85 protein-coding genes (1 of these 85 only partly in view) are annotated in these 115,343 nt (G+C 43.6%); 25 read left to right on the top strand and 60 right to left on the bottom strand.

What is annotated here, in order from left to right:
- Positions 1-152, bottom strand: the start of a protein-coding gene (gene metE, locus J6836_RS20060; protein ID WP_219245591.1) for a 5-methyltetrahydropteroyltriglutamate--homocysteine S-methyltransferase. The gene continues 2,128 nt to the left of window position 1, outside the view; only the first 152 of its 2,280 coding nucleotides appear in the window; its start codon is at positions 150-152; its stop codon lies beyond the left edge, outside the window.
- A gap of 108 nt (positions 153-260) precedes the next feature.
- Here metE and metR point away from each other — a divergent pair, with 108 nt between their 5' ends.
- A complete protein-coding gene (metR, locus tag J6836_RS20055) occupies positions 261-1,217 on the top strand; it encodes an HTH-type transcriptional regulator MetR (RefSeq protein WP_219245590.1) in 957 nt (318 codons plus the stop codon).
- Here metR and J6836_RS20050 read toward each other — a convergent pair.
- The 3 genes from J6836_RS20050 to J6836_RS20040 form a co-directional block, all read right to left on the bottom strand.
- Entirely contained in the window at positions 1,102-2,001 is a 900-nt protein-coding gene (locus J6836_RS20050; RefSeq protein WP_219245589.1) for a carboxylate/amino acid/amine transporter, read from the bottom strand. The genes metR and J6836_RS20050 overlap by 116 nt on opposite strands.
- A 57-nt stretch (positions 2,002-2,058) precedes the next feature.
- Complete coding sequence (locus J6836_RS20045; RefSeq protein WP_219245588.1) at positions 2,059-3,708, bottom strand: Na+/H+ antiporter; 1,650 nt, start codon at positions 3,706-3,708, stop codon at positions 2,059-2,061.
- 257 nt (positions 3,709-3,965) lie between these two features.
- Positions 3,966-5,312, bottom strand: coding sequence for an NCS2 family permease (locus J6836_RS20040; protein WP_219245587.1), 1,347 nt, complete (start codon positions 5,310-5,312; stop codon positions 3,966-3,968).
- Between the two features lie 640 nt (positions 5,313-5,952).
- Between J6836_RS20040 and J6836_RS20035 the strand changes: the two genes are divergently transcribed.
- Positions 5,953-7,638, top strand: a complete 1,686-nt coding sequence (locus J6836_RS20035) for an ArnT family glycosyltransferase (protein WP_219245586.1) — start codon at positions 5,953-5,955, stop codon at positions 7,636-7,638.
- Between the two features lie 32 nt (positions 7,639-7,670).
- Here J6836_RS20035 and J6836_RS20030 read toward each other — a convergent pair whose 3' ends face one another.
- Together J6836_RS20030 and J6836_RS20025 are read right to left on the bottom strand one after the other, a co-directional pair.
- Entirely contained in the window at positions 7,671-8,867 is a 1,197-nt protein-coding gene (locus J6836_RS20030) for an MFS transporter (RefSeq protein WP_219245585.1), read from the bottom strand.
- A gap of 187 nt (positions 8,868-9,054) precedes the next feature.
- Positions 9,055-9,807, bottom strand: a complete 753-nt coding sequence (locus J6836_RS20025) for a sulfite exporter TauE/SafE family protein (RefSeq protein ID WP_219245584.1) — start codon at positions 9,805-9,807, stop codon at positions 9,055-9,057.
- Between the two features lie 210 nt (positions 9,808-10,017).
- On the opposite strand from J6836_RS20025, the gene J6836_RS20020 reads away from it, so the two are divergent.
- On the top strand, positions 10,018-10,578 hold the full coding sequence (locus J6836_RS20020) for a helix-turn-helix domain-containing protein (RefSeq protein WP_219245583.1): 561 nt from the start codon (positions 10,018-10,020) through the stop codon (positions 10,576-10,578).
- Here the strand turns inward: J6836_RS20020 and J6836_RS20015 are convergent.
- The 4 genes from J6836_RS20015 to ivbL all read right to left on the bottom strand — a co-directional run bounded on the left by J6836_RS20015 (position 10,575) and on the right by ivbL (position 13,583).
- Entirely contained in the window at positions 10,575-11,237 is a 663-nt protein-coding gene (locus tag J6836_RS20015; RefSeq protein ID WP_219245582.1) for a hypothetical protein, read from the bottom strand. The two genes, J6836_RS20020 and J6836_RS20015, sit on opposite strands and share 4 nt — an antisense overlap.
- Positions 11,238-11,405: 168 nt before the next feature.
- Positions 11,406-11,690 carry an acetolactate synthase small subunit gene (gene ilvN / locus J6836_RS20010; RefSeq protein ID WP_047756595.1) on the bottom strand — a complete coding sequence of 95 codons (285 nt, stop codon included), beginning with the start codon at positions 11,688-11,690 and terminating at the stop codon, positions 11,406-11,408.
- A gap of 2 nt (positions 11,691-11,692) precedes the next feature.
- A complete protein-coding gene (ilvB, locus tag J6836_RS20005) occupies positions 11,693-13,390 on the bottom strand; it encodes an acetolactate synthase large subunit (protein WP_219249567.1) in 1,698 nt (565 codons plus the stop codon).
- A gap of 103 nt (positions 13,391-13,493) precedes the next feature.
- Positions 13,494-13,583, bottom strand: a complete 90-nt coding sequence (ivbL, locus tag J6836_RS20000; RefSeq protein WP_219249565.1) for an ilvB operon leader peptide IvbL — start codon at positions 13,581-13,583, stop codon at positions 13,494-13,496.
- Positions 13,584-13,919: 336 nt separating this feature from the next.
- Here ivbL and J6836_RS19995 point away from each other — a divergent pair, with 336 nt between their 5' ends.
- Both J6836_RS19995 and J6836_RS19990 read left to right on the top strand, forming a co-directional pair.
- Positions 13,920-15,089 carry an MFS transporter gene (locus J6836_RS19995; RefSeq protein ID WP_219245581.1) on the top strand — a complete coding sequence of 390 codons (1,170 nt, stop codon included), beginning with the start codon at positions 13,920-13,922 and terminating at the stop codon, positions 15,087-15,089.
- A gap of 253 nt (positions 15,090-15,342) precedes the next feature.
- Positions 15,343-15,750: a helix-turn-helix domain-containing protein gene (locus J6836_RS19990; protein WP_219245580.1), complete on the top strand. Its 408-nt coding sequence runs from the start codon at positions 15,343-15,345 to the stop codon at positions 15,748-15,750.
- Positions 15,751-16,008: 258 nt separating this feature from the next.
- Here J6836_RS19990 and J6836_RS19985 read toward each other — a convergent pair whose 3' ends face one another.
- Complete coding sequence (locus J6836_RS19985) at positions 16,009-16,527, bottom strand: single-stranded DNA-binding protein (protein WP_219245579.1); 519 nt, start codon at positions 16,525-16,527, stop codon at positions 16,009-16,011.
- 442 nt (positions 16,528-16,969) lie between these two features.
- Here J6836_RS19985 and uvrA point away from each other — a divergent pair, with 442 nt between their 5' ends.
- Positions 16,970-19,804 carry an excinuclease ABC subunit UvrA gene (gene uvrA / locus J6836_RS19980; protein WP_219245578.1) on the top strand — a complete coding sequence of 945 codons (2,835 nt, stop codon included), beginning with the start codon at positions 16,970-16,972 and terminating at the stop codon, positions 19,802-19,804.
- A 209-nt stretch (positions 19,805-20,013) separates the two neighbouring features.
- Here the strand turns inward: uvrA and J6836_RS19975 are convergent, their stop codons facing one another.
- From J6836_RS19975 to dnaB, 3 genes are all read right to left on the bottom strand, one after another.
- Positions 20,014-21,210: an amino acid aminotransferase gene (locus J6836_RS19975; protein WP_206086319.1), complete on the bottom strand. Its 1,197-nt coding sequence runs from the start codon at positions 21,208-21,210 to the stop codon at positions 20,014-20,016.
- A gap of 100 nt (positions 21,211-21,310) precedes the next feature.
- Complete coding sequence (gene alr, locus J6836_RS19970; RefSeq protein ID WP_219245577.1) at positions 21,311-22,393, bottom strand: alanine racemase; 1,083 nt, start codon at positions 22,391-22,393, stop codon at positions 21,311-21,313.
- Between the two features lie 265 nt (positions 22,394-22,658).
- On the bottom strand, positions 22,659-24,071 hold the full coding sequence (gene dnaB, locus J6836_RS19965; RefSeq protein ID WP_219245576.1) for a replicative DNA helicase: 1,413 nt from the start codon (positions 24,069-24,071) through the stop codon (positions 22,659-22,661).
- Between the two features lie 214 nt (positions 24,072-24,285).
- Between dnaB and J6836_RS19960 the strand changes: the two genes are divergently transcribed.
- Positions 24,286-25,269, top strand: a complete 984-nt coding sequence (locus tag J6836_RS19960) for a quinone oxidoreductase (RefSeq protein WP_219245575.1) — start codon at positions 24,286-24,288, stop codon at positions 25,267-25,269.
- 153 nt (positions 25,270-25,422) lie between these two features.
- Here the strand turns inward: J6836_RS19960 and dusA are convergent, their stop codons facing one another.
- From dusA to J6836_RS19925, 7 genes are all read right to left on the bottom strand, one after another.
- Positions 25,423-26,424, bottom strand: coding sequence for a tRNA dihydrouridine(20/20a) synthase DusA (dusA, locus tag J6836_RS19955; protein ID WP_219245574.1), 1,002 nt, complete (start codon positions 26,422-26,424; stop codon positions 25,423-25,425).
- 184 nt (positions 26,425-26,608) lie between these two features.
- A complete protein-coding gene (gene ycaC / locus J6836_RS19950) occupies positions 26,609-27,235 on the bottom strand; it encodes an isochorismate family cysteine hydrolase YcaC (protein ID WP_219245573.1) in 627 nt (208 codons plus the stop codon).
- 136 nt (positions 27,236-27,371) lie between these two features.
- The gene (locus J6836_RS19945) at positions 27,372-27,581 is read right to left on the bottom strand and encodes a YdgH/BhsA/McbA-like domain containing protein (RefSeq protein WP_219245572.1); all 210 of its coding nucleotides are present in this window, start codon (positions 27,579-27,581) and stop codon (positions 27,372-27,374) included.
- Between the two features lie 228 nt (positions 27,582-27,809).
- Complete coding sequence (locus J6836_RS19940; protein WP_219245571.1) at positions 27,810-28,283, bottom strand: DUF6882 domain-containing protein; 474 nt, start codon at positions 28,281-28,283, stop codon at positions 27,810-27,812.
- A 3-nt stretch (positions 28,284-28,286) separates the two neighbouring features.
- A complete protein-coding gene (gene uriH / locus J6836_RS19935; protein WP_219245570.1) occupies positions 28,287-29,222 on the bottom strand; it encodes a uridine-preferring nucleoside hydrolase UriH in 936 nt (311 codons plus the stop codon).
- A gap of 97 nt (positions 29,223-29,319) precedes the next feature.
- Positions 29,320-31,479, bottom strand: a complete 2,160-nt coding sequence (locus J6836_RS19930) for an ornithine decarboxylase (protein WP_219245569.1) — start codon at positions 31,477-31,479, stop codon at positions 29,320-29,322.
- A 272-nt stretch (positions 31,480-31,751) separates the two neighbouring features.
- A complete protein-coding gene (locus tag J6836_RS19925; protein WP_219245568.1) occupies positions 31,752-32,771 on the bottom strand; it encodes a mechanosensitive ion channel family protein in 1,020 nt (339 codons plus the stop codon).
- Between the two features lie 141 nt (positions 32,772-32,912).
- On the opposite strand from J6836_RS19925, the gene J6836_RS19920 reads away from it, so the two are divergent.
- Positions 32,913-33,320 carry a DUF2750 domain-containing protein gene (locus J6836_RS19920; protein ID WP_219245567.1) on the top strand — a complete coding sequence of 136 codons (408 nt, stop codon included), beginning with the start codon at positions 32,913-32,915 and terminating at the stop codon, positions 33,318-33,320.
- A 34-nt stretch (positions 33,321-33,354) separates the two neighbouring features.
- Here J6836_RS19920 and J6836_RS19915 read toward each other — a convergent pair whose 3' ends face one another.
- The 3 genes from J6836_RS19915 to rbsK all read right to left on the bottom strand — a co-directional run bounded on the left by J6836_RS19915 (position 33,355) and on the right by rbsK (position 36,773).
- Positions 33,355-34,371, bottom strand: coding sequence for an aldose 1-epimerase family protein (locus J6836_RS19915; RefSeq protein WP_219245566.1), 1,017 nt, complete (start codon positions 34,369-34,371; stop codon positions 33,355-33,357).
- Positions 34,372-34,428: 57 nt separating this feature from the next.
- The gene (gene fucP / locus J6836_RS19910) at positions 34,429-35,736 is read right to left on the bottom strand and encodes an L-fucose:H+ symporter permease (protein ID WP_219245565.1); all 1,308 of its coding nucleotides are present in this window, start codon (positions 35,734-35,736) and stop codon (positions 34,429-34,431) included.
- 107 nt (positions 35,737-35,843) lie between these two features.
- Positions 35,844-36,773, bottom strand: coding sequence for a ribokinase (gene rbsK, locus J6836_RS19905; protein ID WP_219245564.1), 930 nt, complete (start codon positions 36,771-36,773; stop codon positions 35,844-35,846).
- A 168-nt stretch (positions 36,774-36,941) separates the two neighbouring features.
- Between rbsK and deoC the strand changes: the two genes are divergently transcribed.
- Together deoC and deoR are read left to right on the top strand one after the other, a co-directional pair.
- Positions 36,942-37,610, top strand: coding sequence for a deoxyribose-phosphate aldolase (gene deoC / locus J6836_RS19900; RefSeq protein ID WP_219245563.1), 669 nt, complete (start codon positions 36,942-36,944; stop codon positions 37,608-37,610).
- A gap of 55 nt (positions 37,611-37,665) precedes the next feature.
- The gene (gene deoR, locus J6836_RS19895) at positions 37,666-38,445 is read left to right on the top strand and encodes a DNA-binding transcriptional repressor DeoR (RefSeq protein WP_219245562.1); all 780 of its coding nucleotides are present in this window, start codon (positions 37,666-37,668) and stop codon (positions 38,443-38,445) included.
- 38 nt (positions 38,446-38,483) lie between these two features.
- On the opposite strand, the gene rnz is transcribed toward deoR, so the two are convergent.
- On the bottom strand, positions 38,484-39,398 hold the full coding sequence (rnz, locus tag J6836_RS19890) for a ribonuclease Z (RefSeq protein WP_219245561.1): 915 nt from the start codon (positions 39,396-39,398) through the stop codon (positions 38,484-38,486).
- A gap of 246 nt (positions 39,399-39,644) precedes the next feature.
- Here rnz and J6836_RS19885 point away from each other — a divergent pair, with 246 nt between their 5' ends.
- Positions 39,645-55,439 (top strand): invasin domain 3-containing protein, encoded by a 15,795-nt coding sequence (locus J6836_RS19885; protein ID WP_219245560.1) that lies wholly within the window; start codon positions 39,645-39,647, stop codon positions 55,437-55,439.
- 201 nt (positions 55,440-55,640) lie between these two features.
- On the opposite strand, the gene rtcR is transcribed toward J6836_RS19885, so the two are convergent.
- Positions 55,641-57,218, bottom strand: a complete 1,578-nt coding sequence (rtcR, locus tag J6836_RS19880) for an RNA repair transcriptional activator RtcR (RefSeq protein WP_219245559.1) — start codon at positions 57,216-57,218, stop codon at positions 55,641-55,643.
- A 910-nt stretch (positions 57,219-58,128) separates the two neighbouring features.
- Here rtcR and J6836_RS19875 point away from each other — a divergent pair.
- Positions 58,129-59,253: a slipin family protein gene (locus tag J6836_RS19875; RefSeq protein ID WP_219249564.1), complete on the top strand. Its 1,125-nt coding sequence runs from the start codon at positions 58,129-58,131 to the stop codon at positions 59,251-59,253.
- Between the two features lie 2 nt (positions 59,254-59,255).
- Positions 59,256-60,482, top strand: coding sequence for an RtcB family protein (locus J6836_RS19870; protein ID WP_219245558.1), 1,227 nt, complete (start codon positions 59,256-59,258; stop codon positions 60,480-60,482).
- Positions 60,483-60,543: 61 nt separating this feature from the next.
- Here J6836_RS19870 and J6836_RS19865 read toward each other — a convergent pair whose 3' ends face one another.
- The 8 genes from J6836_RS19865 to J6836_RS19830 form a co-directional block, all read right to left on the bottom strand.
- Positions 60,544-61,374, bottom strand: a complete 831-nt coding sequence (locus tag J6836_RS19865; RefSeq protein WP_219245557.1) for a hypothetical protein — start codon at positions 61,372-61,374, stop codon at positions 60,544-60,546.
- Between the two features lie 319 nt (positions 61,375-61,693).
- Entirely contained in the window at positions 61,694-61,987 is a 294-nt protein-coding gene (locus tag J6836_RS19860; protein WP_219245556.1) for a type II toxin-antitoxin system RelE/ParE family toxin, read from the bottom strand.
- Positions 61,988-61,989: 2 nt separating this feature from the next.
- A complete protein-coding gene (locus J6836_RS19855) occupies positions 61,990-62,259 on the bottom strand; it encodes a type II toxin-antitoxin system Phd/YefM family antitoxin (protein ID WP_219245555.1) in 270 nt (89 codons plus the stop codon).
- Between the two features lie 181 nt (positions 62,260-62,440).
- Positions 62,441-62,863 carry a DoxX family protein gene (locus J6836_RS19850; RefSeq protein ID WP_206086291.1) on the bottom strand — a complete coding sequence of 141 codons (423 nt, stop codon included), beginning with the start codon at positions 62,861-62,863 and terminating at the stop codon, positions 62,441-62,443.
- Positions 62,864-63,086: 223 nt separating this feature from the next.
- Positions 63,087-63,653, bottom strand: coding sequence for a molecular chaperone TorD family protein (locus J6836_RS19845; RefSeq protein WP_219245554.1), 567 nt, complete (start codon positions 63,651-63,653; stop codon positions 63,087-63,089).
- A 39-nt stretch (positions 63,654-63,692) separates the two neighbouring features.
- Complete coding sequence (locus J6836_RS19840) at positions 63,693-64,592, bottom strand: dimethyl sulfoxide reductase anchor subunit family protein (protein WP_219245553.1); 900 nt, start codon at positions 64,590-64,592, stop codon at positions 63,693-63,695.
- Entirely contained in the window at positions 64,589-65,230 is a 642-nt protein-coding gene (locus J6836_RS19835) for a DMSO/selenate family reductase complex B subunit (protein ID WP_219245552.1), read from the bottom strand. Before J6836_RS19835 ends, J6836_RS19840 begins: the two co-directional genes overlap by 4 nt.
- Positions 65,227-67,647 carry a DMSO/selenate family reductase complex A subunit gene (locus J6836_RS19830; protein WP_219245551.1) on the bottom strand — a complete coding sequence of 807 codons (2,421 nt, stop codon included), beginning with the start codon at positions 67,645-67,647 and terminating at the stop codon, positions 65,227-65,229. The genes J6836_RS19835 and J6836_RS19830 overlap by 4 nt, the downstream gene beginning before the upstream one ends.
- Positions 67,648-67,839: 192 nt before the next feature.
- Here J6836_RS19830 and J6836_RS19825 point away from each other — a divergent pair, with 192 nt between their 5' ends.
- Positions 67,840-68,613, top strand: a complete 774-nt coding sequence (locus tag J6836_RS19825) for an AraC family transcriptional regulator (protein ID WP_219245550.1) — start codon at positions 67,840-67,842, stop codon at positions 68,611-68,613.
- A gap of 115 nt (positions 68,614-68,728) precedes the next feature.
- Positions 68,729-69,349 (top strand): flavin reductase family protein, encoded by a 621-nt coding sequence (locus J6836_RS19820; protein WP_219245549.1) that lies wholly within the window; start codon positions 68,729-68,731, stop codon positions 69,347-69,349.
- A gap of 48 nt (positions 69,350-69,397) precedes the next feature.
- Here the strand turns inward: J6836_RS19820 and J6836_RS19815 are convergent, their stop codons facing one another.
- The 11 genes from J6836_RS19815 to J6836_RS19765 all read right to left on the bottom strand — a co-directional run bounded on the left by J6836_RS19815 (position 69,398) and on the right by J6836_RS19765 (position 83,196).
- A complete protein-coding gene (locus tag J6836_RS19815; RefSeq protein ID WP_219245548.1) occupies positions 69,398-69,913 on the bottom strand; it encodes an AAA family ATPase in 516 nt (171 codons plus the stop codon).
- 262 nt (positions 69,914-70,175) lie between these two features.
- Entirely contained in the window at positions 70,176-71,822 is a 1,647-nt protein-coding gene (locus J6836_RS19810; RefSeq protein WP_219245547.1) for a Na+/H+ antiporter, read from the bottom strand.
- Between the two features lie 266 nt (positions 71,823-72,088).
- Complete coding sequence (locus tag J6836_RS19805; RefSeq protein WP_219245546.1) at positions 72,089-72,622, bottom strand: MarR family winged helix-turn-helix transcriptional regulator; 534 nt, start codon at positions 72,620-72,622, stop codon at positions 72,089-72,091.
- Positions 72,623-72,701: 79 nt separating this feature from the next.
- On the bottom strand, positions 72,702-73,457 hold the full coding sequence (locus J6836_RS19800) for a maleate cis-trans isomerase family protein (protein WP_282560562.1): 756 nt from the start codon (positions 73,455-73,457) through the stop codon (positions 72,702-72,704).
- Positions 73,454-74,482, bottom strand: a complete 1,029-nt coding sequence (locus J6836_RS19795; protein WP_219245545.1) for a carbon-nitrogen hydrolase family protein — start codon at positions 74,480-74,482, stop codon at positions 73,454-73,456. The genes J6836_RS19800 and J6836_RS19795 overlap by 4 nt, the downstream gene beginning before the upstream one ends.
- A gap of 15 nt (positions 74,483-74,497) precedes the next feature.
- Positions 74,498-75,409 (bottom strand): fumarylacetoacetate hydrolase family protein, encoded by a 912-nt coding sequence (locus J6836_RS19790; protein ID WP_219245544.1) that lies wholly within the window; start codon positions 75,407-75,409, stop codon positions 74,498-74,500.
- A 160-nt stretch (positions 75,410-75,569) separates the two neighbouring features.
- Positions 75,570-76,697 carry a cupin domain-containing protein gene (locus J6836_RS19785; RefSeq protein WP_219249416.1) on the bottom strand — a complete coding sequence of 376 codons (1,128 nt, stop codon included), beginning with the start codon at positions 76,695-76,697 and terminating at the stop codon, positions 75,570-75,572.
- 28 nt (positions 76,698-76,725) lie between these two features.
- Positions 76,726-79,023 carry a bifunctional salicylyl-CoA 5-hydroxylase/oxidoreductase gene (locus J6836_RS19780; RefSeq protein WP_219245543.1) on the bottom strand — a complete coding sequence of 766 codons (2,298 nt, stop codon included), beginning with the start codon at positions 79,021-79,023 and terminating at the stop codon, positions 76,726-76,728.
- Positions 79,024-79,039: 16 nt separating this feature from the next.
- Positions 79,040-79,462, bottom strand: coding sequence for an acyl-CoA thioesterase (locus tag J6836_RS19775; protein ID WP_219245542.1), 423 nt, complete (start codon positions 79,460-79,462; stop codon positions 79,040-79,042).
- A 10-nt stretch (positions 79,463-79,472) separates the two neighbouring features.
- Complete coding sequence (locus J6836_RS19770; protein ID WP_219245541.1) at positions 79,473-80,987, bottom strand: indolepyruvate oxidoreductase subunit beta family protein; 1,515 nt, start codon at positions 80,985-80,987, stop codon at positions 79,473-79,475.
- A gap of 10 nt (positions 80,988-80,997) precedes the next feature.
- Positions 80,998-83,196: a thiamine pyrophosphate-dependent enzyme gene (locus J6836_RS19765; protein ID WP_219245540.1), complete on the bottom strand. Its 2,199-nt coding sequence runs from the start codon at positions 83,194-83,196 to the stop codon at positions 80,998-81,000.
- Positions 83,197-83,941: 745 nt separating this feature from the next.
- Between J6836_RS19765 and J6836_RS19760 the strand changes: the two genes are divergently transcribed.
- Positions 83,942-84,949 carry an AraC family transcriptional regulator gene (locus J6836_RS19760; protein ID WP_219245539.1) on the top strand — a complete coding sequence of 336 codons (1,008 nt, stop codon included), beginning with the start codon at positions 83,942-83,944 and terminating at the stop codon, positions 84,947-84,949.
- Between the two features lie 584 nt (positions 84,950-85,533).
- Here J6836_RS19760 and J6836_RS19755 read toward each other — a convergent pair.
- The 7 genes from J6836_RS19755 to soxR all read right to left on the bottom strand — a co-directional run bounded on the left by J6836_RS19755 (position 85,534) and on the right by soxR (position 92,264).
- Positions 85,534-86,430, bottom strand: coding sequence for a SphA family protein (locus tag J6836_RS19755; protein WP_219245538.1), 897 nt, complete (start codon positions 86,428-86,430; stop codon positions 85,534-85,536).
- A gap of 78 nt (positions 86,431-86,508) precedes the next feature.
- Positions 86,509-88,113, bottom strand: a complete 1,605-nt coding sequence (locus tag J6836_RS19750) for a phytoene desaturase family protein (RefSeq protein WP_219245537.1) — start codon at positions 88,111-88,113, stop codon at positions 86,509-86,511.
- A gap of 3 nt (positions 88,114-88,116) precedes the next feature.
- Positions 88,117-88,899, bottom strand: coding sequence for a cyclase family protein (locus J6836_RS19745; protein ID WP_219245536.1), 783 nt, complete (start codon positions 88,897-88,899; stop codon positions 88,117-88,119).
- 10 nt (positions 88,900-88,909) lie between these two features.
- Positions 88,910-89,452, bottom strand: coding sequence for a flavin reductase family protein (locus J6836_RS19740; RefSeq protein ID WP_255586270.1), 543 nt, complete (start codon positions 89,450-89,452; stop codon positions 88,910-88,912).
- A gap of 15 nt (positions 89,453-89,467) precedes the next feature.
- Positions 89,468-90,712, bottom strand: a complete 1,245-nt coding sequence (locus J6836_RS19735) for a styrene monooxygenase/indole monooxygenase family protein (protein WP_219245535.1) — start codon at positions 90,710-90,712, stop codon at positions 89,468-89,470.
- A gap of 32 nt (positions 90,713-90,744) precedes the next feature.
- Positions 90,745-91,530, bottom strand: coding sequence for an SDR family oxidoreductase (locus tag J6836_RS19730; RefSeq protein ID WP_219245534.1), 786 nt, complete (start codon positions 91,528-91,530; stop codon positions 90,745-90,747).
- 236 nt (positions 91,531-91,766) lie between these two features.
- Complete coding sequence (gene soxR / locus J6836_RS19725) at positions 91,767-92,264, bottom strand: redox-sensitive transcriptional activator SoxR (protein ID WP_255586269.1); 498 nt, start codon at positions 92,262-92,264, stop codon at positions 91,767-91,769.
- Positions 92,265-92,364: 100 nt separating this feature from the next.
- Between soxR and J6836_RS19720 the strand changes: the two genes are divergently transcribed.
- The 4 genes from J6836_RS19720 to J6836_RS19705 are packed head-to-tail and all read left to right on the top strand — an operon-like array spanning position 92,365 to position 97,199.
- Positions 92,365-92,793: a DoxX family protein gene (locus tag J6836_RS19720; RefSeq protein WP_219245533.1), complete on the top strand. Its 429-nt coding sequence runs from the start codon at positions 92,365-92,367 to the stop codon at positions 92,791-92,793.
- Positions 92,794-92,805: 12 nt separating this feature from the next.
- On the top strand, positions 92,806-93,915 hold the full coding sequence (locus J6836_RS19715) for an efflux RND transporter periplasmic adaptor subunit (protein ID WP_219245532.1): 1,110 nt from the start codon (positions 92,806-92,808) through the stop codon (positions 93,913-93,915).
- 9 nt (positions 93,916-93,924) lie between these two features.
- Positions 93,925-97,029 (top strand): MexW/MexI family multidrug efflux RND transporter permease subunit, encoded by a 3,105-nt coding sequence (locus J6836_RS19710; RefSeq protein WP_219245531.1) that lies wholly within the window; start codon positions 93,925-93,927, stop codon positions 97,027-97,029.
- Positions 97,026-97,199, top strand: a complete 174-nt coding sequence (locus tag J6836_RS19705; protein WP_219245530.1) for a hypothetical protein — start codon at positions 97,026-97,028, stop codon at positions 97,197-97,199. The genes J6836_RS19710 and J6836_RS19705 overlap by 4 nt, the downstream gene beginning before the upstream one ends.
- Before the next feature lie 60 nt (positions 97,200-97,259).
- Here the strand turns inward: J6836_RS19705 and arnT are convergent, their stop codons facing one another.
- From arnT to J6836_RS19675, 6 genes are all read right to left on the bottom strand, one after another.
- Complete coding sequence (arnT, locus tag J6836_RS19700) at positions 97,260-98,903, bottom strand: lipid IV(A) 4-amino-4-deoxy-L-arabinosyltransferase (protein WP_219245529.1); 1,644 nt, start codon at positions 98,901-98,903, stop codon at positions 97,260-97,262.
- A 390-nt stretch (positions 98,904-99,293) separates the two neighbouring features.
- A complete protein-coding gene (locus J6836_RS19695) occupies positions 99,294-100,568 on the bottom strand; it encodes a bifunctional O-acetylhomoserine aminocarboxypropyltransferase/cysteine synthase (protein ID WP_219245528.1) in 1,275 nt (424 codons plus the stop codon).
- Positions 100,569-100,867: 299 nt separating this feature from the next.
- Positions 100,868-102,127: an aromatic amino acid transport family protein gene (locus J6836_RS19690; RefSeq protein WP_219245527.1), complete on the bottom strand. Its 1,260-nt coding sequence runs from the start codon at positions 102,125-102,127 to the stop codon at positions 100,868-100,870.
- A gap of 276 nt (positions 102,128-102,403) precedes the next feature.
- Positions 102,404-103,762 (bottom strand): anaerobic C4-dicarboxylate transporter DcuC, encoded by a 1,359-nt coding sequence (gene dcuC / locus J6836_RS19685; protein ID WP_219245526.1) that lies wholly within the window; start codon positions 103,760-103,762, stop codon positions 102,404-102,406.
- 290 nt (positions 103,763-104,052) lie between these two features.
- Positions 104,053-104,511, bottom strand: a complete 459-nt coding sequence (locus J6836_RS19680) for a regulatory protein RecX (protein WP_219245525.1) — start codon at positions 104,509-104,511, stop codon at positions 104,053-104,055.
- A gap of 63 nt (positions 104,512-104,574) precedes the next feature.
- Positions 104,575-106,032 (bottom strand): DUF4026 domain-containing protein, encoded by a 1,458-nt coding sequence (locus tag J6836_RS19675; protein ID WP_219245524.1) that lies wholly within the window; start codon positions 106,030-106,032, stop codon positions 104,575-104,577.
- 253 nt (positions 106,033-106,285) lie between these two features.
- On the opposite strand from J6836_RS19675, the gene J6836_RS19670 reads away from it, so the two are divergent.
- The 5 genes from J6836_RS19670 (at position 106,286) to J6836_RS19650 (ending at position 112,293) form a co-directional block, all read left to right on the top strand.
- Positions 106,286-106,468 (top strand): hypothetical protein, encoded by a 183-nt coding sequence (locus J6836_RS19670; protein ID WP_206086260.1) that lies wholly within the window; start codon positions 106,286-106,288, stop codon positions 106,466-106,468.
- Positions 106,469-107,030: 562 nt separating this feature from the next.
- Positions 107,031-107,837 (top strand): protein bax, encoded by an 807-nt coding sequence (locus tag J6836_RS19665; protein WP_219245523.1) that lies wholly within the window; start codon positions 107,031-107,033, stop codon positions 107,835-107,837.
- 686 nt (positions 107,838-108,523) lie between these two features.
- Entirely contained in the window at positions 108,524-109,942 is a 1,419-nt protein-coding gene (locus J6836_RS19660; RefSeq protein ID WP_219245522.1) for an MBOAT family O-acyltransferase, read from the top strand.
- On the top strand, positions 109,929-111,095 hold the full coding sequence (locus tag J6836_RS19655; RefSeq protein WP_219245521.1) for an SGNH/GDSL hydrolase family protein: 1,167 nt from the start codon (positions 109,929-109,931) through the stop codon (positions 111,093-111,095). The genes J6836_RS19660 and J6836_RS19655 overlap by 14 nt, the downstream gene beginning before the upstream one ends.
- Positions 111,067-112,293 carry an SGNH/GDSL hydrolase family protein gene (locus tag J6836_RS19650; RefSeq protein ID WP_219245520.1) on the top strand — a complete coding sequence of 409 codons (1,227 nt, stop codon included), beginning with the start codon at positions 111,067-111,069 and terminating at the stop codon, positions 112,291-112,293. Before J6836_RS19655 ends, J6836_RS19650 begins: the two co-directional genes overlap by 29 nt.
- Before the next feature lie 238 nt (positions 112,294-112,531).
- Here the strand turns inward: J6836_RS19650 and gntU are convergent, their stop codons facing one another.
- Both gntU and gntK read right to left on the bottom strand, forming a co-directional pair.
- Positions 112,532-113,887: a gluconate transporter gene (gene gntU / locus J6836_RS19645; RefSeq protein ID WP_219245519.1), complete on the bottom strand. Its 1,356-nt coding sequence runs from the start codon at positions 113,885-113,887 to the stop codon at positions 112,532-112,534.
- The gene (gntK, locus tag J6836_RS19640) at positions 113,884-114,426 is read right to left on the bottom strand and encodes a gluconokinase (RefSeq protein WP_219245518.1); all 543 of its coding nucleotides are present in this window, start codon (positions 114,424-114,426) and stop codon (positions 113,884-113,886) included. Before gntK ends, gntU begins: the two co-directional genes overlap by 4 nt.
- Positions 114,427-115,343 lie beyond the last annotated feature (917 nt).

Raw genomic sequence — 115,343 nt, 5'->3', positions numbered from 1 at the left:
TGCTGTTCCCAATGACGAACACGCAACTCATGACCTACCGCTAAAAGCGCAGATTGGTCAATCTTGCCTGCCCAATAATCTTCTTGTGCTCGTTTTAGCTCTCTTTTCAAACCGACGCGTGGAAAACCAAGTGTATGATTTATAACAGACATATTGACCCCTTAAAATATTTAGCCGTCTAGATGTTTACACATCCATAATCAACAGGTACTGTATAAAGCACAAGCGCAAATATTTCATTGTCACTGTGAAGGTTTCTCATGATCGAATTAAAACATTTAAAAACATTGCAAGCGCTCAGCCAGTACGGTTCATTAGCGGCAACAGCGACACACTTGCACCAAACGCAATCGGCTCTATCACATCAGTTTAGTGATTTAGAGCATCGATTAGGCTTTCGCTTATTTGTGAGAAAAAGCCAGCCATTACGTTTTACGCCACAAGGTGAAGTGTTATTACAATTGGCACAACAAGTACTGCCATTAGTCAAAGATGCCATCCGTGTCTGCAATGAGCCGGGAGTTTGCGCGCTGCGTATTGCTATCGAGTGCCACAGCTGCATCCAATGGTTAACACCTGCGTTACAGCAATTTAGGCAGACTTGGCCGCAAGTGAGCGTCGATTTTAAATCAGGTGTGACTTTCGACCCGCAACCTGAGTTGCTTTCAAGAGAGCTCGACCTTGTGATGACCTCAGATATCCTGCCTGACCAAGGTATTCATTACACGCCAATGTTTGATTATGAAGTAAAACTGATTGTGGCAAGTGATCACCCGCTCGCGAAAAAACCACAAATAGCGCCACACGATTTGGCGGATGAGACCTTACTGCTCTACCCTGTACAACGGGAGCGTTTTGATGTTTGGCGTCATTTTCTGCAACCCGCAGGCGTTTCACCGAACGTAAAAAATGTAGATAACACACTGATTTTAATTCAAATGGTGGCAGCCAAAATGGGTATCGCAGCATTACCCCATTGGGCAGTCGATTCCTTTGAAAAACAAGGGTTGATTAAGACTAAAACGTTAGGAAATGGGTTGTGGAGCCGGCTGTACGCTGCATGCCGTGAGGGAGAACAGCGCCAGCCAGCTATTGAGGCATTTACCGAGACCGCGACGGATCATGCGGTGGAGAACCTTTCGTATGTGAAGCCCGCGAAAGTATCCAGCGCTTATGCACCCAAAGAGACGCAATTATTAGGCTCGATCCAATGGTAAAACTCAACCAATTAGGATGTTGCTGCCAAATGGCGAAATTCACTAATAGACCAGCTGGGACCATCATGTTATTCATGATAGCAAGGGTTCCAGCATCCACTTTTGTCGCCCCATAGTTCCACATAAAATAACCAATACCTGATGCAGCAACACCAAGCCACAGTAGTACTCCCCATTGGAGATTTGTGGTTGGCATCATGGATTTATTACCAAACAGCAACCAGCCAATAAGTGCTACTAAGGTTGCGCCCAGATAGAACCACGAGAAAGCCTGATGTTGAGGAATGGGATGTATCTCCATCAAACGCTTATACCCCACCTGCCCGATAGCAAAAAAGATATTGGCTAATTGCACGAACAAGAGCCCTAACCAGAACGACTCACTTAAATGGTCATAGCGAATAATTGCAGCACCAATCACCGCCAGTAAAGAACTAAATAAATACCCTTTACGCAGTGGCTGACGCTCTAATAAATCATAAATTAGCGTGACATACAGCGGTGTTAATACCGTGAAGAGGAGAAACTCCGCTACAGTAAGATATTGATAAGCATGGAAAACAAATAGATACATGATCCCTAGCTGACAAGCGCCCACTAACATGTAAAGTGAAATCACTTTAGCACTAAATTGACGCCAACGTAGGAAAGGTAGGAATACCAGTGAAGCAAGGCCAACACGCACCAATACGGAAAACCAGCTATCGACTTGGCCCGCTAAATATTCACCAATTAAACTAAAAGACGCTGCCCAAAGCAGCGTCGTAATAACGAGTAACCACATAATGCTGTATTCTGTCTCAAACTAAAGAATGTTGAGTAGAATACTCGGTTTTTCGTTTTAATGCTCTTTTTCGATCAGTACAGCTTCTAATAAATCCAAATCGATCAATAAAGATTGTAGAGTTTCATTACTGATTTTTTTCGTCGCACGCAAGTGATAGAGTTCGCCACGTTCAGCGCGCAATGCCGTCAGACGGAAACGACGTTCAAGGTCTTCAATTTGCAAGTTATGTTCAATTTCATCTTGCCCTGCTGTACGGCGCCTTAAGTGACCTGTTACGCGGGAAGCGACCTCGCTGATATCTTCTGAATCGAGCTTTTCATCCACGTCCGCAGATAAACGCTCCTCCATTTTATTCAAACTGACAATCGCTACTTCAGCCATTTTCGCCTTCGCCATTCGAATTTCGTTGGCATCCGCTTCTTTATCACCCACTTTGAAATTATGTAGCAATAGCGGCAATGCGATTACCCCCGCAAAAATGGAGAATAAAATAACCCCTGCGGCGATAAACACAAGCTGATAACGGGCTGGGAACGGTGACCCATCCGTTAAAAATAGCGGTATAGAGAGCACACCGGCTAAGGTAATCGCCCCGCGCACCCCCGCAAATGAAGCCAACCACAGTTCACGCACAGTATAATTAGCAAATTGCAGCGGTTTTTTCTTTAAGAACAGACGGCTAAACCTTTTCATCAGCCACAGCCAACAAAAGCGTAGTAGTAACAAGGCAAAATAAATAGTGGCAACTGCGGTAAATAACATCCATGTTTCAACGCTTGGATCGAGATCGGCTTGAATAACTGATGTTTCCCATATACCTGGCAACTGCAGCCCTAACATGATGAAAACTAAACCGTTAAATACAAACTCTAACATCGACCAAACGCTATCTGCACGTAAACGCATCGCGAGTGGTGCATTGCGGATCACGCCAGATTTAGTGATGGTCATCCCTGCTGCAACAGCGGCTAAAATACCTGAAAAACCAATATGTTCAGCAATCATGTATGAAGCAAATGGTAGCAATAACATAAAGACTATTTGCGTTGCAGGGTCATCGCCACTCCAGCGGCTCATTAGCCGCAAGGATTTACTGTACAGCCACGTTACAATAATCCCTGCTAATAAGCCCCCTACGGCAACTTTGAAGAACTCAATGGTCACCCCTGATGCACTAAACACCATGGTACCCATCGCAATAGCAACAGCAAATTTCAATGCCACCAGACCAGAAGCATCGTTCATTAATGCTTCACCTTCAAGGACACTCATCATACGCTTCGGAATTCGCCCTTTTCCAACGATAGAAGACAACGCAACCGCATCTGTTGGCGAAAGTACCGCAGCAAGTGCAAAGGCAGGAATCAATGGAATGCTAGGCAGTAACCAGTGAATGAGGAACCCCATTCCCACAACAGTAACTAAGACCAAAACCAGTACGAGAATAAAAATTTCTCGTCCATTTTGGAAAAATTCGCGAGTGGGTGTTTTCCAACCATCAACAAACAGCAAAGGTGGGATCAATAGAACCATAAACAATTCAGGATCAAAGGTGACATGCAAGCCAAATTGCGGCCAAGCCAACAATGCACCAATCGCGATTTGAATAAGTGGAAGCGGAATACGGATAGGAAGAATTTTAGCGGCAACCCCTGAAACAGAGACGGCTAAAATCAAAATAAGAATAGTAAAGAAAATTTCCATGTTGCCCTTACTGATTAACCAGACGACCAGAACTCAAAATTGCCTGCCGCCGCATAGTAAGAGATAGCACCGTCCAGACCTCGATTATGACAATCAAGCGGCTACGAGTGGAAAACAGCACACCCACTTAATTTACCGCTCTATATCTATTCTATCCTTAGCTACCGCTCTATGGGAAAAAAATTTATACATTGCGATTAATCAAAATAATGCGTTACAAGGCGGTAACAACCCCCGCCTTGTAAATAGAATTAACTTTAGATTGCCAAGTCGGCAGCATAAAATGCCACTAAAAGCACTGCAATCACGATAGTTCCGATATTCAGTTTGCGCCATTCACCTGCGCAAATACGTCCAATCACTAACGCGGCAAAGCCAAGCATAATGCCCGTTACGATATTGCACGTCAGGACGATAAACACTGCACACAACAGGCCAGACATTGAATCAACAAAGTCATCAAAGTCTAATTTTGAAACGTTACTTAACATTAACAAGCCAACATACATCAGTGCGGGTGCTGTCGCATAAGCTGGTACGAGGTATGACAATGGAGATAAGAATAGAATTAACAAGAATAAAACACCGACAACAACAGCGGTTAAGCCGGTACGACCACCAGCGGCTGTCCCTGCAGCGGACTCAATATAAACCGCCGCGGGTGAAGCACCAATTGCACCTGCAAAAATGCTGCTCACAGAGTCAGCGGTTAATGCTTTCCCGCCATCAATGATTTGACCGTCTTTATCTAATAAGTTAGCTTGCCCAGCCACTGCACGAATGGTTCCCGTCGCATCAAATACTGCCGTCATTACCAATGCCAATAAACTTGGCAATACCATTGGTTGTAGCGCCCCCATGATGTCCATGTTGAACACCAAAGAAAGGCCATCGTCACCCAATGATGGTAATTTAAACAGGCCTTGATATTTCACTGCGGGGTCAAAAATCAAACCAATGATGGAAATAGCAATAATCACTAATAACACGCCACCTGGTACACGGCGTTTTTCCAATCCGAAAATAACGGCAAGACCGGCTAGAGACATTAAAACAGGGAAAGAGGTAAATTCACCCAATGACACAGGTAAACCTGGATTTGGGTTTTTGATCACTAAGCCGACACCATTTGCCGCGATTAATAATAAAAACAAACCGATACCAATCCCTGTACCGTGAGCAATGCCCATTGGCATATTACGTAAAATCCAGCTACGAATACCTGTTACAGAAATAATTGTGAATAAGCACCCCATGAGAAATACTGCGCCTAACGCAACAGGAATACTAATTTGCTGACCTAAAACTAAGCTAAAAGCAGTAAAAGCGGTAAGTGAAATGGCACAACCAATGGCCATCGGCAAATTTGCCCATAACCCCATTAGTAATGAACCAAAACCTGCCACTAAACAAGTTGCAATAAACACAGCAGTAGGCGGGAAACCAGCCTGCCCTAACATACCAGGTACAACAATAACAGAATAAACCATCGCTAAGAATGTCGTTAACCCTGCGATGATCTCACGACGAACGGAAGAGCCGCGCGCGGTGATCTTAAAAAATGAATCCAATTTGCAATTGGATGAAGCCTGTTGGCCTGACATGGTGTACCTCTGCTGTTAATGGTAAACGAACATTTTAAAAGCCAGTAAGTTTGTATGCCCATCTTGCTGACTTATCACACACCTGCTGACGTAAACGATTACGTTTTTCTAAAAGCTAAATTGACTGAGGGAAAAAACTCAATCAAAACAATGGCGCAATCGTTTGGCTTAAAAATAAGAATAAGGCGTATTGTGAGGAGAGCAATTATCGTTCGAAAACGGGCCAATGATCAAGTGTTTTTAGTTTTTTTGTCTACATGCAACCCATTTTTCACCACAAAAAATAGAATAAATACCCCTGTAATAAAGGCCGTTCTGTTAATTATACTTATTATTTTTTATCCTTTGTTAAAAATAAAGCCAGGTAAAAACAACTAACTCATTTTCATATAGACTTTGTTTAGGCTCTTTGATTATTTTCTTTGGTACAATCACAGAATATTTGCTTACAAAACGTTTAGCTAACTCATTATTATTTCATGGTAAAATAATTTAAGCGCACGTCATAAAATAATATTATTTATTAACAGAAAAATATAAATATCCATTACTGAGTGAATATTGTTTTTAATATATAAATGTAATTATTATTCAACATGGTTATTGTTTTTATCATAACAAACTAAAGTATTAAATAAATATGCCAAATAGAAATATACAATTCATCACGTTACGACGGGGTGTTTTACTGCTTTTTATCGGTTTTCTTACTCTATATTTACTTCCAGGTATTTATAGCCATAGCCCATGGAAACAAGATGAAAATTACAGCTTTGGTATTATTCAAACCATGTATGAAACAGGGCAGTGGCTCGTTCCAACCAACGCGGGTGAACCTTTTATGGAAAAACCCCCGCTATATTATTGGGTTGCTACCCTAACCTCCCATTTATTTTCAGGGTTTATGCCTCTTTATGATGCAGCACGAACCGCCAGTTTGTTTTTTTCAGTGGTTAATTTTTCATTTTTTATTCTACTGGCTCGCCGATTTTTTATTGCGAAAGACTTTACCGATACCCGCATTTGGGTTGCTTTTGCACTGTATGCTTGTGCGCCGGGGATCATCCGCCATAGCCATGATATGTTTACTGATGTTGCCCTGATAACAGGTGCAACAATCGGGCTTTATGGGTTATTAGGCTTGATCCAACAACAAAAAATGGGAATGTCTGCCATCTGGTTTTGCGTAGGTACCATTGTAACGATGCTCTCAAAAGGTGTATTTGTTCCCGGTGTTCTGTGGATTTGCCTATTGTTAGCCCCTGTATTTTTAGCCCAATGTCGAACAAAACAATTTTGGCTCTACAGTTTTACTGCTGGGTTGCTCGCCCTTCTTGCTATTCTCCCTTGGCCTGTTTTACTTTACTTGCAACACCCTGATTTATTTATGGTATGGTTTTGGGAAAATAATATCGGACGCTTTCTGGGATTCTCTGTTGAAAAATTAGGCGCAAAAGCGAATTTAACACGCATTCCAGCGGCCGTTTCATTGTTTGCCCTACCATCCGGTTTACTGGCAGTGGCTTACTTCCTACGCCACCCAATTCAACGCTTAACTAATACCAACACTTACTTACTGACGCTATTCCCACTCTTAGGTATCGTTTTTTTGCAAATCTCGGCATCCGGTCGGGCATTGTACCTTCTCCCTTTTATCGCACCGATGGCCATTATTGGCACACCAGTGCTGTTAGCGGTTCCTGAAAAAGTCTTAAATGGGCTTTCGCGCTTCTGTGCGGTATTTTGGTCATTAGTGGTCGTGTTTTTATGGGGTAGCTATTTCATTGTCTTAACGGGTCACCATCAAGAATACTTAACACTGTTTGGCCGCTGGCTTCCCATGAGCTACCAAATGCCCTTCTCTACTACTGCTTTCTTCTGCGGGGTATTTATTACACTTGTTTGGTTCTTACGTAACCGAATCATTCCAAACCTTTCCCCTGCTTTTCAAATGATGAAAAACTGGGTGCTTGGTCTCTGTACTGTTTGGGGAGTTATCTTAACGTTGTTTTTGGGTTGGATTGACTACACAAAAGGTTTCGAAGGGGTTTTTGTCGATTTAGAACAACATTTAGTAGGGCAATATACAGCCAATGATTGTATGGCGTCTGATAATATTGGTGAGTCAGAAGCCCCAATGTTGTACTACTACACAAAAATTTTGCACCAAAGGCAAGATAGGTTCGAAAAACCCGAACAGTGTCGCTGGCTAATCGTGTTGTCAAAAGAGGTAAAACCAGCGCCACAAGGTATGAGATTATTTTGGCACAGCCATAGGCCAGATGAATACCGTGAAAATTTAGTGGTTTATAAAGCCACAGAATAAATTGAAGCGGGTGCAAAAACACCCGCTAAAAACTAATATGTTGTTTGCTCAGTAACTTGAGCGCTGTATTTCTCACGAGTAAACCACAAGAAAATAGCGGCAGACAAAATCAGTAAAATAGGTAAGCCTGATGGCGAAATTGATGTCGCCACCCCTGCGAGCAGAGGCCCAGATAGGTTGCCAATCCCCCACAGCATCGCCGCCGCCGCATTCGCAATAATCAACTCATTACCTTTAAAATATTGGCCAATTTGCACCAATGCAATGGTATAGATTGCGCCTGCTGTTGCCCCCAACACAAATAATAACACCCAAATTAAATAGGGCTGAGTGATGGTGAAGGGCAGTAAAATACTTGCAGCCAATGTCACAACACCACAAATTCGATAGAGTTTCTCTCGATTCATGTGGTCAGCTAACCAGCCAAAAGGCAGTTGCATTATTGCATCACCCGCTAGAATCGCACTGATCATCAACGCCGCTACAGCTTCCGTGTGCCCCATTCCCATCCCATAGATAGGGAACATAGATAAAATTGTGCCATCAAAAAAGGCGAAAAATAAAATTCCGCCACAAATTCCCGGTGCAACTTTCACAAATTGGATAATCGAAAAATTTGATTTTTCTGCTGTGGAAGCAATACGGTCACCCACTTTTTGATCCATTAAGATAAATAACACAACTGAAATAAGGTGGATCAGCGTACAAATAAGCAAAGGAGATTTATCTTCCACACCATAATAAGCAATAAAAGAAGGCCCGAGTAGCTGGCTCACAGTGAATACCGTGGTGTAAATCGCTAAAATTCGCCCCCGCTTGTTTTCAGGTGATAACTCATTAATCCATGTTTCACCTAAACAAATCATGACACCACTGGCTAGCCCTGTTATTAACCTTAAAGGAAATAATAGCCAAAGAGGCAGCATACTTAATAACGGCAATAAACTAATACCTGAAATAACAGTGGCAATTAGCATTGCCTTGCGCTTACCTGACCATTGCACAATGCGTTGTACAACGGGTGCTATTAGAAACATCCCTAAAGCTGGCGCCGCGGAAATGATACCTATTGTAAGCTCATTAACACCATAATTGTTTAATCTCAATGCCACCATTGGAATACTTAACCCAATGACTATGCCGATAACGGCAATACTGGTAGTAATGGTAAAAATAGCAAATGAAGGAGAATGTCGAAAGTTTTGCAAACACTGATTATCAGAGCTCATTTTGGTATTAATCTAAATTCCTAATTAACGAATTAGATTTTAACTCCATAAAATTAATTATTAATAATATAAAAAACCGCCGCATTACCGATGCTCCCAATAATGCCAGCGGTGATTGTAGCATGCTGCTTATATTCCGCTATTTATCTTTATAAAATAAATCTTCTTCTTTACGAAAAATTTATAATTAAAGAACAAAGAAATATCGATATAACAAGGCAATACCTGAAACTAAAATAACAAGATTAATAATTTTCAAAAAAGCTTCACGAGAGACTTTTAATGTAATATGCCTTCCCACCCAAGTTCCAATCAACATTGCGGGGCAAAACGCTAACGCAATCAATAAAATATCAAGATTAAGATACACCCCCATAACTAAGAAAATCACCACTCGGGTTAGTGTACTAAAGCCAATTAAAGTCATTTGGGTAATACGAAAACGCTGTTTATCTTCAATACGGCTTGATAAATACATCGCATAAATAAAACCACCACTGCCAAATAACGCACTAAAAATCCCCCCAATCAGGCTAAAAGGGACAACCAGTGCTTTTGAAAAGGGTTTTTGGGCTTTTTTTGAAAAAAAAGCATTTAATACGTAACCAATAACAAAAACCCCTAACAATAAAACTAAAATATCCGGCCGTGTTTTTAATAAAATGGCAGCACCAATTAAACTTCCCACTACCATGAGTGGAATTATCCATTTTATTTCCTGATAATCTGCATTTTTTCCATCTTTAAATAAATTTAATACAGCTGCTGTTAAATCAATTAAAGCCAAAATAGGAACAATCATATTCAATGGTAAATACATTGCTAATACAGGTGTAGCAATGAGAGCAGAGCCGAACCCCGCCATTCCAAAAACAATATAGGCAAACAACAATGTCGCAAAACAAATCGCCATTTCTGGTGAGAATAATTCAAACGGCATAGTACTTAACTCCGAAAATTTTTAACACTCAAACTATAGTTTTTATTGTATTTCTTAAATAGCTTTATTTTTTAATTTTTTAAAATTCAAATCTCTATCAAAAAAACAAATAGCGCATTGAAATAAGATGGACAACTAAGAATATGTGATTTGATTCTCTGAGTGATGTAGAATTAACACGATAAACCACTGTTCAGAGAAAGGCGTAACATGGAAAAAAAAATTAATATAAAAATCGGCCAAAAAGTTCGTTTACTCCGACAGGCGAGAAATCTTTCGCTTAACGAACTTTCTCGTCTTTCAGGTATATCGAAAGCAGCACTATCGAAACTTGAATCTGGTGATTCAAACCCACGCATTGACACACTAGAATCTATCGCTATTGCACTGCGGTTCCCCTTGAGTGATTTATTCACACGACAATATGAGACCTACCCTTATTTAGTAAAATCCATGCCAAGTGATGAAGATGAATACTCCCAACAATTTAAATTCCGCATCAGCATGGGTAATATCTCAGAAATCTGGCAATTAACAATGAAACGAGGGGCAATTATTAATAGCCCTGCTCACATGACGGGAACCCATGAACATATTATGGTTAATTCAGGTTCACTCATGTTACGCTTAAACAACGAGCAAAATGTTGTTTTAGAAGCAGGGGATTTTTATGCATTTAGCGGCGATTTTCCCCATACCTATTTATGTATGGACGGTGAACTTCAAGCAACTGTCGTGATGACATACTCACATATCAGTGACGGTGTTTAAGCAATCGCATGCTGTGCATCATAGCTGATACGTAAAGTTCCTTTTTTAAATTTCATCGACTTAATTGAAAAATGGCAAATGCTATCTAATGAAGCAACATGCGTTCCTCCGCATGGCATCTCTTCCGTTTGGTCGATATAACTTATTCGCATTTCGCCATTTTGCTTTATATCAACCTTGCGAGCACTCTGTAAGCTTTCATTAATGATGCCTTCAATTTTCGCGCTATCAAGCTCTTCAAAAGGCGTTACCTGATTTTCCATCATGGTAAATTCCACTCTGGATTCATCTGGGAAGTGATGCCCTTTTTGTGCCATCCAGCCAAAACGCCGCAATTCCCAGTTCAATAAATGCCCCGCAGTATGGAGTGCTGCATAACGTTGGCGTTTCTCGCTATCCACTTTCGCAATAACCCTGTCTTCAGTATTGAAAGTGGCACCTTCAGGTAAATAAGCAACAATCAACCCATTCAAGTGTTTCTTAATCCGAACAGAAAACTCATTAACCCAAGCAGTGTCCGCAGGTTGACCGCCACCTTGAGGATGGAAAATATTCTCCTCAAGCGCGACCCAGCTCCCCTCGTCATCATGCCCCTGATTAACTAGCTTTGTTTCTACTTCATATTGATAGGTATTTGAAAGATAGATATTGTTTTGCATCGCTTTTTGTTCCTTTTATTTTTCATTGTAAACTTAGAAACTTTTTATTTATCTTTTAATCTTATATCACTATCGTTCGTTTTAAGAAACCACAAAATTAACATTCTTAGGCTAAAAAATAAGCCCATACCAAAGTATGAGCTTATTTGAATAATCTAAGCTTAAGAATTACTGCAAATAATTTTGCATTGTTTCAAACAGCTGTAGGTTATCGCTAAAGCGAACTTCCCTAACATCTTCAAGCTTTTCAACTTGGTTAATCATTTGTGATAAGCGTTCGTCTTTTTGGACTAATAACCAAATGCGACTCTCGTCTTTATCCTTAATTGGCATACAAAGAATACCATCTACGTTAAATGCTCGGCGCGCAAACAGGCCACAAATATGTGACATAACCCCGGGATGGTTACGAACAATTAACTCTAAAGCAATTGGGTGATGTTCAAGTACCATAATTACGCTCCAATCATATCAATATTAGCGGCACCCGGTGGAACCATTGGATATACCTTCTGATTCACATCGATCAGGGCATGAATTAAACAAGGGCCTTTGGTATTCATTACAGCTTCCAGCGCCATTGCAGGGTCTGCCTCATTATTCAAATCACAGGTTTGTAAACCAAACCCTGCCGCTATCTTAATAAAGTCAGTTTGGTACGGATAAGCTGCAGCAAATATGCGATTTTCAAAAAATAAATCTTGTTGCTGATGAACCATACCCAGCGCTTGGTTATTCATCAAAACAATTTTGATATTTAATTGGTGCTCAGCTGCTGTTGCTAATTCCTGAATATTCATCATTAGGCTGCCATCACCAGAAAAACAAACGATGGTTTTTTCAGGTTCAGCCAAGGCAGCACCAATCGCAGCAGGTAAACCAAAGCCCATCGTCCCTAAGCCGCCTGAAGTCAGCCATTGGCGGGGACGAGATAACGGATATACCTGCGCAGCCCACATTTGATGCTGGCCAACATCTGTCGTGACAATGGCATCTTCACCCGCAGCACGGGCGGCTGCTAACACCAGCCCATAGTGGTTTAATGGGTTATCTGCTTCACTCAAGTTTAATGGGTATTTTTCTTTTAGCTCATCAACTCGTTTGATCCATTCACTTCGCGTATTTCGCTCAACCAATGGCAGCAATAATTCTAAAATTTGCCCTGCGTCTGCATGGATAGCAATGTCTGGGCGCTTAATTTTACTGATTTCCGCTTTATCGATATCAACGTGAATAATTTTGGCATTAGGGCAAAATTTTTCGGCTTTTCCGATGGCTCTATCGTCAAAACGAGCCCCAATAACAATCAGTAAATCCGATTCTTCCATCACCATATTGGTACTTGCTGCGGCATGCATCCCAAGCATCCCTAAGTACAATGGATGTCGCATAGGGACAGTACCCAATGCCATTAAAGTCATGGTTGTAGGCAAAGAGGCTTTTTCCGCAAATGCAATCGCCGTTTCTGTCGATGCAGAGCTGATTACACCACCACCAAAATACAACACTGGACGTTTGGCTTCGTTAATCATCTGCGCCGCTTGGATCACTTTTTCCATATCAAATGTTGGCGCTTTATCTTTCGGTAAAACTTCAGGTATCTCAGTTAATTCTATGGTCGCGGTTTGAACATCTTTCGGTATATCAATCCAAACTGGCCCCGGACGACCTGATTCAGCAATACGAAAAGCATCACAAATCACCTGCGGCAAATCATTTATGCTGCGAACCAAGAAATTATGTTTGGTCACTGGAATAGAAATACCATAAGTATCAACTTCTTGGAACGCATCTGTCCCTATCATTGAAGAGGGTACCTGTGCAGTAATACAAACCAACGGGATAGAATCTAATTTTGCGTCGGCAATGGCGGTCACTAAATTGGTTGCCCCAGGGCCACTCGACGAAATACACACCGCAGCTTTACCTGTTGTACGAGCAATGCCTTGGGCAATAAACCCAGCTCCTTGCTCATGACGAGCAAGAATATGGCGAATTTTTTTACTTTTTCCTAGTGCGTCGTAAAAAGGCAAAGCAGCGCCGCCAGGAATACCCGAAACAGTGGTAATACCATGTTTTTCCAGTAAATATACTATTAATTCTGCGCCCGTATAACGGGTTTTCTGTGGTGATGTGTTGCCCGATTCGCTCATCATAATTATCCTTTGCTAGCCTGCGGATTTGAGCGAGAGTGAATAAAAAACCCCGCTCGGTTTGCGCCGGCGGGGTTTCTAAATCTGCGTTGATTTGTACCCGTTACGGCGCTAAGCCCACGACCACCACCACACGCACGACCACCGCAGCACGTGGCGCGGTTAGTAGTAGGTTTGAGTGATTAAAAGTCATGTTCACGGGTTTTTCCTGTTTTAGTCTGTCTGTTTAATTGTTCGTTGTTTTCTTAACTCCCTTTAAGAAAACATAATTTTTTTATCCTGACAATCATTTTTTCGTTTTTCAGCCCCCATCCCTCTTAAATGCGAGCATCATCACACTCAATAAAATCAGCGCTATTAACTTAATTTTAGCCAAAATTAAGTTTTATCGACTATTGCGCTAAGGCTTATTTATCCCTTGACTTCAAGTCAGCTTGAAGTTGTAGCATAGCGGCTCAGAGTATCAATACTCAAACAGAAATAACACATAATGAATTGATTTTATTACTTTTATAAGAAAGAGGTTTCTATGCCAAGGTCTGTCTGGTGGCTAGCCACTACGCTTGCATTATTTATCACAGGGAATGCCATTGTTCTGTCAGTTGCCGTGGTCATTGGCGAGAACCTCGCAACCGAACCAAAATATGCAACAATTCCCCTTTTAAGTCAGTATGTTGGCTTAATACTGGCAACAATTCCCATTGCCTTTTTGATGCAAAAATATTCGAGAAGAATTGGGTTTATTATCGGGAATATTGGCGGGCTAATTGGTGCAGGCTTGTCCATTATTGGTGTTTTAGAAAGTAATTTATTCTATTTCTCTGTCGGCTTATTTTTCACCGGCATTGCGATTGGAACTGCACAACAATTTCGTTTTGCCGCTATCGAAGAAGCCCCGGTTTCCCTACGAGCGAAAGCTATTGGCCTTGTGATGAGTGGCGGTATTGCCGCTGCCTTAATTGGCCCAACACTGGCTATTACGACTCAAGGATTTTTTGCAAAGTATCCGTTTGCAGGCCCTTTCATCACATTAGCGGGTATTTATGTTATCGCATTTATTTTATTGCTCATCGTGCCCCTGAAAAAAGTGGTGAAAGCACCACACGATGAAAACGTAATAAAACGAAGTTATAAGGCATTGTATTCACAGCTAATACTGAAATTAATCGCGATTGTTAGTGCCATTGGTTATGCCATTGTTGTCTTTACTTTTGCTTCTATTCCACTATCGATGAAGCAACATGATTTTCCATTTTCATCAATTGCAATTGTGTTTCAGTTTCATGTATTGGGTATGTTTGCCCCCTCATTTTTTACAGGAACATTAATTCACCATTTAGGGGCAAAACGCATTATTTTATGTGGCATTATTTTATTAATTTTATCTACGGTGATGAACTTATTGGGTAATGATTTTTATCACTATTTGTTATCTGGTATTTTTGTTGGCGTGGCTTGGAATTTAATTTTAATCAGCACAACTAATTTACTGCCACACAGCTATGAAGCGCATGAAAGAGCAAAAGTGCAAGGAATGACCGATTTTCTAATCTACTTTTTTGGTGGTGTCGGTAGTTTAGGAGCTGGCGTACTCTTTTTCACCTTAGGATGGCAAGTAATGAATATGTTATCCATTGTGATTTCAGCCGCTATCTTGATCGGTTTTTGGGGCCTCAAAAAATACATTCCAGCGCACTGATCAACATAAACAGCTTCGATCCTTATCATTATCTTGTTTACCGTAAGATCGAAGCTCAATTATTACTCATTTACGCGTTTATTGATAAATATATTATCTTAAGGCAAACACTACTGGTTAAAGATTAATTTAAATTCGCTATTAATGCCATTTAACAAATTAACAGCCTGTATTTGCACTTGTTTAGTATTTATTTATTGGCGGTTTACTTAATGAGGGATATGATTAAAAAGTAACTCGTAGGAAAAACATTATGTATAAAGAAATCCCTGTTCCCTATAATGGGAAATACACAGAATTTCAATCTACAGTTGTTAATGAAATAATCGTTTGGATTGAAATGAACTTAACTAGTCGCCTATTACTGGATGACATAGCACTAAAATCTGGATATACAAAATGGCATTTACAAAGAGTATTTCGTAAGGTTGTTGGTATGCCCTTAGGTGAATATATTCGCCGAAGACGGATTTGTGAAGCAGCAAAAGACCTCTGCACCACAGAACTACAAGTAATTGATATTGCATTAAAATACCAATTTGACTCCCAACAATCCTTTGCAAAGCGATTCCGTGCTTATTTAGGCACATCGCCGTCAATCTACCGAATTTCCGGTGAAAGTCAAAATGACCCTTTACTACTGGAACCCAAAGTAGCCTGATACGCAATATGAAAACACATTTTGTATTTAACCTTTTTATTCCACCTTCAATACAAAGCCCCACGTAAGTTAATTGCTGGGGCTTTTTTATTATTTATAAAAAACAAATTTAATAATCCCTTAAGGTTTTAAATTTTTTTTATTTTATTATCTTAATAAAAAACTTTATTATCAGTTAATATTTTAAATATAATTTTCAGATAAAATAAAGGCCTCTCTAGGAAGCCTTTAATATTATTAATTTATTACAGTAACGAATTAGAATGGAATATCGTCATCGAAATCCATTGGCGGTTCATTAGTTTGTGGAGCTGGTGCTTGTGAGCGTGCTGGTGCGCCGCCGCCACTGAATTGTTGTGCCGCCTGTGGTTGCTGAGGTTGACCCCAACCACCTTGACCACCCTGACTTTGTGATGGTGCATCACCGCCGCGACCACCTAACATTTGCATTGAACCGCCAATGTTCACAACCACTTCGGTTGTGTAGCGATCTTGACCACTTTGGTCTTGCCATTTACGTGTTTGCAAAGAACCTTCGATATAGACTTGTGATCCTTTTTTCAGGTATTCACCTGCAACTTCAGCTAATTTGCCGAAAATTACCACGCGATGCCATTCTGTTTTTTCGCGCATCTCGTTAGTTTGCTTGTCGCGCCAGCTTTCAGAAGTTGCCAGAGTCAGGTTTGCCACCGCTCCGCCGTTAGGCATATAACGGATTTCAGGATCTTGCCCTAGGTTACCGATAAGAATTACTTTATTTACGCCTCTGCTGGCCATTTATTACTCCTGATGCATTGAATTTTAATCTCTGGATTAGCCGTGAAGTTTACCAACGACCGAGCCGATTTGCACCAACAATTGAAATTGCGCTATTAAACTTGCGGAACGCTTTCCAGCTTTTAGTTAAATTTCATAGTGCTTTTGCCAGTATAGACACAAAATAATACATACCGCATCTATCTTTTCGATAAATTCTGGCTTTTGTTTTCCAATTTCATCATTAAAACGTCCTACTCTAAATAGTTCAATTCACAGCTAGGCGGCAAGCAAAGATATCGCAGGGAGCATAGACCTGCGTAGCTGAGCGCAGCCAACACCGCTGTGGGTTGAAATATGACGAGTAGGAAAATATAACGACTACTGTATATCCATTCAGGGAAAATTATGTGATAATGATCGCTTGCGATTGTTCAATATCAAATCATCCGGGAAGTGGTAAATGGATAATATCGAAGTCCGCGGCGCACGCACGCATAATCTGAAGAACATCAACCTCATTATTCCTCGTGACAAACTGATTGTTATCACGGGTTTATCTGGCTCAGGAAAATCGTCTTTAGCCTTTGACACCCTATATGCAGAGGGTCAGCGCCGGTATGTTGAGTCTCTATCAGCCTACGCTCGGCAGTTTCTGTCTTTAATGGAAAAGCCTGACGTAGACCATATTGAAGGGCTATCTCCTGCGATTTCGATTGAACAAAAATCCACTTCACATAACCCGCGTTCTACCGTGGGAACCATCACTGAAATTCATGACTACCTGCGGTTATTGTTTGCGCGGGTTGGTGAGCCTCGTTGCCCTGATCACGATATTCCATTAGCGGCACAAACCGTTAGCCAAATGGTTGATAATGTTTTAGCGCAGCCAACCGATCGCCGAATGATGTTGCTTGCCCCTGTCGTCAAAGAACGTAAAGGAGAGCACGTTAAATTACTCGATAACTTAGCGAGCCAAGGCTATATCCGTGCGCGAATTGATGGGGAAGTTTGCGATCTTTCTGATCCCCCTAAACTCGAATTACAGAAAAAGCACACCATTGAAGTCGTGGTTGATCGTTTTAAAATCCGCGATGACATTGCTCAGCGTTTAGCTGAGTCATTTGAAACCGCGCTAGAGCTCTCCGGCGGCACCGCCGTTGTTGCCGATATGGACGACCCGCAAGCAGAAGAGCTGGTCTTCTCCGCTAATTTCGCGTGCTCCGTTTGTGGCTATAGCATGGTGGAATTAGAACCACGCCTGTTTTCCTTTAATAACCCGGCAGGGGCTTGCCCAAGCTGTGATGGCTTAGGGGTCCAACAATTTTTTGACCCTGAGCGCGTACTGCAAAACACCGAAATCTCTTTAGCTGGTGGTGCTATTCGTGGTTGGGATCGCCGTAATTTTTATTATTTCCAGATGCTGATGTCATTGGCTGAGCACTATAAGTTTGATGTCGAAGCCCCTTATGATTCACTCAGCCCTGCGGTGCAAAAAATTATTTTGTACGGTTCAGGCAAAGAAACCATTGAGTTTAAATATCGTAATGATCGCGGGGATATTACCGTTCGCCGCCATCCATTCGAAGGTGTACTCAATAATATGGAGCGCCGTTATAAAGAAACGGAATCCACTGCCGTTCGTGAAGAACTGGCGAAATACATCAGTAACCGCCCTTGTGTTTCCTGTAATGGAACGCGTTTACGTAAAGAAGCGCGTTTTGTATTTGTTGAAAACACCACGTTACCTGAAATCGCGGATTACAGCATCGGCCATGCCATGGAGTTTTTCCAAAATTTAAAACTCAGTGGGCAACGCGCGCAAATTGCTGAAAAAGTGCTGAAAGAAATTGGTGACCGCCTTAAATTCTTAGTTAACGTTGGCTTAAACTACTTAAGTTTGTCACGCTCTGCCGATACCTTGTCAGGTGGTGAAGCCCAGCGTATTCGCCTTGCTAGCCAAATTGGTGCAGGCTTAGTGGGTGTAATGTATGTGCTTGATGAGCCTTCTATTGGTCTGCATCAACGGGATAATGATCGACTATTAGAAACCTTGATCCACCTACGTGATTTAGGTAATACAGTGATCGTCGTAGAGCACGATGAAGACGCCATTCGCGCTGCTGATCATGTGATTGATATCGGCCCAGGTGCTGGTGTACATGGTGGCCAAATTGTCGCTCAAGGTACATTAGAAGATATCGTGGCTAACCCAGATTCCTTAACAGGTAAGTTCTTAAGTGGTGAACGTCGAATTGAAATTCCGAAACAGCGTGTTCCTGTCAATAAGGACAAAATGCTCACGGTGTTTGGCGCAAAAGGTAACAACCTGAAAAATGTGACTTTAAAAGTGCCAGTCGGGTTATTTACTTGTATTACGGGCGTATCTGGCTCAGGGAAATCGACACTGATTAACGACACATTATTCCCAATTGCCCAGCGCCAACTCAATGGGGCAACCACCATTACCCCTGCGCCTTATTTGGATGTTGAAGGCTTGGAACATTTCGATAAAGTCATCGATATAGACCAAAGCCCAATCGGGCGAACACCGCGTTCTAACCCTGCGACTTATACCGGTGTGTTTACGCCAGTTCGTGAATTATTTGCAGGGGTACCAGAGTCCCGTACTCGTGGTTATAACCCGGGTCGTTTTAGCTTCAACGTGAAAGGTGGGCGCTGTGAGGCCTGTCAGGGTGATGGCGTTATCAAAGTTGAGATGCACTTCTTGCCTGACGTCTACGTACCGTGTGACCAATGTAAAGGCAAACGTTATAACCGCGAAACCTTGGAAATCAAATACAAAGGTAAGAGCATTCATGAAGTTCTCGACATGACTATCGAAGAATCTCGTGAGTTCTTTGATGCGGTTCCTGCCCTTGCTCGTAAGCTGCAAACCTTGATGGATGTGGGTTTATCCTATATTCGTCTTGGCCAATCAGCGACCACGTTATCAGGCGGTGAAGCACAGCGCGTTAAGCTGGCGAAAGAGCTCTCCAAACGCGGTACTGGGCAAACTATTTATATTTTAGATGAGCCAACGACAGGCCTGCACTTTGCTGATATCCAACAGCTTTTAGTCGTACTGCATCAGTTACGTGACCAAGGCAACACCATTGTGGTCATTGAACATAACCTTGATGTGATTAAAACAGCAGACTGGATTGTCGATCTAGGCCCTGAAGGGGGTAGTGGCGGTGGTGAAATTCTCATTGCAGGTACACCAGAAGAAGTGGCTGAGTGTGAGAAATCCCATACTTCAAGGTTCTTAAAAACCATTTTAGAACGCGGTTATTAAAACAAAATAACAAAAAGGAAGTCATTAGTGGCTTCCTTTTTACTTGGTTAATTTTAAATTACTTTTTGTCTACTTCTTTTGTTTTTCATCATAATTTTCATGTGAGCCAATACTCAAAAGGTATAGCGCCAACCGCGATCTTAGACATAAAAAAACGCAGGCCTTAACCTGCGTTTCATTTATTGATAACGTATTCAATTAGCAGATCATTACTGGCTAACTGCAGCAAATGCCTCAACGATACGTTTTACATTGTGACGGTTGACACCAGCCATACATACACGGCCTGTGCCCACTAAATACACTGCAAATTCGTCTTTTAGGCGAGCGACTTGTTCTTTAGTGAAACCGGTATAACTGAACATTCCGCGCTGTTTCAATAAATGGTCGAAGTTTTTGGTTGGTAATGCTTTTTTCAGCTCATCCACCAGCACAGTACGCATGTCTAAAATACGTAAACGCATTTCTTCCACTTCTGCTAACCATTTCGCTTTTTCTGCGCTGTTGGTCAGTACCGCAGCCACAATTTTTGCCCCATTAGATGGAGGGCTTGAATATAAACGGCGCACACCCGCTTTAAGCTGGCCTAATACGCGGTCACGCTCATCAGTATTTTCACAAATAACCGATAACCCACCTGCACGTTCGCCATAGATACCAAAGATTTTAGAGAATGAATTGCTGACAAATACGGTTAAGCCTGCTTTAACCATCGCTCTAATCGCATAAGCATCTTCATTGATACCTTCGGCAAAACCTTGGTAAGCAATGTCTAAGAATGGGATAAGTTTGTGTTCAATTGCCACTTTCGTGACTTCATCCCACTGTGCTGGCGTTAAGTCAGAACCTGTTGGGTTATGGCAGCATGGGTGCATTAAAATGATGCTATTTGCAGGCAATTTCTTGAATGTTGCGAGCATTTCATCGAATTTAACACCTTTAGTTTTTTCATCAAAGTATGGGTAATAATGAACTTTTGTGCCCGCACCTGAGAAAATAGAGGCATGGTTTTCCCACGTTGGGTCACTGCACCAAACTTCTGAGTCAGGATAGTATTGATGTAAGAAATCTGCGCCGATTTTTAATGCACCTGAGCCACCAATGGTTTGCACTGTTGCAATACGCTCTTGTGCAATCAGCGGGCAATCCTCACCAAATACCAATTTTTGCAGTTCAAGACGGTAATCTTTTAAACCTTCCATTGGCAAATACAAAGAGGCACTTGCTGGTAACTTGTTGAGTGACGCTTTAGCGGTACCCACCGTTGCCAGCTCAGGTGTTTTACCTTCGCCATCGTAGTAAAGACCAATACTCAAATTAATTTTGTTATCGCGAGTGTCTTTATTAAATTCATCCATTAACGACAGAATTGGGTCGCCCGGATAAGCATCAACATGTTCAAACACAGGACATCTCCTAATCATTATTTGGCGCTTATGATGTCAGCGCTCATTACGTTATTCAGCGTGGTTATTACGTTGTTACTTGAAAATAACCCTTTGTTGACTATTCGTCTACATATTCCATTGCAACACGTGAGGTCAATTTGGTGAGTAGCTCATAGTTGATAATGCCTGTTTGTGCGGCAATTTCTTCAACTGGCAGTCCATTACCCCATAAAACCACGTCATCCCCCACTTTATCGGTGGCATTTAACCCTAAATCCACGACGGTCATATCCATCGAAATACGGCCAATAATCGGCACTTTTCGCCCATTAATTAATACTGGTGTCCCTGATGGCACATTACGAGGATAGCCATCCCCATAACCAATGGCAACAACCCCAAGGCGAGTATCTTTCTCACTACACCACGTTTCACCATAGCCAACACATTGGCCTGCTGAATGTTCTCTCACAGCGATTAAGGTGGATTTTAAAGTCATGACTGGCTGTAAACCGAAATCTGCCGCACTTTTTCCTTCTTGAGGTGAAGCACCGTACATCATGATCCCGGGACGAACCCAGTCATAGTGAGCTTCAGGCCATAATAGGATACCTGCGGATGCCGCAATGGATTTTTCACCCTCTTTGCCCGCAATAAACTGTTTGAAGCAGTCTATTTGGTGCTGAGTGGTTGGTAAGTGTGGCGCATCTGCTTGGCAGAAGTGGCTGACAATATTAATTGGCAATTCAACATTTTCACTGCGCTGTAGGCGTTGATAAAAAGCTTCAGCGTCTTTTGGCAATACGCCAAGGCGGTGCATCCCTGTATCCAACTTCATCCAAACTTTGAGGGAATGCGGTAACTTAGCCGTTTCAAGCATTTCAAGCTGTTCAACGCAGTGAATAACGGTGTCAATTTTATGCGCCGCCATCAACTCAAGGTCTGCTTGCTCAAAAAAACCTTCCAATAAGACGACTGGTTTTTTGACACCATGTTGGCGCAGTAGCAATGCCTCATTCAACCTTGCCACACCAAAGCCATCTACCAGCGTTTCCACTGCACTTCCCACTCCAACTAACCCATGACCATAAGCGTTTGCTTTAACAACTGCAATCAGTTGGCTATTAGGGGCAATTTCTTTCACCCGTTGCAAGTTGTGTCGCAGAGCGCGGCGGTTTATCAATGCGGTTGCCGCTTTCATGATCCCCTCGTTTGTTTCTCTCTAATTTGGCCAAAAATTAAGCTGCCATTGGCAGCTCAATATATTCTCTATTTGTTATACGCTAAAAAATACCAATTTCCATTCGATAGTTTTTTTATTTTTATGGATCATTTAATTTAATACTCTAAATAGTTTGGGTTGTCGCTAGGCGGCAAACGAAGATATCGCGGGGAGCATACACAAGTATGTGACCCGCGTAGCTGAGTGCGGCCAACACCGCGACAGCGCAAAATATGACGAGTATTTAGTCTTCGTCGTTATACGCAGGCCCCGCGTAGTTATCAAAGCGCGACCACTGCCCGTTAAACGTCAACCTTACCGTACCAATCGGCCCGTTACGTTGCTTACCTAAAATAATCTCCGCAACCCCTTTGAGCTCGCTGTTATCGTGGTAAACCTCATCACGGTAGATAAACATAATTAAGTCCGCATCCTGCTCGATAGACCCCGATTCACGCAAGTCGGAGTTAACTGGGCGTTTATCTGCACGTTGCTCAAGGCTACGGTTAAGCTGTGATAACGCCACTACAGGCACATTAAGTTCTTTCGCTAACGCTTTGAGTGAACGTGAAATTTCGGCAATTTCAAGGGTACGGTTATCAGAGAGCGAAGGAACACGCATTAGTTGAAGGTAGTCAATCATGATCAGGCTTAAGCCACCGTGTTCACGGTAAATACGCCTCGCACGGGAACGCACCTCTGTAGGCGTCAGACCAGATGAGTCATCGATGTACATGTTGCGCTTTTCCATCAAAATTCCCATTGTGCTGGAAATACGCGCCCAATCTTCATCGTCTAATTGGCCAGTACGAATGCGCGTTTGGTCAACACGCGAAAGTGATGCGAGCATACGCATCATGATCTGGTTACCGGGCATCTCCAAACTGAAAATTAGCACCGGTTTTTCTTCTGTCATCGCCGCATTTTCACACAAGTTCATCGCAAAGGTGGTTTTACCCATGGATGGACGCGCTGCCACGATAATTAAATCTGAGCCTTGTAGCCCTGCTGTTTTTTTATCTAGGTCTTGATAACCTGTAGAAACCCCTGTAACCCCATCATGAGGTTGCTGGTAGAGCTGCTCAATTTTTTCGACGGTTTCGGACAAAATGGCTTCAATACCTTTTGGCCCTTCATCTTTGTTCGCGCGTGATTCTGCGATTTGGAAAACTTTGCTTTCCGCTAAATCCAGCAAGTCTTCACTGCTACGCCCTTGTGGGTCGTAACCCGCATCCGCAATTTCATTGGCGACAGAAATCATATCACGCACAACTGCACGTTCGCGAACGATGTCCGCATAAGCATTGATGTTCGCCGCACTTGGCGTGTTTTTTGATAACTCCGCTAGGTAAGCAAAGCCCCCGACACTATCAAGCTCACCTTCTTGCTCTAACGATTCTGACAAAGTAATTAAGTCAATCGGCTTGCCCCGCTCTAGCAATATTTGCATCTGCGAGAAAATCGTGCGGTGAGGACGGCTAAAAAAGTCAGCGTGCGTGACCCGCTCAGAGACGGTATCCCAGCGTTCGTTATCCAACATCAAACCGCCTAAAACAGATTGCTCCGCCTCAAGAGAGTGCGGTGGAAGTTTCAAACCTTCCATTTGGTGGTCCCGAGGGGCATCTGTTTTAAAATTTGATGAGGGTTTTTTAGCCATACATTTGCTTCCAAGTCTATAATTAACGAACAGCTTCTAGTATACGCCAATCTGATTTTTGTTGTGGCTTTCTTTGCGCTTTCAGGCGAGAGAATTGCCTGCTAACGTTTTCAACAAAAAGCACAAACCAATAATTCTTCTGATTGAAACATGGCGTTATAGTAAAACGATTGATATTGTAAACGAAACTGAATGGTTCTTATTGGAGATTGTCATGGCAAAACGTATCGAGTTCGCGCAGCATGGTGGCGCTGACGTTCTAAACTTTGTAGATTATTCCCCAACCGCACCTGCTGATAACGAAATTCAAATCGAAAACCGCGCAATCGGCATCAATTTTATCGACACCTACGTTCGTAGCGGCCTCTATCCTGTGGCTAAATTACCCAGTGGTCTCGGTACCGAAGCGGCTGGTGTGGTCGTCAAAACAGGTGCCCACGTCACGGGTTTCAAACCCGGTGACCGCGTGGTGTACGCCCAAGGCCCACTGGGTGCATACAGCGAAGTGCACAATGTACCGGAGCACGCTGTTGCCCACTTACCCGATGGTATTACCTTTGAACAAGCCGCAGCTAGCTCACTCAAAGGAATGACAGTCTACTATTTATTCCATCAAACGTATCAACTCCAACGTGATGAAGTGTTTTTGTTCCACGCTGCTGCGGGTGGTGTGGGCTTAATTGCCTGCCAATGGGCAAAAGCACTGGGCGCGAAAATGATTGGTACTGTGGGTTCTGCGGATAAAGCATTACGTGCAAAAGAAGCTGGCGCATGGGATGTGATTAACTACCAAACCGAGGACATTGCAGCGCGCGTTAAAGAGATCACGCAAGGCGAGAAAGTCAGTGTGGCATATGACTCTGTGGGTCAATCCACATGGCTTGCTTCTTTAGATTCACTGAAACGCCGCGGGTTGATGGTCAGTTTTGGTAACGCATCTGGCCCTGTGACAGGGGTGAATTTGGGTATTCTCAATCAAAAAGGCGGTTTATACGTCACTCGCCCATCTTTGGGGGTATATGTCACGAACCGTGCTGAGCTAGACCAAGCCAGTAACGCGTTGTTTGATATGATTTTAAGTGGCAATGTGAATGTGGATGTGCCGCAATCGCAAATTTTTGCCCTGAAAGACGCGCAAAAAGCCCACACCACTATTGAGTCGAGAAAAACCCAAGGATCAAGTTTGTTGATCCCGTAATGGTTATCTCGCCAAAATAAAAAAAGCGCCAATTTAGGCGCATTGAGGTTGTTGACAAAGCAGGATAAAAGCGTGGTTTTTCCTGCTTTGTGTTATCCGCCGAAAATCAATGAATTGATTTTCCTAGTTTATTTTCAAAACCTATCCAACCTGCTATTCACCGCGAGTTACAAACTCCAGAGCCTGCTCAACCACCGCTAAGTCAGCACCTTTTTTGTGGGCGTTTTCACTTAGATGGCGACGCCATTGGCGAGCCCCCGGGATGCCCTGGAAAATACCTAACATATGGCGTGTCATATGGCCTAAATAAGCGCCTTTAGACAATTCACTTTCAATATACGGGTACATCGCCCGCACGGCATCAACACCATTCGTCACAGGAAAGTGCTCACCAAACAATTGGTTATCAACCGCCGTTAAAATAGACGGGTTTTGATAGGCTTCGCGCCCCACCATCACGCCATCGAGATGTTGAAGGTGTTCTTTTGCTTCTTCCAGCGTTTTAATGCCACCGTTAATCGCCATCGTTAAATGCGGAAAATCACGCTTTAATTGGTAAACACGGGGGTAATCTAAAGGGGGGATTTCGCGATTTTCTTTTGGGCTTAGGCCAGATAACCATGCTTTGCGCGCATGGATAATAAACATTTCACAGCCGCCCTTGCTAGAAACGGTTTCGATAAAATCACACAAAAATTCGTAGCTATCTTGCTCATCAATACCAATACGGGTTTTAACCGTCACTGGAATGGATACCACGTCTTGCATCGCTTTTATGCAATCCGCCACCAACTGCGCATCCCCCATTAAGCACGCACCAAAACGGCCATTTTGCACTCGGTCAGATGGGCAACCCACATTTAAATTAATTTCATCGTAACCGCGCTCTTCAGCAAGCTTGGCGCACTGGGCTAACGCCGCAGGGTCGCTGCCACCCAGTTGCAATGAAACAGGGTGCTCTTCTTCACTAAACGCAAGGTAATTTCCCTTTCCATAGATAATAGCCCCCGTTGTCACCATTTCGGTGTACAACAAGGTATTTTTGCTTAATAAGCGATGGAAATAGCGGCAATGGCGGTCTGTCCAATCGAGCATAGGCGCAACGGAAAAACGGTTTAAATTTTGATAACCTTGTTTTGGTGTATTTTGCTGCATGGTTCACTTGCTTTATAAAATCAATGGAATAGCTCAAAAATAAAGAGCCAAGGAAAAACGATGAGCGAGTATACCATAGCGCTCACGTTGTGTGATGGCTAACTCGTGTTTTTGATGAGCAAAAAACCCTCAGTACCGTTTGGTACTGAGGGTTGGTATATTCGTTATCAGATTAAAGTAAAGACTATTTCTTCTCTGAAAGTAATGCGTAGCTAGTCATTAAGTTACGGTAGTCAGGGATATGGTTTGAAAACAGCGTTCCTAAACCTTCCACGTCATTACGCCAGTCGCGATGTAGTTCACACGCAGCACCAAACCAGCTCATTAGTTGAGCCCCCGCTTTTGACATTCTATCCCAAGCTGCATCACGTGTAATTGGGTTAAATGTTCCCGACGCATCCGTTATGACGAATACTTCATAATCTTCTTCTAAAGCAGACAACGCAGGGAAGGCCACACAGACCTCTGTTACCACACCTGCAATAATTAACTGTTTTTTGCCTGTTGCTTTCACTGCTTTAACAAACTCTTCGTTATCCCAAGCGTTGATCTGCCCTGGACGTGCGATATAAGGTGCATCAGGAAACATTTCTTTTAATTCAGGAATTAATGGGCCATTAGGTCCATTTTCGAAAGAGGTTGTTAGAATCGTTGGTAAGTTAAAATACTTGGCAAGTGAAGCTAATGCTAAAACGCTATTCTTAAATTTATCAGGATCTTGGTCACGAACCAGTGATAACAAGCCTGTTTGGTGGTCAACAAGTAATACTGCAGCATTGTCTTTATCTAAACGGTTATATTTGAAGCTCATAACAACAACTCCTTAAAACAAGGGGAAGCCATCTTATAGTATAGAAGAAGATGATTTTATTGATGGCGATTGATATTTAAAAATATTAACCGCCATCTCAGATAAAATATTTCAACAAGTTTATTTATTCACCAAACTACTTGGTTTCTGCACTCATTGTCACCACATTACCCATACGAGCACTGGTAATTGTGTAGCTATCTGCACCTGCTGCTTTTGCTTTAGCGGCAATAATCGCTTCTGCTGAATCCAACGTATCGCTTGTTGCAGTTAAGGTTGCTGCTGAAGCGCCAAATGCCATCATAGATAATACAGAAGCTGCCATCAGAGTTTTAAACATGTTCATAATATAATTCCTTCGGTGTTTATTTGGGGAGGCAACCCGTGTTGCCTTCGATGGATGTATCATAGCCCCAAAGGTTATTTGAGTTAAAGCTAATAAAATCGCTTATCTTTCTCAAATAAATTGAACAAGTAAAACCACTTAGTTTTAATTTAATGATGAAGGAAAAGAGAAGGGCCAGTATTGAGGATGCGAAAGTGCCTTATTGAGCAGCAACAAGGCACCAAAAAACTAGTTTTGTTGGAGGGAAACATCACCAAATGTCATAAAAATCAAGGTATGCCCAGCAATGCCACGGTAAACACCTTGCTGCTGGTTTAGCTCGCACGCAAGTGCTGTTAATTGCCACGCATCATACTCTTCAATTTGGCTAACGCGTGCAGTCAGTAATGCATTGTCTTTACGCTCACCATAGGCTTTTACCGCAATCGCGTCTTGAGCTAGCGCACTATCAATTGACGTATTTGCCCAGCTCCACATCCAACTCCCTTGGCTTTGGTCGTAAGTGCCAATAATCTGCACGGGTGCTGTCGCCATAATGTTATCAGGGGCATGAAAGATAATGGTACCTTCGTCTTGGTCAACTGACCAATCAGCCTCATCCAGCTTCCAAGTCTCACAATGAAATTGGTTTTTCGCTTGTAAGCTGTTCATGCTACGTTCAATCAATGCCTCGTAGGGCAATTGCTCTAATTCATTACTCATTGATTATCCAATATTTTTTAAAGCATTCACAATTAACTGCCAAAACTTCTGATGATCAAGTTTGACGGCAACCTGAGTATGGCAATCCGCTGGCGCTGGATGGCGGAAATCAGCAACCGTCATACCAAGCGTTAACGAACCCGTAAGTTCGACATCCACAGGCACTTTTTGCGTGGTCATCACAGAAGGGTCAATCACATAAGCGACCGCGCAAGGGTCATGAACAGGTGGGGCATCAAAGCCTTGAGCTTGTTTGTACATTTTGCCGAAAAAATCCAGCAGTTCGACGACAAACTGCGAACAATCGCTACCAATCGCCGCAATTTCTTTCACAATATCAGGCGTTGCCAGTGCTTGGTGGGTCAAATCTAGCCCGACCATCGTCAATGGCCATTTTTCATTAAAGACGATATGTGCCGCTTCAGGGTCAATTTTGATGTTGAACTCCGCCACGGCGCTCCAATTACCCACATGGTAGCCGCCCCCCATCAAAACCACCTCTTTCACCCGCTGAACAATACGCGGTTCAAGGCGTGCAGCGAGGGCAATATTTGTTAGTGCCCCTGTCGGGACTAATGTCACTGTTTTAGGGGGATGTGACATGATGGTATCGATAATCAATGAAACGGCATGCCTTTCATCAAGTTGCAAAGTTGGGGTGGGTAAAACAGGCCCATCTAGCCCTGAATCACCGTGAATATCTGGCGCAACTTCAATATCCCGAACTAATGGACGAACAGAGCCCGCAGCAAATGGAATGCCCGTGATCTTGGCCATTTCTGCAATTGCCAGTGCATTACGAGTGACTTTTTCAAGGGTTTGGTTACCTGCAACGGTCGTTACAGCCAATAAATCGATATCAGGATTACCGTAAGCCAGTAATAATGCGATAGCATCATCATGGCCTGGGTCACAATCGAGGATGATTTTTTTGCTCATACCTTACCTTATAAAATTGGAGTCAGAGATGGCCCTAACTCCAATGTAACCACCCTATAAGGCAAAATCTACGCTTAAAGTCTGAATACGAAGGAAATTATTTTAAAACATGCGCATAGACACGTTTTTTCTCACCTTCGTTTTTCGATATATACACGCCTTGCAATTCAGGTGCAAAGCCCGGTAGTGCATTGATGCCCGCTTCAAGTGCTTTGAAATAACGCAGCACAGGGCCTGACCACACTTCCCCCGGCACAACACACAAAACGCCCGGTGGGTATGGCAATGCGCCTTCTACCGCAATGCGCCCTTCAAGTTCATCGAGTGGCAATAATTCGCAGTTACCACGTATAAATTCCAAATGTGCTTGTTGTGGGTTCATTTTTACTACAGGGAAATGTGCCTTACGGAACATTTCTTTTTGCAACTGCTTGATATTGTCATTAACGCTCAATTGGTGCATTTCTTGGCATAAACGGCGTAACGTATAACCTTGATAATGCGCTTGGTAGCGTTGATATACCGATGGGAGTACATCTTCTAATAATGCATCTTCATCCAATAATTGTTCGAAACGCACTAAATGGGAGACTAACAGTGCGAGTTTTTCCGTCGTTTCCGCCGGGGTTAATAAAAACAGAATCGAGTTTAAGTCGCATTTTTCAGGGATCACACCGTGCTCACGTAAAAAATGCGCCAAAATAGTCGCTGGAACGCCAAATGACTCATATTCCCCACTTTCCACATCGATACCCGGCGTTGTTAGCATCAACTTGCATGGGTCGACGAAATATAGGTCTTGGGCATACCCCTCAAAGGCGTGCCAACGCTCCTTTGGAATAAAATTAAAGAAACGTTGCTCAGAAGCAATTTGCTCAGTCGGGTATTCATGCCACGCTTTACCCTCAATCAATTCAGGTACAAATGGCCTAAAGTAGCGGCAGTGCTGGAAAATTGATTTACGCACTTCGATACCTGTTTTCACGCAGTCCATCCACATCATTTCACCCGCTTCCCCTTGGTGAATGCGCGCATTGACATCTAACGAGGCAAATAAGGGATAAAATGGGCTGGTCGAGGCGTGCATCATAAAGGCATTATTCAGTTTTTTATGGGAAACAAAACGTTCTTGCCCTTTGATATGGTTATCTTTTTTGTGAATCTGTGACGCTTGTGAAAAGCCAGCCAGTTGCTTGTGCACTGACTGGGTGACCATAATACCGGGGTCGTTTTCATTTAATTCAAGCAACAATGGTGAACACTGGCGCATCATTGGGATGAATTGTTCGTAGCCCACCCACGCCGAATCGAACAAAATATAATCACATAAGTGACCGATTTTATCGACCACTTGCCTTGCGTTGTACACCGTACCGTCGTAAGTCCCAAGTTGGATCACTGCCAAGCGAAAAGGCCGTGTTTGCTGCGCTTTTTCTGGCATCACATCTTGAATTAACTCACGTAAATAGTGTTCTTCGAAACAATGCGCATCAATGCCACCAATAAAACCAAAGGGGTTACGTGCCGTTTCTAAATAAACGGGGGTTGCGCCCGCTTGGATCAGTGCACCGTGGTGGTTAGATTTATGGTTATTGCGGTCAAATAACACCAAGTCACCCGGTGTTAATAACGCATTGAGCACCACTTTATTGGAAGACGATGTGCCGTTAAGCACAAAATAGGTTTTGTCCGCATTAAATACTTTTGCCGCAAACTTTTGGGCTTCTTTTGCTGCGCCTTCGTGGATCAGCAAATCCCCCATCGCCACATCCGCATTGCATAAATCTGTGCGGAATAAATTCTCACCATAAAATTGGTAAAATTGCTCACCCGTTGGGTGACGGCGGAAAAATTGCCCACCCTGATGGCCTGGGCAAGCAAAAGTGACGTTATGGCCCGCAGCATAATCCATCATTCGTGCAAAAAATGGCGGTAATAACTGCGCAAGATACTGGTTCGCAGCATCAAGCAATTGGCGGCTGTTCTCTTCCCGCTCGGAGGGCGCTGGTGGCAGTAATGCAGTGATATAAGACGGTAAGTTTTCATCTGTTGGTAGCTGTTTATCACTGATGATAAACAGCGGAATACTCAGTTTACTCTGTGCTATCCTTTCCCACAGCCCTTGGTTGGCATCTTGTTCAGATAGCACCACCGCAGCAATATTGTTTAACTGTGCATCGCGAATATCTACCCACTGAAATTGGTTAGTGAAATAGATTGCGACCCCCTGGCTACATGCCACATTGATTTTGTTCATAGTAGTCTGGCTCTTAGTTAGCTGAGGAAAAGAGGCGGTCAATATACTTGATAGATCAGGGAATTGGAATGATTTGCGCAGCGGTAAAAATACGGGAAATATGTGGAGTCGAATATTTTTTATAACCCACTGGTTAATAGCATAAAAATATTCGTGCCCCCCAGCACCCCCTTCGAAATATAAAATCAAATAATTTTAAATTTTTAGATAAAATGACCAACTAATAACCGTAATCTATGAAATCAGTCGGTCAATTTATCCTGTATGGGACGTTAGTGGTTTTTTTCCACATACAATGTTTGTGATGGGAAGGCGAAATCCGCACCGTGGTGCTTAACAATCTCAATGATCTTTAAATAAACTTCCTGTTGTGCGGCTAACCACTCAGCCCAAACTGTGGTTTTCGTAAAGCAGTAGACCATAATATTTAACGACGAATCCGCAAACGCATCAAAATACACCAGCAGAGTTTGGCTGGTATCAATATTTTCATCTTGCTGCAACATCGTGCGAATATCGTCGACGATCGCCCCAATTTTATCGGAATCTTCGTAACGTAAACCTAATTCTGTTTTGATCCGACGGTTAGTCATACGCCCCGGATTTTCCACACTAATAGACGAAAAAACTGAGTTAGGGATATACAGCGGGCGGTGGTCAAATGTGACAATCTTGGTGATCCGCCAGCCAATTTCGACAACGGTACCTTCAATATTTCTATCAGGGGAACTGACCCAGTCCCCAATGTTAAATGGCCGGTCAAAATACAGCATCAACCCTGAGAAAAAATTACTCAAGATATCTTTACCCGCCATACCAATCGCAATACCGCCAATGCCCCCAAACGCCATCAACCCTGACAGGCTCAGGCCAAAATGTTCACCAAATAACAGTACCATAATGACAAATACGGTGGTTTTGAACACCCGGGCAACAATACGGGCAGAAGTGGGGTCACTGCCTTTTTTAATTTGTTTTTTTTCTAATCGATTAGCCAGTTGGAAAAGTTTTCGCATTAAAATCAAGGCAATCAATGTGATAGTGATGAAATTAACCAATGGTGTAGAGATAAAATTCAAATCAAAATCTGCTGCAGCCATGTCCACATATTGCGCTGCAACCACCACGACACCACATAACACAACCGTTTGAATAATATGAATAATAATGCTTTTATGCTTGTGCTTATGTTTACGTCGCTTATGGAATATCTCGAAACCAACATACAGCATAAGACACACTGCAATAATGGTCATGCCAATGGCATATTTTTCAAGTAATACTTCTATCATTTCTAACCGCCCTAAAATTCATCTGATAGATATTTTTTAATCGTTTTACTGTGTGTTGTTTGACGTTATCGTGTTATTAAGATAACAATTATAAATATTATTATCCCAATAATTATCAATTACTTTTTAGATCATCCAATAATGAATAGCCCAATATTTTCCCCTAATGAGAAAGAAATTCAAAATGTTTCGGCGTTAAGTTCGCCCGAAAAGTACCGCTATTTTGTCGGCAAAATCGCCGATTGGCAGCAAGTTTGGAGCATCGGCGATGGGCAGAACCTCGTCACGACATGGGATGATGACAAGTGCCTCTCTCTTCCCCTATGGCCTGCAAAAGCGTATGTGGAGTTGTGCTTAACAGGCGAATGGGCAAATTTTACGCCAATGCCATTTACCCTTGAACACTTAATGACAGAAATTTTACCTGATATGCATGAAGCGAATATTAAGGTCGCTCTAATGATGCAACCTGATGGGAAAAAAACACCCACAAATGATGCCTCGCAGTTACTTGCCGATTTAGAGGAAGAATGCCAGCAATATGAGTAAAAGGCAGCATCTCGCTGCCTTTTGTCGTGAAAAACTACTGTTCAACACCTGTAGTCACCGTAAATTCACGGGTTTGCCCTGCGTCGAGCCAAATTAAGGTTTGGTTATTCTTCGCCGCCAAGAAACCTTCTGGTCGGCAAGTGGCAGGAAGTACAAATGCGCCTACTTTTTGGTCACCATTATATAAAATCCACCGTGTTGCAGAGTTCAGTTCGCTGGACTTAAATTGTGTGACAAAGGTGTCCCCTGCTGGTGATGTCATTCTAAATTCTGGGTTTTCTGTGTATTGGCTTAGGTTATCCATAAAGAACACAATTTCTGGGTCACACATTTGTGGTTGGTTAAGCTGATTTAATTTCACCGTGCCAGACTTCAATGCTTCGTTAAACTCGAGCCATTTTTCCGTTGGATGGACATGCCCTGGTATCGATTCACGCAGTTTAATCGCCTGTTCAGGAATGTTTTGTGTCAATGTTGCATTATCCACGTAGGCATAATTCATATGGCACATATATTGAAGTGGCATTGGCACTGACGCCAAATTAGTCACAGACATATGAATATCAAACAGCGAACTATTCGCCTTTAATGACACAGACGGCGCAGCGCGGTAATGATGGCCAAACCCCATGACATACTCATATTCACCACAAATTTTTAAACGATTTTCAGTCAGTTCTAGCCAAGCGCTCTCCATTGGGGCGCAAGGCATTTCGCCATGCAATGGGTGGTTATCTTCTGGTGAAGGGCAACCATTGCTGATTAAACCTGAGTGAAACGCGAAGCAACCATAAGTTTCAATAACCGTAGGAACTGATTTAGGCGCTGAAAACATATTTTCCATTTTCAGATTTTGTCCACAAAATTCAGCATCCCAAATCATTTGCCCGAGAAAAGGCAAGATTGTTAAATAACCTTGTTGGTTTTCAATACGCAAACCTTCCACACCCGTGTGGTAACGAAATGCAGTGGCTGTGAATTGATCATTTTTTAGAATAAGCGTCGGGTTTTCCGTAAATACGCTTTTGTGAAGAGGAATTCGTGTATTCATTTTCATACTCACGGTGAGTTGAGGAAATTGGGCAGTTTTCACTACCCAAGCTAGATGTTATTTAGCCTCTTGTTTCGCTTTAAAGCGGCGTTCACCCACAAAGTAAATACCGACATACACAAAGCACAGCATAGAGACTAAGAAAGAAAGTTGCAGAGAGTGCAGTACGTCAGCCACGTAACCTTGAATAGCGGGTACGACAGCAGCACCGACAATTGCCATCACAATCACCGCACCTGCCATTTCGGTATGTTCGTTGTCTACTGTATCCAATGTACCTGCATAAATTGTTGCCCAGCAAGGCCCAAACAGAATACTGACCATCACCGCAGCATAGACCGCTGTGAAGCTTGGAATAAAGGCAACATAAATTAAGAACAGCGCACCAATCACCGAGTAAATAATCAGGACTTTTTCGGCATTAAAGCGAGTCATTAATATATTGGCGATAAACTTACCGATAAAGAAACACGCAAAGCTGTACACCATGAAATTCGAGGCATCACGTTCGTTAATATCACCCATTTCCAGCGCTAAACGAATAGTGAATGACCAAACCGCAACTTGCATACCTACATATAAGAACTGGGCGATGATCCCTTTTCTAAAGCGGCTATTTTTTGCTAAATATCTTAAGGTTTCTAATGCAGTTGGGCGTTTATGATCTTGGGTTTCTGCTACTTTACATTTAGGGAATTTGGTAATGAGGAAGAGGATCATCACGACCACTAATACCATAATCATATAGCGGTAAGGTTCGAGGGTGTTTTCCAACATTGCTAAGCGAAATTCATGAATTTGCTCTGCATTCATGCTTGCCATCTGACTTTGTAAGCTATCCCCTTCAGAGAACACTAAATATTTGCCCAGTAAGATCCCACCCGCAGCACCGATTGGGTAGAACGTTTGGCTGATATTTAAGCGTAATGTAGCGTATTGTTTAGGGCCAATCATCGAGCTATAGGTGTTCGCTGCAGTTTCAAGGAAGCTTAAACCAATCGCAATGGCGAAGATTGCCGCCAAGAACATGGTATAAGTCGCCATATGAGACGCAGGGAAAAACATACTGCAACCTGCGATATAGAGAATTAACCCCACCATAATCGCATATTTATAGCTGGTTTTTTTGATCACTAAAGAGGCTGGAATAGCGATTAAAAAGTACCCGCCATAGAACGCACTTTGTACTAAAGCTGACGCGAAGTTACTGAGTTCAAAGACACTTTTGAACTGGGTAATTAAAATATCATTTAGTGCTGCGGCACATCCCCACAAAGGGAATAAGCACGATAGTAGGATAAATTGGAATAGAGGAGTCCGGCTCAGGTACCCATCAGGTAACTGAGTGATGTTCTTAATGTTCATAGTAACCCTTATATTTTTATAATTTATACCCTATGAGTTCCTATTCAGCTCTAATGGCGGATTAATACGTCAAAGGGTATTCAGCTACGTTGAGTTTTATTATTTAGCTATGCGTTTGAAGTGTTGATTTGCACAAATTCATTGAATTGCTCAACACTTGGATAAGAAGATTGAGTCCCTTTCCCTGTCACACTAAATGCAGAAAACATCACTGCTTTTTTCAGTGCTTCTTCAATATTCCCCGTGTGTACATAGTAATGAGAGAAGCAACCGATAAAGGCATCCCCCGCACCACTCGTATCGATGGCATTCACTTTGATTGCCGGTATATGTAACTCGCTATCGCGGGTCATCCACAGTGCGCCTTTTTCCCCTAAGGTCACAATGAGGTTTTTCAACCCTTTATCCAGCAGAGATTGTGCTGCACGGCGGACGTTATCCATCGTGTCTACTGGCATATTGGTTAAAATTTCTAATTCCGTTTCATTTGGGACAAAGAAATCACAGCGGCAAGCAAAATCCAGATCGAGCGAACGCTGCGCAGGGGCTGGGTTAAGCAGCACAGGGATCCCATTTTTATTACCAAATGAGATTGCGTGATAAACCGTTTCTAACTGCACTTCTAATTGCAGGACGATCAACTTACATTTTTTCAGATCTTCCGCTGCACGGTCGATATCTTCCGGTGATAAGAACTTGTTGGCCCCTTTGACTATCAAAATACTGTTAGATGAGTTTTGATTGACAAAAATCGGTGCAACACCACTGGATGTGCAAGGAACTTTTTCAACATAACGGGTGTTAATACCGTAAGATTCAAGGTTACGGATGGTGTTATCCGCGAAAATGTCATCCCCAACTTTGGTTAACATAATCACTTTCGAATTTAATTTAGCAGCGGCAACCGCCTGATTCGCACCTTTACCGCCACAACCAATTTTGAACGCGGGCGCTTCTAACGTTTCGCCTTCTTTTGGCATTTGATCGATGTAAGTGATCAAATCAACCATGTTTGAACCAATAACTGCTATATCCATGATGCCCCTCGTGTTAAATAAATCACATAATGATATGATAGTAACATTATCATGTTGCAAAAATATCATTTGTGATTAGGATCTCGAATAACGAATGATCAAGTGTTACATCTACCACATTTCCTCATTCTTTGTTGTCTATCCCACATTTATATAGGAAAGTTGAAAATGCAAGACTTAGCAAAATATATTGATCACACTTTACTTGCTGCTAACGCGACTGTCAGTGATATCACAAAATTATGTGCAGAAGCGGCTGAATACCACTTTGCTTCCGTATGTGTAAATACAGGGTATGTTCCTTTAGCTAGTGAGCTTTTAAAAAACAGCGACGTCAAAGTTTGCTGTGTGGTAGGCTTCCCATTAGGGGCTTGCTTAACCGAAGCAAAAGCGTTTGAAGCGGCTGAAGCGGTGCGTCGCGGTGCAGATGAAGTGGATATGGTGATTAACGTTGGCATGTTAAAAAGCGGCGATTTAGACTTTGTCCGTAAAGACATTGAAGCCGTATTTACCGCCTGCGGTAATGCCACATTAAAAGTAATTTTAGAAAATTGCCTGTTAACGGATGAAGAAATTACACAAGTTTGTGAAATTTGCCGCACAATTAACGTCGGTTTTGTGAAAACTTCAACAGGTTTCAGTACAATGGGTGCGACCGAACACCATGTTGCATTAATGCGCAAAGTGGTTGGTAGCGAAGTCGGTGTAAAAGCCTCTGGTGGCGTACGTGACCGTGAAACAGCAATTAAAATGATTGAAGCGGGCGCAAACCGTGTTGGCGCAAGTGCCAGTGTTTCGATTGTCACAGGAACAACAACAAAGCCGAGTGACTACTAAGTGATGGGGCGCGGTCTAACCGCGCCAATTTTGTATCTCATAAAAGGATTGTAGGGTGATAGAAACTAAACAAAAAGAACGCCTTCGCCGTTTAAGTGAATGTTTGAAACGTTCAGGACGCATTCATTTAAAAGAAGCCGCTAGGATACTCGAAGTCTCTGAAATGACCATTCGCCGAGACCTCAGTGCAGATGCAGAAGGCCCTATCCCGATGTCACTGCTTGGTGGCTACATTGTTTCTGTTACCCAACCTGCTAACTTAGTTGCCCAAGAGCAACAAGCCGATGTTTTCACGCCAGATCAAACCGAAGAACTTTATATTCCTAACCTCGCAGCCAGTATGGTGACAGAGGATGACGTTATTTTCTTCGATAATGGCATTGAAATGGCAACCTTGATTTCTCTGATCCCTGAAGAAATCAGTTTTACGGGGATTTGTTATTCCCATAACGTTTTTCTTGCCCTTAGCCAGAAAAAAAATGCCACGGCTTTGTTATGCGGCGGTGAATATCGCCCCAAAAGTGACTCATTTTACAACCCTTCTTTACCTTCCTTGCTTGACTCAATTAACCCCAAAAAAGCCTTTATTTCCGCCGCAGGTGTCCACGGTACTTATGGCGTAACTTGTTATAATATCGATGATTTACCGATGAAGAAAAAAGCGATGGAAAAATCCATTCGTAAAATTTTATTGGCGCCTTATAACTTGTTTGATGAAGTAGCGACAGCCAATATGGGGGAATTATCACAATTTGATGTGATAGTCACAAACAGGCAGCTTTCTGATGAGTATGAAACATACTGCCGCAATGGGTTTGTGAAAGTAATTTACTGAGTCAAAAAGAGGTGGCGGGCTCACCATTGCCCGCAAAATCAAATCTTCACCGTCAAATAATCTTCCGCGATTTGGGTTGCAGCAAATTCAGCTTGGCATTCTGCAAGTAGCTTTGGAATATCTTCGCTCATATAACGCCCACTTAAATGGGTGGCAATAAAACGTTTTACCCCAGCTTCACGGGCTAATTGGGCCGCTTGTACCGTCGTTGAATGGCCTCGTTCGTTGGCTTTTTCTGCAAAAGCCGCTTCTAACGTGGTTTCATGCACCATCACATCCGCATTTCTAGCCAGCTCAAACGCCAGCGGTGTTGGTTGTGTATCACCAAAAATAGCAATAACTTTACCGGGAATGGGCTCACCAAGGTAATCTGCGCCATTAACCATACGGCCATCTTCAAGGGTAATGGTTTCTCCCGCTTTGAGCGCTTGCATCCATGGGCCACGGGGAATGTTATCACTCGCTAATTTGTTCGCCTCTAACGGCCCGCTTTTGGCGTGCTCTTCAATACGGTAACCATAACATTCGACGCGGTGATCAAGGGGGTAAGCCGTTACAGTCAACTCACCATCATCAAATAATTGACCCGCTTCAATTTCAATAATTTCAAGTGGATAAGTCATATAAGACACACTGACGGACAGCACCGTTTCAATGTACAGCTTGAGCCCTTTAGGCCCATAAAGTGTTAGAGGGTCTGTCGAGCCTCCCATCGAGCGGCTGCACAATAGCCCTGGCAACCCAAAAATGTGGTCGCCGTGCAAATGAGTAATAAATATCTTCTCAATTTTGGGTGCTTTAAATGGGCTATTGAGGATGCGGTGCTGTGTCCCCTCACCACAATCAAACAGCCAATAACTTTTTCGAATGCCGACCAGATTTAATATCATACTGGTGACATTCCGTTCCTTAGTTGGTACGCCAGCACTGGTGCCTAAAAAAGTCAGTTCCATAATTCCTCTATCTATCTCTTTGTTTTATATTGCGAAGAAAAGATTCCAAAGTTTTCCAATTAGATTAACGTTGTTTTTTGCATTGCCTTTTTCTTCTTGTAATTTTCGTCGCGACAAGACCTAACATTCTTATCTTTTCCAACTTGCAAAATTCGCTTCTTTTTAAGTCAAATTAATTCACAAGCTCTGACCCTAAGGTGCATTCCAAAATAGCCGCGTTAATTTTCGCTATTAGGAATACATTGAATGAGCCCCGCTTCTTTAACCGTTAAACAAAAAATCGCTAACGGCTTTGTCATATTTACGGCTATCTGGTCATCCGCCATTATGCCCGTTATCCCCAGCTATGCAAAAATGTTAGATAACAATGATCTGCCAACATTAGGCAGCGACAATATTATTGCTGAAGACAATACGGAACGTTTAGTCGCTGAGTACAGTAAAACACTGGGAACTTTTCTTTCACAGAAGAAAAAATCCAAAGATTTGTCCGATATGGCGCAAAATTATGCGCGAAATAAAGCGACCAATGAAGCCACAAAAGAGATTGAAAGTTGGTTATCCAAATCAGGTAATGCCAAGCTAAGCATTAATCTTGATAAGAAATTATCGGTTAAAAATTCCCAATTAGATTGGCTGATCCCTTGGTATGATCAACCCGACACTCTGTTATTTACACAGCATAGTGTTCATCGCAATGATGGCCGACTGCAAACAAATAATGGCATTGGCTTACGCCGTTTTTATGAAAAAAATACGCTTGGTATTAATGCGTTTATCGATCACGACCTTTCTCACTACCATACGCGAGCGGGCGTTGGTGTGGAATATTGGCAAGATTATCTTAAAGTTAACGCCAATACCTACTTCGCTTTGAGCTCATGGAAAAGTACTTCTGAATTAAACCATGATTTCAATGCCAAGCCTGCCAATGGTTGGGATATCCAAGCAGAGGGTTGGTTACCCGCTTATCCACACTTAGGTGGAAGCCTTAAATATGAACAATATTATGGTGATAGCGTTGCGCTCTTTGAAAAAACAAAACGTCAAAAAAATCCGAAAGCGGCAACTATCGGCGCCCAGTGGACACCATTCCCATTATTAACTCTTAATGCTAACCATAAAATCGGCAGTCAGGGCAAAAAAGAAACTCAAGCTAAAATTCAATTTACATGGACGCTTGGTAAAAGCTTAGCTCATCATTTAGATCCAACCAAAGTGGCAGAAGCGCGTCGCCTCTCTGGGAATCGCTATGATTTTATCGAGCGTAATAACAATATTATTCTTGATTACCAAAAGAAAACCTTATTGCATCTGTCATTACCCGCCAAAATTCAGGGGGAAACTGGGCAAGCTATTCCGCTAGTAAAATCTTTCAGTAGTAAATATCCGCTTAAGCAAATTGTCTGGCAAGCACCCGAATTACTGCTCGCGGGTGGTTCAATCAGTTCTACCGATCAAACCGCGACCGTCATTTTGCCAACTTATAAAACCGCAAATACGGCGGAAACGACTCAAAAAATTAACCGTTACCGCTTACAAGGAACCGCCTTTGATACCAAAGGTAATGCATCCCCCGTTGCGGAAACATTAATTGAAATTACCAATGTTGGGATCATTAGCATTAGCCCTAATGATATTAAATCCCAAGGAAAAGGCCTTGCCAATGGTCATGATGTTAACAGCATCAATGTGGTTGTTAGAGACTCTCATGGAAATGTCGTTCCTAACGCAAAAGTGGTCTTTATCTTGCCAAACGCGCTAACACTTGCGACCAAAAAAATAAATACAGGCACAGTAATCCAATCTGAATTTCAACGAGAATTACGCAAAAAAATGCACGCGATGAAAGTTGATAAACCCAGGGAATACACGGCAACCACCAACTCAAAAGGCGAAGCACAAGTCCAGTTTACGTCACAGGTTGCAGGGACATACGAAGTGAGTGCTTACACAAACAATCATCCGCCTGTAAAAGCTCAAGTCGTTTTCAAGTCAGATATAAAACAAGCTTATGTACGCAGCTTAACCGTTCAAAAAACAGGGGCAGTTGCTGATGGTATCTCGAAAAATCTTGCTAAAATTTACGTAACTGACACCAATGGAAATTTGATTTCAGGACAACACGTTAAACTCACCGCAACAAATGCAAAGCTTGTGGCACCAGAATTGACAAATGAACAAGGTGAGATTGATCTCGTTCTCACGAGTTTAAAAACTGGATTGAGTGAAATTACAGCGACCATTAATGGAAAAAGTGAAACCACTTCCGTTTACTTTATTAATGATAAGCTCACTGGCATTTCCATTACAAATATATCTAAAGCACTTGCTGGCGAAGAAGGGACGATCACGCTGAAGTTAACCGATAAGCAAGGTAACCCTGTTTCAGGCGCAGATGGTACAATTAACGCCCATATTAACCAAATAAAAACACCAATAACAATTTGGGAGATTAACGCTAATTCAGGTGAATATGAAGGTTCTTTGCCGGGGCAAAAACAAGGCGAATATAAAGTCCAAGCGGATATCGATGGTATTCTCTCATCTGAAAGCCTATTTACTGTTTTAGCGCCTTCGAATACTAAACCACTTAACCCTGATGGTAGTGGCCTTAAAGGGCAACTCGGTGTTATTGATAAAGTTGAAATTAACATTAAACCAACCAATAACTTTAAATCCGGAGATGAGCCGCTAATCACCGTAACCCTCACTGATGCTTTTGATAATGAACTTGATGGTATTGATTTTAATAAAATATCTTTAGGTAATCGCAGTGGAGACACTTTAGGCTGGTATGCTGATGGTCATGGGGATTATTCGACTTATTTTCCACTGACGACACTGGGTACTATTGATATTACCGCCTCAATTAACGGTATATTCAGCCCAACAACTGAAATCACCGTGGGCAAAGCCACTGGCAACAACAGTGTGCAAAATATCGTTGTCACCCCCAATACCACAAACCTGAACGCAGGCGACAAGCCCACTATTAAGGTCGAGTTAACCGATAAAAACGGTAATCAAGTCAAAGACATCAAAGAGATTGAGGTCACCATTGGCAACGACAAACACACCCTGCCTGTGACCCCAAACACCGATGGTAGCTACACCGCCGAACTGCCTGCGCAGCAAAGTGGCGATAAACAAATTAGTGTCTCCGTGAATGGCAAGGACTCCAATAAAGAAACCCTGAATGTGCAGCAGCCAGCACCTGTCTCACCAAACAACCAAGGGCAGAAAGATCAGAAAGGCGTCGTCAAGACACTCGAGATCAAAACAGGCTCCATCAGCAACTTAAAATCTGGCGATACCCTTGACGTCACCGTCACAGTGACCGACGCCTTTGGTAATGGCATCAAAGGGTTAGATAAAAATAACCTTCACTTAGGCAACCTGAAAGGTGACACGTTAAATTGGGTCGATAACAATGATGGCAGCTACACCGCTCAAGTGCCCTTAAAAGACCTCGGCAATATCGATGTAACCGCATCCATTAACGGTCTTTCCAGCCAAAAAACCGACATCACCGTGGGCAAAGCCACGGGCGATAACAGCGTGCAAAATATCGTTGTCACCCCCAATACCACAAACCTGAACGCGGGTGACAAGCCGACTATTAAGGTCGAGTTAACCGATAAAAACGGCCATCAGGTCAAAGATATCAAAGAGATTGAGGTCACCATTGGCAACGACAAACACACCTTGCCAGTGACCCCAAACACCGATGGTAGCTACACCGCCGAACTGCCCGCGCAGCAAAGTGGCGATAAACAAATTAGTGTCTCCGTGAATGGCAAGGACTCCAATAAAGAAACCCTGAATGTGCAGCAACCAGCACCTGTCTCACCAAACAACCAAGGGCAGAAAGATCAGAAAGGCGTCGTCAAGACACTCGAGATCAAAACAGGCTCCATCAGCAACTTAAAATCTGGCGAAACCCTTGACGTCACCGTCACAGTGACCGACGCCTTTGGTAATGGCATCAAAGGGTTAGATAAAAATAACCTTCACTTAGGCAACCTGAAAGGTGACACGTTAAATTGGGTCGATAACAATGATGGCAGCTACACCGCTCAAGTGCCCTTAAAAGACCTCGGCAATATCGATTTAACCGCATCCATTAACGGTCTTTCCAGCCAAAAAACCGACATCACCGTGGGCAAAGCCACTGGCAACAACAGTGTGCAAAATATCGTTGTTACGCCAAACACAAAAACCCCAAATGCGGGGGACAAGCCGACTATTAAGGTCGAGTTAACCGATAAAAACGGCCATCAGGTCAAAGATATCAAAGAGATTGAGGTCACCATTGGCAACGATAAACACACCCTGCCTGTGACCCCAAACACCGATGGTAGCTACACCGCTGAACTGCCTGCGCAGCAAAGCGGCGACAAACTGATTAATGTCTCTGTGAATGGCAAAGACTCCAACAAAGAAACCCTGAATGTACAGCCACCTGCACCAGTTTCGCCCAACAGCCAAGGGCAGACAGGCCAACAAGGTGTGGTGGATAAACTCGACATCAAAACAGGCTCCATCAGCAACTTAAAATCTGGCGATACCCTTGACGTCACCGTCACAGTGACCGACGCCTTTGGTAATGGCATCAAAGGGTTAGATAAAAATAACCTTCACTTAGGCAACCTGAAAGGTGACACGTTAAATTGGGTCGATAACAATGATGGCAGCTACACCGCTCAAGTGCCACTCAAAGACCTCGGCAATATCGATTTAACCGCATCCATTAACGGTATTTCCAGCCAAAAAACCGACATTACCGTGAGCAACGCAACGGGTGATAACAATGTGCAAAATATCGTTGTTACGCCAAACACTAAAACCCCAAATGCGGGCGACAAGCCAACTATTAAGGTCGAGTTAACCGATAAAAACGGCCATCAGGTCAAAGATATCAAAGAGATTGAGGTCACCATTGGCAACGATAAACACACCTTGCCAGTGACCCCAAACACCGATGGTAGCTACACAGCTGAACTGCCCGCGCAGCAAAGTGGCGATAAACAAATTAGTGTCTCCGTGAATGGCAAGGACTCCAATAAAGAAACCCTGAATGTGCAGCAACCAGCACCTGTCTCACCAAACAATCAAGGGCAGAAAGATCAGAAAGGCGTCGTCAAGACACTCGAGATCAAAACAGGCTCCATCAGCAACTTAAAATCTGGCGATACCCTTGACGTCACCGTCACAGTGACCGACGCCTTTGGTAATGGCATCAAAGGGTTAGATAAAAATAACCTTCACTTAGGCAACCTGAAAGGTGACACGTTAAATTGGGTCGATAACAATGATGGCAGCTACACCGCTCAAGTGCCCTTAAAAGACCTCGGCAATATCGATTTAACCGCATCCATTAACGGTCTTTCCAGCCAAAAAACCGACATCACCGTGGGCAAAGCCACTGGCAACAACAGTGTGCAAAATATCGTTGTTACGCCAAACACAAAAACCCCAAATGCGGGGGACAAGCCGACTATTAAGGTCGAGTTAACCGATAAAAACGGCCATCAGGTCAAAGACATCAAAGAGATTGAGGTCACCATTGGCAACGATAAACACACCTTGCCAGTGACCCCAAACACCGATGGTAGCTACACCGCTGAACTGCCTGCGCAGCAAAGCGGCGACAAACTGATTAATGTCTCCGTGAATGGTAAAGACTCCAACAAAGAGACCCTGAATGTACAACCACCTGCGCCAGTCACGCCCAACAGCCAAGGGCAGACAGGCCAACAAGGTGTGGTGGATAAACTCGACATCAAAACAGGCTCCATCAGCAACTTAAAATCTGGCGATACCCTTGACGTCACCGTCACAGTGACCGACGCCTTTGGTAATGGCATCAAAGGGTTAGATAAAAATAACCTTCACTTAGGCAACCTGAAAGGTGACACGTTAAATTGGGTCGATAACAATGATGGCAGCTACACCGCTCAAGTGCCACTCAAAGACCTCGGCAATATCGATTTAACCGCATCCATTAACGGTCTTTCCAGCCAAAAAACCGACATCACCGTGGGCAAAGCCACGGGCGATAACAGCGTGCAAAATATCGTTGTCACCCCCAATACCACAAACCTGAACGCGGGTGACAAGCCGACTATTAAGGTCGAGTTAACCGATAAAAACGGCCATCAGGTCAAAGACATCAAAGAGATTGAGGTCACTATTGGCAACGATAAACACACCTTGCCAGTGACCCCAAACACCGATGGTAGCTACACCGCTGAACTGCCTGCGCAGCAAAGCGGCGACAAACTGATTAATGTCTCCGTGAATGGTAAAGACTCCAACAAAGAGACCCTGAATGTGCAGCAACCAGCACCTGTCTCACCAAACAACCAAGGGCAGAAAGATCAGAAAGGCGTCGTCAAGACACTCGAGATCAAAACAGGCTCCATCAGCAACTTAAAATCTGGCGATACCCTTGACGTCACCGTCACGGTGACCGACGCCTTTGGTAATGGCATCAAAGGGTTAGATAAAAATAACCTTCACTTAGGCAACCTGAAAGGTGACACGTTAAATTGGGTCGATAACAATGATGGCAGCTACACCGCTCAAGTGCCACTCAAAGACCTCGGCAATATCGATGTAACCGCATCCATTAACGGTATTTCCAGCCAAAAAACCGACATTACCGTGAGCAACGCAACGGGTGATAACAATGTGCAAAATATCGTTGTTACGCCAAACACTAAAACCCCAAATGCGGGCGACAAGCCGACTATTAAGGTCGAGTTAACCGATAAAAACGGCCATCAGGTCAAAGATATCAAAGAGATTGAGGTCACCATTGGCAACGATAAACACACCCTGCCAGTGACCCCAAACACCGATGGTAGCTACACCGCTGAACTGCCAGCACTGCAAGCAGGCGATCATCAAATTACTGCCACAGTGAATGGGCAAAGCTCCACTCAAGACACTCTAGAAGTGAAAAAGCCAGCGCCAATTGGCTCAAATAGCTCAAGCGGAACGGGTAAGCATGGTGAACGAGGCGTTATCAATAACATTAGTATGAAGACAAGTGATGCCACACATCTGCAATCAGGTAACACGCTAGATATCACAGTAACCATCATTGATGCCTTTAATAATCCGTTAACGGCTATCGACCCTAGTAATATCATTCTGGATGGCTATAAAGCGAGCTCACTGAAATGGTTAGATAACGGTGATGGCACTTACACGACGCCTTTGCTGTTAACACAAATAGGCACTAATGAGTTAGTGACGTCAATTAATGGCCATAAGTCACCATTGCTCACCATTACAGTAGGCAATACGACTGATATCAATAAAGTGGCTAATGTCGAACTGGAACCCATTACCCCAAGTGAAGCAGGTGAGAGCCAAACTATCACGGTGAAGGTCACCGATAAGTATCAGCACCCCGTTACCGCGATTAATAACGTGATAGCGGTGAATATCGACGGCCAATCGGCATCTATTATTTTAGCCGAGTCACGCACTCAAGAAGGGACTTACACGGGAACGTTACCGGCACAGAATGCAGGTAACTACACTGTTAAAGTGACAGCTAACAATAAAACGGTCTCGAAACCTTGGACAGTTAAAACCGCAGCAACCATCACGGTGAAAGAAAAAGATGGGAGCGGCGCAGAAAACCAACGTGGTGTAGTCAAAACGGTTACTTTAGCCTCATCACCAATTAATGACCTAAAGTCAGGCCAATCATTACAATTAACCGTGACACTTAAAGATGCTTTTGGTAACACCCTTGAAGGGATCAGTGGTACTAGCCTTCAGTTAAAACATCAACAACCAAGAGTGAGTTCCACTATTTGGGTAGATCTCCGTAACGGCGACTACACCACTATTTTGCCACTCACAAAAATTGGTCAAGACACTTTAACTGTGAAAGTGAACCAAATAACCACGCTTCCACTTAATATTAATGTTGGGAATGCCACGAGTACGACTCACATTCACAAAGTTGACATCAAAAATATCGAAAAACCCGCAGCGGGTGAAACCAGTGCCATTACCTTGGTGCTTACTGATGCCAATAACCAACCCATTACAGGAATAAATAATAACGCGGTCGTCTCCATCAATGGCGCAGAAGAGTTACTTAAGATAACGGAAACAGTCAATAAAGGAACTTATCGCGGTACACTTTCTGGCCAAAAATCAGGAGACCATAAAGTCATTGTTACCGTTGGTGGTGTTAAATCCACAGAATCAACTTTAACCGTAAGTGCGCCAGTGCCTATTACGATTAATCATGGCGGTAAATCCGGTTCTCGCGGTGTGACGAGTCGTGTAGCACTTACCGTTTCACCAATCAAAGACTTAAAGTCTGGCGACACATTAATGCTAACGGCGATATTGGAAGATGCCTTTGGTAATCCATTGACAGGTGTCGATTTAACGCAATCGCTCACTCATAAACAAACAGGCAAAGTCACTTGGACAGCACAAAAAGATGGAACCTATACGGCTAATTTAGTCTTAACACAATTGGGGTTAGATCACGTATTTATCACCGTAAATCAGAGACAAAGTCCAACCATTATTATTGATGTCAAATCACAGTTAGGGATTAACGCTATCCATAAAATCGATATCAGTGATATCACCAATGCAACTGCAGGTGCGCAAAGTACCTTTACCGTTGCCTTGACCGATGCTCAAGGTAACCCTGTTAATGGTATCCAAAACCTTGATGTCACCCTCGATAAGCAAAAACTGCCAAACATCGTAGTGACTCAACAAGCGGATGGCCGCTACAGTGGAAAATTACCGGGGCAACAAAGCGGGTCTTATGACGTGGTGATTAGTGCCAATAAACAGTCATCGGTGGCAAAAACACTGACAGTGGCACAACCCGACACGGTAACCGAAAATGGTGGTGGCACAGCAGGCCAGCGTGGCGTTGTTAGCGATGTTGAACTGAAAACAGCAACAGCAAGTTTGGTGTCTGGTGATAACGTATTGCTGACTGTGACGTTAAAAGATAGCTTTAATAACCCACTGAAAGGCGTCGACAGTGCCAACATTGTGCTACAACACAACCAGCAAGCCGCTACCGTGACATGGATTGACCAAAATAACGGCAGCTATACCACCACATTGCCATTAAACACATTGGGCAGTGATGTGCTAAAAGCCACGGTGAATAGCAATGAGAGCTTGCCTATTAACATTGACGTGGCCAGCCCACATCACGTTACCCAAGTTCATCGATTGACCCTTGAGCCTATTTCATCCTCATCAACAGGTTCAGCGCAAACCATTACCGTAAAAGTCGCTGATACGAATAGTCATGGTGTCACACAAATTGCGGATGACATTAAAGTCACTCTCAATGGCAAGCCGCTCAACTTAACATTAGTTGAATCTAAAACGGATAAGGGCACTTACACCGCCACCCTGCCTGCACAAAAAGCAGGAAATTACTCGGTTAAAGTGACCGTGAATAAGCAGGAAGCGAAAGAAACGTGGGTTGTTAACACTGCGACGCCCCTCAAAGCCACCAATACGGATGGCTCTGGTATTCAAGGCAATGCAGGTGTCGTGAGTTCCGTTGAACTGGCAACAACAGCATCAAGTTTCAAATCAGGTGAGTCAGTAAAACTGACACTGACCTTAAAAGATGCGTTTGATAACACCCTTAGCGGCATTGACGTGAAAAACATCACGTTAACGCATAAGCAAACAGGTCATGTGACTTGGGTTGATAACAAAGATGGCACCTATACCGCTGACTTACCACTTACCACATTGGGTACAGACCGCTTAGTGGCCACTGTTAACCTGATAAAAAGTACGTCAGTTGACCTTAACGTTGAAAAAGCAATTGGAAACAGCCAGATCCATCAGGTTGACATTGTTGATATTACCAAGCCACAAGCGGGTGAAGAAGCCGCCTTTACCGTATCTTTAACCGATACTAATAGCCATGCTGTCATGGGGATCACTGAGGTCACCGTGAATATCGCAAAACAACAACCGCTAACGATTGCAGTGACTCAACAAGCGGATGGCCGCTACAGCGGAAAATTACCGGGGCAACAAAGCGGGTCTTATGACGTGGTGATTAGTGCCAATAAACAGTCATCGGTGGTAAAAACACTGACAGTGGCACAACCCGACACGGTAACCGCAAATGGTGGTGGCACAGCAGGCCAGCGTGGCGTTGTTAGCGATGTTGAACTGAAAACAGCAACAGCAAGTTTGGTGTCTGGTGATAACGTATTGCTGACTGTGACGTTAAAAGATAGCTTTAATAACCCATTAAAAGGCGTCGACAGTAACAATATTACACTGATGCACAAACAAACGGGTAATGCCACTTGGACTGACCATAATAATGGCCAATACACCACCACCTTGCCTATAAAGGTACTGGGAAGCGATGCATTAACCGCTACCGTCAATACCATAAATAGTTCAGCGGTAAATATAACCGTGGAGAATACTGCCGACATTAAGCAGGCGAGCAAACTGACCCTTGAGCCTATTTCATCCTCATCAACAGGTTCAGCGCAAACCATTACCGTAAAAGTCGCTGATACGAATAGTCATGGTGTCACACAAATTGCGGATGACATTAAAGTCACTCTCAATGGCAAGCCACTCAACTTAACATTAGTTGAATCTAAAACGGATAAGGGCACTTACACCACCACGTTGCCTGCACAAAAAGCAGGAAATTACTCGGTTAAAGTGACCGTGAATAAGCAGGAAGCGAAAGAAACGTGGGTTGTTAACACTGCGACGCCCCTCAAAGCCACCAATACGGATGGCTCTGGTATTCAAGGCAATGCAGGTGTCGTGAGTTCCGTTGAACTGGCAACAACAGCATCAAGCTTCAAATCAGGTGAGTCAGTAAAACTGACACTGACCTTAAAAGATGCGTTTGATAACGCACTGAATGGCATTGAGGTGAAAAACATCACGTTAACGCATAAGCAAACAGGCCATGTGACTTGGGTTGATAACAAAGATGGCACCTATAGCGCTAACGTAGACTTAAAAATACTTGGCAAAGATGCACTAACCGCCACGGTTAATAAAATCAACAGCCAAGTAATTGATTTCGAAGTGATAAAAACTGACGGCATCAGTAAAGTCAAAAACGTTAAGATCTTAAGTCTCCCGACAGCAATTGCAGGTATGGACAGCGCATTAGTGGTTGCATTGACGGATTTAAATAATCACGCCGTCACGGGTATCACAGAGGTCACCGTTAAAATCGATAATACACAGTCATCGAAGATTGCAGTCGCCCCACTCAATAATGGTCACTACATTCTCACACTACCGGCTAAACAAAGTGGCTCCTATGACATTGTTATTACTGCTAATAATATCAATTCAGCGTCTAAAACATGGATAGTATCAAACCCAAGTACTATCGTTGCCGAAAATAGTGACGGGAGTGGAACTCAAGGCCAACGTGGCGTGGTTGCTAACGTGCAGTTTAGTACCGCACAGTCAAGCAATCTACAAGCAGGCAGCCATCTGGCATTAACGGTAATGTTAAAAGATAGCTTTAATAACCCACTGAGGGGTATCGACAGCAACAGTATCGCTATTACTCATCAACAATCGGGCTCTGTAACTTGGAAAGACAATGGGAATGGCACTTATACCGCTGACGTATTATTGAGTCAGTTAGGTCCAGACATCTTAAAAGTCACGGTTAATCGCATTAGCCAATCACAAACTATCGATGTTAAAGCCCCACAGGGTAAATCTGCCGTGCACAAGGTGGAATTAAACGCGGCGAACAAAACGTGGACAGTTGGTGATTCTGTCGAATTGCAATTAACCTTAGCGGATAGCCATGGCAACGGTGTTGAAAAGGTACAAATCTCAGACATTCAATTAGAGCATAACCATGTGCTTGCGACTAAATTGACGTGGTTAGAGAAAGGTGCGGGTATTTACACAACCACCATCCCATTACACAAACAAGGGAAAAACACCTTTGTAAGCCAAGTAAATAACAAAGCAAGCACTGCACTTGCAGTCAATGTCAGCGCACTAACAGACCCTGCACAGGTAAAAGCCGTTGAGCTCAAAGCCAGCACAAACCAACTGACTGTGGGAAGTCAAACAGAGCTAACACTGTCATTAACAGACCAATGGAATAATGGTGTCGAAGGGATCACCGATAAAGATATCACCATTAATGATGCGCACATTAAGAAAAACCTCACAGGTTTAAGCTGGGTATCAAAAGGGAATGGTAGCTATACTGCGTCAACAGTGGTCTCTATCGCAGGGATCCACTCGCTCAGAGCAACGGTTAACCAAGTACAAAGTCATAATGTATTGATTAACGCATTGCCATCAACCAGCCAAAGCCATATCAATAAGGTTCAGTTAACCGCAAACTTAAGCACCATTACTGCGGGCAGTAAAGTCACGTTATCTTTGAAAGTAACTGATATGGATAACAATCCAGTCATTCGCCTCAATAATAATACGATCACACTGACTGACGGTAACCATAAAGTATCCGCTGTCTGGGATGAAGATAGCCATGGCTTAGGTCTCTACACCACCAATATTATGCTCAGTGATGTTAAAACACATAATCTGATGGCGAGTATTGGGCAGTTTACCGATACAACTGATGTCACGGTCAATTCACCCGTGGGTAAAGATGCCGTGAAGACAATCACCATTTCACCAATAGCCAACAGTGATGCAGGGCAGCCATCATCACTATCCATTGGTTTAACTGATCAATATAAAAACCCAGTTAAAAATGTCAGCAGTAGCGATATCACTGTGACAATCAATAGGCAAAAGCAACGCATTATATTTATGGAAAAAAATGTATTGAATAAATATATCGCTCAACTACCAGCATCTAAAACAGGCCGCTACCAGATAATGGTGGAAGCCAACGGACAATCAGAAACTGTCCATTGGGATGTTAACTCACCTAAAGAGATCCCTATCACCTCTTATGATAAAGATGGGTTAAGAGGCTCATTAGAGACGATTTCGATAACCCACAGCGCTAAAACTCATGCTGTCAATTCAGGTGATAACATCACGCTAACGGTTGGGCTAAAAGATAAGTTCGATAATACACTGACTGGCGCGGCAAGCTCATTGAAATTGTTGACTAATTTACATTCAGCCTCTGCATGGAAAGAACTCAGTGGAGGGTTGTATACTCAAGAACTCACAATGAACAAACTACGCAAGCAACCCATTCAAGTGGTAGCCGATAAAGTACTCAGCGATAAACTGGAGCTAAACGTTGCCCCAGCCAAAGGGGCAAATCATGTCTATAAAACCACACTTGAAACCAATGAAGGTACCATTGAAGCAGGTAAAGACATGCTATTGACATTGACCTTAACGGATAATGTTAATAATAGTGTTATTGACGTCGATACAAATGCTATTCAGCTCACCAACAATGGAAAACTCACTGCGGTTACATGGGCGAATCCACAAGATGGCGTGTATACCAGCAAGCTTCCGTTAGACATTGTCGGTAATTACCAATTTAAAGCCACGGTAAATAACCAACCAAGCCGTATCGAAACCATCGAGGTCACAGCACCAAGTGGCCAAGCGAAGGTGGCTAAAGCGCAATTAGCCAGCAATATTGCATCATTAGATGCAGGTAAAAACTTGGAATTAACGCTAACCTTGAAAGATCAACACGATAACTTCGTGATTGGCGTTAATGGTGCAGATATTACCCTAAAAGATAGCCATACCACTGAAGTGATTGATAATAACCGAGTCGCATGGCGTATGGTGTCTGAAGGAATTTACAACGCCTCTATTCCTTTAACGCTTATTGGGAACCATATGCTGACTGTAACTGTTAATCATCAGTCAGCGTCAACATCGCGAATTACCGTTAATTCGCTGAAAGGCACAGGTAACGTGAACCAAATCACGCTAACTGCGGCACAAAACACGATGTCTGCGGGTGAAAAAACAACGCTCACATTAAATGTCCTAGATAGCTTTGGCAATGCCGTGAGTGATGTATTACCTTCAGACATCAACTTAACCAATGCCGATGCGCAAATTACAACACTTGCATCATGGACTAAAGTCCCTTCAACGATAGGAACTTACAACGCAAGCGTTCAGCTTAATAAAGTCATGGCTCACACCTTGATTGCTAAAGTAAATGGGCAGACTAAAACGACTCAGATCCAAGTTAACCCAATGAAAGGGGTTAAAAATGTCGCAGCTGTTAGCTTACAAGCGCCATCAACTTTCGAAGTTGATGAGAAAAACAAACTGACACTGACATTAACGGATAAATTTGGTAATGGTGTTGTTGAAGTTAACCCGAGTGATATCTCTCTTATCCTTGGGTCAACAAAACACGTGGTGACATGGGTTGAGGATAAAAATGGAGTTTATCGCACGGAATTAGCCTTAAACAAAGTGGGTAATCAATCTATTTCAGGGGAAGTCAATCATCTCTCTGACACCAAAACTACCCGTGTTAATTCACCAACCGGAAAAGACAAAGTGGCGTCAATACGCCTCACACCAAGTAAAGACAGTGTATTACCTGGTAAGCCAGTGACGCTTTACTTAATCTTGGAAGATCAGTACGGAAACGGTCTAAAAAATATCGGCAGTACTGATATTTCACTTTCCGATAGTCATTCTGCTGAAAGTTTCACATCACCAAATTGGGCCGAAAATAGCGATCGACCCGGTTTTTATTCTGCCTCCGTGAACTTGAAAAAAACCACTGAGCATACGTTAACCGTTGGCGTGAATAACGTATCTCAGGCGACCAAAATCACCGTTCAACCATTTACCGATGTAAAACAGATCAATAGTGTTGAGCTACTTATTGACCAAAAACAGATTTCTTTAGGTGGAAAAGTGAACTTCACGGTAACCACGAAAGATATCTATGGAAACGACGTCACGATAAAAGCGACTGATATACAATTACAGAATGCCAATGGCACGATTCACCAACCAACGTGGCAATTACAAGGAGCACAGCACAAAGGGGAGCTTACCTTGTCCACCAGCGGGAGCTATGTGATCACCGCTCAAGTGGGGGCACAAACGAGTGCACCAACTAACCTAACCGTGCAAACGGGTAAACCTGTTTTTGCAGCTGGGAAGAGTGAATTTTCTGTAAATAAAGATGATATTGACGAAGGAAGTAATGCCAATATCACCATAAAGCTAGAGCTCAAAGATGCAAGCGGAACCCCTATTTCAGGTAAAAAACCGCATATTTCGGCCAGTGCAGGAACCATTGTGGCTACCATGAAAGAAACAACGAATGGCGTATATACCAGCACCTTTAATAATTCTGTTGTGGGTAAATCAGAGATTACAATTGATAACCATTCCATTGATTATAGCGGTGTTGTTTCACCGATTACGGTTGTTACCTATGGTAAATCAAACATCCTAACCACTCCTGGAAATCATATACTTTCCATCAATGATGGGTTCCCAAATACCGGATTTGCAGATGCGAGCTTCCAAATTACCGTCCCTATTGGGCAACAAACAGATTACGATTGGAGTGTTGATGAGGACTGGTTATCTATTAATGATAAAGGGGTAGTCACCATGTTACGCAAGCCAACCCCAATCGGGGGGCGTAATGCAATGAAGCCTATATTTAAAGGAGTACCAAAAGCGCATACAGGCTATAAACGCACGGTTAATTATCAATTTACGTTGAAAAAATGGTACATCAGCGAAGCAGCAAAAACGATGTCCAATGCTAGACAATTGTGTTCAGCACCTTATCGAATGGCATCCAAAGCTGATATTTCTGACGGTACTCAATTGCGTTTTGCCTCGAATCAATATGTCTATAATGAGTGGGGAAACCATGCATTAAGCACAAAACTGAAAGCAGTCAAAATTTGGACATCGGACATTCAAGAGGAGAATGAAAACAGCTATTTTATCCCTTCGGTGAATAAATTTAATACCGATTCTAATCTGAAAGATTATTTTGTTTATAATATGGCGACCGCACTCTGTGTTGAAGACCTTAACTAAATACAAAGCCCCTTCGGGGGCTTTTGTGGTTGTTGACAAAGCAGGATAAAAACGTGGTTTTTCCTACTTTGTGTTATCAGCCGAAAATCAATAAATTGATTTTCCTTTGTTTTTATTCAAAACCTATCCAACCTGCTGTCAAACCTAATCGGTTCGTCAGCAGTCTGAGCCCCTTAGGGGGCTTTTCTTTTATCGATAATGTTAGTTTTTCACCCCCTCCCAATCCAAGCCAAATTTCGCCAAGTATTTTCGTAGCCTATCCGCATCATTAGGTTGTTTCTTCTGTTGCCGAGAGATTGCAAATAACGCTCGACCCGCCTCTGAGAGGGATGAAGAACGGCGGCACACATCCAGTACGGTAGCTAATTGCTGTTGGTCGAATAAATCAATTTCACCCACTTGTTTAGGTAATGAATTGGTCGATTTAACTTGCCACTGAGATTGCAAACGCCCAATTTCCTCTTCGGCTATCGACTTGGTTATTCGCCCTTTTTCCGCAAAGGTCGCCATTCGGCTAATCGATGCTCCCAATTCACGGAAGTTACCGCGCCAGAGTGCTTGCTCGGAACAGGCAAATTTCACATACACGTTGCGCGCTTCGCTATCAAAACGGATTTGGTTTTGCGCATCTTGGCTGAATTTTACGAGCTCATAATCGATATTTGGCTCGATATCTTCACGGCGATCGCGCAAGCCGGGTAAGGCAAATGTCCACATATTGATGCGGGCGAATAAATCCTCACGAAATTTGCCCTCCTCCACCTGTTGCGCCAAGTTGCGATGGGTTCCCGCAATCAATTGAAAATCACTGTGAATTTCTTCATCCGCACCATAAGGGAAAAAACGTTTTTCTTCGATGGCTTTAAGCAGCATCGCTTGTTCATCAAGGCCAAGCTCGGCGATTTCATCAAGAAATAAAATGCCGCCATCCGCTTCTTTTAACAGTCCTTTTCGGGAATTTAATGCCCCTGTAAATGCCCCTTTCACATGGCCAAATAACGTCGACATGGCATTATCACCGCGCAACGTGGCACAGTTCACTTCCACAAACCGCCCTTTCACTTGGTGGCGGCTTTCACGCAGTTGGTAAATTCGCCGAGCCAAAAACGATTTCCCCGCCCCTGTCGGGCCATTGAGTAAAATCGGGGCTTTTGAACGTAACGCTACCCGCTCAATTTGCTCAATCATGGTATTGAACGCGCTGTTGCGTGTCGCAATGCCTGATTTTAAAAACGAAACTTGCTGCTGTTGCTCTTTTTGGAAACGGCTGGTGATATGGGTGTAACGGCTTAAATCAAGGTCAATTACCGTGTGAATACCAATCGGGTCTTTTTCCCTACCTTTCTCACTGGGTGACGTCTGAATAAGTTTGGCGGGCAAATAGTGTGCTTCGGTTAATAAAAACCAGCAAATCTGCACCACGTGCGTCCCCGTGGTGATATGCACAAGGTACTCTTCGTTGTCCGTATCAAAGGGGTAGCTCGCAGAAAAATCCAGTAACGAGGTATACACCTCCTCGAAATCCCACGGATCCGCAATATCCACCTCATGCAGAACAACTTCCGTTTGTGGTGAAGCTTGCTCAATATCCTCTTTAACGCGATGCGCCATCGAGTAGTCATTGACCTGATGAATCAATTCAAAGCGACCAATATTGATATTCGGCTGTTGGCATAACCCCACGGTTGGGCGCCATTTGGTCCAGCGATTGGCTTTTTTGCCTCGCCTGTCCAATACCGTGCCAAGCACACCGATCACAACCTTGCGTTTTTCATTCATGATTTATATAAATTTATAAAATACGATATAAAAAGATAATAAATAGCCTAGTCCATTTTCTCTCGTATTGTAAGTCACTTTTAGCCTAAAAATAATTATTCGTTATTTTTCATTAAGATAAAAATATTTTTCACCGTATTTAAAAAGTTGGCACGCTTCTGGCAATTATACATTCATCCACTGCCGGAAAATGTCTGAACTTCGCGTTCAACCGGTGCAGACATGGTGGCTGTTGTCACTACATGGTCTGTATGCCGCCGTCGGTAAGATACCTTGGTAATAGCCTAGCTATCAGGTTCGACTCCTGAACTTAAAAATACGATTCCAAACGTAAATAAAACCTAGCTGAAGTTTAGCTAAAAGCTGGCACTCGAGAGCCTTACCGAGTGATGAGCAGAAATTTAGACAGCCGATTCGGCGCTCTTTCTTTCCCCTCATGACTTCGTGTTGTTCTTCAGCGTCAGACACATAAATAAAAGGAAAAATAATGAAAAAAATAAATGTGGCTCAAGGACTAATTGCACTAACGTCAAAAAATGGTGATTTCAAACAACTGTTAGTGGCAGGTGAGCACCGCGTACAAGATTGGTTTAATAAACTGACGGTTTCATTTTTCACCTTAAATAATGAACCGATTGAAGAAAAGCTGGCAAACCATTTGCGTCAATTCCACATGAATTGGGTAAATGAGTATTGTGTTGATATTAATTTATCTGATGATGAAGTCGCCTTTTTATACTTACATCATCATTTAGTTGAAATTATCGCGCCACAAACACGCCTTTTATACTGGAAAACTAATGATGATTTGCGTATCGAAAAACATAACGTGACCCAATTAGCGATGACAAACGAGCTAACCGAACATGTCGTGCATAAAAAAGGCGTTAAAGGCCGTGATTTATGTGTGATGGTGCAAATCTTTGCGGGGCAAATTGGCCTGCTAAAAGTGGATGGTGAAATAAAAAGCCTACTAGAGGCGGGTAATTACGGTTTTTGGTCAGTTAAGCAGAAGCCTGAAATTCAAGTCATCGATGTTTGCTCGCAATCTATTGATAAACCAATAGACGCCGTACTTGCAGAGCAAATTCGCCAATATCACCCAAATTGGGTAGCCTCCTATGGTGTCGATATTGATTTGTCTGATGATGAGATTGGTTTTTTATATTCACACAATAACTTGGTTGAGATCTTATCGCCAGCCACACGCCGTCTGTACTGGAAGTCAGGCAATACACTGCGTGTCGAAAAACAAAAAGTGGGCCATTTAGTGCTACCAGAAGCGTTAACTCAGCGCTTAGTCGCAAAAAAACGCATCAAAGGCAGTGAACTTTGCCTTGTTGCTCAAATACCGGCTTGGCATATTGGCGTATTAAAAATTGACGGTGAAATCACGGGCTTACTTGAAGCGGGTACCCACGGTTACTGGCGTGTAGAACATACCCCAGAAATTGACATCATTGATACGCGTTTACAGTCATTGGAAGTCAGCGGACAAGAAATCTTAACCAAAGATAAAGTGACGTTGCGTATTAATTTGTCGGCTAACTGGCGCTATGCCGATGTGCTACATGCATTTTCTCAGTTGAGCCAGCCAGTGGAGCATTTATACCGTGAATTACAGTTTTCATTACGGGAGATTGTGGGCACCCGCACACTGGATGAACTCTTAGAAAACAAGCAGTTAATCGATGAACTAATGCTAACGCAAGTGGTGCAAAGCATTGCGGATTTTGGCTTAGAGGTCGATAGCATTGGTGTGAAAGACATTATTTTACCGGGCGAAATGCGCACTATTTTGTCCCAAGTGGTTGAAGCTGAAAAATCAGCACAAGCTAACGTGATCCGCCGCCGCGAAGAAACGGCCGCCACCCGTTCGCTGTTAAATACCGCCAAAGTGATGGAAAACAACCCTGTCGCGCTGCGCTTAAAAGAGCTCGAAACTTTAGAAAGCATCGCACATCGAATCGACCAAATTTCCGTTTACGGTGGATTAGACCAAGTATTAAACGGATTGGTAAAAATTAAGGAATAACAATGACTAAGAATAACTTTAATCAATTAATTCAAGAAACTGGCGTACCAGTAAAAATGTGGACCAACGGGGTTCCCGTTGACCCGAAAGCGGTAACGCAATTGCAAAATACCGCCAAGATGCCATTTATTTTTAAACACTTAGCAGTAATGCCAGATGTGCACGTAGGGAAAGGGTCAACTATTGGAAGCGTGATCCCAACAAAAGGGGCGATTATCCCTGCTGCTGTAGGGGTCGATATCGGCTGTGGAATGATTGCGGTACGTACCTCTCTAACTGCGTCTGATTTGCCGGATAGCTTGCAGAATATTCGTTTTGCTATCGAAGCCGCTGTACCGCACGGCCGAACGACTCATCGACATGGACGTGATAAAGGTGCATGGCACCGTACACCGGATATCGTCGATACCCATTGGGCGCATTTAGATGAAGATTTTAAACGTATTTGCGATAAATACCCGAAACTACGTGGGACCAACCATTACAACCACTTAGGGACTCTGGGAACAGGGAATCACTTTATTGAACTGTGTTTGGATGAGCAAAACCGTGTTTGGGTGATGTTGCATAGCGGGTCACGTGGAGTGGGAAATGCGATAGGTAACCTATTCATTTCATTGGCACAAAAAGACATGCAGCAACATATCGCCAACCTGCCAGATAGGGACTTAGCCTACTTTGAAGAAGGCAGCGTGCATTTTAATGACTATATGGAAGCCGTGGGTTGGGCACAGGATTTTGCCCGCCATAACCGCGAAGTGATGATGCACCGAGTGCTGGAAGCGCTTTCACGTGAAATCCAAAAAACGTTTACCACACAACAAGAAGCGGTAAATTGCCACCATAACTATGTGCAAAAAGAGCAACATTTTGGTGAAGAAATTTTGGTGACACGAAAAGGCGCTGTGTCTGCTCGAAAAGGCCAAATGGGGATCATTCCTGGGTCGATGGGGGCAAAAAGCTTTATTGTGCGCGGACTGGGTGATGAAGAAAGTTTTTGTTCTTGCAGTCACGGTGCAGGCCGTGTGATGAGCCGAACGGAAGCCAAAAAACGTTTCTCCGTGAGTGACCAAAAAATGGCAACCGCGCACGTTGAGTGCCGAAAAGATAGCGATGTGATTGATGAAATTCCAATGGCATACAAAGACATCGATGCCGTAATGGCGGCGCAATCATCATTAGTTGAAATCGTGCATACCCTACGCCAAGTGGTGTGTGTGAAGGGGTAGAGTTAAGCTTAAGTATTAGGATATAGGCTAAAATTACATGATAAGGCCTATATTCTATAAATTAACCAGTGAAATTAGAAATAGATTTATCAAATTGCGCTTTGTAAGATTTTTGCGTTCTTTTTACAAACGCTAAATAATCAATATGTTCTATTTTATCTATTTGCTTATTTACGAGGCGATTAATATCATCAAAGCTTTGTACATTATATTTTTTATTTTCACTACCAATAGCTATGCTATTAATTGCGCCACAAATGATGTTAAGTAATTTTATTTTCTCATTAGTCAAAAGAATACTATCTTTTTTAAAGTCTTGAACTGATTGAGGGCAGATAGTAAATGAAGTTGAATTTATCCACATGTTTTGCATATTCTGAAAAGGGTTTAACCATTGACCATGAGCGACTTTATTTCGATTTCTAATGACAGGAGCTAGGTGCCCACTAATCCATGCTTTTATTCGTCCATATATCGTAAAAAGAATAATTCCCAAGCTATCTTCATTAGCATCATCTTCAAACGGAATATTTCCATTATTTTTAACCGCTATTGCAAGAGCGGTTAGCCATCTTTGTTCTAAGCTATTTTCGTTGTATATAATGCTGCGTTCACGTTCTGTAAAGACACTGTCTTCATAAATAAGCACATGTAATCTAGCTTCACACCATACGGATAATAACATTGAATACAAACGGGTAAATGTTAAAACATCATCTTGTATATTCTGATACGCTGAAGAGGCGATAGTTTTTCTTAGCTGGCCCTCTATATGACGCAATCCACTGCCAACCTGCTCGAAGTTTTGTCGGTGATATTCTCGTATTTTATCTATATATGATGATGGATCATAATCATAGAGGGTATCCACTCTGCTTCTTATTTCTGTCAATGTACCCACCTTATCAACTATATAAAATCCTGATGCCAAAACCGTTTCAATATATTAAACAGTTTTGGCATCCAGGATTCGAACCATGGACCTCCTATCCATAAAGATAGGTGTGCGACCTTACACCAATGCCCCATGGTGATACTAAATCTATTTTTTCAATGATCAATACAAGCATTTAATTACCACGAGCCGCTTCGCAAATATATTGAGTAAATTAATTTCCAAAAAAAATAAGACCATCAAGAAATTTTGATGGTCTTTTCTCAAAGCAATATCAAATGCCTAATGAAAATTAACTTATCGCCAGAACGGATTTTTATAAATGAGAATGGGGGTCTTGCGTATGATGTAATACTGCCAGCACCTCAATACCTTCAGGCGCTTTTCGATAATAAATTATATGGCTTTCAACAGGGAAGCTGAAAATACCCAAATACAAATCTTCACTGCGATCACGACCAAGAGATGGCTGGCTCGCGAGTATATCGGTCATTGTCATTCGCAATGAGTTAGCATAAGCCTCTGCAACATTAGCCCCCCATCTACGCATAGAATAAAGCCTAATTGAGCGGATATGCCCTTTCGCTTTCTGAGTAAACCTAACGCTCATCCTTAAGCCTTATTATCAAGTTCATCCTTAGTTAACGGAGAAAATACATCATCAATACTATGAAATTCACCGCGCTCTGCTTGCGAAATAGATTCAGCCAAAACAGCTTTTAAGCTCTGTAATTTTAACTGCATTAGCTGGTCATACTCATCTGAAGAGATAACAACTGCAACACGCTTCCCATGTTTACTTATTTCAACAGGCGCACGTTGAACTTTCATCAATAAATCACCAAATTGATTTTTAGCAACTTGTGCGGAGATAGTTTCCATACATCACCTACAGGATAAAATGGCTCGTTTAGCTATTATAGCTAAAATAGCTAAAATTACCAATCATTCAAAAGTATCGTTTACCTTTAATTTTCAGTGCATTAGACAAAAAAATAAGACCATCAGAAAATTTTGATGGTCTTTTCTCAAAGCAATGTCGAAACTCTTAACTAAAATTTATTTATCGCCAGCATGCATTGCGCATCACTGAAAACCGTCCTGAGCCCATAAATGCCAGCGCAATGGCACTTAAGAAGAAATACACGATACTTTCAATTGCCCATGCCCCTGTTTTATCCAGAACAAAGGTTTTATCTAAACCAATCATTAACCATGCAACCACCATGGTAAACGCCACTAACAATGCTGATGGGCGGGTTAAAATCCCTAAAATAATAAAGATAGGGGCAACCACTTCACCTAAAATAGTCCCGTAAGCAATAAATTCAGGTAGGCCATAAGAAGCCAGTAGCGCCTTGATACCGCTGGCACCTGTCATTAATTTGCTCATGCCGTGGAACAACATCAAACCGCCCACAGAAAGACGTAACAGTAATTTTCCCGCATCTTCATGGGACAACAGCCGATTAAATAGATTGACCACTTTATACCCCCTTCGCTTTAAATACCGATCATTAAGTAGTATGACGTAAAAATGTATTATGGCTCAGAAAATTAAAGTGGGAATCATTTTAATTTGCATTTCTTATAACTAAATCAATTTTCATTTAATTATAAATTGTTAACTATTTCCTCATTCAAATATTACGTTTAATTAACCATTTAATGGTCAAATATACTGAATAAAAAACACTATCAATAAAAGATTAGCTACATGACTTTACCGTTACCAGCGCTAACTCAGTTAATGACGTATAAAACGAATTTGACGTTGTTCTATTTAGTTGATGAGAAAATTGCGGTAACCAACTTTCCAAGTGATCAACCAGTAATTCTTTTAATGCACTTTCTCTGACCTCTGACGCTAACACTGCAGCCTGAAATAACATTAAACCAACATGGTCTGACGGTTCAGGGTAACGTGTTTGCACCTTTAACCTCTCACGCTGTAAAAATGCGCTCAACGCTTGTGTCGAAGAACCTTGCAATACCCCCTCGGGGTCGAGGTATACCGAGCCCCAAGGCGGGGCCGGTAATGTATTAGGGCCAATAAATAAATTAGTCCATTGCTCATGTAACTTTTGCCGTTCAATCTTTAAAGATTGCGTAATTCGATTGCTCAATTGAGGGCTTATTTTGCAAGGCCACTGGGTAGCAAAATCATCCAATTTAAAAAAACTTAATGCGTAGTGACTTGCATCATCATTGGGTGAAAATAGATAACAAGTCCCTAAAATATTAAAGGCCGCTGCATAATGTGAAAAATGGATCATAATGACAGATAACTTCCTAAAAAATTAATCACAATTGCCTTAAATATGAATAGAGTAAAAGCAATAACGCAGCATAAATTCAGCCACAATCGCACAGCCACACCCCAACACTAAATACCCCTGACCACTTGAGGTTAATACCTCACTTGACGCTGTACGCATGCGGCGGAATATACCAAACCCGAGCACTATCACGGCTAACATCCCCACTACCCAACTGGTCATACGTAATGACCAAATGGCTTGATAGGCGTGAATGGAGTCAATAGGAAAGGTTATCGACTCGTTGTTATAACTGGTGTGAACAAGGTAACTTTCATAAGCAGGTTGATAAACTAAGCGAATAAATAAACTAACACCAATAACCGCCCATAATATCCATAACCCACGAGTCGGGATTTGTACCAGAGAACTGCCTGCCTTAAAACGCAGTAATACGCTGATTAATAAATAATAACCCGCCGCGCCAGCCGTTAGCATCGTGCCGTAAAACATCAGATAAGTATTATCATTCATCCACGTTAACATTGAGGTATAACGATAGATTGACGCCATGGCATACACATCACAAAGCCCCGCAATAATCGCCATACCCAGCAGCAGATAAGACAATTCTTTTTTAAACCAAAGCCATAAAAAAGTAAGTCCTAAAAACGTAAAGTAGGTGGCCGTCAATATCACTTCTCGGCTTAGCCAAGAAGAAAAGATATTTAACAACGAGTTAGGCGCATTGATTGGCACACCTAAGTGGCTAATCGATGATAATAACCCTACGCCTGCAAAAACACAGGCCACAAATAGATACCACAGGAAAAATTGTGGATTAACTTTCCCCGCAAACGCCGAAGACAGTTTCTTTGCAGAAATTCCTAACATGATGCTTAACCCAATAGATAACTGCATCAAAAAGGTGAATAACAATAATGGCCATTCGTTCATTTGGCTTCTCCTTGAGTATCTTGAGATTGGCGACCAGAACCTTGGTGCGGATGAATAACAAGGTTAGGGTGTGTGATCGAGGAATCTGGTAGCCCTCGCACATCTGCCAATTCACCATAGCGTTTTCTGAGCTCGTCGATTGGACCAAACTGAATCGCGCCTAGCGGGCAAGTTGCCACGCAAACGGGTTGCTCACCTTTAAGTTGTAGGTCAATACAAAAATCACATTTCGACATTTGCTGTGTTTCAGGGTTCATCTGTGGCGCACCATACGGGCAAGACCATGCACAAGTACCGCATCCTACACATTTGTCTGTATTGACCATCACGATGCCGTCCCCTTCGCGCTTATGCATCGCTGTAGTTGGGCAATTCTTGACACACATTGGGTCGGCACAGTGGTTGCATGAAATGGATAACGTATAGGCAAAGACATTATTCACCAGCCCCCCTGTGCCGTTTTCGATAAACTCGCCGCCAGTCACTTCATACACGCGGCGGTATTTGCGCCCGACGTCGAGGTTATTTTTATCTTTACAGGACACTTGGCATGCTTTACAGCCCGAACAGCGCGCCGAATCAATATAAAACCCGAGTTGTTTGTCACTCACTGCAGGATAAACGTGGAATTTACTCATGCTTTTGTTACCTCCACCAATAATGTTTGATGGGCATTTCCGTGTGCCATTGCCGTGCTCCGCGCCGATGTTAATACGTTGGCACACCCGCCTTGGTCGATACCATTTTCATCAGGCTGCCACCATGCTCCGGCTTGCAGTGCGACGACCCCCGGCATGATGCGCTGGGTGATTTTCACAGGCACTTGTGTGACACCACGGTCATTATTCACTTTGACAGCGTCACCTTCGCTAATATCACGGCGCTTAGCATCAATTGGGTTGATCCACAGTTCTTGGCGCTGGACTTCTTGCAACCATGGGTTAGCAAATTGCGTTGAGTTGGCACGGTTACGACCTTTCCACGTGATAAGCTGCAACGGGAAACGTGTCGTTAAGTCGTCTTCAGGCCCTTCAATCGCAGGGACATAATGAGATAATGCAGGAATATCAACATCATTACGCTCATACAGGCGTTTTGAAAAAATCTCAATCTTCCCTGATGGCGTTTCAAACGGGTGATTTTCAATATCATTAATATTTTTTTCGAAAGCCACATGCCCTGTATGTGGCTTGTGTTTCAGTAAATGGCGGCGCTTAACCAACAGTTCATCGAAGGTCGGAATACCATCCTCAGGGCTTTTTTGGTGGGCATCATTAACGAGATGTTCAATCCACTGTTTTTCTGTACGGCCTTCACTAAATTTCTCGCCAACACCAAGTTTTTCAGCCACTTCACACAGCCACTCATAATCACTGCGGCGCTCAAACTCAGGCTCAATCACTTTTTCAGATAAAATAATGTAGTTACCCGTTCCCCAAGTTCCCCCTACATTCCAGCGTTCTAAAAAACTGGTTTCAGGCAGTAAAATGTCAGCGTATTTCGCGCTTGGTGTCATATACAAATCGCTGTATACGATAAACTCCACCTTGCTTTCATCCTCCAATACTTTGGCGGCATGCAAAATATCGGGGTTTTGGTTGGTCATATAATTACCCGCTAACGAGAAAATCATTTTGATCTCGGTATCGAGTTTTTCGGCATTTTTCAGGCCATTGTTTGGCGTAACAAGGTTTTTATCCTCACAGGCTTGTACCCAATTGGTGATGTTTATTTTTGCCTTAACAGGGTTTTCAAATAGGCTTGGCCCCGCGAGGGTTTTACGTAAATCAGGCGTGACTGCCATACCATAGCCCGCAGCCCAGCCGCCTTTAACACCCACATTACCTGTGATAGTCGCTAACAATGTTGCTCCACGCGCTGAGCGCTCGCCACAAATATGGCGTTGAGGCCCCCAACCTTGCATTAGTGCAGCGGGTTTAGTGCTGGCATATTCACGTGCTAACTGGCGAATTGTATCTGCAGGGACTTTGGTGATGGGCTCTGCCCATTCAGGGGTTTTCACCACACCATCTTTTTTACCCATTAAATACGCGACGAGTGACTCGTTTTCAGGCACACCATCAGGCATTTGATGTTCATCGAACCCGACAGTATATTTATCGATAAAAGCTTGGTCATGGCGATTTTCACTGATGATCACATACATCATCGCGTCCATCATGGCGTTATCTGTAGTTGGTAAAATTGGGATCCATTGGTCAGCTAACGACGACGCCGTATCGGAATAGCGAGGGTCGACAACAATAAATTTTGTGCCGTTTTTCTTCATTTTTTGGAAATAATGATTGGAATGCCCAAAAATGGTTTCATTAGGGTTGTGCCCCCATAAAATAACCAGCGGGGTATTTTCCAATGTATCCAAGGTGCTGCCACTTGCGGAAGTGCCGTAAGTATACGGCGTCACCGCCATGGTATTGCCGTTACTGACCGAGTGGTAATTCTCTAAAAAACCGCCCGTCATATTGAATAAACGACGTAGCATATTCGCCCCAGAGAAAATTCCCCCTGTGACACCCGTACTTAAACTAACAAAGCGCGAAGCTGGGCCGTATTGTTCATTGATGCGTTGCATGTTGCTTGCGATAAGCGTAGTGGCTTCTTCCCAACTGATCCGCTCAAAGCGCCCTTCTCCGCGTTTACCAACACGTTTCATTGGGTATTTTAGGCGATTCGGATGGTACACAAATTTCCGATAGCTACGGCCACGCACACACGCACGCATGATTGGCATCTCTTCATCGAGATCGGCATCAGGTCGAGTGCTAATTCTTGTGACCACACCTTCTTTGACATGTGCTCGAATATCACATTTCCCTCCGCAGTCAAAACTACTGCAAGTGGAAACGACACGTTCACCCTCATTATTAATGGTTTTTGTTGGGATGATATCTGGGTTTTCTGATGTTGAAGCGACCGTATTTGCGGCTAAAAATGGGACAGCCATGAGCGCAGAGCTGCCTTGAATAAACCGACGACGGGTTAAAGGTTCAATCAGGCCGACTTGCTCATCATTCTGACCGTTGTAATTTTCCATGATAACTCTACCTCAGGCATACATTAGGTTTCCGCGCTAGGGTAATCATTTTCCGTTTTGCCAACTTTCGAAAAACAGCCAAAGAGATCGGAATCTCAGCCAACCATGGAAAACATGTGGTTATATCAATAAAAATTGCCTATATTCGAAAAATAAATCACTATGTTTGAATTTCAGCCAAGAGAAATTTCCATGCGAAATATTCCCCTTAAGACCGTTGATGCCGTTCCTCGTGATGTTCTTGCGATCGGAACTGACTACTTACCGAATGTGTTGCTGGACTCCCACGTTCACCGCCGTGCGCAGTTTTTGTATGGCGCCACAGGCTTGATTGAAGTGAGTACTGACGATGGCGAGTGGGTTATTCCACCTGATAGCGGCGTGTGGATCCCCTGCAATACCCCCCATGAAACCCGTATGCTAAATGTGAGTACGCGCAGTTTGTATATCGAACCCGCAGCGGCACCACGTAAAGGAAATAAATGCGAAGTGCTGCGTGTTTCGCCACTACTTCGACAATTATTACTGGAAGCGGTCGATACGCCGATCGAATACGATCTTCATGGCCGTGATGGTGTGATGATCCAATTGATCTTGCACGAGATTGAGCGTGCCGAACCTTTGCCATTTTATGCGCCGATCCCACGGGATGAGCACCTCGCCCAAATGTGTCGTGAATTTTTAAAAGCCCCTCAAATCACCTCACTTCCCCAAGAATGGGCGGCGAAACTACACAAAAGTGAGCGTTCCTTTAGTCGTTTTTTTGGGGCGCAGACAGGCCTCTCTTTTTCAGATTGGCGACAACAAGCATGCTTGCTCAGTGCCATTACCCATATTTCCGCAGGAAAATCGATTACCGAAGTGGCTTTTGACTTGGGTTATAGTAGCGTGGGGTCATTTTCCACAATGTTTAAAAAGTGGTTGGGGCAAAGCCCTTCCAGTTTTATCCAGCGAATTGGTGAGTAATATCCGAAAATACTATCCATTGGCTGCGAACTTTATGCGTTCATTGCATTTTTCATTTTTTAACCTTACGTCGGCCTCTATTATCCGTTAGGATAAAATAAAAAAGGAACTTGTAATGACAACCAAATTCTATAGTTATCAACCTACTAAAGGCCATGGACTTCCCCATGACCCCATTCCGTCGTTAATCGGCCCACGTCCTATAGGTTGGATCTCAACCTGTGACAGCCAAGGTCGTACCAATCTGGCGCCTTACAGTTTTTTCAATATTTTCAATTACTCACCACCAATTTTGGCCTTTTCCAGCGTGGGTAAAAAGGACTCTGTCACCAATGCCATCGAAACAGGGGAATTTGTCTACAACCTTGCGACACTAAGCCTTGGCGAGCAGGTCAATATGAGCAGCGCAACCCTTGAACGTGGGGAAAGTGAGTTTGCGTTAACCCAACTTTCCACATTACCATCAACGTTAATTGCACCACCACGCATAGCACAAACCCCTGTTTCTATGGAATGTGTCGTGACGCAATATCAGCAACTTAAACGCGCTGACGGACAATTACTGGATACGTGGATGGTCATGGGGGAGGTTGTCATGGTGCACATTGATGAATCCACCCTAACCGATGGGCTTTATGATTGTGCAGGGCAAAAACCGTTACTACGTGCAGGTGGCCCCGCCGATTATTATTGGATTGAACAACAACAAAATTTAAAAATGTATCGCCCCAAATGACCCGTTTTTCAGCGGCTTTTTCCCACTATTAGCCGCTGAAACGACGCACTACTCAGGATAAAACTGGCAATTCAATTGTTCATCTAGAGCAGGGTACGAAAAATGTGCGGTGATTAAATCAAACTGTGCGTCTGAGGTGTGAAACGGGTTTTCCCCCATTAAATTACGCACGACAAGCCGTGCTTTGCACTCATCGTTATCAACCTGTAAAACGTGAAAAACGTACGGCACATTCGATGCCTGTGCGAGTGATTTTAGCCATTGGCGCTGATTTGGTGTATTGGCAGGGAAATCCATCACGACCGTATTACCTGCCTCCATCAATTGCTTGATATGTTTTTCCAACACCTTTTTCACCAAGGTGCTTTTAGCGACATAGTGTGAAAGCTCTGTGATTTCATTGGGATACAACGTCGAAAGCCATTCATCTTCGCTCAATAAAATGGTTCGAGGCTGCTTAGCGAGTTGCTTTGCAAGCGTTGACTTCCCTGAGGCAATTTTTCCACAGAGAAAATGTAAGCGTACTTCGTTATCGGAGGTTTGTGGCTTTCCAGTAAAATTCATTAACATTTCCTTGCTGATAATTGACCAGACAAAAACAAAAAACCCGCCTTGTCTGGCGGGTTTCGATTGTCACTTATCCCCACCACTAAGTGATGGTAATAATCATGCTTAAACGAGCGACAATCTGTGACATATTTCTTTCCTAAATGAGGTTAACACTAACCTATCAACTATTAATATGATTAGTCAAATAGCCTTTTCCACTCTCATTTATCTTGCCAAGAAAAAGGCCTGAACATATTCAGGCCTTTAATTTCATAAACTAGTGCTTACCATTTTTATGATGATTCAGTGTTTCTTCTTTTAGATCCAATTCATCACGTAAACGATGGTAAACCCGTTCGTTAATGTTTTTATTTTTCCGCATTTGGTATAACGCTTCACGCTTCGCTTTCAATGCAGAGTTAGACATTTGGCGTTCCATCTCAATCATTCGATGTAAATCATACACGTCAGATTCAGTTTCATCGGTATTATCAAGTCGTCTGCCATAAATTTCTAACAATTGTGCCCCGACTTCCGTACGCATGGCGATTTCATCCACGTCCTCTGAAGGGTGGTTCATTAACTCACGTAAGTGAGCCATTGCCGCTTCATTCAGCGCTAAACGAGCACGGATTTCGTCATTATCATACGGTAAATCTTGGACAAGGCCTTTTGTTAAAATCGGCAATGCAATACTGGCAATCAATAATGAACATAAAATAACGCCCATTGCCAAGAAGATAGCCACATCACGATTTGGGAATAAAGAGCCGTCTGGCATCAACAATGGCAGCGTTAAAATACCCGCTAATGTAATCGCCCCGCGAACACCCGCAGTCGCCATAATAGCCATCATCCGAATATGCACCACATCTGCTTCTTTACCACGGCGGCGGTTGTGGAATACGGTTAAGGTCATTGAAATCCAAACCCAACTAAAACGCAGGATTGCCAGAGCCACAGTAATGATTGCAACATAAACAAATAACATCCAAGGATGACTTGCCCCCGCCGCTTCAGCAACCTCTGGCATATTTATCCACATACCCGGTAATTGCTCACCCAGTAAAATAAAGATCATTCCGTTCAGTGCCGTTTGAACGGTATCCCAAACGGCTTTACTTTGCATGCGTGTTGCAGCCTGCATACGACCTGCAATTTTCTCATAGTGCATAGCAATACCGGCAACAACCGCCGCTAAAATACCTGACACATGTAAGTGCTCTGCAAGCAAATAAGCTGTAAATGGCATCAATAGGCTGATCATAATTTGGATGGCTGGCTCTTCACCAGTACGCTTAACCAAGAACTGGTTCAACCAACCAATTGCCCAAGCGACTAATAAACCAATTAAGATCCCACCAAAGGCAACAAGAACAAATTCGCCTGCCGCTGAAGCGAGGGAAAATGTTCCCGTTAATGCAGCCACAACGGCAAAGCTAAAGCAGACTAAGCCTGTTGCATCGTTGAGCAGTGACTCACCTTCCAGTATGTGCGCCATCCGTGATGGAAGTGGGGAATTTACCGTCATCGCAGAAACTGAAACGGGGTCAGTCGGTGACAAAATCGCCGCGAGTGCAAATGCAACCGCCAATGAAATGGCAGGAATTAACCAGTGAATAAAGAACCCCATGCCAATAACGGTAACCACCACGAGGCCTATCGCTAATGACATAATCGGTTTAATTTCTTGGAATAAGGCTTCTTTGGGAATACGCCAACCATCTAGGAACAGCAACGGTGGGATAAATAAGAACAGGAACAAATGCGGTTCAAATTCAACCGTAAAACCATACAGAGACAACCCAGCTCCCAGCGCTATCTGAATAAGGGGTAATGGAATAATATCTTTGAGCAATCGCGAGATAAACACACTCACAATAACCGCAAGTAAAAAAACAAGTACAAGTGTCACAACTGACATTGATTGCTCCATGTTTAGCTAATCATTAATTATCAGTAGTGAAGTTAATAGATAAATTGAATCAATGTAAAGTAGCAATTAATTAACAGACACAAAAAATTTAAAATTCAGAAATGACCTATCTATCATCATGTTACTGTTTATCCCAATAGTGTCATTGACCGCGAAAAATTAACCTATCACATTGATAATAAAAAATAAAAATCCCTGTAATACAAAAATCACTAGTCTAAGATAAGATAATCCGCTAAATCATCATTAACTGATTACTCAGTTGAGTTTTTAGATATGTTTTTATTTCGTAATTGTTTTTTACTAACTAGTTTTTTCTCTGAATTTTCTTTCTCATTAATACTTTCTAAGCTGTGACGTGCAATTAATTCCTGTAATACTTCTTTGAGCATCTTACTTTTACGCAGACCTAATGGGGCAAGTACAGCCTCTTCATGTTGTTGCGCTTCAATTAATAACCCATCGACTAGTGACATCCCACTAGATGTGACACTCACCAATGTAATTCGCTTATCGCTACCGCTATGATTATTGTGGCGGATCACATGCCCTTGTTGTTCTAACCGTTGTAAAACACGCGTAATTGTCGGTTGTTTACTGACTGTTTTTTGTGATAGTTCAGTGATCCCCATCGAGCCATTACCCGCCAATGTTGATAGCACTCGCCACTCCAATACAGACAGCCCTTTCTTTTCAACAATTGCATGAAATTCAGATGAAACTAGCATCCATGCCTGCCCCAATAGGGCAGGCAAGTAATTATCAACAAAAACCTTTGAATCTGACATCTGTTCCTCTCGATCTACACTATGCATCATTGCATTTAATCTAGCCCCTCAAGAGTAGCAGAAGGAGACGATAATTCAGCTAAAACTTTCCACTTAGTAACGACCCAAACCCGTCAACACGTGTCTCTAAACCCAGCTTTTTCAACATCATGTAAGTGGTGGCCACCGAAGAAGACAACACGGGCAAGCCCACGCGGTTTTCAATCAATTGCACCGAGGGTAATGACGGCATTTGTACACACGCTGATGCCACTATCGCATCCACATTGGTGTTCAGCCGCTTGGTGATTTCCACAGGCGCCAGCGGGTCTTGCCTGCCAACCGCTAAATTATCGGGGATTTCCAACGAAATGCTATCCACCACTTCAATGCCTTCGCTTTCAATATACTTAATCACCAATTGCGTTAGTGGCTTCATGTACGGCGTCAAAATAGACACTTTTTTCGCCCCTATGGCATGCAGCCCATCCACTAATGCCCCTGCACTGGTGACAATCGGCGCAGGGTGCCCGTTATCCACGGTACATTGGTGTAAACGGCTTTCAGACACACGGTGATACCCTTTCCCCATGCTCATGATAGCGACCAAGCAGGCATAACCGAGCACATCCACCGCCGCATCCGAAAGCTCAAGGGCACAACGGTCGCTGTCGGAATCCATCTTCGCCAGCTCTTCTTTGGTCACCTTTTTCATCCGCATGCGACTGGAATGAAAGGTAAAACGCTCTGCAAACTGCGCTTCCCGTGCTCGCAAAATAGCGGGAATTTCGGTTTCCATGGTGGTGTTCGAGGACGGGACAATCTGCCCAATCCGAAATGTGCGTGCCAGACTCATCCTTTTTTCTCCCCAAACGGTACATCGCTCTCAGTCGGGTTTAATTCCTCCACGCTTTGCCCTTCGCCGTAAAAACGGGCGGCACTCAGCGGACGGCGGTTCACCTGTAAATCAAAGATATCAAAGCGGTTATAGTGCCCAGTGATATCGTGCATTTGTCGTGGTTGAATACAGCGGTTTAAATCGATATCGCCATACACAATCCCTTCTTTATCAATCAGCGGTTCGCCAACCACACGACCGTCAGGGCCGATAATGCCCGAAAAGGCACTGTTTGGGCGCGCTAACAGCTCACGCGCCTCAGGGTGGCTCGCGGACATTGCCTCGATAATCTCTTCCGACACCGTCGAACACGAAACAATCGTGAAAACCTTACCTTCAAAGCAATGTGCGGATGCCCTTAAACGAATCGCTTCCGCCATATCGTAATCTTTGGGTGCCACAGGCAAGGCGATGTAGCTGGCAATATGCACGAGCTCCCCTTGCGCCAGTAACGCAAAGCGCGCCAAGGTGTTAGTGTTTTCCCCACAGGCTAAGGCACCTAATGGCCCCACGCTGGTTTGGTGTACTTTTAACGAGGACGCATCCCCGTTGGCCCACGTCAGCTTTTCTGCCCACGTTGGCACCAATTTGCGGTGACGCCCGAGAAGGGTGCCTTCGTCGGAAATGGTCACCAAGGTGTTATACAAGGTGGCAATACCGTGTGGATTGCGCTCATTGACCCCAATCACCACATTGATGCGGTGACGTGCTGCCGCGTGGGCGATTTTTTGGATTTCTGGCCCCGGCACTTCTATGGCCGATTTGCACAGCTTTTCAAACCACGGGCTACCGTCAATTGGGTTCATCACCCAACTCCAATACGGGTAACCCGACACAAACACTTCTGGGAACGCCACCAATTTCGCGCCGTTGTCTGCCGCTTCTTCTATCAGGCGGCACACTTTATCAACCGTGGCGTCGGTATCGAGAAACACGGGCGCCGCTTGCACGGCCGCCGCTTTAAATTGCGCTAAGTTCAACATGGCCTTGCTCCTTGTTTACACTGCAACCACGGGGTGACGCAGTTCACCAATGCCTTGCACGTATGCCTCAATCACATCCCCCGGCCACACCCACTCTTGTGGTGAACGCCCAGCACCGACCCCTTCTGGCGTCCCCGTGGCAATGATATCCCCCGGCTCAAGGGTGATACCTTTGCTGATGTCTTCAATCAACACATTGACGTTAAACAGCATGTGGCGGGTGTTGGACGATTGCTTGGTAACCCCGTTGACCTTCAAGCTTAAATCCAACGTGTGCGGGTCGGGAATTTCATCCGCGGTAACAATGCACGGGCCAAACGGCGCATAGGTATCTTGCCCTTTGGAGTAAATCCATTGCCCCGCACGACGGCAGTCACGGGCACTCATGTCAATCATCAAACTGTAGCCAAAGACGTAATTTAACGCGTCTTTCGCCGCCACCCCTTTAGCACGCGTGCCCATAATCACCGCCAGTTCCACTTCCCAATCCAACTGCTGGGTAATTTGGGCATTATGTTCAATCGCATCCCCTGGGCCAATCACCGTGGTCGGTGGTTTAGAGAAAATAACGGGCTCTTTCGGCAGCTCTTTAGACGTGTCCAAGGTGCGGCTCGATTCCGCCACGTGTTCAACGTAGTTCAACCCAATACCAAAGATGTTTTTACGCGGGCGCGGAATTGGCGCCAAGATTTTCACATTTTGTACTGGCCATGCAGTCCCTGCGGGAAATTGCCCGTCGTAGCCATTGAGCAGTTCAGTCCCCGCGCGCACCCCTTGTGGCCCTAAATCGATGAAATCCAACATATTGTCTGGCAGGTATTGCCCCTGCTCTTCGGCAAGACGAGCCAAGTCCACCACTTGGTGGTCAACAATGGCGCCCAAACGGGCAGCGGCGGTCACATCAGAACGGTAAGTAATCAAGCGCATGGTGTTTTCTCCTCGGCTCGCAGCGTCTCGCTGTCAGCCTGTTTCACGTAAAATCGGTTAATCGAAATCAATAAAAAGTCAAATAAACACATAAAATCAATTCGGTAGAGCAAGGTTATCGAGGGTGTCTGGCACGCCTCTTGCACCCTGATTTCATCTTCTAGCTGGTCACGGTTTGGTGCCCGTCGTTGTCCACCAAGGCCTCTTCGTAATACAGCCCCAGTGACTGCATCACCGGTAAGTCGTTAAAGCAGAACAAGCACGCATCGTCCGTTTGCGATGTGTTCACGTGCTCATGGAACATCCACGATGGCACACAGAAAATGTCGCGCTCTTGCCAATCAAAACGTTGCCCGTTGATAATCGAATACCCGTGGCCTTTTGCCACTTGGTAAATAAAGCTGCCTGTGTGACGATGGGCTTTGCCCACAAACCCCGGACGTAGCAATTGCATGCTCGCGCCGATAGTGGGCATCACGTGCCCGCCAGTGATTGGGTTGGTGTAGTGCATCAGCACATCATCAAACACCGAGCCATCGGCCACCTTTGCAGCGCGGCACAGTGCCTCATACGTTGGCCCCCACTGGTATTTAAACAGCGGCGAATAGGGTTTATCCCAACCGATATCGTGCGGGCGCAGCGCCGTGCCGCCCCACATCCCAACAGGGTAATCAATGGGGCGAGTGTGGGCTTGGTGTAAGTCGGGGTGGACTTTGTAGAACCCCGCTTCCAGCGCATTGACCAACGGGATATCTAACCCATCCTGCCAAATGCACGGTAAGCCATCTTCTGCCACACCGTGCTCATGCCACGTACCATTCGGGGTTAACACAAAATCATTCGCTTCGAGCATCATTTTTTGCCCTTCCACGATGGTGTAGGCCCCACGCCCTTCCATAATAAAACGCAGGGCTGACGATGAGTGCGCATGGGCGGAGGCGGCTTCCCCCGGGTGCATCACTTGCAAGCCCGAGTACAGCCAACCCACGGCCGCCGCCACGTCTTGGCGACCGGGGTTATTGAGATACACCACACGGCGCCCCGCTTTTTCGGGGGTGACCAGCTCGACCGAACGTAGTACGTGTTCACGCAAGTCACGGTAGCGCCATAACACTGGCACCGAAGACGACTGCGGCTGCCACGGCTCAATCTTGTTGGCTACCGTCCACAGCGCCCCGGTTTTCAAATCCGCGAGCTCTTGGTAATACGCCACAAGCTCAGGGGTGTCTGCCACATCCGCGCGACCTGCAATACTTTCGCGGTATTGGTCATGGGATTTCAGGTTCATCGGCTCGTTCTCCTCATTCACAGGGCGACTAGCGCCCGTTGGATTTGACTTGCTGTAACAGTTGTTGACGCCCATATTCATATGGCGCAGGCCATGTCACGTCCCAGCCATGGCGGGCACACTCGTGCAACAGCCACGCAGGGTCAGCGAGTAATGGACGCGATAAGGCGCACAAGTCCGCACGCCCCGCGGCAATAATGCTGTTCACTTGGTCCGCATCGGTGATGGCCCCCACGGCGATAACGGGGATACCCGCTTCATTGCGCACGCGGTCAGCCATTGGCGTTTGGAACATGCGCCCGTACACCGGTTTTTGCTCAGAGGAGACTTCCCCAGAGGAACAATCAATCAGGTCTGCCCCTGCTTGTTTCATCGCCTCGGCCATCAACACCGCTTCATCCACCGTGGTGCCCCCCTCCACCCAATCGGTGGTGGAGATACGCACCGCCAACGGTTTTGACCATACTTGGCGTACCGCCTGAATGACGGCCAGCGGAAAACGCAGGCGGTTTTCAAGGCTACCGCCAAAGTTATCGGTGCGCACATTGGTGAGCGGCGATAAGAAGCTCGACAATAAATAGCCGTGACCCGCTTGCAGCTCTAGCCAATCAAAGCCTGCTCTGTCAGCCCGTTTTGCCGCCGCCACAAATTGGTCAATCACGGTCGCCATTTGCGCTTCCGTTAAAGCCGCTGGCATTTGCGACACGTTCGGTAAATACGCTAACGCGGAGGCCGAGACAAGCGGCCAATTCCCACTCGGTAACGGGTGGTTTTCCTGCTCCCACCCCCGCTGGGTTGAACCACGGCGCCCTGCATGCCCCAATTGAATGCCGATTTTGGCGGCACTGTTTTGGTGGACAAACTGCGTTACACGCTGCCACGCCGCCATCTGTTCATCATTCCAAATGCCTGGGCAACCTAATGTTGCACGCGCATCTGGGGCAATGGCGGTCATTTCGGTCATCACAAGCCCGACGCCACCCAAGGCACGGCTACCCAAGTGTACCGTGTGAAAATCCCCCACCACGCCGTCAGTGGCGCTGTATAACAGTGTCGGCGAGGCCACCACACGGTTATTCAAGGTGATATTTCGCACGTTAAACGGCGTCAGCATCGGTGGTACCTTGCTCGGCGCCCCCGCTTGTGCGGCAAACCACTGCTCGTAGTTATCCAACCACGCCGTATCGCGAACCCGTAGATTTTCATGGGAAATGCGCTGAGAACGCGTGAGTAATGAATAAGCAAACTGCTCAGGCGCTAAATTTTCATAGCGGCTGACATTTTCAAACCATTCGGTTGAGTTACGTGCCGCATTTTGAATTTTCAGCACTTCCACACTGCGCACCGCTTGGTAATGTTCGAGCCCTTTGCGCAAATCGCCGCCTGTGGTGTTTAAGCTTTCACACAGCTCAATCGCATCTTCCAACGCCAGCTTGGTGCCTGAACCAATGGAGAAGTGGGCGGTGTGCGCCGCATCCCCCATCAATACCACGGGCACGTCTTTGCCTGCCGAAGGCTGTGTCCAATGCACCCAGTTATCGCAAATCACCCGCGGGAAACGTATCCAAATCGCCGCGCCACGTAAGTGCGCCGCATTGGCAATCAGTTTCTCCCCGTCCAACCACGGGGCAAACAGGTTTTCACAGTAGGCAATACCGTCTTCTTGGGACATTTGGTCAATGCCGGCTTTGAGCCACGTTTCCTCGGTGGTTTCGACGATAAAAGTCGATAAACCCTCTTGGAATTGGTAAGCGTGAACTTGGAACCAACCGTGCTCATTTTCGGCAAACAGGAAGGTAAAGGCGTCGAAAATCTTTTTGGTGCCTAGCCAAACAAAGCGGCAACGACGCGGGTCAATGTCGGGTTTAAAAACGGTTTCATAGCGGGTACGCACGGCGCTGTTAATGCCGTCGGAGGCAATCAGTAAGTCCGCGTTGTACTCGCGGGCAATGGCTTGGTCGTCGGTGACTTGGGTTTCAAACACCAACTCCACCCCCAGCTCAAGGCAGCGGTCTTGCAAGATATTGAGCAGCTTTTTACGCCCAATGCCGATAAAGCCGTGCCCACCACTGCGGTTGCAGACGCCGTTAAAGTGAATGTCGATATCGTCCCAATGGCTAAACTCGGCGGAAATGGTCTGGGCAGACACCGGGTCAGCTTGGCGCAAATTGTTGAGTGTCGCATCCGAGAACACCACGCCCCAACCGAAGGTATCAAACGGGCGATTACGCTCAACCACCACCACGCGGTTTTGTGGGTTTTGCAGCTTCATCAGTAACCCAAAGTACAGCCCAGCGGGTCCCCCGCCAATACACACAATATTCATGAAAATTCCCCTTTGCTTATACCGCTGGCTGAGCCGTGAGTGCCTGATGTAAGGCCTCTGGAATAGGAATGGCTTGGTGCGTGACGAGCGACGTGGTGACGTAAGTTTGTGTCACTTGCATACGCAGTTCGCCCGCCACACTGACACAGCGTTGGCACAGTGTGAGTGATTTACGCCCAATCCGCTCAACCACCAGCTCTAACATGACGTCATCCCCCATGCGGCTAATGGCTTTAAACTCTGCCTCCAAGTGCACGGTGGGTAACCCAAAACGTTGTTCGAGGATGTAGCCTGCAAACCCTTGGGGGATCAGCGTATCGACCCAACGCTCAAGGAGGTTATTGAACATCACGAAATATTGCGGGTAGAACACGATCCCCGCGGGATCACACTCAGAGAAATGGATCTTGTGGGGTTTGGTAAATTTCAGCAAACTCATGATGTTATCCTTAATCCATAGCCAAACGTTGGCGACATTTTTGCAATTCTTTCCCGTGTTCATCCGCAAGGGCTGCTTCACGTAGTTCTCGTAAACTAATTGGCGCTAATTTGCTGCCTTGTTGCGTAATGATGTCCATCAAAACCTGAAAATTACGTAAACCTCTCGCATGAGTATCGCTATACCCTTTCACCACTCGCTGGCATTGTGCAATTTCAGTCGCCAAAGCAGGGTTCGTCCGTGCGGCATCAACTACCGCAGCTAACCATTTTTCAATTCGCTGATTTTCTAATTGGTAGCGCAAAGTTGAGCGTCTGCCTCTTCTCCATGCTGCTAGCACGTATAACTGTAAAAAACCCCACAACGAACTGGTAGTAATTGTGCGGCCCCGTTGCGTAATTTTGCGAAGCGCTTTGTGAAACCAATGTGGCTTCATCAACCAATTACCTAAATTTTTGGGAAGCGTTTCGCAAATCTCTTCAATACGTGGATGCATAAATTCATTGATATCCAATAATTGGTTATCTTTCGCTTGAACTTCATTACGTACTCGGGTGAATCGGCTATCACGTATTTTGAGGTCAGCCACGCGAATGGTGTCTTCATAAGACATCCATAATGCTAAGTGGCGGACAAGTGCACGTTGTAAACGCTCGTCTTGACCACCTTCTTGCGCAAAAAGGTTGTTAAGGCGGTCTAAATACAACGAGGCATAAGCAGGGTCTTGGTAATCAATTAACCGACGAACCCCTTCCGTCGCTAAATAATGAACATGAGGAGAAAATTCATTATTAATACGCGCTAATAAGGCAGAAATTTGTTTATTTTTGGGGGATGAAGAAACGGTTTGAGATGACTGAGCTTGGTATGCCTCTTCGGGTTGCGCGGCTTTTTCAGCTCCGAGCGCAAAAGCGCGTAGGCTAGGTTTTACCCCAACACCGCCACGCACGATGGTTTCTTCAAATTGCACGCGACTAAAAGGTAAAACACCTGAGCCAAATAGAGCACCGAATAATACTGCGCTGATCACGCTACCGCTTTCTTGCGCCGCTTGAGCCATATCAAAGTGAATAAATTGGCGAGCCGCAAGGCCTGCATGGCGAATCAATGCTTGGCTATCAACACGCCCGTCACCCATCGCTGATTTTTCAGCAATAGAATAAACACGGTGTGTGGAGCTAATTAACGTCGTACGTTCTGGAGTGACAAAACCACGTTGAACGGAGCGACCCGCCTCCATGAGTTCGGAGGCAAGCACGACATCTACATCGCCTGGCATTGGCATCAATGCCAAAACAGGTGCAGGCGTTTCTGGGTTATCAGCACCAGGGAACAATTCAACATAATAAATCGTTGCACCTGTACGCTGAGCAACTCCCGGAACGGAGGTGGTTTGTGCGAAATAACCATTCTCTTCGCCTAAATTGACAATCCAGTCAGCGAGGACGCCACCGCCTTCACCCCCCATGGCTAAGATGGCGATTTTAATAGGCTGTAATGTGATTGATGATGGAGATGAAAGCATTCGTTCCCCCTTAGAAACTAAGTTCTTCACGACGACGTGCATCACGACGCTGTAAATAGCCAATAAACCAACCGCGAACACGATGGCGTAGTTTGTCCCAGCGATTTGGGTTAGTAATAATTTGGGCTTTAAAAAATGAAGGACATAAAACAGCCGCGTGTGAAACCTCGCCGCATAAACCGCATCCCACACAGCTATCCATCACCGTAGCAACAGGATCTGTTCTTAATGGATCTGGATTCGGTTTTATTGATAACGACGGGCAACCAGAAAGGCGAATACAAGAATGATCCCCAGTACAAGTATCTGGGTCAACACCAAAGCGCTCACGCACAACACGTTTTCCTGCGGCTACATCACTACGAACCTTTTTCTTTTCGCGGCGCTGCAGATTTAACATACATTCGCTTTGTGCAATCAGTACCTTTGGCCCTTTTTCATCTGTCGTCAACGCTTCACGCAATGTGTTAGTCATTGTTTTTAGATCATAAGTACGCTTGATGGTTTTCACCCAATTCACACCGACCCCTTTGACAGCCTTTTCAATTTCATGGCCTGTACTGCGAGTTGGATTCAGCGCTGTTGATGACAAAATATCTTGCCCACCTGTTGCTGATGTATAACTGTTATCAATAACAATGGTTAAGTTATCGCTACGGTTAAACACGCTATTGGCGATACCACTGGTTAAGCCGTTATGCCAAAAACCACCATCGCCCATTACTGAAATTGCGCGTTTCCCTGCTTTGGCATTTAATGCCGCGGCACCAGCTCCCCCCAAGCCATAACCCATCGTTGTATTACCGAGATTAAATGGTGGAAGAATAGAGAATAAGTGGCAGCCGATATCGGCGCTGACATGGTGTTCGCCAAGCTCACGCTCAACCAGTTTCATTGCCGTAAAAATAGGCCGTTCAGGGCACCCCGTACAAAACCCTGGTGGGCGCGCATGTACAGTTTCATCGAGTGTTGGCTCAGCAGCATTGACGTATTCAGGTAAGGATTCTTCAGCTTGTCCAGCGGCAATGTTGATTGTTGGAATACGGATTTGTTTCGCTGCAGCTTTGACTTGAGGCTCTATTTTGCCGTGCCTTTCAAAAAACGAACGTAACCCAGCAAGCACTGTAGCAGTGTTGTATTCTCCCGCCATCGGTAACATATCTTTACCGTGTAATTCGATATCGATACTCCGCTGACGCAAAATATTGGCAACATTCTGCTCAACAAAATTAGGCTGCCCTTCTTCCAGCACTAAAATCGCCTTTTTATTACGACAAAAACGTTCAAATTCATCGTCAATCAGTGGGTAAGCCACATTCATTACATATAGCGGAATTTTGCTATTACCGAACACATCCGCTAAACCAATTTGGTTGAGCGCGCGGATCAGCGTGTTATAACAGCCACCTTGTAACGCGATACCGACATCGTCAGCGTCCTCAGAAAAAAACTCATTTAATTCACGCTCTTGAATAAATTTAACAGCGGCTGGCCAACGCGCTTCAATTTTCTCTTTTTCATGTAAAAAGCTCGCAGGCGGTAACACAATCCGACTCACATCCCGAGTTGGGTTTTCAAGTGCGTCTTTAACTGTAAATTTAGGATGTTGGTTATCCGCACACACAAATTGGCCATGAACGTGGCATGAACGAATGCGCATTTGCAGCATAACGGGCGTATTACTGGCCTCAGACAAATCAAAACCATCTTTAACGGCTTGAACAATAGAAGGTAAATTCGGGCGAGGGTCGAGTAACCACATCTGTGATTTCATCGCAAAAGCATGGCTACGTTCCTGCATAATTGAGGAGCCTTCGCCGTAATCTTCCCCAACAATAATCAACGCACCACCTAACACACCGCCTGATGCTAAGTTTGCAAGGGCATCAGAAGCAACGTTTGTCCCAACTGTTGCTTTGAACGTAACCGCACCACGTAAAGGGTAATTAACAGAAGCGGCTAGCGTCGCGGCGGCGGTGGCTTCACTTGCACTATTTTCAAAACGAATACCATATTCAGACAGAATATCCTGCGCATCTGCCAGGACATCCATTAAATGTGAAATGGGTGCTCCCTGATATCCTGCAACATAGGAAACACCAGACTCTAACAAGGCTTTTGTCACCGCAAGGATACCTTCACCGCTGAAGACCTCACCTTGCCCTTGTCGTAATTTTTGAACTTCTTGAACAAACGAGCGCTCAGCCATTTTAACCTCACCAGTCAACGTCAGAACGTTTTTTTTATTTTTTGTGTTTCTTAGTTGTATCCTTTTTGTTAATTAAACGTCAATCCATGATTAATCATGTAAATTGGATTTATGCAGAGAGTGGATAAGCCCTGCACATAGAGGATAAATTGCTTATAAAAACAAGAAGTAAATAGTATTCAATAGCAGAAATAGCTTAATGGGGATGCTAGAGTGGAATATATAAAAAGTGCGTAAAATCATGAAGTCACAGCTAATTAACCCTATAATAAAAAAGGGATTAGCCATTTAGTTCAATAAATTTATTTATTCTAGATAATTCAACCAAACAACTATAAAACATAAATACAAACAGAGACAACAACATGATTAATCATATATATATTACTAAAATAAAATAAAAATAACTTTATTTTTTATATTGTTATGACTATCACAATAACCACACTCTTTCTGATTTCCTGCACTTTTTGGATAGTTTTTGCACATATTTAGCTAGGTAAGCAAAATTGTTTATGATATGTTCAATTAACACTCAGTTAAAATTACTTTAATAAAATGTTAATAAAATAACAATTAAGCACCATCATAAATGTAACAAAATATACTTAATAAAAACCTGAACCACTTTTGTCATAAATATAATAATTAATTGAATTCATTGAGAAAACCTATAATAAGCAAAAATAGCCAAGCCAGTACCTAACAAGGGAATGGCTGGTGATTAATTTTGGAGGTACCTCCGATGTTGAGCAACTCGTGGTCCCACTCATCTGCACCTCAGATTGAAAATCAAATCTGTTCGTCAGAACGTTTGTTATTTACATCAGCTGATCCTGAAGAAATAAAATCAATGGTTGGTCGAGTGATGAAACCGCATCAATTTCACTTACTCAATCCCCATCAACGCCTTGATGCACGTATGCATTATATTCCTATGGGTGATATATCCTTAAGCCGCTTACGCTATGGTGCGGATGTCACAATTGCTCCTGGAAAACTAGAAGATTTTTTTCTTTTACAAATGCCCCTCGCAGGCAGTGCAATTATTGAAAGTGGTGGAAAACGCTTAGAGTCTACACCACAAATGGCATCATTACTTAGCCCTGAAGAATCAACAACCATGCGTTGGAATAGCGATAACGATCAATGCATGTTGAGAATTTCACGATCCTTATTAGAAAGATCGTTAGTTGGCCAACTCGGGCATACGCTCGATAAGCCGCTCGTATTTGAGTTGGGCTTTGCGTGGCAATCCTGTATTGAATGGCGTACTTTAATGAATTACCTGATTGAATGTGCCACACGAACACCGGATCTCCTGCAACATAAATTAATTGCCACACAAGTCGAGCAACTGGTTTCTGTTACGCTACTTTCGACCCATGTCCACAATTACACTGAAGATTCAGGCATGCGCAGAGCTACCATTCGTCCTCGTCATGTTCGCCGAGTACAGGAATACTTAGAAGCTCATGCCCATGAGCCAATTACGGTTGAGCAATTAGCGCATATTGCAGGCGTCAGTTTACGTAGCTTATATGCGGGTTTTAAAGAATTTTTAGATATTAGCCCCATGCAATATTTACGTGATTTGCGCATGGAACGTGTGCGTGCTGAATTGCTATCAGGAGAAGCCACCAATGTCACTGGAGTTGCACTGCGCTGGGGGTTTGCACATATGGGCCGCTTTAGCGCTGAGTACAAACAACGCTACGGTGAATCACCGAGCCAAAGTATGAAAAAAGCTTAACATCCAAAATTTATATATTTATTAATATGCTGTGTTTAAGCCTATATTTAAAATATAAGAAAAAAAGCCCCCCTCTTTTAATTTAACCTATTGAGGGGGCATCTAAAATAGAGACAAAAAATGAAAAATACGCTATTAATGCCTTCCAGTTAATTTTTGACTCACATCCCTAAACTCAAAAAATTTATTCATCTATTTTTTAGAATAAAAAACTATTATAAAAATAATTAAAATATTCGAGAATTACACTTGAGTAAAATAAATACATTAAAATCAAATAAATAAAAAAATAAGAATAAAAAGTAGAAAATTCAAGCATCGTTTCATTTGGTCATAAAAAATCGAGCGAAATAATAGCCACTTAATAAACTAAGTCAACCACATTTTCAATATTTAGTAAAAATTAGTTAATTTAACTTAATACTTACGTAGTAGAAATTAAAAATCAAACCTGATTTTAAATATAAATATACATTTTTATCTTTTTATTCACAGAGGATATCATTTATATATTTAAAAAATAAAAACACAGCATAATTTTTCTTATACTGTGCTTTCAAATCAATGAAATTAAATCGTTAGAGTTAGAAAGGAATAGACGCTTTTAAATAAATTTGTGAACCTTCTGGACGGTTTCTCACTTCAAAGTCTTTTTCCCATTTAGCGGTAAATAACCAACCTTGTGGATTAGCGTAACGAATTGAAGGGCCGATGGAATAAGCGCGGGCTTTTCCTTGAGCAGAATTTGGTCCGCTATCATCCGTTGTTTGCCAAAACGCATAACCGCCAATCCCTGCTACCCAGCCATTGCCAAACCCCCAACCTAAGCCATAATCAGCGTGGAAAGCTTGCCCTGATCGAGTTTTCGTATCGTTATTGCGAAAGTTAAAATCATACATCATTTTTAAATCTGCATTCACACCGACAGGGGGGATGTAGCTAATCGCCCACACAGGCTGTAATGCCCAATAGTTTTTACCTAGGCTAGAAGGGTCTGTTTTACTGTATTTCCCAGTTGGTGCATAGGCATCTAACCCCACCACATAATGTAAATCCGCAGAAGGGTGGAAACCCAGCGCAGGCCCGAACGTCACGTCACCTAACCCGCGGCTAGTGTCTTTTTTCCCTGCCGCTTTTGCGGTGACATCCAGTAATGGCACGATGGTATGGAAAGCTAAATCGCCGCCCAATATTTTTTGATCTGTTACCCAAATTAAGCGGGGCGCCAATACATTCACATTCACGCTAAATCCAGGAACTGGGATTTTATCCCCTTTATTATCTCGAACGCTGTCATAGTGCGCATTCCCACCATACATCAGCACATGTACACCGGGCGGGGGTAATGCACCCGACATGAAGTTTTCAAGCCCATCGGGATAGATACCCAACCCGCCCCCTTCCGTCGCAAGGGCGCCAAACGAAAGTACGCTGAGACACGAACCTGCAACAAGCTTACTGATTGTTTTTTTATTCATCATGTTTCCTGCCATAGTGGGTTGTCTTACTGTGTGTGCTTTGCCTGTTATCTCGCAGTTCCCTTGCGTTTTATTTATGTCCTATTTTTTTGCCAGTTTTTGCGCAACAAGGTAACCAGAACCCCCGCCAAGACCGGGGCCCGGATGTGTTGATGCGCCAATATGAAAAAGGTTTTTAACCGCTGTTTGATGTGTTTTTGTTTGGCCTGATGCCGCAAAAGGCCGTAGCCAGAAGAATTGATCCGGTGAACACGTTCCTGAGTAAGGATCGCCACCAACAAGATTACAGTTATAGTTTTCCAGATCCGCTGGGGAAATGGCTTTGCGCCCTACGATCAGCGAAGAAAAACCAGGCATAACCAGTTCTAAACGTTGCTGAATTCTATCTGCGACAGCTTCACGCACTTCCTCATTCCACCGCCCATCATCGGGAATAGTAATTTCCCCTGCTGAATCGCCTTTTAAACGCCTTGGCAATTCTTGCATTTGGATCCATAAGATCCACCCACCATCGGGGACACGGCTGGGATCTAATGCAGTAGGTTGCCCAATACCAAATGTCGGTTTTTCAGGTAGATAACCATTGTTCGCTTGTGTAACCGATAAACAAACCTGTTCCATACTTTCAGTGAAATGAACGAGTGGGACATTTAATAGCTCAGGGTTGCACCAAGGAGGTGGTGCACTTAATGCAAAGTGAATTTGCATACCTGCACGGCCGTAGCGGTAACCTTTCACCTTTTCCATCACTTGGGGAGAAACATTATCAAGTAATGAGCCATACAGCTGCGTTGGGGTCACGTTGCACACAACACTTTCTGTGGCTTGGATCATTTGTCCATTGACGATGACGCCAGTCGCACGGCTATTTTTCCCCTCACCTTGCGTCACCACTTTTTCGACGTGCATTCCCGTTTTGAGTTCACCACCATGGGCTTCAATCACTTTCGCAAAAGCCTCAACGATGCGATAACTGCCACCTTTGACGACAGGCATTCCACCAGCAACAACGGCAGCAAAGGTTAATTTGCCAATTAATGCAGAGCTCGCTTCATCAGGCCCTAACCCTGTGTGAAGTACCCATGGCGCTATTAATGCACGGCTGAAATCATGCTGCAATTCACGTTCTGACCAGCGGCGAAAGCTTTCCACACCTGATTTAGCAAAATCCAATAACCCATCGACACCGCGTTTACGCCATTCCGAAAACAGCAGCTTTAACATGCCGCTGCTATAAGGGTTTTGCCCTAATAAACCAAAGGTGAGCGCCGCATCTTGGGTAAATAATTTGTCTGCCATTTTACGAAATGCTAGCCCATCACCTGGCGCAATGAGATCGAGCTGTTTCGCTGCTTCAGCAACATCCCGCTTCAGTGCAATAGACTGCCCATCAGGTTGGACTAACCCCGTTGAATAGTCACATTGGGCAAACGCTAATCCATACTTTTTCAGGTGCGGTTCTAGTTCTTGATAACCAGGGCTGCCAACAAACAGTGAATACCAGCAAGAAAGCAGATCATGGGTATAACCTTCAAATAAATTCTCAGTCCGAATACAACCGCCTAAGCGGTCGTTTCGTTCTAACACCAACACCGATTTTCCGCGCACTGCCAACAAAGCCGCGCACATCAAGGAGTTCATCCCGCTACCAACGACGATCACTTGTGGGTTAGAAAGTGTAGCCATACCTCACCCCACTAGTGCCAAGACGCGTAATGGGCTGCCTGATCCCCCTTCGATTTTCAGTGGAGCCGCAACGATTACCACACCTGTAGGCGGTAGTTTATCGAGGTTTTTCAAGCACTGTAGGCCATATTTATTATTACCATGCATTAAGGTATGGCATGGATAAGGCACAGGCCAACTATAAGATTGCCCTGCGTCAGTATTGATGGTTTCAACACCAAACCCTTTCACATCACGTTCATGAATAAGCCATTCAACAGCTTCTTGAGAAGGTCCCGGTGTGTGAGCCCCATCTTCACGCATGCTCACATAAGCTGCTGGGTCATCTGCTTTTTTCGACCAATCGGTTCTAAAAAGTACCCACGCCGCTTTAGGGATTTTGCCGTGCTTTTCTTCCCATTTTTGCAAAAACTCGACCGTTAATACCCAGTCAGGGTTTTGCGCCACTTCTTTGCTCGCATCAACGACCACGGCTGGGGCAACAAAGTTTTCAACAGGAATGGTATCAACCGTATTATTGGCTTGGTCTTTGCCGCTGATCCAGTGAATAGGTGCATCAAAATGCGTACCAGTATGTTCACCACAGCTAAAGTTATTCCAATACCAAGCTGGGCCGTTATCATCGTAACGGGAGATTTGTTCCATACTGAACGACCACACCTGCCCAAACTGCTCAGGTAATTGCAGCGCAGGGAATGATGGCGATAAGGTTTGTGTTAGGTCGACAACCTGAATATTGCCTTGCTGTAATTCTTTCGCGAATGTCATCAATGCTTGCTGATTCATGGTGTTTCTCCTACGCCAATGGCGATTCATGTAAAGCGGTAAAGCCACCGCCATGGAACACTAACGGTTTCCCTGTTTCACTGCCAATGCGACGCACATGCCCCACCATCAATAAGTGGTCGCCGATGGTGTCTTGCTTATGGTTTTCACAAACCAATGTGGCAATAGCACCATGCAGAGCAGGCACGCCTTCAGGAGTTAAATGGGTAGCCACATCTTCAAACTTGTTTTCTATGCGTGGATTCGCAAAGCGCATAGCAAGTTCTTGGTGCCCGTGTCCTAAGATATTGATGGTGAAATGTGCGCAATCACGAAATACCGCTAAGTTTGGTGAATGATTCACTAAACTCCATAAAACCAATGGCGGGTCGAGTGATAACGACGCAAACGAGTTAATGGTTAACCCCACATCACGGCCATCTGCGGTGCGTGTTGTCACGATTGCGACCCCTGTTGGGTAGCACCCGAGCAAGTTGCGCAAGGTTTTAGATTCAAATTCGGTATGACCCCATTCCCTTTCGCACATGAATGTATCCTCTGCAATCATAGACATAGTCAATCCTCCCCGTTAAGCGCGGGCTTCTTCCATCATTTGTGATTGAATATAGGCCTCACATGCCGCACTATCTTTCCACCATGGGAACAGCACTGGCGGGTAGTTAAAGGCGTTCGCAATGGTGTGTGCGAGGGATGGCAATTGCTGGGCTGCACCTAACAGATGCAGAATATGTGGCTCTGGTGGCGCTAATAATGAGTTTGTCCATTCCACAACATGGCGACCATATTTCCAGAACTGTTCGAAAGTGTCGTTCATCCACTGGGCGGTATACGGTTTATCACCATGGGCTAAAATCGCGTCATAGTAAACTTTGCAAGCCTTGGTCGCGTTGTTCGAACCTTGCCCTGTTAATGGGTCGTTCGTCACTAACGCATCCCCTAAACCAAAAACAATTTTACCTGATGGCAGCGTTAATACAGGCTTGCGCACTGTTGGTGCAAAGCGCCCTGCTAAGATGCCGTTATCATCCGTTAGTTCGATATTACGACAACGATCCGCTTCCCAAGGTAGATAGGTGTTGAGGATTTTTTTACTGTATGCCAAATGCTCTTGCGGAGTACGAGCCTCGCCCCACTGATCCATTGGGCCGCCTGGAATACCTTCAAAAACCATAATGTGGCAATCACCGCTGTTGGTCAGGGATGGGAACACAAAGTACTCACCAACACCGGGGATCAAGTTAAACGACACTTGGGAGTATTCAGGGGTTGGCAACATGCCGTGTACATACGTCAGTGCCAAGGCGCGTTGAGGTTTATCATATGGCGAGCGTGTTTCATCGCGCTCAAGCAGCTTAACAATTTCCCCTTTGCCACCCGCCAGCACAACAAGGTCATGGGTTTCTGCCAAACGCTCCAGCTCTGCAACACCAACATCTTCAATACGCAAATTGCCACCACGTGCCGCAAACAGCTCCATCCAATACGGCATTTTGATGCGCTGATCGACAGCTTGCGCATAGTTATCTAGGCGCGAACGCCAAGAAATCGCTTTTTCACCCGCTTTTTCAGGATGAGGAACAGTAAAACCAATGCCTTCAACAGGCGGGCATTTGTCTTCCCAAAAGTTAATCCCTAAATCACGCTCAAATTGCAGCGAAATATCAAACATGCATTGGCTCGACATCACGCGGCCATTTTTAACATCATCCGGAGTGCGGTTTGTGGCAACAGTCACTTCATAGCCTTTATCTAACAGACCTAAAGCCAACGGCATACCCGCTTGACCACCACCTACGATAGCAATACGACGCATAGTATTTTCCTCTGTAACGTTTAAATGGTGTCTTATTGTGCAAGACGGGGAATTGCAGGTTTAGCCTGTTCAGGCCCCATAGCGGAGTAACCGCCATCAACAGCGTAATCTGCGCCAGTCACGAAACTCGCCAGATCAGAAAGAAGGAACGCAACAACTTGAGCCACCTCTTCAGGGTCGCCCACGCGTTTTAGTAAGTGATAATCCGCGGCAACACGGTCTGTTTTTTGGCGGTCACCACCGGTGATTTCATCCATCACACGGGACCATGTCCAACCGGGGGAAACAGAATTCACACGAATACCGTCATCGGCATAATCCATCGCTTGGCTGCGAGTGACTTCCAACATGGTGGCTTTAGATGCGGGGTAGAGCCAACGACCCGTTTGGGCAACTGAAGACGAAATGCTGGTAAAGTTGACGATGGCACCTTTACCCGCTTTCACAAAGTGTGTTTTAGCAAATTGCGCAGCCATAACAGCACTCACCACGTTGATATTTAACGCAGTTAGCCAGTCTTGCCGTGAAGATGACTGGCCTTCGTCAAGGTAAGTTGCGGCCAGATTAACCAAAAAATCGAGTTGCCCATACTTTTGCGCAACACGGTCAATACCCTGTTTAAGTTGTTGGTCGTCAGTGATATCCACAGGTAAGAAATCAATATTTGGCTCACTTTGTGCGACTTTTTCACCATTGGCGGCGTCAATATCAAAAATAGTGACTTTAACACCATAACTGCTCAGCACTTTTGCCACTGTTGCACCGATTTTGGTCGCGCCCCCAGTCACAATTGCAATTTTGTTATTCAAACCTTTCATCTTTGACGCCCTCTTTTCGCTCTCATTTCATTACAATGAATTCACAAAAAATTAACATGATTGATAATTACGCAGAATGAGCGAAAAGCTGTAGCCGCTGGGCGCAAAAAATATCCACCCAGTGCGGCAATTTAGTCAATAAGGCGATGATATATGAAGGGAAATAGCCACTTTTCGCAGCAGCTATCCAAAAAATGAAAAGTGTGACTTATAGCTGGAAGTCGTTTTATGGTTATTTAAGGCCGCTCTAAAATTCGGGCGCCCGGGCCTTTTTTCCCTAATACGTCATCAGGGTTACGTAACGGGCAATCACTTAACGATAAGCAGCCGCAACCAATGCAGTTATCCAATTCATTACGTAAACGCGTAAGCTGCCGAATACGTTTATCTAACGAAACACGCCATTGGGTGGACATCTCTTTCCACTGTTCCGATGTCAGCGCGCTATTTGCTGGGAAGCGGCCTAATGCCTCTTGGATTTCTTGTAATGGAATACCTGTACTTTGCGCGACTTTAATAATGGCAATATAACGTAAAACAACTGTGGGAAACCGTCGCTGATTACCGTGTGTACGGGTACTCTGAATGAGCCCTTTTGACTCATAAAAATGTACGGTTGAAACCGCTACACCTGCTCGTTTAGCCACCTCACCGACGGTTAAAGCCCTTGTAGGATCAATATTTATTTCCCCATTTTTGTGGGGTTTTATCGCTTTTGTGTCTTTATCTGCCATTTTTGCTTACCTTTGCTTGACCTCAACTTAACTTAAGGTTTTATAGTGCGGCCCTGTGTCTTTGTCAATTGACGTTATTTTTTGAAAGAGGGATAGGTTCATGCCATTGGTGATCGCCAAAATGTTAGAAAGCAATAGCTTATGGTTTATTGCTCGCTTACTAATCTTGGTTTTATTTATTTCATCTGGGTTAGCCAAATTGCTTAACTATGAAAATAGTCTCGCAGAAATGCGTGCGGCTGGCCTGCATCCAGATTGGTTCTTCAATATTGCCTCTGCCGCCGTGATGCTGATTGGTTCGGTTCTCGTGTTACTTAACCGCTTGTTATGGCTTGCAACTGGGGCGCTTGCCGTCTTTTTGTTTCTCACCATTGTGATTGTGCACACTTTTTGGAGTTACACGGGGGAGCAAGCACAAATCGCCATGTTTTGGGCTATTGAACATATTGCCGTCATTGGTGGGTTAATGGCGGTGGCAATTGCAGGGCATTTTCGCCGTCTTTATTTCGTGCTGAAAACGCAGAAATAGAAGGAAAATTAAATGAGTAAAAAAACAATAATCACACTGTGTACTATTTTGATCGCAGCAGGGGGCGGTAGCGCCATTTATTCGACTTACGCACAAAATGATGAAGGAGAAAAAGCCGCTTACAATTACCCACCAACCAAAGTTGCTCTTGCTTCGGTCAATTTAGATACCGCGCCACGAACGTTTTATGGTGTCGGGGAATTGGAAGCGGGTAGCCAAGTGCAGGTGGCCGCAGAAACAAATGGCCGCATTACCAAAATTGCCTTTGAATCTGGCCAGCAGGTTAAAAAAGGCCAAATTTTAGTGCAGCTCAATGATGCAGTGGAGCAAGCCGATTTATCTCGCTACCAAGCGCAAATGCGCAATGCGGCACGCTTGTACCAAAGAACAAGTTCGTTATCCGCGCAACATTTAGTGGCGGAAGCGCAAGTCGATAGCACACGTGCAGAACGCGATATTGCCCAAGGGCTCATTCGCCAAACTCAAGCACTCATTGCGCAAAAAACCATTCGCGCGCCTTTTGATGGCACGATTGGTATTCGCCAAGTGCATGAAGGGCAGTATTTAACCCCCGGTGAAACCATTGCAAGTTTGGTCGATACCAAAACATTAAAGCTGAATTTCTCATTAGATGAGCAAGCGTCCCCAGAGTTGCACCAAGGACAAGTGGTTGATGTTACGGTGGATGCCTACCCAAATAAAACCTTCCCTGCTCGCATCACCGCTATTGACCCACTCATTGGTAAGTCACGTACCGTTGCGCTGCAAGCAACATTAGAAAATAGCGATGGCACCCTCAAAGCAGGCATGTATGCCAACGTGAATGTGGTTCGCCAAGCCAGTAATGAAGTACTCACTATCCCTGAAACGGCGGTCACTTACACCGCTTACGGGGACACTGTCTTTATTATAGAAGGCGAAGGCGATGCCATGACCGTCAAGCGTGTTTCCGTCAAAACAGGCCAACGTTGGGATGGCAAAATTGAAATTGAACATGGGTTAAGCGCTAACGATAAAGTGGTCACATCAGGCCAGTTACGCCTCAATAATGGCTCTGCGGTGACGCCAGTTGCGCAAGATACGTTGTCTGAACCCGCGACACAGACTGAACAAGGTTCATAAGGAGGCGCTATGAAATTTACGGATGTTTTTGTACGCCGCCCTGTTTTAGCCTTAGTGGTCAGTGCGTTAATTGTATTGATTGGTTTATTTGCCTTGAGCAAATTACCTATTCGCCAATATCCACAACTCGAAAGTGCTACAGTAACCATCACCACACAATACCCCGGTGCATCGGCAAAATTGATGCAAGGGTTTGTTACCCAACCTATCGCCCAAGCAGTTTCTTCGGTTGAAGGCGTCGATTATTTGTCATCATCTTCGGTACAAGGCAGCAGCCTTGTCACCGTGCGTATGGAATTAAACCGCGACTCAACCCAAGCCCTTACGCAAGTGATGGCAAAGGTGAACCAAGTGCGCTACAAGTTGCCGAAAGAAGCGTACGACCCTGTCATTGAGTTATCTTCTGGGGAATCAACGGCGGTTGCCTATATAGGGTTTTCAAGTACCGATTTATCCATTCCTGCGTTGACCGACTATATTTCTCGCGTGGTTGAGCCGATGTATTCCTCCATCGAAGGTGTCGCAAAGGTGCAAGTATTCGGTGGGCAACAACTCGCGATGCGCTTATGGCTTGATGCTGACAAACTGGCAGGGCGCGGGCTTTCAGCGGCCGATGTGGCACAAGCCGTTCGCCAAAATAACTACCAAGCCGCACCAGGTAAAGTCAAAGGCGAGTATGTCATTTCTAATGTCTATGTGAATACCGACTTAACCAATGTGGATGAGTTCCGCGATTTGGTGATCCGCAACGATGGCAATGGGCTAGTTCGTTTAAAAGATGTGGGAACCATTGAGCTAGGAGCTGCCTCGACAGAAACCAGTGGTTTAATGAATGGTGAGCCCGCGATTTACCTTGGCTTATTTGCCACCCCAACGGGTAACCCGCTAGTCATTGTTGATGGCATGAATAAATTAATGCCAGATATTGATAAAACACTGCCACCTGGCGTAAAAGTGGAGATGGCCTTTGAAACTTCACGGTTTATTAAGGCCTCTATTGACCAAGTTATCAATACGTTAGTCGAAGCTTTGCTGATTGTTATTGCCGTGATTTACCTGTGTTTAGGCTCGATTCGCAGCGTTATTATTCCTATCTTAGCGATCCCGTTGTCCATGTTGGGTGCCGCAGCTCTCATGATGGCTTTTGGCTTTAGTATCAACCTATTAACTTTGTTAGCCATGGTCTTGGCAATTGGGTTAGTGGTCGATGATGCTATCGTAGTAGTAGAAAACGTCCATCGCCATATCGAAGAAGGTAAATCCCCTGTATTAGCCGCCTTAATTGGTGCCCGAGAAGTGGCAGGGCCCGTGATCGCCATGACCATTACCTTAGCTGCTGTTTATGCGCCGATTGGTTTGATGTCTGGCCTAACGGGCGCGCTATTTAAAGAATTCGCCCTAACCCTTGCAGGTGCAGTGATTGTTTCTGGTATCGTGGCATTGACCCTTTCCCCTGTCATGAGCTCCTTTATGCTGAACTCAAAACAGAATGAAGGCCGCATGGCACGTATGGCGGAAAAATTCTTCACCACACTGGCACACTATTACACCTTTTTATTGAATTTTTCGTTAAAAAACCGTTGGATAACGGGTGTAATTGCCGTGGCAGTATTTGTCAGCTTGCCCATGCTTTACCAATCCGCCCCACGCGAATTGGCCCCTGTTGAAGACCAATCGAGCGTGTTAACCGCGATTAAATCCCCACAACATGCCAACCTTGAGTATGTCGAACGGTTTTCTCGTAAATTGCATGATGTTTTCATGGAATTACCTGAGACCGAAAGTACGTGGATTATTAACGGAACTGATGGCCCTTCCGCCAGTTTTGGGGGAACCAACTTGTCTTCTTGGGAAGAACGGGATAGACCCGCTTCTGCCATTCAAGCGGATTTACAAGGGCGTGTTGGCGATGTCGAGGGAAACAGTATTTTTGTTTTCCAATTACCTGCATTACCCGGTTCCACTGGGGGATTACCGATTCAGATGGTGCTACGAAGCCCGCAAGATTACTCGGTGCTGTATAAAACTATGGAGGAAATCAAGCAACAAGCACGAGAAAGCGGCTTATTTATGGTCGTGGACAGTGACCTCGACTATAACAACCCTGTGGTTGAAGTACGAATTAACCGCTCCAAAGCCAATAGCTTAGGCATTCGCATGCAAGATATTGGTGAATCCTTGACCTTATTAGTCGGCGAAAACTACATTAACCGCTTTGGGATGGATGGCCGTTCTTACGATGTGATCCCACAAAGTATGCGTAGTCAGCGATTGACACCTGAAGCGCTTTCCCGCCACTATGTGAAAGCCGAAACAGGCACGATGATCCCGTTGTCTACGGTCGTGGATATCCATACGCAGGTTGAACCGAACAAACTGACGCAATTTAACCAACAAAATGCAGCAATTTTCCAAGCTATTCCGGCCCCTGGCGTAACATTGGGGCAGGCCGTCGCTTACCTTGATAACATAGCCAATGAACTACCAGCCGGCTTTAGCCATGACTGGCAATCCGATTCGCGCCAATATAAACAAGAAGGTAACACCCTCGCCTTTGCCTTTATGGCGGCGCTCATCATTATTTATTTAGTGCTCGCAGCGCAATATGAAAGTTTGGTCGACCCGCTGATCATTCTTATTACCGTCCCATTGTCGATTTGCGGGGCGCTAATCCCTCTCGCCTTGGGGTATGCCACATTGAATATTTATACCCAAATCGGCCTTGTCACCTTGATAGGCTTAATCAGTAAGCATGGAATATTGATGGTGGAATTTGCTAATGAATTACAGGCAAATGAAGGATTAGACCGCCGTCATGCCATTTTAAAAGCAGCGCAAATTCGTTTACGCCCAATTTTGATGACGACAGCGGCGATGGTGATTGGCTTAGTTCCATTGTTATTCGCCACGGGAGCTGGTGCAAATAGCCGCTTTGGCCTCGGATTAGTCATTGTCACTGGGATGTTAGTGGGAACACTGTTTACACTGTTTGTTTTGCCAACCATTTATTCATTATTAGCCCGTAATCACAGTGCTACTGCATTGACACCAAGGCGTTATGAGCTTGCTGAAGCTAATCGCCTGATCAAAGAAACTCAGGAGACTTCACAATGAGAAATACCGTAATAAACACGCAAAATAATCGCCAGACAGCTAATGTTGTAGAGATGAATGCAATGAGTAACAGTATGGCAATGCTATTAATTTACCACGGTTTATCCGCTAACACAGAAAAGAACAGCACGGAAGATAATGAAATAATTTCGACTAAACCAACTCGTTAGTTGGCTTTTCTTTCAAACAAAACCGCATAATCCAGACTGAATTATGCGGTTTTTTATCTTTTACCCTTCGTAGAAGGCTAAAACCAGATTACCCTCGCGGATAATTATCGGGTTGCCAGGAAGCGCATCAATCAGTTCATGTTTCGAACTTTCTACCACCACCGCCACATTTTTGTATTGATGACTTTCCAACAATGCAGGTAATTGGCCTAAGCTGTAAAAACGGTTTGCCGCATCAGGATATTCTAGCCCATAGCCTAACTCCCCTGTTTGATGCAACATCGTAATATCACTGCGTTTTAGTACCCAAGCCAGCGCCGTGCCTAAACCGACATTGTTGGTCAATAATACTGATTTATTTTCCAGTTGATTGTAATACTTGGTGATCAACTTCTGAGGTGTATTATTGCTTGCCACATAATTTGGGATCACATGGCCCACACTTAAGCTAATAGCCACTGTACACACCGCGGCTAAATACCAAAACCGCTGCTTCATGGAAATGGCAGCCACTACCAGCCAAAAAATAAATGCCCCTGCCGCCAGCCATAATTTATGACTTTCATCAGCTTGATAAAGATTAAATTTAGGAATATAAGGCGAGGCAATAATTACACCCGCAGCAAGCCCACCAATTACCATATTGATCACCGCGTTTGCACGGATAGCGAGTGTTCTTTTCTCTGTTAGGATTTTTTCAATATACGCTGCCATTAAGATCGCAACGGGTGCAATACACGGCAAGATATAGGTAAGCAGTTTGCCTTTCGTGATACTAAAAAAGACAAACGGTGCAAGGAACCATAATAAAAAATAGATATGCATCCCTTTTTGCTGCCATGCTTGACGCAAAGCGCCAAATAAGTAGCCTAACCACGGCAAGACTGCCGCCATCATGATAGGAATATAAAACCAAAATGGGGATTTGTTTTGGGCGTTATTTGCCATAAACCGTTGAATATGTTCAACCCAAAAGAAATAACGCCAGAAATCAGGTTCACGGCTGGCAATCACAAATGCCCATGGCAAGCAAACCAAAAAAGCCGTGAAAATAGAAACAAATGAAAAAACAAAGACTTCTTTAAATTTTTTGAAATAAATCCCTGCAATCGAGCACACTAATACGGGTAAAACTAAAACTAAAAATCCTTTCGTCAATACCCCTAAACCGCAAGCCACCCCCAGTAAAATATATGCTAAGAGTTGATGAGAAAACCGCTTAGTGGTCAGCCCCCATTGGAAAAAGAAAATGACCATGGTAATAAATGCGGTCACGATAGGGTCAAGAATGTTATAAGTGCCAATGGTAAACACCATCAACATAGAGAGGTAAATAAACGTAGCATTAAAGGCGATACGTGGGTTCTTCCACGCCATTTTGGCGCTAAGATAAACAAATAATCCACTGATTAGTGTACTAAATACAACACCAAGACGAACAGAAACGTTATTTTCACCAAATAAAATTTGGAAAACAGCGCCAACCCAGTAACCAAAAATCGGTTTTTCGAAATAACGAACATCCAGCAGTTCTGGCACACTCCAATTATAACTGATGATTAATTCACGGCTAATTTCAGCATAACGGAGTTCATCGGGTTGCCACAACAGCCGCCCGTTTAACGGTAAAAAATAGGTTGCAACAATAAATACAAATAGCAGGCACCACTTAAGGCAGGCAATTTTATTATTTGCCATAATCATCTCATCTCAACCATTCTTGTTATTAATATTTAATATTTTTAAGCTGTTAGCATGAAAGCAACGCTCATCCTTCTTTATTAGGCTATTATCATTGCGACAATTAAACCCCACATAAACAAATCAATAATTACACGACTTTCTCATTGCTGTTTATAAACAATCAATAAATGAATACCCTATTTCATTCATTATCAAAAAAGAGATAAAAATTACGTGTTAAGACTGATTATATAAACAATAGTTCACTCCATAACGGTATGCTATAAATATTAAAAATTAATTAATTCTTAGTATTTAAAATCAAAATAGGATCATTTTTATTTACGCCCCAACGAAAAAACCAGCCATGGCCATTACCCATCACTGGTTTTTATTGATAGCAGCTAACGATTATTTTGCAGCAATTAACGCTTGCTCAAGGTCTGCGAGGATATCGTCGATATGCTCAATCCCAATCGATAAGCGGATCATATCCCGTGAAACCCCTGCTTGTGCAAGCTCTGCATCATTCAATTGGCGGTGAGTTGTCGATGCGGGGTGGCAAGCTAGTGACTTCGCATCACCAATATTCACTAGTCGAACAATCAGTTGCAACGCATCAATAAAGCGTGCTCCCGCTTCCTGACCACCTTTAATACCAAATGACATGATACTGGCGGGTTTACCATTCATGTATTTTTGCGCTAACGCGTGTTCTGGGTTGCTTGGTAGCCCTGCATATTTGACCCATTCCACTTGCGGGTGTTTTTCAAGGAAGTTCGCCACTTTTAGCGCATTTTCTGTGTGTCTATCCATTCTTAGCGCTAGAGTTTCTAAACCTTGTAAAATTAAGAAGGCATTAAATGGTGACAACGCCGCCCCCGTTCCGCGTAACGGTGCGACACGGCAACGGGCAATAAAGGCCGCTGCACCAAAGTGTTCGGTATAGCTCACACCATGGTAGGCCACATCTGGCTCAATCAAGAGTGAGAAACGATTTGGGTATTGCGTCCATGGGAATTTCCCTGAGTCAATGACCATACCGCCCAGTGATGTGCCATGACCACCGATATACTTAGTCAATGAGTGCACAACAATATCCGCACCATGTTCAAAAGGTCGGCATAAATATGGTGTCGCAACAGTATTATCCACAATTAGCGGTACACCATGGCGGTGGGCAACTTCCGCCAACGCAGCAATATCAACGATAAACCCAGCAGGGTTCGAAATAGACTCACAAAAAACCGCACGGGTTTTTTCATCAATCAACGCTTCTAATGCGGCTAAATCATCATGTTCAGCAAAACGGGTTTCGATGCCTAAGCGAGGTAAAGCGTGAGCTAACAAGTTATAGGTTCCGCCATACAGTTTTGCAACGGAAACAATGTTATCTCCAGCTTGAGCAATGGTTTGAATCGCGTAAGTAATCGCTGCCATGCCAGAGGCAACCGCTAGACCTGCGACACCGCCTTCCAGTGCAGCAACACGTTTTTCCAACACATCATTGGTCGGGTTCATAATTCGCGTGTAAATATTACCCGCGACCTTTAAATCGAACAGGTCAGCGCCATGTTGCGTATCATCAAAAGCATACGAGGTGGTTTGATAAATCGGAACGGCGACAGACTTCGTTGTCGGGTCTGGAGAGTAGCCGGCGTGAATCGATAATGTTTCTAATTTCATTTGTTATCCTTGTTATGATGCACTGGAAAAACACTGCCAGATTAGATATCTAATAAGAGGTTTGATGCTGTGTTGACACTAGATATTACCTAAGACTCTTCGGTAGACAACTATCTGAACTTGAAATTATTTCATATCAGTTAGTTCCTTTAGTTATAACTATGCGTGATTTTCATTCTATTCAGCTTAACTATCAGGTTATATCAATGTCGATACTTATAACCTATTGCCTATTGATATAAAAAAAGCCACCACCCGTTAAGGCAGTGGCTTTGCCCACGCATTATTTTCTCAGTAATTTACAGGAACGCGCCGTAAATAACCGACGTAATTGACGCTAACCCGCAAATAAACGTAAAAATTTGCGCCAGTTTTGAGGTGCTAAATTTCTTCATTGCAGGAATAATATTCATCGACACCACAGGGAGAATGAATAGGATAGCGGCAATCATTGGTGCCCCCATCGTTTCAATCATGCCTAAAATGCTTGGGTTACGAATAGTGACAATCCATGTGGTGATCACAATAAACAGCATTGACGCCATTTCAATTTTCTTCAGTGAGAAAGAAGAACGTGATTTGATTAAGCCAACTAAGCCTTCGTGTGCCCCTAAGAAGTGACCAAAGTAGCTTGATACGATGGCAGCAAAAGCAACAATTGGGCCTAAATAGGACAGAATCGGGGAAGGGTTAATATTCGCAATGTGCGATAACACACTGATATTTTGCTCCTTCGCGACCGTCAATTCTGCTGGGCTCAACGATAACACCACAGAGAAGACAAAGAACATCACGAAACCTGTGAGCATCAATGCTGCGCCACCCGTGATCATATCCGTTTTAATAATCGCTTTATCACCAAATTGTTGGCGTTGGTCTTTAGTAAATTGGCTAATGATTGGGCTGTGGTTAAATGAGAATACAATCAATGGGATAGCCATCCACACCACCACTGGCATTGCGCTCCAATCAGGTGCAACTTCTAGCATTGACATATTCCATTCCGGGATTAGATACAAAGACAGCGCTAATAAAATGAATACCAGTGGATAAACCATGAGGGAGGTCAGTTTTAGCATTAAATCACGGCCGAAAACCACACCCGCCGTCATCGCTGCAATCAAGACCCCAGAGAGCAACCAGCGAGGAAGTGGGTCCATACCTATTTGATTCACTAAGAAAGAATCGACGGTATTAGTGATACCAACACCATAAATTAATACGATTGGGTAAATCGCAAAGAAATAAGCAAAGGTAATAATATTTGCGCCTGTTTTACCGAAATGCTCTTCAACTGTATCGGTAATATCCGCGTTTGGATTTTTAGACGATAGAACAAAACGTGCAAGCCCTTTATGCGCGAGCCAAATCATAGGTGTTGCAATTACTGCCAAGACAACTAACGGCCAAAAACCGCCAGCGCCTGCTTTAATAGGGAGAAATAAAACCCCTGCGCCAACCGCTGTGCCAAATAAAGAAAGTACCCAAGTAAAATCTTTATACGTCCATTTACTTGCTGGTTTATCTGTTGCAGTCGCAATTTTTTCTATTGTGCTCATTATGTAATTTTCATCATTAACGTTATTGTAAAAAGATGAGCAGATTCTGCATTAAATGCGTACCAGTACCTAATTTAATCGATTTATTTCGCTCAACTTTTTGGCGTAGATCTCGTTAATAACGTTAAACAAGAAAATGTATTGTCATTATTCTGCTAAAAAATATTTTTCCATGTTATTGAAATAATATTTTTTATATATAAAGCATTTAATTTTATGTGCAATAACAAAATGGCTGGGTCATTAACCCAGCCATTGATAAAAACAATTAATAATTTATAGATAGATAGGAACTAAAATCTCAGTGGCGATAACCACGACAACCAAGCCCACTAATACTGGCACAGACGTTCTTTTCACCACTTCAAACGGTGAAATTTTCGCCATACCTGAAACCGCAACCACAACACCTGAAACTGGGGATAAAGTACGACCCAAGTTTGATGCTTGTAGCATAGGAATAACCAAGTAAGCTGGGTTAACACCCATTTGTTTTGCTAAGTGTGGGATCAATTCCACGAAAGCGTAGAATGGGGCATTACCTGAACCCGTTGTCATCGCGGCTAACATAGTGATGATCACTAATGCAATCATCATCACGATAGCACCTGAACCAAAGGATTGAGCAAGGTTAATCAGCCCTGAAATAAAGCCGATGGTGCTTAAACCTTGTGCAAATACGCCCGCAGCCACTAATAGCATCACCACGGTCGCAAATGCATCTGCCATACCTTTATAGCAAACTTCTAAACCGCCATAGACGTGTTTAGCACTGAAACTACGCAAAAACTCAATGATTGCCGCTAAAATAATACAGCCAACAATAATTGTGACAATGTGCAGTTCAGGTGCCCATTTACCATCAAACACTAACACACCAATAATTGGCGTGAAGGGTAAGATGGCATAAAAAGAAGGTGCATGGGTTTTGATTTCATTCACATCTAACATTTCTGTTTTCACGTGCTCTTTTCTGTCGAGGTAACGTTGCCAGAAGAAATGTGCAATCGACATTGCCACAATCGCCGCGATGGAGATCGGTAATGTCGTTTTAAAAGCAAAATCAATTAATGGCATTTCCGCGGCTTTCGCTGCCAAAATCACGTCACCCGATGTAGGCGCCAAGATAATCGCCGCAGGTGAAGCACAAATTGCAGCAGCAGCACCGCGGCTAATCCCGACGTTTACCATCACAGGGAACAAGGTTGCCATTAACAGCACCCCTAAACCCGTTGCGGATGAAACCGCCAGTGACATCAAACATGCCACAATATAAGCCGCTACCATTAATAAGTAGGGTGAGTTGATCATTTTCAATGGTTTTGAGGCGATTTTCACCACCACATCGTTGGCACCAATGTGAGTCATATACGACGCAAACCCACATAACACCATGATCATCATTCCAAGGTCACCGCCTCGGCTCATGAGGAGGAATTTAATGTATTCCAAAATGTCTGTTACACGCCACCCCGTCGTTGGTACAGAACCTGGTAGAATACTTTTCCCCATAATCGCGGTAATGATCAGCAGTAAAATACCACCGGTCATTAACACACCCGTTGCCGAATACCCTTTTATGATATAACGCCCAACTCCAATGGCGACAATGACGCCGATTAAGAGCTCAATCATTTGTTTCACCTGCCTGTCTTATTTTGTAATTATAAAAAAATTACTCTGCCTAATAGTTAAGCAAAATTCACTGACAATGATCATGTCAGAAGATGTTTTTTAATATAGAAATGCGTAAAAACACAAGAGAAATAAATAATAAATCTTTTAACTAATCGAGTTGGCAGTTGAATTTATCGATGATTCTTTGAACAACGGAGGATAAGGCTTTTATTAATAAGGAAATGCTTAGCACAATAAGCCGCCTTAACAGCATTTAAGTTTATTACCACTGATAAGCATACGTAATTTTACCTATTAAAAAGTTCGTAAATCATATCACCAAAAAAACCACGATATTGCAGGTAACGAATTTGCTTACTTTTCTCTTTAAAATCATCGGGTAGGTCATCGCCAAACTTTTTGCTGCGCACCTCGGCGGCTTTTTCAAACCAATCCACGTCGATATTGGCAAAATGTTGATCGACAAGTGTTTGCGGGAAACCCTTTTGGCGCATTTCTTGTTTGATGCGTAACGGCCCATAACCTTTGCGTATATAGCCTTGCAGCAATAAGGCAACGACGCGATTATCATCCAGAAAATGTTGATCGCTTAGCCTTTCCAATACCCGTTCAATTAAGGTTTCGTCGATAATACCGTCATTTTTTTCGTACATGCGCCGTTTCATCCGAGCAAATAACTCGGCTTTTCCATAATCACGACGTGAAAGCATAAACAGAGCGTATTGGTAGAGGTCAGATTCATTCATGAAATTAAGCTTTTAACAGTAAAGTGGGCGCATTGCACGCCCAGTCTACCATGGCAAATGCAACTAATGAACTTGTGCGCCGCTAAGCAGTTTATAAATGGTATCAGGCGTGTAACTACCGTCTTGGAAATAGATTGTCCAATCGGTAATATCATCACGAGTTAACGGATAAACCTCCCCTTCTTGCATCGTTTGCACATAGAAAGGATGGTTGATTAAGCGCCCTTCAAATTGGTCACCATTCCATGAAACCGGCTCGAACCACATGTGTTCATGGCCATCAAAGTCCTCTTCCGCATCGTGGTAACCAATGCCGCATTTCACCAAGAAACGCCATTCAGACTCCTGCTCTTCATCATTTTTACCGAGAAATTTAGCAAAGAAGCCTTTTTTCTGCGCCACAGGTTTCGGCCCATAGTTATCCAACATATGGGTGAAATATTCCCAACGCAGCTTCGCTTTACGGGACATATCCGCAGTTTCTTCATCGGTGCGCATAAACATCATCGCATTTTGCTCTTCAAACCCTTCAAAGAAACTTTCCAGCGTTGGGTTTTCTTGTGTTACGCGAAATAACATGGCAGATGGGTGCTGGTGAGATTCATCTCTATCATGCCAATCCCCCATAAAGCGCTCAGAAGTTTCATCACCAAATTCGAAATTTATCTCTTCCAGCGGTTTTAAATCATCCACTGGCGTTGATTTACCCACGTGTAACAAACCTTCTTCAAAGGGTAATGCCACCAAATATTCATAACCTGATTGTGTCTGCCCAATGAAAATCGGCTCGTTAAACACAATTTTACCGTGAGTGATGCTGTTATTCACAAAACTCCAGAATAATTCAGGAATACCGTAATAAGACGAAATTGGGTGTGGAATGATAATTTCTGCTTCAGCTAACCCACAACGAGCTAAACCATGAGTGTGGAACCAATACATGGTCGGTGCGCGTTCATCTTCAGGTTTGTCTTCATTATCGTCTTGGTCGTAAATCGCATGGACAACATATAAGGAATCAATACTTGGCATTAAATCATCAATTAATTGGAAATTTAGCCACTCACGGGTAAAGACTTTCCCTGCCGCTGAAATATCCAGACCCAATAATATGTCGGGCACTAAAATCTGGATGATTTTTAATTGTTGTAGGTAATTAACCAGCGGTTGTTCTTGGAAGACACACTCAACAATAACCGCTTGTGGTGCAGCACTCGCTTCAGCATACAATTCAGGCGAAATTGGGTCAGTGGCAAAGTAAGGGTTAATCGCGTAATCAGGGTCGCTGTCCACTAACGCCACATAAAAACGCAACTCTTCCTCCCCTTTTTTACAACTAAAGAAGAAACCGCCTTCATCGGGAATATAATCAATTTCACCTTCCGTGAAATAAGTTTGTTCTTCTAAGCGCTGTTCAAGTAATGCAGAAGTCAATTCAGAGGCAGGAATAGCAACCATCATGGAAGCTTCTTTTTCACCTTCACCCGCAGCTGTATCAAGGTAGTATTGTTTATTGTTCATTATTCAGACCTGTTAATAAGTGACTGAGGCGAGGATATCAGCTTATATTCATTAAGAATATTGTGAATATTCTTAACCAATTCAGATTGTGATTTGATCCCCCACATTTCATCTAAGTAGGTAAATTATCATTATTCGACAATGATTTATTCTACTTTTCATACGTCATTGGCTAAGGCACAATAGTGCTCTTTCTATTATTTACCTTAAAATAACGGGTAAATAACTCCATTCCAATATAGGTAATGAAAATATGGCTGACTTAACAAAAGAACAAAAAGAATATGTTGATGACCTCGCGATGCAGCGTGTTTTCGATATGAATAATGACGACGTATTTGTGAATGCATTAGAACAAAAAATTCACCAGATGGAAGATCACCTGAAAGCCTATTTCCATGAGCGTGTTCGCTTCCACCAACAAAACAAGCCATAAACCCATCTCTTGTTCAAGCCGATATGGTTCTATATCGGCCTTATTTTTATCCCCAAATAACGCTCTTAGATATTCCTTCAACAAGCCATATATTGACTAAATTTTCAGATATAAAAAGCATTAAACACCAGCCCAAAAAGTGATTTTTTTGCCCTTCTCTTTTCGTTATCGAACGTGATTTTTATTGCACTTAGTTCTTGGTCACCACATCTAAGAAAAGGACGATTTCCTCATTTTGGACAAAAAATAGGCTACTGATTGCTTATTTTTCATACAAAATAACCTTATAGTAACCGTGTGATTTGTTTGTTTTTTATTCTAATTTGACTTAAGAATACCAGGCGAGAGAGAAAATAATAAAGAGATATTTATACATACACATGCGTGAATATACCAATAATGACTAAAAGCTGATTTTAAATCATCGTATTCACAAAAGTATAAAAAACACAACAAAATAATACAGTAGTTTTGCTAATGCGAGCGGGATATATGTAGCTCGTGAAAAATTATTCTGCTACTATTCGCTCGAATTTTGTTCAGAGAAACTTAGGAGAAGCAAATGCCCTCTCGAACGATGAGGACAAAAGCCGTCTTCGCTTTCTTATTTTTATTGTTATTTTCGAGCTTAAGTATCGGCTCCACCAGTACCAGCAAGATGCTCAGTAAAGACTACTCAAGTAGCACTGTGCAAAATGTCAGTCAGGCGAAAACCTCACTGCCTGATTTGCGAAAATATCCCTCTGGTACACCACGAAAGAAAGCATTTTTGAAAACGGTTGTCCCTGTAATTGAAAAAGTGAACAAGCAAATTTTGGAAGAACGTAACTGGTTGTTATCCGTTCGTGCAAATAAGAAGTGGAGCGCTCAAGAATTGCGCCGTCTTAGCCAAATTTGTGATAGTTATGGTGTGAAATGTAGTAACCCAAAACGTGTTAATTGGGACAAACTACTTAGTCGTGTTGACATCATGCCGACGCACTTAGTTGCAACACAAGCAGCAACAGAGTCTGGTTGGGGTACATCGCAACTTGCTCAACAAAATGGTAATTTGTTTGGTATGCGCTGCGGTAGTGGCTGTCAATCCCAACAAGGTAAAGTGAAAGGCTATTCCACATACTCTTCTGTAGAAGACACTGTGACGGCTTATATGAAGAATATGAATACTCACAATGCTTATGAGTCTCTGCGTAATTCGCGAGCTAAGCAACGTTTATCAAAAGATGAGTTAGATACAAACAAGCTTATCAGTGATATGAAAGGGTACTCAGAGTTAGGTTCAACCTATAACCGTTATCTACAAGAGATGTACGCGAGTAACGAAGAATTGATTACACAAGCTCAAAAAAGAGCATCCACTCGCATCTAAATTTTTGTATCACCAGGTACAAGACATAAAAAATCCACTTCGCTAAGTGGATTTTTTTTATTCTTTTTTCACCGCGTTTATTTGATTTTTCAGTTCTCAATAATTGCTCTAAATAATTTGAACTACAGGTAGGCGCCAATTAAAGATATCCTAGAGAGCATACATTAGTATGTGACCTAGGTAGCTTTACGAAGGCAACACCCCTGTAGATCAAAGTATGACGAGCAAGTTGCTCTAAATAATTTGGATGGCAGGTAGGCGCCAAGTAAAGATATCCCTAGGGAGCATACACAAGTATGTGACCTAGGTAGCTTTACGGAGGCAACACCCCTGTAGCTCAAAGTATGACGAGTAATTTGCTCTAAATAATTTGGATGGCAGGTAGGCGCCAAGTAAAGATATCCCTAGGGAGCATACACAAGTATGTGACCTAGGTAGCTTTACGGAGGCAACACCCCTGTAGCTCAAAGTATGACGAGTAATTTGCTCTAAATAATTTGGATGGCAGGTAGGCGCCAAGTAAAGATATCCTAGGGAGCATACACAAGTATGTGACCTAGGTAGCTTTATGAAGGCAACACCCCTGTCATTCAAAGTATGACGAGCAAGATTCTGATTGCATACAACCAGATAATAAATATCATAGGCTATCTTCTACCAAAATAATTAACATCTTTGAGTCTAATATGAATTTCTTCTCGTTTGAGTTTCTTGGCTCTTTTTTAATTTTTTTTCTTATTTATTGGGGCTGTCAGCCCAGTGCAAAACTACAGAATGGTCTTTTAATTACTGCTAGCTACTTTTTTGTTTATTCTTTTAGTCCTGAATTTGCTTATATTTTATTTGGTTATACCCTTTTTATCTATTTATTAACTAACTGGGTGACGAACTGGCTTTCCAATCGTTGGATTTATGTCATTCTTGCCACGGGTATTATTGGGTGTTTTACTTACTTCAAATATTATTCTTTCTTTCAAGAAAGCATCCAGCAAACCTTAGATAAATTCGGTTTTAGTGTTGGACTACCTATTTTAGAAATACTGGCGCCGCTTGGGCTCTCTTTCTATGCGTTCCATTCCGTTAGTTATACGGTTTCTGTGTGCCGAAAAGAGATTCAGAAAGCTGATTTTTTTGATGTGACACTATATCTTGCATTTTTTCCGAGCATCGTCGCAGGTCCAATTAACCGCGCTAAAAACTTTCTTCCACAAATCCAAGCTGAAACCCGCACGATTTTAGATAGCCGCAAAGCTATTCTCTTAATTTCCTTGGCCTTGGTAAAACTGTTCTTATTTAGTTCTTATTTATCTGAGAACTTTGTTAACCCTGTTTTTGATGCCCCTGTGGGTTATAGTGCAGGCGAGATCCTTGTTGCTACTTACGCCTACGCTTGGAATATCTATTTTAACTTTTCAGGTTATACCAACCTTGTAACTGGGATTGCCTTATTATTAGGGTTCAGAGTACCCGTTAACTTTAATGCCCCTTATTTAGCTGCTAACTTAAAAGAGTTTTGGGCGCGCTGGCATATCAGTTTATCCACATTTATTCGCGATTATATTTACATCCCCCTTGGTGGCAACCGCAAAGGTTTTAGCCGAATGAATACCAACGTCTTCCTTGCTATGGTGATTTCAGGGCTTTGGCATGGTGCGGCAATGACATTCGTCTTGTGGGGTGCAATTCATGGCTTAGGGATTGTGTTACTCAACCTTAAGAGTTTGTGCATGGAAAAGCTGGGCTGGACAAACGTCATCCCGAATAAAACACTCTCTACTTGGGTTTCACGCATTATTACGTTCCATTTTGTCTGCTTTGCGTGGATCTTTTTCCGTAGCCAATCCTTTGATGATGCAATATTAATGCTCAACCAAATCATTGCACCAGGCTTTATCGCGTCTATCCAAGCCAGCCTTGGTTTATTAATTGCATTCTGGATCTTATTCATTGTTTATCCTTATTTTGTGCAGGGCTACCATGTTGTCGCAAAACGTTATCAAGACGTGCCTTGGTATTATTACCCTATCCCCCTTGCCATTATTTTAACCGTTATGTTTATGCTTTCGCCTTCAGGAATGCCGGGGTTCATTTATGCTAACTTCTGAGTTTAAAAAGACCCTTGTTAGAATGGTTCAGGTACTGTTAATTGTCTTAGTGGCAGGCATGCTATTGATTTGGCTCAATCAAGGCTCTCTAGAGCGTTTCTGGCAGCAAAAATACCACCAAGATACCCCATGGGCGAAAATGGTAGGAAACCCCGTCTGGGATTATGGCGCTTATTTACATGATGGCGCATTAGAAGCAGGCTCCACATTTGCTTACCATGCCTCAGGGCAAAAAGCCCAAGAAGAGAAAGAAGCCTCTAAGCTCGCACTGGAAAATCAAGGCAAAAAACTGGCCTTCCCAACGGATTTCCAAGTCGGTCTGCATTTTCTTCATGGCTATATTTACCCAGCGGAAAGTTTGTCTGTCACTTTCCCTGAATTACTGAAACGCCCGCAAGCCAGAGAAAAAGTAAAAGGCGTTAATTTTGGCGGCGTTACTGTCAAAAATAACCAGCCGATTGTTGCCAAACACATCGCCAATATCGAAAAAGGTCAGCAGGTATTATTTGCGGGTGACTCAATGATGCAAGGGGTAGCTCCTCATGTGAAAAACATGCTATTGAAAAAGTATAATATCGATAGCATTAATTTAAGTAAGCAAAGTACTGGTCTCGCTTATCCGCGCTTTTTTAACTGGCCACAGACTATTGCTAACGCATTGAATGACAATCCAAATATTAAAGTATTAGTGGTGTTTTTAGGGCCTAATGATCCGTGGGATATGCCACCACAAACAGGCTATAAATACGTCAAATTTAAGAGTGAAGATTGGGAAAACGTTTACCGTGGGCGGATTAGTGATATAATATCCACCGCTCGCCAGCACAATGTTGATGTTATTTGGGTTGGCCCCCCTAATATGCGTAAAAATACGCTATCTGATGGTATGAAATTCTTACGAAGCCTCTACCAATCTGAAGTCGAGAGTAACGGTGAAATTTACTTCTCCGTCAATGATGTCTTTAAATATAAAGGCGATACCTACTCTGACTATATCGGCGACGAAAGCAGCACAATTAAATTACGAAGTGGTGATGGCATTCATTTCAGCGGAAAAGGCCAACAGATCATCGCGGAAAAAGTGTTCTCACTGATCCACTTCGCAGAGGAAGAAAAGGAACCTCATGAAACTGAACAACCTGCGTCAAGCTAAGTCCAAAATTTTGGCTGGCAGCGTTATTGCGCTGCTGTCATTGGGCTTGTTGTCTTGCCAGAACACATCAGACAAAGCACGTCCCTCTAGCTCGACAAAAGGTCAGAGCGCGGTTGAACGTGGGCAATTAGTGAATAATGCAGAACCAAACCTGCGCCAATTCGCCAATAAATTGCGCCAAGGCAACCAACAAGTGCATATTGTCCAAATTGGTGACTCTCACACTGCGGCTGATTTTTTCAGTGGCAATCTGAGAACCTTATTTCAGCAGCGCTATGGTGATGCAGGCCCCGGCTTTATTCCGCCAATTTCGGTTCCAGGACAACGCACTGCGACCATCAACCGCATGAGTGAGAAAAAAGAGTGGTCACTATCGTCAAGCCGTAAAGATGAACGCTTTGATTACCCGCTAGGGGGCTTTATTGCAGAGCCGCAAACCGCGAACAGCAATGTGTTATTGAAACCACTGCAGCCCGCACTGGGAGCTTATCAGTTACAAGCTCTATATCAGGGCTCAAGTGATTCACAAATGCGCGTATCCCCTGCGGTATCCCCAAGTGTGGCGTTACCCGCAACAGGGAACCAGTGGCGCTTCTCAACACCGGTTAATACCCAATTACCTGCGCAAGTTTCTGTGAGCAAAGATAACAGTTTGAAAATCGGTGGTTGGTTAGTCCGCTCAACAAAACCTGGCGTGATGGTGTCTGCACTCGGAATTAACGGTGCCACCTTAACGATGGTCGACAAGTGGCAACCTCAGTGGAGCGAAACGCTAGCGCAGATGTCCCCTGATATGGTGATTTTGGCCTACGGTACCAACGAAGCTTTCAATGACACGTTAGATTTAGCCGCTTATGAGCAAAACTTGCGGGCAAAAATTCGTTTAATCCGCCAACAAATGCCAAATAGCGTAATTTTATTGGTTGGCCCGAATGATTCACTGAAATTTAGCAATGCAGCTAGCTGCCAAGCCCAAATGCCAGTGAATTTAATGAGTGTGATTGAAATTCAAAAAGCCGTCGCAGCGCAAGAAAATACGCTATTTTGGGACTGGCAAGCCTTTATGGGCGGTCCATGCTCAATTCGTACGTGGGCAGCGCAAGACTTAGCGCGTCCTGATAATGTGCATTTATCTGTCGAAGGCTACAAGAAGAGCGCACAGGGCTTATACAGCCAGCTCAATCAGCTGTTACAGTAATTGCCTTTCGTGCATAAACAAAAAAAGGTCAGCCTCATGTGCTGACCTTTAAGGTTGTTGACAAAGCAGGATAAAAGCGTGGTTTTTCCTGCTTTGTGTTATCAGCCAAAAATCAATGAATTGATTTTTCTCGTTTATTTTCAAAACCAATCCAACCTGCAGTCAAACCTAATCGGTTTGACTGCAGTCTGAAAGGTCAGCCTCATGTGCTGACCTTTTGCTTTTTATCTAAATGAAATTATAAGAAAACGAAGAAAATCATTCCAACCACTGCCCCTGTTGTACCGAGGATAGTTTCCATTACTGTCCACGTTTTCAGGGTTTGTGCTTCTGTTGCACCGGTAAATTTACCGAATAACCAGAAGCCTGAGTCATTCACATGACTTAAAATAAGCGAGCCACCCGAAATACAAATCGCTAATGCAGCTAGCTGTGCGCCAGAATAGCCAAGCTCACTGATAACAGGTAACACTAAACCGACCGTTGTTAGACACGCTACTGTTGCAGAGCCTTGGATCACACGCACAGCGCCCGCTAATACAAAACACGCCACCGCAATCGGTAAACCCGCACCAATCAAAGAGTCACCCAGCGCAGGGCCAACACCTGAATCCACCAGAATTTGTTTGAATACCCCACCTGCACCGGTAACCAGTAAGATGATCCCAGCGGGTTGAATCGCTGCCGAGCAGATTTCCATCACTTTTTCTTTATTTAGGCCATAACGGAAACCTAAACCATAGATTGCCACCAAACACGCTAACAACAACGCAGTGAATGGGTGACCAATAAATTCTAGCCAATGTTCAGCGGTTGAATTCGCCTCAACAAAATGGGTTCCAATGGTTTTTAAACCGACAAGGACTAACGGGAATAACACTAAACATAAGCTGAATCCAAAACTTGGCATTTTGCCATGCTCTGTTTTCGGCGCTTGGTAATCCGCAGGAATATCAATATGGACAAACTTACTGATAAAACTCCCGAATAATGGCCCCGCTAAAATCATACTTGGGATAGCAGCACATAAGCCAATTAGGATCATCCAGCCATAATCCGCGCCCATTTGTGATGCAACAAGCATTGGCGTTGGCCCCGGCAGTAAGAAGGCTGCAGCCGCCGCGACCCCTGCAAATAATGGAATTGCCAAGCGAACAACGTTATGGCCAGTACGGTTAGCAACTGCAAAAACAACACCAATCAATAAGACAATTGCTACATCAAAAAACAGGGGTAAAGCACAGATAAGCCCTGCGATCCCCACAGCATAATGCGCACGTTTTTCACCGAACAGGTTAAGCAATTTATTAGCGACTTGGTCTAATGCGCCTGTTTCATGCAAAATTTTGCCAAACATGGCACCGAGTGCAACTACGATTGCCAAGAAGCCTAGAGTCCCAGCCATCCCTTTTTGCATGGTTTCAGTGATTTGTTGCACTGGCATCCCTGAAAATAAGCCAGCACCAATGGAGACAATCATTAAGGCTACAAAAGCATGTAAGCGTGCATACATCACTAAAAATAGCAGTAAGACAACGGAGCCCACTGCGGTGAGCACTAATGTCAGTGTACTAAGTGTTTCAACGGTATTCATACTGTATCTCCCGAAACAATCTGTGTAATCGTTGAGCAGGTATTACCGATGACGTCTTCAAGAGATTGACGAATATCCACAGCATGCACATCAGTTTCTGCTTCGTTAGGCTCTTCTAAGGTCGCAAATTGCGTTTTGAGCATTTCAGGTTTGAAAAAGTGCCCTTTACGCGCTTTGAGTCGTTCTTCTATCACGTTAGCATCGCCTTTTAAGTAGATAAAAAATAAGTTTTTATTATCTTCTCTTAAAATATTCCGGTATTTTTTCTTCAGTGCTGAGCACACGACTAACGAAATATCATTGGTTCTTTGCATCGCAAAAATGGCTTGATTCAATGCCTCCAACCAAGGCTGGCGATCTTCATCATTAAGGGCATGCCCTGACGCCATTTTTAAAATATTCGCTTTAGGGTGCAGAAAGTCACCATCTAAAAAAGCGGCTTGTAATTGCTGTGCAACACCGTTCGCCACAGCTGATTTACCGCTGCCCGATACCCCCATCAGGACAAAAGTGTAATTTTGTTTTTGGGTATCACTCATAGGAAACTCCTCAGACTTTATCGTTGTTCTATTCTTTTCATCATCCGGCATAATGTTACCGGTAACTTTGTTACGGGTAACATTATTATCAGTACGGATTTATTGCAATCAAATTGGCGAATAAGAGAACAGATCTGTGATGTTAATCTCAATCTGACTTTATTGAAGATAGGTGAAGAAAAAAGCAAAGCTAACGATATTGAAATTAGTTAACTACTACCTTTCGTATTCCTCTAAATAATTCGTGGTGTCGCTAGGCGGCAATCGAGCTAAGCCCTAGGAGCATACATAAGTATGTGACTAAAGTTGGTGGGTGCAGCCAATACTTTTAGTGAATATGCCGAAGTTTAGCTTTAAGGCTATATTAAACCACACTATTTTCCTAAATAATTCGAATTATAGGTAGGCGGCAAATTGAGGATATCTCAGGGAGCATACATAAGTATGTGACCTGAGTAGCCGAGAGCAGCCAATACTTTTAGTGAATACGCCGAAGTTTAGCTTTAAGGCTATATTAAACCACACTATTTCCCTAAATAATTCGAATTATAGGTAGGCGGCAAATTGAGGATATCTCAGGGAGCATACATAAGTATGTGACTAAAGTTGGTGAGAGCAGCCAATACTTTTAGTGAATACGCCGAAGTTTAGCTTTAAGGCTATATTAAACCACACTATTTCCCTAAATAATTCGAATTATAGGTAGGCGGCAAATTGAGGATATCTCAGGGAGCATACATAAGTATGTGACTAAAGTTGGTGAGTGCAGCCAATACTTTTAGTGAATACGCCGAAGTTTAGCTTTAAGGCTATATTAAACCACACTATTTCCCTAAATAATTCGAATTATAGGTAGGCGGCAAATTGAGGATATCTCAGGGAGCATACATAAGTATGTGACCTGAGTAGCCGAGAGC

The organism is Providencia sp. R33, from assembly GCF_019343475.1.
Lineage (GTDB): Bacteria > Pseudomonadota > Gammaproteobacteria > Enterobacterales > Enterobacteriaceae > Providencia.
The sequence above is the reverse complement of the archived record's forward strand: the minus strand, read 5'-3'. Positions and strand labels throughout refer to the sequence as shown.

What these genes read in the sequence shown, in the direction of transcription:
- metR (WP_219245590.1), top strand. Translation starts at nt 261, where the DNA reads ATGATCGAATTAAAACATTTAAAAACATTGCAAGCGCTCAGCCAGTAC.
- J6836_RS20050 (WP_219245589.1), bottom strand. Translation starts at nt 2,001, where the DNA reads ATGTGGTTACTCGTTATTACGACGCTGCTTTGGGCAGCGTCTTTTAGT.
- J6836_RS20045 (WP_219245588.1), bottom strand. Translation starts at nt 3,708, where the DNA reads ATGGAAATTTTCTTTACTATTCTTATTTTGATTTTAGCCGTCTCTGTT.
- J6836_RS20040 (WP_219245587.1), bottom strand. Translation starts at nt 5,312, where the DNA reads ATGTCAGGCCAACAGGCTTCATCCAATTGCAAATTGGATTCATTTTTT.
- J6836_RS20035 (WP_219245586.1), top strand. Translation starts at nt 5,953, where the DNA reads ATGCCAAATAGAAATATACAATTCATCACGTTACGACGGGGTGTTTTA.
- J6836_RS20030 (WP_219245585.1), bottom strand. Translation starts at nt 8,867, where the DNA reads ATGAGCTCTGATAATCAGTGTTTGCAAAACTTTCGACATTCTCCTTCA.
- J6836_RS20025 (WP_219245584.1), bottom strand. Translation starts at nt 9,807, where the DNA reads ATGCCGTTTGAATTATTCTCACCAGAAATGGCGATTTGTTTTGCGACA.
- J6836_RS20020 (WP_219245583.1), top strand. Translation starts at nt 10,018, where the DNA reads ATGGAAAAAAAAATTAATATAAAAATCGGCCAAAAAGTTCGTTTACTC.
- J6836_RS20015 (WP_219245582.1), bottom strand. Translation starts at nt 11,237, where the DNA reads ATGCAAAACAATATCTATCTTTCAAATACCTATCAATATGAAGTAGAA.
- ilvN (WP_047756595.1), bottom strand. Translation starts at nt 11,690, where the DNA reads ATGGTACTTGAACATCACCCAATTGCTTTAGAGTTAATTGTTCGTAAC.
- ilvB (WP_219249567.1), bottom strand. Translation starts at nt 13,390, where the DNA reads ATGAGCGAATCGGGCAACACATCACCACAGAAAACCCGTTATACGGGC.
- ivbL (WP_219249565.1), bottom strand. Translation starts at nt 13,583, where the DNA reads ATGACTTTTAATCACTCAAACCTACTACTAACCGCGCCACGTGCTGCG.
- J6836_RS19995 (WP_219245581.1), top strand. Translation starts at nt 13,920, where the DNA reads ATGCCAAGGTCTGTCTGGTGGCTAGCCACTACGCTTGCATTATTTATC.
- J6836_RS19990 (WP_219245580.1), top strand. Translation starts at nt 15,343, where the DNA reads ATGTATAAAGAAATCCCTGTTCCCTATAATGGGAAATACACAGAATTT.
- J6836_RS19985 (WP_219245579.1), bottom strand. Translation starts at nt 16,527, where the DNA reads ATGGCCAGCAGAGGCGTAAATAAAGTAATTCTTATCGGTAACCTAGGG.
- uvrA (WP_219245578.1), top strand. Translation starts at nt 16,970, where the DNA reads ATGGATAATATCGAAGTCCGCGGCGCACGCACGCATAATCTGAAGAAC.
- alr (WP_219245577.1), bottom strand. Translation starts at nt 22,393, where the DNA reads ATGAAAGCGGCAACCGCATTGATAAACCGCCGCGCTCTGCGACACAAC.
- dnaB (WP_219245576.1), bottom strand. Translation starts at nt 24,071, where the DNA reads ATGGCTAAAAAACCCTCATCAAATTTTAAAACAGATGCCCCTCGGGAC.
- J6836_RS19960 (WP_219245575.1), top strand. Translation starts at nt 24,286, where the DNA reads ATGGCAAAACGTATCGAGTTCGCGCAGCATGGTGGCGCTGACGTTCTA.
- dusA (WP_219245574.1), bottom strand. Translation starts at nt 26,424, where the DNA reads ATGCAGCAAAATACACCAAAACAAGGTTATCAAAATTTAAACCGTTTT.
- ycaC (WP_219245573.1), bottom strand. Translation starts at nt 27,235, where the DNA reads ATGAGCTTCAAATATAACCGTTTAGATAAAGACAATGCTGCAGTATTA.
- J6836_RS19945 (WP_219245572.1), bottom strand. Translation starts at nt 27,581, where the DNA reads ATGAACATGTTTAAAACTCTGATGGCAGCTTCTGTATTATCTATGATG.
- J6836_RS19940 (WP_219245571.1), bottom strand. Translation starts at nt 28,283, where the DNA reads ATGAGTAATGAATTAGAGCAATTGCCCTACGAGGCATTGATTGAACGT.
- uriH (WP_219245570.1), bottom strand. Translation starts at nt 29,222, where the DNA reads ATGAGCAAAAAAATCATCCTCGATTGTGACCCAGGCCATGATGATGCT.
- J6836_RS19930 (WP_219245569.1), bottom strand. Translation starts at nt 31,479, where the DNA reads ATGAACAAAATCAATGTGGCATGTAGCCAGGGGGTCGCAATCTATTTC.
- J6836_RS19925 (WP_219245568.1), bottom strand. Translation starts at nt 32,771, where the DNA reads ATGATAGAAGTATTACTTGAAAAATATGCCATTGGCATGACCATTATT.
- J6836_RS19920 (WP_219245567.1), top strand. Translation starts at nt 32,913, where the DNA reads ATGAATAGCCCAATATTTTCCCCTAATGAGAAAGAAATTCAAAATGTT.
- J6836_RS19915 (WP_219245566.1), bottom strand. Translation starts at nt 34,371, where the DNA reads ATGAATACACGAATTCCTCTTCACAAAAGCGTATTTACGGAAAACCCG.
- fucP (WP_219245565.1), bottom strand. Translation starts at nt 35,736, where the DNA reads ATGAACATTAAGAACATCACTCAGTTACCTGATGGGTACCTGAGCCGG.
- rbsK (WP_219245564.1), bottom strand. Translation starts at nt 36,773, where the DNA reads ATGGATATAGCAGTTATTGGTTCAAACATGGTTGATTTGATCACTTAC.
- deoC (WP_219245563.1), top strand. Translation starts at nt 36,942, where the DNA reads ATGCAAGACTTAGCAAAATATATTGATCACACTTTACTTGCTGCTAAC.
- rnz (WP_219245561.1), bottom strand. Translation starts at nt 39,398, where the DNA reads ATGGAACTGACTTTTTTAGGCACCAGTGCTGGCGTACCAACTAAGGAA.
- J6836_RS19885 (WP_219245560.1), top strand. Translation starts at nt 39,645, where the DNA reads ATGAGCCCCGCTTCTTTAACCGTTAAACAAAAAATCGCTAACGGCTTT.
- rtcR (WP_219245559.1), bottom strand. Translation starts at nt 57,218, where the DNA reads ATGAATGAAAAACGCAAGGTTGTGATCGGTGTGCTTGGCACGGTATTG.
- J6836_RS19875 (WP_219249564.1), top strand. Translation starts at nt 58,129, where the DNA reads ATGGTGCAAATCTTTGCGGGGCAAATTGGCCTGCTAAAAGTGGATGGT.
- J6836_RS19870 (WP_219245558.1), top strand. Translation starts at nt 59,256, where the DNA reads ATGACTAAGAATAACTTTAATCAATTAATTCAAGAAACTGGCGTACCA.
- J6836_RS19860 (WP_219245556.1), bottom strand. Translation starts at nt 61,987, where the DNA reads ATGAGCGTTAGGTTTACTCAGAAAGCGAAAGGGCATATCCGCTCAATT.
- J6836_RS19855 (WP_219245555.1), bottom strand. Translation starts at nt 62,259, where the DNA reads ATGGAAACTATCTCCGCACAAGTTGCTAAAAATCAATTTGGTGATTTA.
- J6836_RS19845 (WP_219245554.1), bottom strand. Translation starts at nt 63,653, where the DNA reads ATGATCCATTTTTCACATTATGCAGCGGCCTTTAATATTTTAGGGACT.
- J6836_RS19840 (WP_219245553.1), bottom strand. Translation starts at nt 64,592, where the DNA reads ATGAACGAATGGCCATTATTGTTATTCACCTTTTTGATGCAGTTATCT.
- J6836_RS19835 (WP_219245552.1), bottom strand. Translation starts at nt 65,230, where the DNA reads ATGAGTAAATTCCACGTTTATCCTGCAGTGAGTGACAAACAACTCGGG.
- J6836_RS19830 (WP_219245551.1), bottom strand. Translation starts at nt 67,647, where the DNA reads ATGGAAAATTACAACGGTCAGAATGATGAGCAAGTCGGCCTGATTGAA.
- J6836_RS19825 (WP_219245550.1), top strand. Translation starts at nt 67,840, where the DNA reads ATGCGAAATATTCCCCTTAAGACCGTTGATGCCGTTCCTCGTGATGTT.
- J6836_RS19820 (WP_219245549.1), top strand. Translation starts at nt 68,729, where the DNA reads ATGACAACCAAATTCTATAGTTATCAACCTACTAAAGGCCATGGACTT.
- J6836_RS19815 (WP_219245548.1), bottom strand. Translation starts at nt 69,913, where the DNA reads ATGAATTTTACTGGAAAGCCACAAACCTCCGATAACGAAGTACGCTTA.
- J6836_RS19810 (WP_219245547.1), bottom strand. Translation starts at nt 71,822, where the DNA reads ATGTCAGTTGTGACACTTGTACTTGTTTTTTTACTTGCGGTTATTGTG.
- J6836_RS19805 (WP_219245546.1), bottom strand. Translation starts at nt 72,622, where the DNA reads ATGTCAGATTCAAAGGTTTTTGTTGATAATTACTTGCCTGCCCTATTG.
- J6836_RS19800 (WP_282560562.1), bottom strand. Translation starts at nt 73,457, where the DNA reads ATGAGTCTGGCACGCACATTTCGGATTGGGCAGATTGTCCCGTCCTCG.
- J6836_RS19795 (WP_219245545.1), bottom strand. Translation starts at nt 74,482, where the DNA reads ATGTTGAACTTAGCGCAATTTAAAGCGGCGGCCGTGCAAGCGGCGCCC.
- J6836_RS19790 (WP_219245544.1), bottom strand. Translation starts at nt 75,409, where the DNA reads ATGCGCTTGATTACTTACCGTTCTGATGTGACCGCCGCTGCCCGTTTG.
- J6836_RS19785 (WP_219249416.1), bottom strand. Translation starts at nt 76,697, where the DNA reads ATGAACCTGAAATCCCATGACCAATACCGCGAAAGTATTGCAGGTCGC.
- J6836_RS19780 (WP_219245543.1), bottom strand. Translation starts at nt 79,023, where the DNA reads ATGAATATTGTGTGTATTGGCGGGGGACCCGCTGGGCTGTACTTTGGG.
- J6836_RS19775 (WP_219245542.1), bottom strand. Translation starts at nt 79,462, where the DNA reads ATGAGTTTGCTGAAATTTACCAAACCCCACAAGATCCATTTCTCTGAG.
- J6836_RS19770 (WP_219245541.1), bottom strand. Translation starts at nt 80,987, where the DNA reads ATGCTTTCATCTCCATCATCAATCACATTACAGCCTATTAAAATCGCC.
- J6836_RS19765 (WP_219245540.1), bottom strand. Translation starts at nt 83,196, where the DNA reads ATGGCTGAGCGCTCGTTTGTTCAAGAAGTTCAAAAATTACGACAAGGG.
- J6836_RS19760 (WP_219245539.1), top strand. Translation starts at nt 83,942, where the DNA reads ATGTTGAGCAACTCGTGGTCCCACTCATCTGCACCTCAGATTGAAAAT.
- J6836_RS19755 (WP_219245538.1), bottom strand. Translation starts at nt 86,430, where the DNA reads ATGATGAATAAAAAAACAATCAGTAAGCTTGTTGCAGGTTCGTGTCTC.
- J6836_RS19750 (WP_219245537.1), bottom strand. Translation starts at nt 88,113, where the DNA reads ATGGCTACACTTTCTAACCCACAAGTGATCGTCGTTGGTAGCGGGATG.
- J6836_RS19745 (WP_219245536.1), bottom strand. Translation starts at nt 88,899, where the DNA reads ATGAATCAGCAAGCATTGATGACATTCGCGAAAGAATTACAGCAAGGC.
- J6836_RS19740 (WP_255586270.1), bottom strand. Translation starts at nt 89,452, where the DNA reads ATGTCTATGATTGCAGAGGATACATTCATGTGCGAAAGGGAATGGGGT.
- J6836_RS19735 (WP_219245535.1), bottom strand. Translation starts at nt 90,712, where the DNA reads ATGCGTCGTATTGCTATCGTAGGTGGTGGTCAAGCGGGTATGCCGTTG.
- J6836_RS19730 (WP_219245534.1), bottom strand. Translation starts at nt 91,530, where the DNA reads ATGAAAGGTTTGAATAACAAAATTGCAATTGTGACTGGGGGCGCGACC.
- soxR (WP_255586269.1), bottom strand. Translation starts at nt 92,264, where the DNA reads ATGGCAGATAAAGACACAAAAGCGATAAAACCCCACAAAAATGGGGAA.
- J6836_RS19720 (WP_219245533.1), top strand. Translation starts at nt 92,365, where the DNA reads ATGCCATTGGTGATCGCCAAAATGTTAGAAAGCAATAGCTTATGGTTT.
- J6836_RS19715 (WP_219245532.1), top strand. Translation starts at nt 92,806, where the DNA reads ATGAGTAAAAAAACAATAATCACACTGTGTACTATTTTGATCGCAGCA.
- J6836_RS19710 (WP_219245531.1), top strand. Translation starts at nt 93,925, where the DNA reads ATGAAATTTACGGATGTTTTTGTACGCCGCCCTGTTTTAGCCTTAGTG.
- J6836_RS19705 (WP_219245530.1), top strand. Translation starts at nt 97,026, where the DNA reads ATGAGAAATACCGTAATAAACACGCAAAATAATCGCCAGACAGCTAAT.
- arnT (WP_219245529.1), bottom strand. Translation starts at nt 98,903, where the DNA reads ATGATTATGGCAAATAATAAAATTGCCTGCCTTAAGTGGTGCCTGCTA.
- J6836_RS19695 (WP_219245528.1), bottom strand. Translation starts at nt 100,568, where the DNA reads ATGAAATTAGAAACATTATCGATTCACGCCGGCTACTCTCCAGACCCG.
- J6836_RS19690 (WP_219245527.1), bottom strand. Translation starts at nt 102,127, where the DNA reads ATGAGCACAATAGAAAAAATTGCGACTGCAACAGATAAACCAGCAAGT.
- dcuC (WP_219245526.1), bottom strand. Translation starts at nt 103,762, where the DNA reads ATGATTGAGCTCTTAATCGGCGTCATTGTCGCCATTGGAGTTGGGCGT.
- J6836_RS19680 (WP_219245525.1), bottom strand. Translation starts at nt 104,511, where the DNA reads ATGAATGAATCTGACCTCTACCAATACGCTCTGTTTATGCTTTCACGT.
- J6836_RS19675 (WP_219245524.1), bottom strand. Translation starts at nt 106,032, where the DNA reads ATGAACAATAAACAATACTACCTTGATACAGCTGCGGGTGAAGGTGAA.
- J6836_RS19670 (WP_206086260.1), top strand. Translation starts at nt 106,286, where the DNA reads ATGGCTGACTTAACAAAAGAACAAAAAGAATATGTTGATGACCTCGCG.
- J6836_RS19665 (WP_219245523.1), top strand. Translation starts at nt 107,031, where the DNA reads ATGCCCTCTCGAACGATGAGGACAAAAGCCGTCTTCGCTTTCTTATTT.
- J6836_RS19660 (WP_219245522.1), top strand. Translation starts at nt 108,524, where the DNA reads ATGAATTTCTTCTCGTTTGAGTTTCTTGGCTCTTTTTTAATTTTTTTT.
- J6836_RS19655 (WP_219245521.1), top strand. Translation starts at nt 109,929, where the DNA reads ATGCTAACTTCTGAGTTTAAAAAGACCCTTGTTAGAATGGTTCAGGTA.
- J6836_RS19650 (WP_219245520.1), top strand. Translation starts at nt 111,067, where the DNA reads ATGAAACTGAACAACCTGCGTCAAGCTAAGTCCAAAATTTTGGCTGGC.
- gntU (WP_219245519.1), bottom strand. Translation starts at nt 113,887, where the DNA reads ATGAATACCGTTGAAACACTTAGTACACTGACATTAGTGCTCACCGCA.
- gntK (WP_219245518.1), bottom strand. Translation starts at nt 114,426, where the DNA reads ATGAGTGATACCCAAAAACAAAATTACACTTTTGTCCTGATGGGGGTA.